Here is a 112458-nt window from a genome sequence, read left to right on the forward strand (position 1 = left end):
CAACGTGACCGACCCCCTGGTCCTGCTGGCGTTTCCAGTGTTCGATCAGGCTGTTTCGACCGGCACGCAGCGCGCGCCCCGCCTGCAGCGGATGGTCGGGATCACGGTCCAGGTCGAACAGCGTGCCGTAGCCATACGCCTTGTAGACGTTGGGGCCGCAGGCGGCGCGCCAGCGCTCGATGATCTGCGGGATCAATGCCGGGTTGGAAATGTACGAAAGAATGCCGTCGGTGTGCTGCGCGATCCACTCCAGCGACTGCCCGGCCTGGCCCACGATAATCGTGGGCATGCGCGCGCCGAAGGCTTTGGGCACCAGGTCGATATCGCCGTTCAATTGCCCATAGAAACGCGACGGGTGAGTCGCCCAGTGGGTTTGCGTGGTGGCGCGAATGATCGCCAGTGCATCCCGAAATCGTTCGGCGCGATTGTCGAAGTCGAGGCCGAAAGCGGGGTATTCCACCGGCCTGTCGCCGGTGGCAAGGCCCATGATGAAACGCCCGCCGAGCAATTGATCGACGCTCGCTGCCTGCTTGGCCACAATCAGCGGATCGCGTAGCGGCAAGACGATGCCAGCGGTACCAATCGCAATGTCCTGGGTCACGGCGGCGAGGAAGCCGGCGTAGACCAGTGGGTCGAGGATTTGGCCCACGTCACCGAAGTTCGGGTCGTAGAAGGGCACGTCTCGCAGCCAGATGGCAGAAAACCCCGCCTCATCGACTTTTTGCGCCATATGCGCGTGGTCCTGCAGGGTCGGGCCAGGGCTGTTGGGGTAGCTTTCCAGCGGTGCGATAAAGCCGAAGGTCAAGTGGCCGGGCTGGAACACGCGAGCATAGCCGGGGTGTTGCTTGAGCTCGGGCGCAAGCACGAGGTTGGACGGCATCGAGGTCATTCGAGGAGTCTCGTAGAGTCGGACGGCGGTGGCTTCGCTGAGCATTGCAGCGGTTGAAGTCACGATTGCGCCGACTATAAGTTGTATGATGCGAAAGAAAAATAGGATGAAGTTCCGATCATTTGTGAATAAAACGCTCAAATAACCTGAGGTGGCCATGGATCATTTTGGAGCGCTCGGCGCCTTCGTACAGGCCGCGCAAACCCGCAGCTTTACCGAGGCCGGACGCCGCACCGGGGTATCGTCCTCGGCGGTTGGCAAGGCGGTGGCACGGCTGGAAGAAGAGTTGGGCGTGCGCTTGTTTCACCGCTCTACCCGCGCCATTACGCTGACGTCCGAAGGCAGCCTGTTTCTGGAACGTTGCCATCGGATCTTTGCCGAGTACGAAGTGGCCAAGCGTGAACTCACCCAGGCCGCCGGCAAGCCCCAAGGCAAGTTGCGCCTTGGTTTGCCGCAGTTGGGCATGCGCCTGATGCCACACTTGATTGCGTTTCAGCAGGCCTATCCGGAGGTCGAGCTCGAACTGGAGTTCAGCGACCGTTTGGTCAACGTCATCGAGGAGGGGTTTGATGCAGTGATGCGCATCGGCGAAGTTCAGGATTCGCGCTTGATGATGCGCACGCTGAACGGCTACAGCCATCGCCTGGTGGCGTCTCCCGGCTATCTGTCGACTCGCGGGGTGCCCTCACGGCCGGCGGAGCTGTCCAGCCATTCGTGCCTGCGTTACCGCTATCCCACCAGCGGTAAACTTGACCCTTGGCCTCTGATGGTAAAAAACGGCCAGCAAAGCGTTGAGCTGGGGCAGTCCGCCACGGCCAATGCGATCGAACCGTTGCTCGCCATGGCCGAGGCGGGGCTTGGCATCGCGTGCCTGCCGGATTTTTTCGTCGAACAAGCGATTGCCGCCGGGCGCCTGGTGCCTCTGCTCGACCGTCACCTCAGCGACCACCGCACCTTCAGCATCCTCTGGCCGTCCAGCCGCCAGCCGTTGCCGAAGATCAAGGCGTTTGTCAGTTTCATGTCGTTGCGCCTGACCTGAACTGCCCAACGCAAACTGCCGACGCGCCCGCTTATACGGGGCATCGGCGGGTCTGAGTCGAGTCGATCAGGCTTTGCTGGAGGACTTCGCGGCAAAGGCACCGTCACCCAGTAGCGCGACGACCAACGCGGTGACGCACAGGTAGATCGGATATTCCCAACCGCCATTGGCGTTGGTGAAGCTCCAGCCGTTGCCGAAGTGTACGGTGGCGGCGACAAACAACTGAACCACGGCCAGGGCGGCGATCCAGCGCGCGTAGATGCCCAGCACCAGCATCAGGCCGCCGATCACTTCAAAGGCCATGACCGGGTAGGCCAGAAAGCCTGGGAAGCCGATGGATTCAAAAAAGCCTGCGGTGCCGGCGGGGGTAAACACCAGCACTTTGGTCAGGCCGTGGGCGATGAACATGATGCCCAAGGCAAGGCGTAAAACGAAGGCGGCATAGGGAGCAGTACGGTAGTCGATCATGATGCAGTTCCTTTTTATTTAGTGGGAAAGCGGCAAGGTTTGAGTCAGCCATTGAGAAAAATCCGCCAGTTCCTGCGCGACGATCTCGTGGGCCATGTTGTACAAATGGGTTTCATGGACGACGCCGATCCGTTCCAGCCAGGTATCGGCCTCCTGCGCCCATGCGACGGGTAGAACGTTATCCTGATAACCATGCGCGATGAACGCTCGCACGGATTTTAGCCTCTCGGCGGAGGCGATGCGTGGCTCAAGCTCGCGCAACATGCGCCCGCTCAACAGGGCAAAACCGGCTACCTGTTCAGGCTCGGTGAGCCCTACGCTGGCGCTCATGATGCCGCCCTGGCTGAAGCCAGCGATCACGGTCGGCATCGCTGGCAGCGCATCAATGAAGCGGCTCAACAGTTGCCGGCTGGATTCAGCCTGTTCCTGGTTGAACGAGGGGCCGTTGCTGGTGAAGTTCACCTGATACCAGGCAAAACCCTGTGGGCCGATTTGCAGCGGGCCGCGCAACAGGATCACTTCCAGCGCCTCAGGCAATGCATCGGCCAGGGGCGCCAGGTTCGCTTCGTTGGAACCCACGCCATGCAGCAGAATCAAGCGGGCCTTGGGCGCGGTTGTGTTGCCGCCCTTGCGCAAAGACAGGCCGGTCTGTGGCTCGCGGCAGACGTCGGAAAAATGGGTATCACGCATGGTCTGTAACGCCTTGATGAGGTTGAGGGGTGGCGGACGAGAACAGGTAGCTGTCCATCGACAGCACGCCGTAACTCACGCCGCCTTCCAGCACGCGGATGTCGTAGTGTTCACCGGCCGCGCCGAGGGCGATGATCAGCGGCAGGAAATGCTCATCCGTCGGGTGGGCCCGTTCAGCCGACGGTGCGTGCTGTTTGTAGTCCAGTAAAAACTCGGTGTTGCCTGCCTGCAGCGTCTTTGCGGTCCAGGCGGCGAACGCCTTGACGTAGTCGGCGCCGAGGCCGGAGGCACTGCGGAACTCATACAGGTTATGGGTCAGGCTGCCGGATGCGACGATCAATACGTTCATCTCCCGCAGAGGCTTGAGCGCCTGGCCCAGTTTCCACGCCTGGCGGGTATCGAGGCTGGCGGGCATCGACACCTGAACCACGGGGATGTCGGCGTGCGGTGCCAGATACAACAACGGGACCCAGGCGCCGTGGTCCAGGCCGCGGCGGGCATCCAGGCGGGATTTCCAGCCGGCGTCCTGCAGCATCTCGACGATGTGCGCCGCCAGGACCGGTGCGCCGGGCGCCGGATACTGCAACTGGTACAGCGCGTCGGGAAACCCACCGAAATCGTGAAGGGTTGCCGGGGCGGTGCTCGACGTCACGCTGACTTCGCCATGGGTCATCCAGTGCGGAGAAAGGATGACGATGGCATCAGGGCGTGGCAGTTCGCGACCGAGCTGGGCCAGGCGTGGACCTGCCTGTCCGGGCTCGATGGCAAACAGCGGAGCACCATGGGACACAAACAACAGCGGGAATGACGTGTTCATGGTGCGTGATGCCTCGGTTCGTGGGTTATTTGCTCAGCCAGGCCGGCGCGATCGAGGTGCCCAGGCCTGCGCCGTAGCCCAGGTAAATGTTGAACCCGGCCAATGGCTCCAGGTAGCGGGCATTCACCAGTGCGCCGGCGTCCACCGTGTTCCAGCCCAGGCTGTGCGCGAGGGCGATGGCGGTCTGCTTGGCGCGTTCGCTGTCGCTGGCGACAAACACACTGCCGGTCTGGTCATGGGCAAAGGTCGGACCGTCGGCCAGCACTTGGGCGAACAGGGTGTTGAAGGCCTTCACCACCTGGGCCTGCGGCAGCGCCCTGGCGATTTCTTCGCTGGCGCTGGTGACATGCCCGATAGTCAGCGACATGTAGTCGGCGCTCAGCGGGTTGGTGATGTCGATCACCACTTTGCCCGTCAGGTCGCCCAGGCTTTGCAGAGCCTTGACAGCGTCTTCATAGGCGGTAGCAACCACCACGACGTCGCTGTCAGCCAACGCCTCGGCCGACGGGTAGGCGCTGACGTTCACGAACTGCGCGGCCAGGGTGCTGGCCTTGCCGATGTCACGCCCGGTGATCCGAACGATATGCCCAGCGGCCGACAGTTGTTTGGCAAACGCCGAACCCATGTTGCCGGTACCCACTACTGTGATTTTCATGTCGACCTCGTGTGCGTTGATGTGTGTTTCGATGGGTTCAGTCTATAGGTTGTGATTTTGAGATAAATAAGGCCAGATGTGATGAATAGTTCCACTAAGTGAGACAGTTATGGATCGGGCGCTGGAGATGCAGGTGTTTTGCACGGTGGTTGATAAAGGCACCTTCGTGGGCGCAGCCGAACCCCTGGCGATGTCCAAGGCCGCCATTTCGCGGTATGTGAGTGCGCTTGAGGAGCGATTGGGGGCGCGGCTCCTGCACCGCACCACACGCAGGCTTTCGCTGACGGAGGAGGGGCGCCAGTTCTACCATCAGGCCCGTGAGGTGCTGGCGCTGATGGAACAGGCAGAAGAAGCCGTGTCGTCCACCGCGCCGGAACCCAGCGGCGTGTTGAGGGTGAATGCGCCGGTCAGTTTCGGCGTGCTGCACCTGGCGCCGCTGTGGGGCGAATTCATGAAGGCCTACCCCCATGTCGAGTTGGACATCAGCTTGAACGATCGCTTGGTGGATCTGGTGGAGGAGGGCTTTGACGCGGCGGTGCGCATTGCGCGCATGGAAAACTCGTCGCTGGTGGGACGACGCCTGGCGGGGACGCGGATGTGCCTGTTTGCGTCTCCCGACTACCTGGACCGTCATCCGCCGATTCGCACCTTGTCCGACCTGGCCGACCACGGCGTGATTGCCTACACCCACTTCGCCATGGGCAATGAGTGGCAATTCGAAGGGCCTGACGGCAGCGAGACGGTGCGCACGCGCTCGACCGCGCGCTGCAACAACGGCGACACCTGCCGCAGCATCGCCCTCGCGGGGGCCGGTATTGCCCTGCAACCGAGCTTCATGGTCGCCGAGGATTTGCGCAGCGGCGCCCTGGTGGAGATCCTGCCGGCGTACCGTTCCATCGAGTTGGGCATCTACGTGGTCTATCCCTCGCGCAAACACCTGGCGAGCAAGGTGCGGGTGTTGATCAATTTTCTGGCTGAGCGCTTCAGCCATCCCCATTGGGAGCAATAGCGCTGTCGAGCCTGAGTTTTTTCGAATAACCACCTGTTCCAGATCATCCGTCGCCCTGGACGTGTGTCTATGCTTGATCAACCCCCGCAGTCGTCGGCAGGTTCGCGGCGTCAACTGTTGAGGGACACATAGGCCTGTTCATGCTGAAGGAGCGATGATGAATATCGAACTGAAGACGAAGCGCGCATTGGTTAGCGCCTCCACCGGTGGTATTGGTTTTGCGGTGGCAAAGGGGTTGGCGCAAGCAGGCGCTGCGGTGGTTATCAATGGTCGCAGCGAACGCTCGGTGAACGACGCCATTGCGCGTTTGCTCGCCGAGGTGCCTGATGCCGTGGTCAGCGGTGTCGCCGCTGACTTGAGCACTGCGCAAGGGGTTGAAACCCTGCTGGCCGGGCTTGGCGCTATCGACATCCTGGTGAACAATGCCGGCATTTATGAGCTCCAGGACTTCTTCGAGGCCGGCGATGACGTCTGGAACAACCACTGGCAGACCAACGTCATGTCCGGCGTGCGCCTGAGTCGCGCGCTGCTGCCGGCGATGGTCGAGCGCGGCTGGGGACGGGTGGTGTTTGTCGCGTCCGAGTCGGCACGCAACATTCCTGCCGACATGATCCATTACGGCGTGTCCAAAACCGCGCAATTGGCGTTGGCCCGTGGCCTGGCCAAACGCGTGGCCGGCAGCGGTGTGACCGTCAATAGCGTGCTGCCGGGGCCGACGCTTTCCGATGGCGTGGCCGAGATGATGAAGGGCGAAGTCGAACGCACCGGCAAGCCCCTCGAAGCCGTGATGCGTGATTTCGTCCTCGAGCGGCGTCCCAGCTCCATCATCCAGCGCGCGTCCAGCGTGGAAGAAGTGGCCAATATGATTGTCTACGTGTGTTCGACCCAGGCCTCCGCCACCACCGGCGCTGCGCTCAGGGTCGATGGTGGGGTCGTCGACGATATTGTCTGACCTGCGTTCAGGGGCGGCGTGACACGTAGACCACCACGCCAATGCAGATGAGCAGGGCCAGCGCTGACAGCAACATCGCGTTCGACATCCCCTGGGCGAACGCGGTGGCATCAGCGCTGGCGATCATCGCCCCGGAAACGGCGACGCCGATCACGCCGCCCAACTGTCTGGCGGAGGCCATCAACCCCGACGCGATACCCGCATCGTGCTGGCTGACGGACGAGAGCATCGCATTGGTAATCGACGGAACCGACATGGCACTGCCGATGCCGACCAGCATCAGCGCGCCGTTGAGCAGCCAGGGCGAGCCGTGTGCGCTGGTCTGCGACAGCGCAAGGAAGCCGATGATCTGTACGCTGAACCCGGTGGTGATGATGCGCGGGGCGCTGAACCGTTTGGCGAAGCGTGACGAGAGCAGGGTTGAAAGGGTCAGCACGGCGGTCAACGGGATAAACGACAAGCCGGTGGTGAACGCGTCGTAGTGCAGGAAGGTCTGGAAGTAAATACTGAAAACGAACACCGTTCCATAGAAGGTCAGATTGATCGCCGCGCCGGCCAGCGCCATGCTGCCAAGCACGGCGTTCCGGGCCAGGTGCGGGGGCAGCATTGGGTGCGCGACCCGCCGCTCGATCAGGATGAACGCCACGGCACAGATCAACGCCACCGCCAGGGCGGAAAAGGTCGCAGCGACCCAGCCTTGTGCGCTGGATTCGGTCAAGCCGTAGGTCAGCGCCGCAACGCAAATGGCAATGCTGATTTGCCCGGGAATATCGATGTGCTTGTCGACTCGCGGGGAGGCGGGGGCGTAGCGCAGGATCAGCGCGATAGCCAGCAGGCCGATCGGAATGTTGAGCAGAAACACACTGCGCCAGCCGAAGTACTCGATCATCAGGCCGCCGATCACGGGGCCGGCCGCCAATGCGATACCTCCGCAGGCGCCCCACAGCGCCACGGCGCAGCGGCGTTTGTCGGGGTCTTGGAACGACACGCGAATCAACGTCAGTGACGTGGGGATCAGCAATGCTGCACCGATGCCCTGGATGACACGCATCGTGATCAGCAGGGTCGTGCTGTTGGCCAGGCCACAACCGATCGACGCGAGGGTGAAGATGGCGAAACCGACTGCGAAAACGGTTTTGGCTCCCCACTTGTCGCCCCACGCGCCTCCCAGGATCAGCAGGGCGGAAAACGGCAGCGCATAGCTGTTGATGACCCACTGCAGGCCCGTGAGGTCGGTATTGAACGCCTCTTTGAGTGCGCCGAGGCCAACGTTGACGACGCTGACGTCCAGCTGGACAACCAGAAAACCGAGGCAGGCGGCGATCAGAATCGCGCGTAACGAAGGGGAGGGGGTCATGTCAGGCATTTACCTCGAGCGTCGGCGCGGCCAGGCCGCACTGGCGGCCTCCATTCAGACGAACTGCAACACGTCGTTCACGGCTTTACGCGGCTTTTGCGGCCAGTTGGTCGCGCCCGGGTAGCCAACGGTGACCAGCATCACCGGAATCTCGGTGTCCGATAGACCGAACGCCTGGGCCACCGCCGACTGATCGAAGCCGATCATCGGGGTCGACACTAACCCTTGGCCCTTGGCGGCCAGCATCAGTGTCATCGCGGCCAGGGAGCCCGAGCGGATCGCTTCGTCGCGCTGCAACTGCGGGTTTTGCGCGTACATGCCCTGTGCGGCACCGAGCCACATGTCGTAGATCGCCTGGTCGATGATGCCGGCGTCCAGCGTCGGTTTCAGCGAGGCAGGCAAGGTGGCTTGGGGGTTGAGGGTGCCGCAGACGATAAACGTCACGGCTGCGTCCACGACCTTCTGCTGGCCGAGGGCCAATGGCAGCAGGCGGGCCTTGCCCTCGGTGCTGCGTACCGCCACGAACCGCCAGTTCTGCAGGTTGAAGGCGGACGGGGCGTGGGTGGCCAGGTCGATCAGCTCAGCGATCTGCGCATCGGTCAATTGACGTGCAGTGTCGTAGCTGTTGGCGGAGATTCGGGACTTAATAACTTCGGCAATACCGGACATGGTGATCTCTGTGGGTAAAAGGAGGGTGCGCGGTCGCCCGACTCAGCGGCTGAAGCCGTCGAACGGGGTCATATACACCGCGCCGAACGGGTCCAGACGCTTGCGGATTTGCGCATCCGGCGTGCCGTACACCACCAGGCTGGTGATGCTGCACAGTTCGAGGAAGCGCTGGCCGAAGGGGGCGAACGTGGTGTCGACGTGGCTGACCACGGCGTCGGCGTTGTAGCGCTCAAGAATGTGCACGGTGCTGTTGTCTTCGTTGACGCTGTATTCGTAGACCAGGGTGCCTGGCTCGGCGCGGGTGGCGGCCACGATAGTCGCGATCAGCGCCTTGAATTCGGCGAACTCTGCGGGTTTTACCGCGAGGCTGAACAGGCAGGAGATATAGGGATGCATGATGAGTGTTTCCGTCAGAGGCACCGGGCGGTGCCTGTGGAGTGGGAGAGGCTCAGGACTTGTCGGGCGCGTCCCCGAACAGCTTGCCGGCACCGGCCCAGTCGGAGGCGGCGACGTCTTCGAAAATCACGTAGATGTAGTTGGCATCGGTGCCGGTGTGCTTGACGATGCTTTCGGTGATGTCAGCGGCCACTGCGGCTTTCTGCGCGTGTTCTTTACCTTCGAACCAGCTCACACGGACGACGGGCATGATGTATTCCTCTTGGGACATTGATCTGGGAAAGGTGCGGGTAGTGCACCGTTGTCTGACTGGAATCCATCGTACTGTTGAACAGGCTGGCGATAAACGGCCTCTGACTATAATCTGGGTAGACTAAAACTCTACAATAAGCGAGCGCTGCATGGTTCCTATCGATTCCTTCCAGGGTGTTATCACCTTTGTCGTGGCTGCACGTTCATCCAGCTTCACCCAGGCCGCCGAGCGCCTGGGGTTGTCGAAATCCGCCGTGGGCAAAGCCATCGCGCGCCTGGAAGAGCGCCTGGGCACGCAGTTGTTTCATCGCACCACCCGGCGCATTTCATTGACCGCCGATGGCGAAGCGTATTTCGTCGCGTGTTCCGCGGCACTGGAGGAAATCGGCGCCGCCGAAAGCGGCCTGGGCCCTGGTGGCGGCGAGCCTTCCGGGCGCTTGCGCGTCGATGTGCCCGTGGCCTTCGGGCGGCGGGTCGTGGCGCCGTTGCTGTTCCAGATCGCCAACCAATACCCGGCGCTGCAATTGAGCCTGACGTTTTCCGACCACTTGGTGGACCCGTTCGAAGAGGGCATCGACCTGTTGGTGCGCTTCGGCGAACTGCAAGACACCAGCGGCCTGGTGGCGCGGCGCTTGACGAGGCAACGCTGGGCCATCTGCGCCGCCCCTGAGTACCTGGCGCGCTTCGGCGTCCCCACGTCCCTGGAAGACCTCAGCCAGCACCGCTGCATTGTCGGCCATCGACGCGGCCAGCCGCTGGCCTGGCGCGTCACGCAGGCCGGGCAGACCGTGCGTTACGCCCCCCCTTCCACCCATCAGATCGGCGATGGCGAGGCCATGATCCTCGCCGCCGTGGCCGGCGCCGGCCTGTGCCAGATGCCGCGCAGCCTGTTCCAGGACGACATTGACGCGGGCCGGCTGGTGGAAGTGCTGCAAGCGTATGAGCCCGAACCGGTCGATGTGCATGCCGTGTGGCCGAAGGTGTCCCATCTGCGGCCGAAGGTGCGGTATGTGGTCGATGAGCTGGTCAGGCTGTGCGCGCATTGGCAGTGAGTGGCGCTTAATCGCTGAACAGTTCGAACATCAGTTGGCGGAACCATTTGTTGGCCGGGTCGCGATTGTATTTACCGTGCCAGAACAGGTTGATGGCGATTTCGGGCAACGGCAGGGGCAGCGGCAGGCTCGTCAGGCCGAAGGGCTCCACACAGCTGGTGGCGAAGCGCTCGGGTACCGTGGCGATCAGGTCAGTGTTCTGCAGGATATGGCCGACCGCGACAAAGTGCGGCACTTCGAGCCGAATCTCGCGTTGCAAGCCCGCGCGTTGCATATGCGTGTCGATTTCGCCGTGCCCGGTGCTCGCGGCCAAGATCCTGACATGCCCGAATGCGCAAAAGCGTTCCCGGGTCATCGGCTGTTGAGTCAGCGGGTGGTCCTTGCGACACAGACACACGTAGCGATGGTGAAACAGGCGTCGTTGGTAGAAGCCTGCCTGCAGGTCCGGCAGTAAGCCGACGGCCAGGTCCACTTCACCATTGGCCAGGTTCTCGGACAGATCCGCGGTGCTTCGCAGGGTGGTCACCGAGATGCCGGGGGCCTGTTCAAGCAGCGCTTGGATCAAGCGCGACATAAAGTAAATTTCCCCGATATCGGTCATTGCCACCACGAAGCGCTTCTGGCTGGTCGCCGGGTCGAATTCGTCCTGCCGGTTGATCGCACCATGCAGCAGGCTGATCGCCTGGGAGATCGGCTCCGCCAGTTGCGCGGCATAGGGTGTGGGCTGCATGCCCTTTGGCGTGCGCACGAACAACTCGTCGTTGAAGGTGGTGCGCAAACGCTTGAGCGCATTGCTGGCTGCGGGTTGAGTCAGCCCCAGGCTCTCGGCCGCCACCGACACGCTTCGGTCCACCAGCAACTGGTTAAAAATCACCAGCAGATTCAGATCAAGCTCGCGCAGGTTCATCTCGGTTTATCGCTCCGTGGCCTTACCAATGGCTATGTGTATTCAGGCTGGTGATAGCTTGTATGGGTATGAGGGCATTTATCAATAGTTTGTGAATAGTCATGATCGATCTATTCCAAAAAAAACACTAAAAAGGTTTTCCCATGACTCGCCCTCATTCTGTCTTGCAAGTGGGCATCGTCGGCGGCGGTATCGCCGGCGTAGCTTTGGCTCTTGATCTCTGCCGTCACCCGCACCTGCAGGTGACATTGTTTGAAGCGGCCTGCGCCTTCGGTGAGGTCGGTGCCGGTGTGTCGTTCGGTGCGAACGCCGTGCGCGCCATCGAGGGACTGGGAATCGGCAAGCCCTACGAGCGGATTGCCGACCGCACTTTGCAACCCTGGCAAGACATCTGGTTTGAATGGCGCCGTGGCGTCGATGCCGGTTATCTCGGTGCCAGCCTCGCCCCGGGTGTCGGACAGTCCTCCGTACACCGCGCGGATTTCCTCGACGCCCTGGCCCAGCAATTACCCGAAGGTGTCGCCCGCTTCGACAAGCGCGCAGTCGGCGCCGAGGAGACGGGTGACCGCGTCAGCGTTCGGTTCACCGATGGCACGGACTACGAGTGCGACCTGTTGATCGCGGCAGACGGCATCAAGTCTTCGCTACGCGACTATGTTCTCCAGGGGCTGGGCCAGCCTGCGGTCGCCCCTCGTTTCAGCGGTACCTGCGCCTATCGCGGCATGATCGACAGTGAGCAACTGCGCGCCGCCTATCGCTCGGCTGGCGTGGACGAACACCTGATCAACGTGCCGCAAATGTACTTGGGCCTCGATGCCCACATCCTTACGTTTCCGGTCAAGCAGGGCCGCTTGATCAACGTGGTGGCGTTTCTTTCCGATCGCAGCGAGCCTAACCCGGTATGGCCGCCCGGCACGCCCTGGGTCAAAAGTACCAGCCAGGCGCAAATGCTGGATGCGTTCGCGCAGTGGGACGATGCGGTGCGCGTGCTGCTTGGGTGCATTCCCGAACCGACGTTGTGGGCCCTTCACGAACTGGACGAGTTGGCCGGCTATACCCATGGCCGCGTTGCGCTGATCGGTGACGCGGCCCACGCCATGCTTCCCCACCAGGGCGCCGGCGCCGGGCAAGGGCTTGAAGACGCTTGGCTGCTCGCGCGGCTGCTGGGTGATCCACGTGTGCTGGAAGGTCACGCCCAGCGCGTGCTGCAGGTGTACGACGCCATCCGCCGGCCGCGTGCCTGCCGTGTGCAGCGAACCTCCCGCGAGGCGGGCGAGCTCTATGAGTTTCGCGACGTTCAGGTCGAGGACCGCGAGCCCCTTTTGTCGAGCACCCTGGCCAGCCGTTTCGACTGGTTGTGGCACCACGACCTGCAATCGGACCTGACAGCGGCTCGCGCACAGCTGGGCTGGGCCGCGTGTGAATAACCCGATCAACGTACCCGGCGCCCCGTGCCGCTGGGATGACTTCGCCCCAAGAGGATAAACCGATGCCCCAAAGCACCCTCCAACCCATCGAAGTGACCGTCGCGGTGCTGCGCGAAAGCGGCAGCAAACTCCTGTTCGAACAGGCGCAACTGGCGGTTCCTCGCCCGGACGAAGTGCGCGTGCGTGTGGTCGCTACCGGTGTCTGTCACACCGATATGGTCGTGCGTGACCAGCTGTTTCCCACACCGTTGCCCATCGTGTTGGGCCATGAAGGCGCGGGCGTTGTCGAGGCGGTGGGGGCGGCGGTGACCACCATCGCTCCTGGCGATCACGTGGTCATGACCTACATGTCCTGCGGGTTGTGCCTGCCCTGCGAGACCGGACATCCCGCGCACTGCTCGCACATGCACCCGCTGAATTTCGGCGGCGCCCGCCAGGACGGCAGCACATCGACCTGTAGTTGTGGCACCGGTGCACCGATACATGACCACTTTTTCGGCCAGTCGTCCTTTTCGACCTATGCCATCGCCAATGAGCGCAACGTGGTGAAAGTGTCCAAAGCGGCCCCGCTGGAATTGCTCGGCCCGCTGGGTTGCGGCATTCAGACCGGCGCAGGCTCGGTGCTCAAAGCGCTGAAGGTGGAGGCGGGCGCCAGTTTCGCCGCGTTCGGCGCCGGTGCCGTGGGCCTGGCGGCGGTGATGGCTGCCAAGGTTGCCGGAGCGACCACCATTATTGCGGTCGACGTGACCCCGAGCCGTCTGAGCCTGGCGCTGGAAGTGGGCGCCACTCATGTCATCAACAGCCGCGAAGAAGACCCGGTGGCGCGCATTCGCGAGATCACCGGCGGCGGGGTCAACTACAGCCTCGAATGCTCGGGACGCGCCCCAGTGCTGCGCCAGGCCATCGACGCCCTCACCACGCTGGGCACCTGCGGGATCGTCGGGGCGACCCGGATGGGCACCGAAGTAGCGTTCAACGTCAACGACGTAATGATCCCCGGCAAGCGAATCATGGGCATCGTCCAGGGCGACGTGGTCGCCAACGCGTTCATTCCCACCCTGGTCGACCTGCACCTGCAAGGCCGTTTCCCGTTCGATAAGTTGTGCCGCTTCTACACGTTCGACCAAGTCAACGAAGCGATGGCCGACAGCGAAAGCGGCATCACCATCAAACCGATATTGCGCATGCCGGCGACGGCCGACGTGGCGTGATTTTTCAAGCCCATCAAAGGAACCCAAGATGAATGTTCAGCTCGTCATCGACAACATCCCACAAGCGGCTTCGGACGGTAAGACCTACCAGCGTATCGATCCGGTCAGCGGTAAGGTTGTCACCACTGGCGCTGCCTGTAGCGTGGAAGACGCACGCCGCGTTGCAGCCTCTTCGCAGCAAGCGTTCAAGACCTGGTCGAAGGTCGGCCCGACCGAGCGCCGCCGCCTGCTGCTGGCCGCCGCCGATGCACTGGAAAGCAAGATGGAGCAGTTTTGCGCGGTGATGGCCGAAGAGATCGGTGCGTCGCGCCTGTGGGCGCAGTTCAACGTGCAGGGTTCAGCCAACCTGCTGCGAGAGGCAGCATCACTCACCACGCAAATCAAAGGCGAGACCCTGGCCACCGACAAGCCCGGCACGCTCTCTGTCACCTTGCGTCAGCCCGTTGGCACGGTGCTGAGCATTGCGCCCTGGAACGGTCCCGTCCTGCTCGGCACGCGGTCTGTCGCTTACCCGTTGGCCTGCGGCAATACCGTGATTTTCAAGGGTTCGGAGAACAGCCCGCGCACCCACGAGCTGCTGGCCCAGGCCTTCTATGACGCTGGCTTCCCGGCCGGTGTGGTGAACTTCATCATCTCAGCGCCCGAAGATGCCGGTGCGGTGACCGAAGTGCTGATCGCCCACGATACGGTGCGCCGGGTGAATTTCACCGGTTCGACCAACGTCGGCCGGATGATTGCCCAGACCTGTGCGAAATACCTCAAACGCTCGCTCTTGGAGCTCGGCGGCAAGGCGCCGTTTATCGTGCTGGCAGATGCCGACCTCGACGGCGCCGTCAACGCCGCGATCTTCGGTGCGTTTCTGTACCAGGGGCAAATCTGCATGTCCACCGAACGCTTCGTGGTCGATGAGGCGGTGGCTGATGAGTTCGTGGCCAAATTCGCGCAACGCATCCGCGGCCTTGAGCATGGTAATCCGGTGACCAACCCGGCCAGCGTAGTGGGCCCGATGATTTCCCAGGGCTCGGTGAAGCGCATCAACCAGATGCTCGATGATGCTGTCGCCAAAGGTGCCGAGATTATGGCGGGTGGGCGGGCGCAAGACGCGCAAATGGTGCCTACCCTGGTGGATCGCGTGTCGTCGGCGATGGAAATCTACGATGAAGAAACCTTCGGCCCGGTCACGACCGTGGTTCGTGTGAACGGCGCCGAGCACGCGCTGCACGTGGCCAACGACACGGCATTCGGCCTGTCATCGGCGATTTTCAGTCGCAATGTCAGCCTGGCCCTGGACCTGGCCAGCCGCCTCGATGCCGGTTGCGTGCATATCAACGGTGCCACCGTGCAAAACGAGCCGCAGGCCCCCTATGGCGGCATGAAGAACAGCGGCTATGGCCGCTTCGACGGCAGCGCGGTGATTGAGGAGTTCACCGAAGTGAAATGGGTCACGGTCGAGCCTTCCGACCAGCCTTATCCGTTCTGATCCCAAGGCAGTGAGACCGGCTCTGCAGAGCCGGTTTTTATCGTGAACGTCCCGCCCAAGCCCCTCCGACAACCTTCACTTAAAAGTCTTCTGCGCCATCGAAACCCCCAACGCCACCCCGGCCACCACGATAACCACCCAGAAATACTCCATGCTGGCCACCAGGGTTGCCTGTTGGTGCAGGTCCTGGGCCAGCGTCGCGACGGCGATCTGGTTGGCCGGGCCTGCGCCGACGGCGGGGCTGAGGGCCAGGGTCAGGCGTTGTGCGCTGTCTTGGTACAGCGGATCGCCTGGGTTGAAATGCCCGTTGAGGTTGTTGTACTGCAGCGTGGTGCGCCATTGCAGGAACAAGGTGGCGAGGGTCGTGCCGATGGCCATCGCGATTTGCCCGAGCATGCTTTTGATCTGGTAAGCGTGGGCGAACAAGGTGTCGTGATGGGTCACGTCGCGGAAGGTCTGCATCGCGGCAGTGGCGAGGACCAGCATCACAAAGCAGCCGTTGAGCACCAGCGCGGGCAAGATATTGGTCCACATGTTGGCGTCGAGGGTCAGGGAGGACAGCAACAGGCCGAAGCTGATCAGCGCGGCAAAGCCGACCACGAAGAACTTCTTGGGCGCCGGGTACTTGGGGATGACCAGAGCCATCGCGAACCAGGTCAACAAGGCGCCGGCAAGGCCGAACGCCTGGAACGTGCCGATGGTGTCCCAAGAATAGCCAAGCCCGCTCTGCAGGAAGTACGGCAGGATGTAGTTGTTGCTGCCCAGCACGATATAGGTGAAGCAAAACAAACCCACGCCGAGGATATAGCGTGACTGCATCAAGTCCTTGACCTTGAGGAAGGGCTCGTCTTTCGCGTGTTCGGCATGGAAGAAAATGTACACGCCCAATGCCGCCAGCAGCGCGAAGGCCAGGAGGATGATCGACTCGTTGTAGAAGTCGTAGTAGGAGCGCTGCAGCACATACAACAGAAAGAAGGTGCTCACGGACAACAGCAGGATATTCGCCGGGCTGGACGGTGAGCGTTCGTCTTCGTGAATCGGCTCACTGGGCAAGAACCGTATGCACAGCCCGCCTGCGGCCACCGCGCCGGCGATCAGCAGCCAGAAGATCGCGTGCCAGGTGTCTTCGACCACCGCCAACGAGGACAGAAACGGCGCTGCCGCCGTGCCGCTGGCCAGGCCGGTGGCAAACACTTTGACCCCCACGAATCGCCCGGGCCCCGGTGGCAGCAGGTTCACCATCAGGCGCGCGGAGGTCATAAAGGAGGCACCCCCCAGCGCCATGACGACCCGGCCGACGGTGAAGCTGGTCAGGTCACCACTGATCCCGCACACAACGGCGCCCAGCACGTAAATGCTGATCGAACCGAGCATGAAGTTGCGCCAGCCGAGCCGTTCCACCAACCAGCGCTGCTTGGAGATCACCACCACGGCGATACACGCATACAGCGCCGCGACCAGGGTGAACTCCTCGGGGCTGGCGTCGATTTCGCCCCGGATCGGTGCCGACGCAAACGCGATCATACCGGCCTGCAGGTATTCCAGCGCGCAGAGCAGCCCTACGGTCATCAACAAGGCAGCGTTTTTCCGGTACATGCAGGGACCCCGTCAAGGCTTGAGCGACTGAGCGACCTGGCCGCGGTCTTCGTTGGCGCTGATGACCTGTTCGACCATCGCATTGGCGTCCTTGAGCTCGTTTTCGAACACATCGGTGCTGTAGGCGGGTTGGGCCGGCGAGGTGGTGTTGAGCACCTGGCCACGGGTGTCGGTGGTGTCCACGGACACGCGCATGGAGAGCCCCAGGCGCAGCGGGTGAGCGGCAATTTCATCGGCGCGCAGCGCAATGCGCACCGGCACGCGCTGGGTGACTTTGATCCAGTTGCCGGTGGCGTTTTGCGCGGGCATCAATGAAAACGCACTGCCGGTACCGGCATCCAGGCCGACGATCGTGCCGTGGAACACCACCTTGCGTCCGTAGGCGTCGGCGCGCAGCACGGCAGGTTGGCCGATGCGCAGATCTTCGATCTGCGACTCCTTGAAGTTGGCGTTCACCCACACTTGATCGATCGGTACCACCGACATCAAAGCCACGCCGGGGTTGATGCGCTGACCCACTTGCACGCTGCGCTTGGTGATCAGGCCGCTGACCGGCGAGTAGATCTGCGTGCGGTGCAGTGCAATGTACGCATCGCGCAAGTTGGCGGCTGCCACCAGCACATCGGGGTGGGTGCGCAGTGTGGTGTTGTCGACCATCGCCAGGCGCACGGCCAGCGCATGTTGTGTGCCGTCGAGGCCAGCGAGGGCGTTTTTGAGGACTTCCTCGGCATGGCTGATTTCTTCACGGGACACCGCGCCGCTGGCGGCCAGTTGGCTGCGGCGGCGCACATCGTCCTGGGCTTTGCGCACGTCGTTTTGCCGTTGGCTGACTTGCGCCTGCAGTTGCTGAACCTGGTAATACTGGGTGCGCGCCTGGCGCACGGCGCGGGCCAGGTTGGATTGGGCGCGCTGGTACTGGATCTCGGCATCCACGGGATTGAGCGTGACCAGCAGCGCATGGGCGTCGATATGGTCGGTGTTGTCGCCGCCGATGACGGTCACGGTGCCGCTGACCTGGGCGGTGACCTGAACGATGTTGCCATCCACGTAGGCGTCGTCGGTGGACTGGTTGCCCAGCCCGAGCAGGTACCCGCCGCCGAGGGCGGCCAGGAGTAGCACGATCCCCAGGATCAGCAGCCGCTGCGGGCGATAGGACGGTTTGACAGGCGTGGGGGCGGACGTCGGGGTGGTCATGAGTGATCTGCTACGGTTGAGAGGGCAGGGACGGAGGCGCGGAACTCGGGGCGGTAGCCGCCGCCCAGCGCCCGGCTCAAATTGGCTTGCAGCGACAGGGCGCGAGACGCCAAGGTGACCAGTTGGCGCTTCTGGGCCAGGGTCGCGTTCTCGGTCGCCAACACTTGCAAGTAAGTGGCCAGGCCTGCGCGATAGCGCAGGTTGACCAGGTCGGCGGCCGCCTGGGCGGTGTCGACCGCTTCCTGTTGCTGAGCCAGGCGTTCTTTCAACCAGCGCAGCGATGACAGTTGATCGGCGATATCGCGCAGCGCATCGACGACGGTCTGGTTGTAGTTTTCCACGGCCAGGTCATACGCCGCGTCCTGTGCATCCAGATTGCCGCGCAAGCGGCCACCTTCGAAGATGGGCAGGCTGATCGCCGGTGCAAACCCCAGGATTCGACTGCTGTGATCGTTGAACGTATCGAACGCCAGGCTTTGCAAACCGACAAACGCCGTGAGGTTCACGTTCGGATAAAAGCGCGCTTTCGCCACGTCGATCTCATGCCCGCAGGCCTCGACCCGCCAGCGTTGGGCAACCACGTCGGGGCGATGGCCCACCAGTTCGGCGGCAATGTGGCTGGGCAGCACCACGCTGTTGCCGGCTTGCAGGTGAGGGCGCGCAATCGAGCGCCCACGGTCCGGCCCCTGGCCCAGTAATGAGGCGAGCTTGTTTTGGTGCAGCTCGATCATTTCCTTGAGCGCTGCAATGCTGGCCCGGCTGGCGGGCAGCGAGGCCTGGGATTGCTTGATATCGATCTGGGTGCCCAACTCCGCGGCAAAACGTTGCTGCGTGAGTTGTTCGATCTGCACTTGCTGGTCCAGCAGCGCTTGGGCGACGTCCAACTGCGCGTAGGTATCGTTCAGGTCGATATAGGTTTGCACCACGGCCGCCGAGACCATCAGCGCGGCTGCTCGGCTGTCGACTTCCAGGGCATGGCGGCGTCCCACGGCGGCCTCGACGGCTGCGCGATTTTTGCCCCAGAAATCCAGTTCATAGCCGATGTTCAGGGTCGCCTGGTCGACATTTTGCCAAGTGCCTTTGACCGGGGCGGGCGTCGTGCCGTTAGCACTGAATCGCTCGCGGGTGCTGCTGGCGGCAGCGTCCACCCGTGGCAGCAGCGAAGCGCCTTCGATGGCCTCCAGCGCGCCAGCCTGACGCACGCGGGCGGCGGCGGAGCGCAAGGTGGGGCTCTGGGCGAGGGCCTCTGCAACCAGGCGGTCGAGTTGCGTGTCGTTGAAGCGGGTCCACCAGCTTTCGGTTGGCCAGGCCGCCGGCGAGAGTGTGATCCCGCTGTGGGCCAGGGTTTCACCGGCATCCCCGGCAGGTAGCAGGCGGGCCTGGGGCTTCAAGTCATGGTAGGAACATCCCGCCAGCAGGATCGACAGTACGATAGCTGATGTCCTGACGGCGACCGAGTGTCGGGACGCCGGGATTTTTCGATTGTTCATCAACGGTGTTCTCTGGCGTGTAACCCATGCGGGGGGTAGGGCAGCGATAGCTCAATAAAAACTGTCAGTGTCGTTATGCGCAAAAAAAACGCCCGGGCCCGCTGGCTAGCGGACTCTCAGGCCTTTGACGAGGACCGCGACGCAATGGTCGATGTCATCGAGGTTCTCCAGGTTCGCGGTAATCAGGTGCAGCCAGGACATGCCGGTCAGCATGGCGACGGCCATCTCCACCGCAGGGCCGTCGACGATTTCCCCGGAGGCGACGGCTCGGGCGAAGATCTTGCGGAGCGTGCGCTCGCGGCGCGGCAGGAACTCATCGCGAAACTCGGCAATGGCTTTGGAATCCAGCTGGATCTCGATGAAGAAACTGCGCAGGGTTTCCCCGGCACTGGATGAGCGCCACCAGTTCCACAGCGAGCGCAAATGCACGACCAGATCCTGTTCGAGGTTGCCGGTATCGGGGGAGGTTACGAACGTTAGCGCGGCACGCTCGTAGACATCGCGCAACAACGCGCCTTTGCTACGCCACCAGCGGTAGATGGTCGGCTTGCTGGAGCCGGCGCGTTCGACCAGCGCGTCCATGGTGAACGCCCGATACCCTTGCTCTTCAAGGATGGCCGCCGCCGCTTCGAGGATCGCCTCGGTGCTTTGCGGGCTGCGCACTGCACCAATCGACGAGCGGCTGCGGGGTTTGGCGGGCCCGGAGGGGCTGGTTTTTTTCGCGGTCATGGGCGGCAGTGGCGCTTGGGATCGAGGCTGAATGTTGCGCGGATCTTATAGACACTGCCAGTGTTTATACAAGGCTTTTTTCCGTCGCTGCTTTTTCCGCCGCCTCATTGATCAGCACCATACTCTGCGGCGAAGACAGCGCCACGCCGAGCTCGCGCAGGCGCCCCAGGACGGTGAACAGCAGGTCGCTGCGGGCTGTCCCCACCGAGCGCGGGCTGTTGACGTAACCGCTGACGGCGATGACCAGTCCGTTGACGGTCAGGTCCTTGAACGTCACCGAAGGCGCCGGCGTGTCCAGCACGTCTTCGTGTTCGGTGAACGCGCTCAACAGCAGCTCGCGGATCTGCAGCACGTCCGTTTCCAGCGGCAGGGTCAGCGTAATGCCGACGACGCCCAGCGCATTGCCCATGGTCACGTTGCGCACGTTCTGGGTGATGAACTGCGAGTTGGGCACGATCACCGTTGAACGATCGGACATCTGGATTTCCGTGGCGCGCACGTTGATGCGGCGGATATCGCCTTCGACACCCGCGAGGCTGACCCAATCCCCGACCTTGACCGGGCGCTCGGTGAGCAGGATCAGGCCCGAGATGAAGTTCTGCACGATTGCCTGCAGGCCGAAACCGATCCCCACCGACAGGGCGCTGACCACCCAGGTCAAGTTGGTCAGGCTGATATTCAGCGTGGACATCACCACCACCGCGACCAGCACGAAGCCGATGTAACCCACCAGGGTCACCAGCGAGGCGCGCATGCCGGCGTCCATGTTGGTTTCCGGCAGCAGCCGTTCGCCGAGCCAGTCTTTGAGCACGCGCACGCCGAACAGGCCGATCACGAGCAGGGCAAGGGCCAGTAGAATATCGCCGGGGGCGATGGTCAGGTTGCCCAGCGGCTTGCTGCCCAGGTCGAGTTGCGTCAGGCCCGCCAGCAGCTCGCCCGGGCTGGAGCCGGAGGGCAGGAACGCCAACAGGACCGCAGTGAACATCAACAGGGTGCGGCCCACGCCCGCCAGTAGCGTGCTGGCCTGTGCCTGGTGGCGCTCGGACAGCCCCAGGGCCGAGCCGAGCGCCAGACCGCCAGGTTGTTTCGGCGAGAGCAGGGTCTCGCAGAAATCGCCGAAGCAGGCGATCAGCAGGTAAGCCGTCGCCGCAACCACGCTCATCCACAGCAGTTTGACGGTGAGGAAGTAAGCCAGGGTCAGGTAGCCGCCCAATAGCGCCAGCAGGCTGATCCCGATCCAGGCCCCGACGACAAACGGAATCAGCCCGGCGACGCCGCTCATGCGTTCAAGCGTGTATCGGCGGCGGGTGCGGTGGTAACGCAGCAGGGCAAAGAAGAACACCAGCGCGACGGTCAGCGCGGTCAGGCCGTTTACCGCCACAGTCAGTGCCAGGCTACTGTCGATGACGCTGTTGATGCGTTCCTGGGTGCCGATCACCATTAGGGCCAGCCCCAACAGCACAGGGAACGGGCCCAAGGCGACGGCGATTTGGTCGGGGATCTGGGGCAGGCGCCAGGACGGATGTGCGCGCATCAACAGGGCGCGGCCGAGGCCGACAATGAAGGCACAGAACACCACCAGGGTCTGCAATTGGTCGAGCAACGTGAGCATGTCGGCGCTGGGCACGGTGTCGCGTGTCAGGCCCCAGCGCAGCAGTGAGGCAGCCACGCTGATGGTCAGCACGCTGGCCAACCCCACCGCCAGCGCCAGCGCGCTGCGCCGCAGGCGGCCTTCGGGCAGCCAACGCACTGTCAGCCGCACCAGCGCGTGCTCCAACACCCGTCTTCCCGCCACCCAGACCAGCAGCGCACTTAACAGCATGCTCACGAAAAACCAGCGGTTTCCCGGCGCCACGGCGGTGTCCGTCACGCTGCGTACATCGACGTACAGGTTGCGTAAACGGCTGAGGTCGTCGTCGGTCGGGCGGATGATGTTGGACCAGAACACCACGCTGATCGGGCTCGCCGAGCGGGTGCTGATCTGTGAGTCGAAGAGGCTGCGGCGCAGGCTGAAGATCTGCGCGGCGAGGTCGCTGGCTGATTGACTCAGGGTGCTGGCCTGGCGCTGCTCGGCGAGCAGGGCGTTCTTCTGCCGGGTCAGTGCGGTGCGTTGCTGGGTGAGGCTCGGGGGCGCATCGGCCTGTAGCGGGCCGAGCACGTTGAGCTGGTCATCCAGGTGTTCAAGATCGATGGCTTGTTTGGCGGCCAGGGTGTCGGCCTTTTTTTGCACCTGCAAGGCGGCCTGGCGCAAGGTCGAGAGCAGGTCGTCATTGGCGCTGCCCGAGACTTTCTGGCGGATCAGGTCGAGTTGCTCGTTGAGGTCTTGCACACTGGCGTCTTCAGCCAGCAGCGGCACACTGCGCGGGTCGCTGGTTGGGGAGGGCGCAGCCTGCGCGAGGGCGGGCAACGTAGCGCACAGCATCAGCAGGGCGAACAGCCCGGTGAAAAAACGGCTCGTGGTGACTCTGTGCATGCGTTTGCCCTTTGACCGTTGCCCAAAATGGCTAAGCGTTACCACTCTATGAGGCGAAGGCAAGCCATTCGTGCGAAATTTTTGGGGAAGCCAGCCTGGTAATCGCGCACCCATGCCGCGCTGGCCTGGCCCATGGCGGGCGAGCCGACGAGGAGCACGTCGGCATCCGCCACGGTCTCCCCCTATCTATATAGGTCACCCCTTCGCCAAGCCTCCAGTACGTTCGGCACCACCCCTATTGCCATACGGACACTCGATCATGCTGACCCGCTGCATCTTTCCGCTTTTGTTACTGCTGTTGCCGTGCCTTGTCGGCCACACCCAAGCCCGAGACCTGGCCCAAGGCCTGAGCGACGGCAGCGCCTCTATCGCGCTGCAGAACCGCGACCAGCGTTACGCGCTGTGGTCCGGTATCGGTTTGTTGAAAAACGCTATCGGCCAAACCTGCACCGCGGTGCTGCTGGATACCCGCAACCGCCAGGGCAAGGCCGTTGGCCCGGCGTATGTTTTGACCAGCGGGCATTGCGTGTACTTCAGCTTCGGCACGGCCCATATCAACCAAGCCATAGAGGCGAGCATCACGTTCAACTATTTCCACGATACGCTGGCGCAACAGCGCACGTTTCGCATTAAAACGGCGCATTGGACCAGTATGGTCGGCACTGATCTGGCGGTGCTCGAACTGGATACGTCACTCGCCCACCTGATCACCGACGGCATCATGCCGCTCAAGCTCGCCACCCATCAAAGTACGGGGGAGCGTGAGGTCGTCAATGTCGGTGCCCCGAGTGGCTTTCGGCAGAAGGGTTTGCGCATGAGCGCCTGCAAGGAAACGCCGACCAACAGCTTTGTCGAGCATCCCGGGGTGTTTCCCGGGGCGCTGAAAAACCGCTGCAACGACCTGCAATACGGCAGTTCCGGCAGCCCGATGCTGGACCGGCATAGCAACGAAGTCACTGGCATTGTCAGCAAAGTCGCTGCAGTCATCAAAAAGGACATCCTCAACAACTGCCAGAACGTCTCGGCGTGTGACGCGGCCAAGTTCAACTACAGCTATCCGGCCAACGACCTGCACCGCTGTTTTGTCGAGGGCCAATTCTTGAACAATACGCCTGATTGCCAGCTCAACGCCGTCGATATCCTCCTTGAGGAACCCTGGACGCTGAACCCCTATGTCCATATGCAACTGGGCGAACTTGGGCAGAGTGTGCCGCCCACGTGGAACATCAGGTTCTCGATCCAGGACCCGTTCTATCGCTTCAAGGCCGTGCGCAACGTCAATGAGTGCAGGGTGCCCAGTGGTTATCAAAGTGCTACCGCGTCAGCCGAGGGTTACATCAACCAAGCCATCGGCCCAGCGCTGGGCGCTTATGTGCTGTGCATCATCGGCGTCCAAACCCTCGCCGAGGCGTTGACGCCGGCCTTGCTGCACAATGCGTTCACCCACTCGGTTTTCTTGACCGACCCAGCGCCCGTGCCGCGCATCGGCCTGAACTACAGCGTTTACTGGGACGACCCGCAAACCGCTTTCACCCATCATTACTTCTATGTGGACACTTCGGCTGAAGCCGCCTGCCGTGACAACGACGACGTCCGCTATCGCCTGGCCAATGGCGGTGCGAGCTACCCGGTATCGCAGCTCCCGGTCACCCTGTGCAGCTTTGCCCGTAACCCGGCGGGGCAACCTTCGGCGGTACGCACGGATGTCATCGAGCGCTCCGCCTATCTGCCGCCCATCCAAGCGAACCCGCCGGCAGCCTCTGCGCGATGAGGCCGCGTGATGTACGCGGTTAACCCTCCAAGCGAAATCCCCCGGAGAGTTTTTCCTTCAAATAGCCCACCAACGCACTCACGGATTTGGGCACATGGGGCGAGTAGGGCCGTATCAGGTAAATCTCATCGGCAAACGCGCCCTTGAGCGTCCAGCCCTTGAGCACCTGCACCAGTGTGCCGCCGGCCAGCGCCGCGTGGGCGCTGAAATCCGGGAGCAGGGCGATGCCCAGGTGATTGAGCGCCGAGTCGCGCAAGGCTTCGCTGTTGTTGGTGGAAAAGCTCCCGGCGATCGGCACGGTGACCCGCTCGAGCTTTTTGCTGCCGCGCTCGAAGGTCCAGGCGGGCTGATCGGTGCCGCGCGGATAGTAGAGGCAGTTGTGCGCGCTGAGGTCGCCAGGCGTGCGCGGTTCACCGTGGCGTTGCAGGTAGTCGCGGGTGGCGACCAGCACCGAGGCGGTGTCGCACAGCTTCCACGCCACGTGGGTTTCCGGCACCTGAAAACCGTGGCGCACCGCCAGGTCGTAGCCTTCGGCCGCCAGCGAACTCAAGGCATCCGACACCTCCAGCTGGATACGTACCTGCGGGTACAGCTGCAGGAATTCCGACAGGTGCGGCACCAGTTGCTGCCGGGCGAACGCGACCGGTGCGGTCAGGCGCACCAGGCCGCGGATTTCCCCGGCGGCGTCGCGTACCGAGGAAAAGCTGCGGGCGATCTGTGCGTAGGCGCTGCGCACGTCCCGCGTCAGTGACTGCCCGGCGTCGGTCAGGCGCACGCTACGGGTGGTGCGGGTGACCAGGCGCGTGCCGGTGGCTTTTTCCAGGTCGCTGATGCGCTGGCTGACCGCCGACTTGCTCACCCCCAGGCGCGCGGCGGCGGCGGTGTAGGTGCCGTGTTCTTCCAGCACCGAGAGCCAGTGGATGTGGGTCCACAGCCCTTCGATCTCAGACTTTTCCATGGGGTTTATTGTTCGCTTGTGAGGACAATCAGTTCTGGATTCTGCTCTGGTTTGGAACAAACCGAAAGCCTATCGTGTGTCCCAACGCTACCCACCAGGGATCGACTGCCATGACCACAACCCTCGAGCACTACATCAACGACCAACGCGTGAGCCGCGATGATCGCTATCAGGACGTATACAACCCGGCCACCGGCGCCGTGACCGCGCGCGTCGCCCTGGCCAGCCGCCAGACCGTCGGCGAAGCCGTCGCCGCCGCGCAAGCCGCCTTTGCCGACTGGGCCGACACCCCGCCGATCCGCCGCGCCCGCGTCTTGTTCCAATACCTGCACCTGCTGCGCGAACGCAAGGACGACCTGGCGCGCATCATCGTCGCCGAACACGGCAAGGTGTTTACCGATGCCCAGGGCGAAGTCGACCGTGGCATCGACATCCTCGAATTCGCGTGTGGCATTCCCAACCTGCTCAAGGGCGAACACTCCGACCAGGTCTCGCGTGGCATGGACAACTGGACCATGCGCCAGCCCCTGGGCGTGGTCGCCGGCGTCACGCCGTTCAACTTCCCGGTGATGGTGCCGATGTGGATGTACCCGATCGCCATCGCGGCGGGCAACACCTTCATCCTCAAGCCCAGCCCGACCGACCCGAGCGCCGCGCTGTTCATGGCCGAGTTGCTGCGTGAAGCCGGCCTGCCCAAAGGCGTGTTCAACGTGGTGCAGGGCGACAAGGAAGCGGTGGACGCGCTGATCGAACACCCGGACGTCAAGGCCGTGAGTTTTGTCGGCTCAACGCCGATCGCCCAATACATCTACGAAACCGGCGCACGTAATGGCAAGCGCGTCCAAGGCCTGGGCGGCGCGAAAAACCACATGGTGGTGATGCCCGACGCAGACATCGAACGCACCGTCGACGCGCTGATGGGCGCGGCCTACGGCAGTGCCGGCGAACGCTGCATGGCGATCTCGGTGGCGGTGCTGGTGGGCGATGTCGGTGACAAAGTCATCGCCGCCCTGACCGAGCGGGCCAAGACATTGCGCATCACCGACGGCCGCGACCTCAAGGCCGAAATGGGCCCGATCGTCTCGCGCGCCGCGCTGGAACGTATCAGCGGCTACATCGAACAAGGCGTCCAGGCCGGCGCGCAGTTGCTGCTCGACGGGCGCGATTACGTGCCGACCGAACCGGGCCTGGAAAACGGCTTCTGGCTCGGCGCGACCTTGTTCGACCATGTGACTCAAGAGATGAGCATCTACCGCGAAGAAATCTTCGGCCCGGTGCTGGCCTGTGTCCGGGTAAATGACTTTGCCGAGGCCGTAAAGCTGGTCAACGACCACGAGTTCGGCAACGGCGTCAGTTGCTTCACCCGCGATGGCAACATCGCCCGCGAATTCGCGCGGCGTATCGAAGTGGGCATGGTCGGCATCAACGTACCGATCCCGGTGCCGATGGCCTGGCACGGCTTTGGTGGCTGGAAGAAAAGCCTGTTCGGCGACATGCATGCCTACGGCACTGAGGGGGTGCGCTTCTACACCAAGCAGAAGTCGATCATGCAGCGCTGGTCGGAGAGCATCGAGCAGGGCGCGGAGTTTGCGATGCCGGTGTCGAAGTAAGCACTCCCCCGACAACCACTCGCCCGAGGGGTTGTCGGGTGTTGGCTGGTCGCTGAGCCGGCGCTGTCCTTGGGCTTATCGGCGGGTTTGGAGCAGCCGGTGGCGAGGTAATCTGCGCCGGTTTCGCCCACGGTAGGCGCCGAAACTTAGCTGGGGTTGAGCGCCGCTGGTTTTTTCAGCACATGGGCCGTGCCCATCGTGGTGAGGTGTACCACGCTGCCGATGTTTGGGGCTTGCAGGCCTGAGCTGCGCACCAGGATGGCTTGGCCGGGCACGCCTTCATCCGTTTGCAACGCCACGGTCAGGGTGCAGGTATTGCCGCCGAATTCGCGTTCGGTGACCACGCCACGGCAGCCGGAACCGTCGGTGGTACTCAGCAGCAGTTGCTCCGGGCGCAACATGATCCGTGTCGTACCTTGGTTGGCTTGGCTGTCGACCGGCACGCGACCCAGTGCACAGTGGGCCCAACCGGCCTCGATCCTGGCGGGCAATACCACGGCTTCACCGAGAAACAACGCGGTCTGCTCATCGACGGGGTACTGGTACAGGTCCATTGGACGGCCCGATTGCACCAGGCGCCCCTGGCGCATCACCGCCAACTGGTCGGCGAACGACAGCGCCTCGCTTTGATCGTGGGTGACCAGGATCGTGGTGATGCCCGCGTCGCTCAGCAACCGCGCCACCATCTTGCGCATGGCCGAGCGCAGGCCGGTGTCCAGCGCGGAAAACGGCTCATCCAGCAGCATCAACCGGGGCTGTTGCGCCAACGCCCGCGCCAGCGCTACCCGTTGCTGCTGGCCGCCGGACAGCTCGTGGGGCCAGCGTCGGGCCATGTTGGCGTCGAGGGCCACGCTGTCCATCAGTTCGGCGATGCGTGCGTGTCGCGAGGCATGTTTGGCCGCCAGCCCGAAGCCGATGTTGTCGGCCACGGTCATGTGCGGGAACAGCGCGCCGTCCTGCGGCACATAGCCGATCTGGCGTTGGTGCGCCGGCACGGCGTGGGTGGCGTCAACCAGCACCTGGCCGTTCAGGGTCAGGCTGCCGCTGTCGGGAAATTCGAAGCCGGCAATCATCCGCAGCAAGGTGGTCTTGCCGGAGCCAGAAGGCCCGACGATCACCATGCGGCTGCCGTTGGGCACCGCCAGGCTGACGTCGGCCAAGGCCGGTTGGGTGCCGAAGGTTTTGCAGAGTGCAGTGAGTTCGAGGGCGTTCATCGGCCGGCCGTGCGTTTGGATTGGTGGTAGAGGAGGCCGGTCAACGGCAGTGAAAGCAGAATCATGATCAACGCGTAAGGCGCCGCTGCGGCGTAGTCGATTTCGCTGGTCATCGCCCAGAACCCGGTGGCCAGGGTGCGCGTGCCGTTCGGCGCCAGCAACAGGGTGGCGGTCAGTTCGTTGGTGATCGCGAGGAACACCAGTGCCGCTCCCGCCGCGGCGGCGGGCGCCGCCAGGCGCATGGTGATCAGCCACAGTGCCCGGCCCGGCGAGCGGCCAAGGCTGCGCGCCATGTTTTCCAGCTCCACCGGGGCCTGGGCGATACCCGCCCGCAGGCTGACCAGCGCCCGTGGCAGGAACATCAGCAGGTAGGCGAGCAGCACGGTGATCGTGGTCTGGTAGATCGGCCGGGCAAAGTGGATGGTCACCGTGACCAGCGCCAGTGCCACGACAATGCCGGGCAATGAGCTGGTGATGTAGTTGCAGCTTTCCAGGATGCGCTGCAGGCGCCCCGGTGCGCGAATCGACAGCCAGGCGATCGGCACCGCCGCGCAGGTGGTCAGCACGGCACCGGCAACGCCCAGCAGGACGGTTTGCTCCAGCGCCGGCAGCAATTCGCTGAACTGCCAGACCTCGCGGCCACCGGCGATCAACCATTTGCCCAGGGTGAACAGCGGCACACCCAGGGCCAACGCACAGGTCACGGCTTGCAAACCGAGGGCGAGCAGGGTGGTGATGGGGCTCAGCCTGACGATGCGTTGCTCGCGGGCGCTGCCGGAACCGACCCGCGCATAGCGTGCATGCCCACGTGCCGAGGCCTCAGCGGTGAGCATCGCCAGGCAACACAGGGCTAACACAGCCGCCAGCATATTCGCCGCCGGGCCATTAAAGGTGGATTTGAACTGATCGAAAATCGCCGTGGTGAAGGTGTCGAAGCGGATCATCGCGTACAGGCCGTATTCGGCCAGCAGATGCAGGCCGACCAGCAGCGCGCCGCCGCAGATCGCCAGGCGCAACTGGGGTAACACCACCCGCCAGAACACCGCCCAGGGCTTGAGACCCAGGGATTCGGCCACGTCTTCAATCGCAGGATCAAGCCGGCGCAGAGTCGCCGCCACCGGCAGGTACAGAAAGGGGAAATAGGCAATCACCGACACCAGCACACCGGCCGGCAAGCCGTGGATCGACGGCACCAGGCTGACCCACGCGTAACTGTGCACAAACGCCGGCACCGCCAGCGGCGCGACCGCCAACAACGACCAAGCGCGGCGCCCCGGCAGATTGCTGCGCTCGGTCAACCACGCCAGTGCAATGCCCAGCGCCACGCACAACGGCAGGGTGAACAGGACCAGCAACACGGTGTTGACCAGCAACTCACCGACGCGCGGGCGCCACACCAACGCTTCGATCTGTGCCCAGCCGATTTGCCAGGACACGCCGATCACAAACGCAATCGGCAGTAGCGCCAACAACGAAACCAGTACCGACAAACTGGTGACCCACGTGCCCCCACGGTTGTTGAACCGTCCGTGGGGGCGTTTGCGTGGCTGCGCGTGGGCGATGCCGGGTATCGACGATTCAGGCAGCAATCAGAGCAGTCCGGCCTGGGTCATCAGCTCGACAGCCTTTTTGCTGTTGAGCGTCGACGCGTCGACCTTAGGTGCGTCCAATTGCGCCAGTGGGGTCAGCTTGGGGTTGGATTGGGCGTTCTGGCCGACCGCGTATTCGAACGAATTGCCGTCCTTGAGGACCGCTTGGCCGTCTTTGCCGGTGATCCACTTCAGGAAGGCCTGGGCCTGTTCCTTGTGCTTGCTGGAAGCCAACACACCCGCCCCGGAAATGCTCACAAACGCGCCCGGGTCCTGGTGCTTGAAGTAGTGCAGTTGAGTGTTCTTGCTGTTTTCGCCGGTCTTGGATTGGTCGACGAAGCTGTAATAGTGATAAATCACGCCGCTGTCGACCTGGCCGGCGTTGACGGCTTTGAGCACGGCGCTGTTGCCACGGTAGATGCTCGCGTTGGCCTTCATTGCCTTGAGCCAGTCGAGGGTAGCGGCCTCGCCCTTGAGCTCCAGCACGGCGGCCACGATTGCCTGGAAGTCGGCACCGGCCGGCGAGGCTGCCCAACGGCCTTTCCAGCTTGGCGAAGCCAGGTCCAGCAGGGATTTGGGCAGGTCGCCTTGTTTCAATGTGCTCGGGTTGTACACAAACACCGTGGAGCGCGCGGCGATGCCCACCCATTTGCCGTGGGCCGGGCGGTAGGCGGCATCCACCTGTTCCAGGGTGCTCGGCGCGACCGGCGCGAACAAGCCTGCGTTGTCCACCAGCACCATGGCCGGGGAGTTTTCGGTGAGGAACACGTCAGCCGCAGAGGCGGCGCCTTCCTGCACGAGCTGGTTACCCATCTCGGTGTCGTCGCCATTGCGGATGGTCACCGGGATCCCGGTTTCCTGGGTGAACCCTTCGACCCACGCCTTGGTGAGGCTTTCGTGCTGGGCGTTGTAGACCACGATGCCGACCGGCTCGCTGGCGGCATAAACATGCCCGGCGCTGACCAGGGCGGTGGCGAGCAGGGCTTTTTTGACGAACGAAGGAAGGCGGGTGGTCATGCGGTGAACGCTCCGGGTTTTTATGGCTGCACGGGAAATCTGTTTGAGGTCGATTTAGATTAGATCAATAGGAATCATTTGCATGTTTGGGCGCGGCGAATGTAGAGGTGGGAATGAGAAAAAAACGTCAAATAAACGTGATAAATGTCGTGGGGCGACGGCCTTTAACGCAACGCCTATCCACTGTGGGGGGGTATCCGTGAGAGCGGGGCTCACCGCCGCTCAGACAATGGAATGCGGTCAATGTGGGAGGGGCGGTGCGACGGTTCGACTTGCCCCCGATGGCGGAGTATCAGTCGACAACGACTTGGCTGACCCGCTGCCATCGGGGGCAAGCCCCCTCCCACAGGGGTTATGCGGTGTCAGTGAGAACGGGGCTCACCGCCGACCTGCCCGGGTACTCACATCCACCCACACCGCCCCTCCCACTTTTGTTATTTGTCACTTGATGGTTGACGGATTCATTTATACCGAATACTGTACATAAACACAGTGTTTAAGCGCTGATCGACCAACACTCGGCAACTTCAGCCATGCCAAACACTGTGTGCAAGTTAACGGATTAACTTGATGCACAGGCTCGTCATTCCGAGCCGTTTTTATTTATAGAGAGGGAACTCATGTCGTATCCAGAAAGCAAACTCACCGGTTTGACCGGTTTTGCCCTAGCGGCAAAAGTCACCGGCGGATGGACCGGCCCCGTGGTCAGTATTACGACCCTGGATCAACTCAAGGCTAATATTGGCGACACCACCCCTCGGGTATTGGTGATCAACAGTAATATCTCGGCGTCGAGCCTGACCAAAGTGAACATGGGCGCCAACAAGACCCTGATCGGCTCGTTCCAGAACCGAACCCTGGAGAATATTCACCTGCGTGCAACAGCGCAGTCGCAGAATATTATTCTGCAGAATATTGTCTTCAAGCATTCGGCGAATATTAAGCAGAACGACGATATTCAGGTCTACCTGAATTACGGCAGCCAGTACTGGATCGATCACTGCTCTTTCGTCGGCCATAGCTGGTCAACCTCCGACGGCAGTGCCGACAAACTGCTATATATCGGCGAAAAGGCCGATTACGCCACTATCAGCAACTGCTTTTTTGGCAACCACAAGTACGGTTTGATCTTTGGTCATCCAGCGGATGACAATGACAAGGCATTCAATGGTTACCCACGCCTGACGCTGTGCCATAACCGTTTCGACAGTCTGGAAGTGCGTGCGCCCGGCCTGATGCGTTACGGCTACTTTCATGTCTATAACAACTACATCAACAACTTCCACCTCGGTTTTACCCTGGCGCAGAACGCAAATATTCTTTCTGAAAGTAATTACTTTGGCGAAGGCAGCCAAAACAAAGGCATGTTGGATGACAAAGGAACTGGGACCTTCACTGATACAAACAGTGTGCCCCCTATCACCAATCAGAAGTCGCCGAAAGCGCAATGGACGGCACTGTCCAACTATGGCTATACCTTGAAAACCGCGGCACAAGCCAAGGAGTTCGCGCAGAAAAATGCCGGGGCCCAGGCCGGGGTGCTGGTGTTTGGTAGTTGATTAGTTAGCTTCCTACCGAGTCTCATTTGTTGCAAGTGCCACTGTAATTATATCAAGGATATAAATACAGTGATGGCCTTTGTAGTCTAAATGATTCTTCATGTTGCGATAAGCAGACTTCCATGTTAAACCTTGTTTCGCACTATCAGAGCCAACTACCGCTTGCTCTTTCAGTCGCAATTTATTTGCTGGCTGTCATGTGCTATTTAATCTTCGCTTGTCACATAAGCGCCAGCAAAAGGACATCATCATGAAACATACGAATTACACACCCACTCGTTGGACACGGGCCGATGCGCTGAAAGTTAATGAGAATGACCCGACGACCACACAGCCGTTAGTGAGTTCTGACTTTCCTGTCATGAGTGACACGATCTTTATTTGGGACACCATGCCATTGCGTGAACTGGATGGCACGGTGGTATCGGTCAATGGCTGGTCAGTGATTTTCACACTGACCGCCGATCGTCGCCCCCATGATCCACAATTCATCAATGCCGATGGCCGTTACGACATCAAGCGCGATTGGGAAGACCGCCATGGCCATGCGCGTATCTGCTACTGGTATTCGCGCACCGGCAAGGACTGGATCTTCGGCGGCCGCGTCATGGCCGAAGGGGTTTCGCCGACCACGCGTGAATGGGCGGGTACGCCGATCCTGTTGAATAACAACGGTGATATTGACCTGTACTACACCTGTGTCACGCCGGGCGCCACGATTGCCAAAGTCAGAGGCCAGGTCATCACGTCGGATACCGGTGTCACCCTGCAGGGCTTTGATCAGGTCAAATCGTTGTTTGATGCCGACGGCACCTATTACCAAACGGAAGCACAGAATGCGACTTGGAACTTTCGCGATCCCAGCCCCTTTATTGATCCGGTAGATGGCAAATTGTACATGGTGTTCGAAGGCAACGTGGCCGGCGAGCGCGGGACTCACGAAGTGGGCCCGAACGAGACGGGCCTGGTGCCACCGGGGCATGAGGATGTGGGCGGGGCCCGCTACCAGGTGGGGTGTATCGGCATAGCAGTCGCCAAGGACCTCAATGGTGACGAGTGGGAAATCCTACCGCCGCTGGTCACTGCCGTGGGCGTGAACGATCAAACCGAGCGGCCGCACTATGTGTTCCAGGACAACAAGTATTACTTGTTCACCATCAGTCACAAGTTCACTTATGCCGACGGCGTGACCGGCCCGGATGGCGTTTATGGATTCGTCGGCGATCATCTGTTCGGCCCCTACACGCCGATGAACGCCTCGGGGCTGGTACTGGGCAACCCGCCTTCGCAGCCGTTCCAAACCTATTCCCACTGCGTGATGCCCAACGGCCTGGTGACGTCGTTTATCGACAGCGTGCCCACCAGTGGCGATGACTACCGCATTGGCGGCACCGAAGCGCCTACTGTTCGGATTGTATTGAAGGGTGATCGCTCGTTTGTGCAGGAGGCTTACGACTACGGTTACATTCCGGCGATGCGCGATGTTGTGTTGAGTCAGTAACGGCAGCGCGATAGCCGGCCTGATTTCATCGGGTGTAAACCGATCCAAATGTGGGAGGGGGCTTGCTCCCGATGGCGGAGTGTCAGTCGACAGCGACTTGGCTGAACCACCGCTATCGGGAGCAAGCTCCCTCCCACATTTTTTTGTCCGTGGTCAGGCAGTGGTCTTCGTGGGCCTGAGGCACTCGATGGAGCGGTCAACCGTGGTTTTGGCGATTTCCAGCAAATGCCACACCGCGAGGATCTTCGCCCGCTCCGGTTTCTCCAGCAGCTCCCCGCAATCCAGCGCAGTCGCCGAAGCGCTGTCCAGCAAACTGGCGGTGTAGAGCAGGGCGTCTTCGAAGCTCAGGTCTTCGTTGACGGCGTGGAAACCTTGGGTGGGCAGGTAATGGTCGATGGCGCGGTTGAAGGCGGCGCGGTCTTTGGTGGGATCGATGGGTGGGTCGGGTAGGACTTTATTCATGGTGTAATTCCGTGATGGATTGAGATTCGCCACCCCGCCGCGACTAAACGTAGGGTGGCGGCTGTACGCAGGTTAGTCGACCGGCCATCACGAAAATCCGGCGCACCCGAAGGCGCCCTGCGCACAGCCACCATAAAAACTGATGGAAGACCGTGCACGTGATGAGAGGTCGGGCGACTAAACCCGATCACTGATTTGGCAGTGACGGACCGCAGACTAGCCATCGATTCCAACAGGCACAAGGCGGCGCAGATTGTCTAGGAAACGTCCTGCAATTTAAAGCGACACGGCTTGCTGGCCCTTTAAAAACCATGACCAAATGCCACTAACGAACACGTGATGGTTTCTATCTGTAGGAAAGATCTGCCATGACGGAATTTGATGGCAGCGCTGACGACTTTTCGCTTTTTCAGGGTGTAGTGGGCCGAGTTAAATATCGACGCCAACTAACCTCCGTAAAGGATTGCGATGAACATAAACGTCAGTAATTTTCGCCAAGCAGTATCTAAGATCAGGCTCTCAAACGCAGCATTTGAAGAGTTGCTGAGTGCCAGGGTAATCCCCCCATTCCTAAAACTCACCAGAAGTAGACCTCAGGCCACCAGGGCCAACTTCTGTTTTGGGGTAATGCCGCCGAGGGCCATATTCGGGCGCTCGTGATTGTATGTCCAGATCCAGTTCGTACCATAGTCCTGAACTTCGGCTATCGACTCAAACAAGTAATGTCCCAGCCAGTCATAGCGCACAGTCCGGTTATAACGTTCAACGTAGGCATTCTGCTGTGGATTACCCGGTTGAATAAAGTCCAAGCGGATGCCTCGTTTCTTCGCCCACTCAGCGAGCTTGGCACTGATGAATTCTGGGCCGTTATCGCTGCGGATCGCCTGCGGTTTACCACGCCATTCAATGACCTGATCCAGCGCACGCACCACGCGCTCAGCCGGTAGCGATAAATCAATCTCCATGCCCAGGGCTTCGCGGTTGAAGTCGTCAATCAGATTAAAAACCCGAAAGCTGCGTCCATCAGCTAACTGATCGTGCATGAAATCCATCGACCAACACTGGTTGGCTGCCTGCGGAACGGCCAGCGGTTCAGGCTTCTCGCGCACGATGCGCTTACGCGGTTTGATCCGCAGATTCAGTTCCAGCTCGCGGTAGATCCGATACACCCGTTTATGGTTCCAGCCATAGCCCTTCACGTTGCGCAGGTACAGAAAACACAAGCCAAACCCCCAATTGCGCTGGTTATGCGTGAGTCGGATCAGGTGATCGGCGATCTCGGCGTTTTCAGGCGATAGGCGCGATTGATAGCGATAGCACGTGATGCTGACCCCGAAGGCCAGGCACGCGAGCTTGATACTGCATCGACCTGAACGAACCGCTTCCTGCGCCATCTCTCGTCGCCGCGATGGCTTCACCACTTTTTTGCCATGGCCTCCTGGATGATTTCGGCTTTGAGCCGCTCTTCGGCGTACATTTTTTTTAGACGCCGGTTCTCATCCTCCAACTCGCGTAACCGAGCCATCAGCGATGCGTCCATGCCGCCGAACTTGGTGCGCCACTTATAGAAGGTGGCCGAGCTGATACCGTGCTCGCGACATAGCTCTGGCACCGGGCTTCCAGCCTCGGCTTGCTTGAGAATGGCCATGATTTGGCTGTCTGAAAAACGTGATCTCTTCACGCAAAATTTCCTTGATCCGATTAGGAGAAAATTCTACTTCTGGTGAGTATTTTTTTCAGGGGGGATTACCCCAGCGCGATGTTGGGTGCAGAAGCCAAAACCGGTCGATTCGATATAAAACACGCTTGCATTGATCCGTTTTATTCGCAGTCCCTTGGCGAGGCGTTGCGCAATATACGAAACATTATTGAACATGAAAGTCATGTCTTGATCCTTGATGGATTTAGGACGGATAACCTTGCAAGTTTCAAATCGCTGGTGTGGGCATTTGGATCTTTGCTTGGTACGCCAATGGTGCAAAATCATCTTGGTCATAAGGTTATTGAGGTTTACGACCGAGGCGGTAAAAGCATTGAAGAGGGTGCGAGGTACCATCAGACCCGTCAGGGCGCCTGCGTACATAACGATGGCGTCAGCGACCCTCTCCCTATCGACTATTTGATTCTGGCTTGTGGACAGAAAGCGCTTCTGGGAGGCGAGAGCATTCTTATTGATGCAAGCGCGGTATATGCGGAGCTGATGGCATTTCCGGAAATTCTCGAGGAGCTTAAATGCGATTTCTATTTTGAAAATAGAGGCATGTCAGAGGACGAGTGCCTATTTAAAGCGCCCATCCTGAGTTTTTCCAATGAAGGTATTCCCTTGATAAGGTACTTTCGCGTCTACATTGAATCGGCTCACCTTAAAGCGAAAATGCCGTTGACGTTGGCGCAGGTTCAAGCATTGGATTTTCTGGATACAGTTCTCGATCAATCATCTGTTCAGCATCGTGTATTGCTTGAGCCTGGTCAGGTGCTTATTTCAGCGGACAACAAGTTTCTCCATACCCGAACGCATTTCATCGATATGCATTCTCCACGCTCGGAAATTGATGATGCAGAGCCATTAAACGCCTTGAATCGCTACATGTTGCGGATGTGGTTACGCAAGCAATGATGCCCATGCCACGCATGGCGCGCGACCTTTATACCCACTCAAAAGCCGAGCCCTCATGGACAACGCCAACATAGCCATCACCCTGGTCTTGGTCTCCGCCTTCATGCACGCCACTTGGAATGCCGTTGTCCGTGCCGGCAGCAGCCGTTTCATGACCTTGGCCATGGTCGATGGCACCGCATTAGTGATCTGCCTGGCGGCGCTGCCGTTGGTCAACGTACCGAGCCTGGAGGTGTGGGGCTATGTGCTGATTTCTGTGATGCTCAATACGGTCTATCGATTGTTCCTGATCAAGGCTTATGAAACGGGCGACTTCGGCCAGGTCTACCCGGTGATGCGCGGCGTGCCGCCGGTGTTGGTTGCGCTGTTTTCCTACTTCCTTTTGCATGAACAGCTATCGTTCCCGTCGATGGCGGGAGTGCTGCTGATTTGCGCGGGGATCATCAGCCTGACGTTTGTGCGCAGGATGACCGCGCAGATGTTCAAACCAATTCTGATGGCCGTGTGTGCGGGGGTGTTCATCGCGTCCTACACGGTGGTGGATGCCAAAGGTGTAAGAGCCAGTGAGACGGTGCTGCAGTACATCATCTACCTCACGCTGTTCCAGAGCATTCCGATTCCGATGCTGGCGTTTTTCAAGACGCGATCAGCACTCACCCAGGCTGTGCGCGACCACTGGCGAGTAGGCGCAATGGGCGGTGTTTTTTACTTGGCGTCCTACGGTTTGGTCCTGTTTGCGTTGTCGCTGGACGCAGTGGCCAAGGTCTCAGCCCTGCGGGAAACCAGTGTTATTATCGGCGCCATCATTGCTGCGCTGTTCTTCCGGGAGCGGTTCGGCTGGCGACGGATGCTGTCGGCGTTCGTCATTGTCTGCGGGATCATCCTGATCAAAGTGAGCACCTGATGGCCCAGCGCCCGCCGCCCACCCCCATGCTTCAAGCCTTCGTCAGCGCCGCGCAAACGGGCAGTTTTGCGCGTGCTGCGTTCGAGTTGAACCTCACCGCCAGTGCCATCAGCCATCAAATTGCGGGCCTGGAAGAATGGTGGGGGGTGCAGTTGTTCGAGCGGCATTCGCGGGGGGTCAAACTCACGACAGCGGGGCAGGCCTTGTTGCCAGTGACCGATGGTTTTTTCAAAGAACTGGATACGGTGCTGCATTCGCTCAACCCGAGTAGATCCCAGCCACTTTACCTTTCGTGCACCTCCTCTCTTTGTGCAACTTGGCTGATTCCCAGAATGCATGGTGCTCACGCCGAAGCGGCATTCAACCTTGATCTGGTGTTGACCAGCGCGGACATAAGCAGCGCCAGCTTAAGTGCTCACCCGTTCGATGTCGCGGTGGTGATGGGGTATGGCGACTACCCGGATCATCATGCCGAACTGCTGATGCGCGATGCGGTGTTCCCCGTGTGCTCGCCGGAATTTAAACGTGTGAATGGTGATATTGCGCTGGAGGAAATAGCGCGGTACCCGCTGATTCATCGCGTCGACGATCAGGTATGCCCAGGGTGGGAGAGCTGGTTTGCATTTCAAGGGCTAGAGGCACCGCCGTATCACCATGGGCCGCGCTTTCCAGATTCCAGCCTGGCCATCAGTTTGGCAGTGAAAGGCGGCGGAATTGCGTTGGGCAGGACGGCACTGGTGTATGACCAATTGAAAGACGGTGAATTGGTTGCGTTGGAGGCCCCCTTAATGATGTCGCCTGCTGCGTACTACATCATTTGTCGAAACGGACGACAATCAAAGCCCGATATCGCCCGTTTGCTTGATTGGCTCAAGGCCCAAGCGCATCAGTTTATGGGGGAGGTGCAGCGTTCCGGCAAATGACTCACCGGCGACCTGCCCGCGTACTCGCATTCACCCACACCGCCAGCACCAAGATGCTGCCCTTCACGATCATCTGCCTGTAACTGTGGATACATGACCAAATGCCGCTTACCCCGCCGATCAATCGGTGGAATACAGTCAATGTGGGAGGGGAGGTGCGACGGTTCGACTTGCTCCCGATGGCGGTGGTTCAGGCACTCATGCAGTGACTGACACTCTGCCATCGGGAGCAAGCCCCCTCCCACAGGGGTTATGCGGTGGGGTTTATCGGCGCCCAGCCCGCGTACTCACATCCACCCACACCGCCAGCACCAAGATGCTGCCCTTGACGATCATCTGCCAGTAACTGTCCACATCCAGCATCGACATGCCGTTATCCAGGCTGGTAATCACCAACGCCCCGAGCAGCGCGCCATACACCGTGCCCGAGCCGCCGCGCATCGAGGTGCCGCCGATAAAGCAGGCGGCGATGGCGTCGAGTTCGCCCATGTTGCCCGCTGAAGGTGAACCGGCGGCGAGGCGGGCGGTGTTGACCAGGCCGGCGAGGGCGCACATCACGCCCATGATGCCGAAGATCCACAGTTTCACCGCCTGCACGTTGATGCCCGACAGGCGCGTGGCTTCCATGTTGCTGCCCACCGCATACACGCGGCGACCGAAGACGGTCTGGCTGGTGACGTAGCTGAACACGCCGAGCAGCACCAGCAACAGCAGCACCGGTACGGGAATGCCGTCGTAGCTGTTGAGCGTGGTGACGAACCCGGCCAGCACCGCGCCAATCACCCCCACGCGCAGTACATCCCGCACCAACGAATGCGCGGCCAGCCCGTGCAGTGCGCGGTTGCGCCGTTGTTTCCAGGTCAAAAACAGGGTCAGGGCCAACAGCAAAATCCCAAGGCCGATGCCCACCGAATGCGGCAAATACCCCTGGCCCACATACACCAGCGACGGCGACACCGGCGCAATCGTGGTGCCGCCGGTGATGCCCAGCAGAATCCCGCGAAACGCCAGCATGCCGCCCAGGCCGACGATAAACGACGGGATGCGCAGGTAAGCGGTCATGTAGCCGTTGGCCAAACCGATCATCAACCCGCACAACGCCACCAGGCTGAGGTTGGCCAGCAGCGGCAGGTGATAGACCACGTCCAGAATCGCCGCGAGCCCGCCCAACAGCCCGAGCAACGAACCCACCGACAAATCGATCTCGCCGCTGATGATCACCAGCACCATGCCGCACGCCAGAATCCCGGTGATCGACATCTGCCGCAGCAGGTTGGACAGGTTGCGCGGCGTGAGGAAACCGCCCTCGGTCTGCCAACTGAAAAACAGCCAGATGAACGCCACGGCGATCACCAGGGCGAGCATTTTGTAGCGGGTAAACAGCTGTTTGAGCTGATTCATCTAAGCGGTCTTCCGATCATTATTATTTTGGCTGAGCGCGGCGGCGAGGACCTGTTCCTGGGTGAGGCCTGCATTGATGAAATCCCCACGCAACTGGCCGTCGCCGATCACCAGCACGCGGTTGGACACGCCGAGCACTTCGGCCAGCTCCGAGGAGACCATGATGATCGCTACGCCTTCGGCCGCCAGCGCGCCCATCAGTTTGTAGATCTCATACTTGGCGCCCACATCCACGCCGCGCGTGGGCTCGTCGAGGATCAGCACCTTGGGCTTGGCCATGAGCATTTTCGCCAGCACGGCCTTTTGCTGATTGCCGCCGGACAGGCTGGTGATCGGCAAAAACGGGCTGGCGGTCTTGAGGTGCATGCGTGCGATCTGCTGGTCGATGCTGCCCAGTTCGGCTTCGGCGTCGATGCGCGTCAGGTGCGCGTAGGTGTCGAGTACGGTCAGGGTGATGTTCTGGCCCACGCCCAGGTCGGGAATGATGCCTTGGCGCTTGCGGTCCTCGGGCACCATGCACAGCCCGGCGCGGATCGATTTGAGCGGCGTGCGCGTGTCGATCCGTTGGCCGTCCAGCCACACCTCGGCGCTGTAGCGGCCCGGGTAGGCGCCGAACAGTGCCGACACCAACTCGGTACGCCCGGCGCCGACCAGCCCGGCAATGCCGAGGATTTCCCCGCGCTTGAGCACGAAGGAGATGTCGTCGACGCGTTTGCGCTTGGGGTTGTCGACGTCGTAGCACGTGACGTGGCGTGCTTCGAACATCACCTCGCCGATCTCATGGGGCTCGGTGGGGTAGAGGTTGCTCATTTCGCGCCCGACCATCTGCGTGATGATCTGCGGGATGTCCATGTCGGCCATGGCCGTGGTCGCGATGTGTTTGCCATCGCGGATCACCGTGATGGTGTCGCACACCGCTGCCACTTCATCGAGCTTGTGGGAGATGTACACGCAGGCCACGCCCTTGGCCTTGAGCCCTTTGATGATGTCCAGCAGCACCTCGATTTCCGAGCGGGTCAGGGCCGAGGAAGGTTCGTCGAGGATCAACAGGCGTGCCTGTTTGTTCAGGGCCTTGGCGATTTCCACCAGTTGCTGGTAGCCGCCGCCGTACTGCGACACCGGCAGCGCGACGTTCATGTCCGGGACCTTGAGTTCACGCATCAACGCTTCGGCGCGGTGCAGCATCGCCGGGTAGTTCATGCGCCCGCCGGGCAGCGTCAGTTCGTGGCCCATGAAGATGTTCTCGGCCACCGACAGGTCCGGCACCAGGGTCAGTTCCTGGTGAATGATGACGATGCCGGCGGCCTCGGTTTCGCTGATGGACTGGGCCTTGAGCAGCTGCCCGTCCCAGAGGATTTCGCCCTCCCAGGTACCATGGGGATAAACCGCCGACAGCACCTTCATCAAGGTGGATTTGCCGGCACCGTTCTCGCCGCACAGGCCGACACATTCCCCCGGCCGCACCTTGATATCGATGCCATTGAGCGCGTTGACACCGCCAAAACTTTTGACGATGCCGTTCATTTGCAGCAGGTAGTCAGCCATGGCGGTCACTGCCCGCCGATCTGCTCTTTGGTGTAGAACCCGTCCTTCTCCAACAGGTCGATATTGGCCTTGGTCAGTGGGGTCGGGGTGAGCAGGATGGTGTCGACTTTCTTGCTGCCGTTGTCGTATTGCGAGCTATAGGTGGGCTTTTCATTGCGTGCAAGCTGCACCGAGAGCTTGGCGGCTTCGGTGGCGATCAGCTTGAGCGGCTTGTACACGGTCATGGTCTGGGTGCCGTCGATCACGCGCTTGACGGCGGCGAGGTCGGCGTCTTGCCCGGAGATCGGCACCTTGCCCGCCAGCTTCTGCGCGGCCAGGGCCTGGATTGCACCGCCGGCGGTGGCGTCGTTGGAGGCGACGATGGCGTCGATCTTATTGTTGTTCCGGGTCAGGGCGTTTTCGACGATGCTCAGGGCTTCGGTCGGGTTCCATTCCTTGACCCACTGCTGGCCGACAATCTTGATGTCGCCCTTGTCGATGGCCGGTTGCAGCACCTTCATCTGGCCTTCGCGCAGCACCTTGGCGTTGTTGTCGGTGGGCGCGCCGCCGAGCAGGAAGTAGTTGCCCTTGGGCGCCGCCTGCAGCACGCCATTGGCCTGCATCTCGCCGACTTTTTCGTTATCGAAGGAGATGTAGGCGTCGATGTCGGCGTTGAGGATCAGACGGTCATAGGACACCACCTTGATCCCGGCTTTCTTGGCTTCGGCGACGGCGTTGGTCAGCACGGTGGCGTTGAACGGCACGATCACGATCACATCGACGCCGCGTGAAATCAGGTTTTCGATCTGGGATATCTGCTTTTGCTCGTTGGCATCGGCTGACTGCACGAAGACCTTGGCGTCGAGTTTTTCCGCCGCCGCGACGAAGTAGTCACGGTCGCGGGACCAGCGTTCCAGGCGCAGGTCGTCGATGGAAAAACCGATTTTCGGATGGGCGGAATCGGCCATCACCGGCAGGGCAAGCAGGGCCAGGGCGCTGGCGAGCAGCGTGCGTTTGAATGATTTCATGGTGGTGCGTCCTTTTATTGTTGTTGGAAAGACACAGCGTGATGCGGGTAGAACTGTAGAGCGTCCCTCGACGCCCGGTGCGCAGATTTGTCGCGCAAATGTCACCGATAGATAAACCGATTGACCACGCCTTCAAGCATTTCTTGCCGGCCACTGACGGCCTGCGGGTTGAACTCGTGGGCAAACGCGTGTTCGGCCAGGGACTCAAGGCTGAACTCGCCGGCCAGTACCGCCTGGCCCAACGGCTGCTGCCAACCGGCATAGCGCTGGTCCTTGAACTGCTGCAACCGATCGTTCTGCACCATTGCCGCCGCGCGTTCCAGGGCCAGGGCGAGTACATCCATGGCGGCGACGTGGCCGTGGAACAGGTCGATCTCGTCCAGGCTCTGGCGGCGCACCTTGGAGTCGAAGTTGTAGCCGCCGTTCTTGAAGCCGCCGGCCTTGAGGATTTCATAGGTCGCGAGGGTCATTTCCTCGACGCTGTTGGGGAACTGGTCGGTGTCCCAGCCGTTCTGCGGGTCGCCGCGGTTGGCGTCGATGCTGCCGAAGATCCCCAGGGACACGGCGGTGGCGATCTCATGATGAAAGCTGTGCCCGGCCAGGGTCGCGTGGTTGGCCTCGATATTCACCTTGATCTCGTGTTCCAGGCCGTACTCATGCAGGAAGCCGAACACCGTGGCGCTGTCGTAATCGTATTGGTGCTTGGTCGGCTCCTGGGGCTTGGGTTCGATCAGCAGGTCGCCCTTGAAGCCGATCTTGTGCTTGTGCTCCACCACCATGCGCATAAAGCGCCCGAGCTGTTCGCGCTCGCGCTTGAGGTCGGTATTGAGCAGGGTTTCATAACCTTCGCGGCCGCCCCACAGCACATAGTTGGCGCCCTTGAGCCGCAGCGTGGCGTTCATCGCGCTGAACACCTGGGCAGCGGCGTAGGCAAACACCTGCGGGTCCGGGTTACTGGCGGCGCCGGCGGCAAAACGCGGGTTGCTGAAGCAGTTGGCGGTGCCCCACAACAGCTTGATGCCGGTCTGTTCCTGATGACGCTCCAGGTGGTCGACCATCTGCGCAAAGTGGTTGCGGTACTCCTTGAGCGAACTGCCTTCCGGCGCAACGTCGGTGTCGTGAAAACTGTAGTAGTCGATGCCCAGCTTGGAGAAAAACTCAAAGGCCGCATCAGCCTTGCCGATGGCCACTTCCATCGGCTCGCCGCTGCGCTGCCACGGGCGCTTGAAGGTGCCCATGCCAAACATATCGGCGCCGGGCCAGACGAAGGTGTGCCAGTAACACGCGGCCATGCGCAGGTGCTCGCGCATCGGTTTGCCGAGGATCAGCTTGTTGGCGTCGTAGTGACGAAAGGCGAGGGGGGCATCGCTGCTGGGGCCTTCGAAGCGAACCTTCTCGACACCGGGGAAGTACGGCATGGCGTTTTCCTTATTGTTCTTGGCGGTGTCTGGATACTAGCAACGGCACCTGGCCTGCTGATTATGAAAATCACCAAGGTGTAGTGCGATTTTGAGTGACGAGGGCTAGTCTGTTGCCACTGGCCTCAGGACAAAAACAATGAAAACCCTACCGCCCGTCCACCGCATCGCCTTGCTATTCAACGGCAGCAAAATCTACGACCGCGGCATCATCACCGGCATCGGCAATTACCTGAGCAGCACCCGCGCGTCCTGGGATTTGTTCCTCGAGGAGGATTTCCTCTGTCGCCTGCGCGGTATCGAGCGCTGGCAGGGCGACGGGATCATTGCCGACTTCGACGACCCGCTGATCGGCGAGGCGCTGGCCGACATTAAGTTGCCGGTGGTGGCGGTGGGCGGTTCCTATGAGGATGCGTGCGCCTACCCCAAGGGCATTCCCTATGTGGCCACCGACAACCATGCGCTGATGAAGCTGGCGTATGAACACCTGATCGAAGCCGGGCTGACCCGGTTTGCCTGTTTCAGCCTGCCGCAAGCCGAGGCCAATCGCTGGGCCCAAGAGCGCGAAAAGGCCTTCAAGCATCTGCTGCAACGCGACGGCTTGCCGGTGGAGGTGTATCGCGGCCTGGGCACCAGCGCGCCGCTGTGGGACAGCGCCGTGGAACAGCAGATCGCCTGGCTGCACAGCCTGCCTAAGCCCATCGGTATCATCGCCGTCACCGACGCCCGCGCCCGGCAACTGCTGCAAGCCTGCCTCACCGCCGGTATTGCCGTGCCGGAGCAAGTCGCGTTGATCGGCATCGACAACGACCCGCTGACCCGCACCCTCACGCGGGTGCCGCTGAGTTCGGTGATCCAGGGCACGGAAACCATGGGCCGCACGGCTGCCGCGTTGTTGCATCAGATGCTGCACGGCAAACCCTGCACGGGCACGCAGATCCTGGTACCGCCGGAGGCAATCAATGTGCAGGCGTCCAGCTTGCATCAGCCGTTGGGCAATCCGTATGTCATGCAGGCGCTGCTGTTTATCCGCCAGTACGCCTGCCAGGGCATCAAGACCGCGCAGGTGGCGGCCTATGTCGGCGTGTCGCGCTCATCCCTGGAAGCGCATTTTCGCAAGGTGCGCGGGTGCAGCGTGCATGACGAGATCCTGCGCTTCAAACTCGCCGCCGCCGCCAAGGGCCTGGAAAACCCTGGCCTGGCGATTGCCGATGTGGCGCAGCAGTGCGGCTTCAAGTCGGCGCAGTACCTGCATACGGTGTTTCGCCGTGAATTTGGTTGTACGCCGCGGGAGTATCAGCAAGGCGTGGTCTAGAACACCGCCTTGACCTGCAAGCCCAGCACCAGTGCGTTTTCGATGTCCTTACCGGAAAACGCCCCGGGCTCGAGGATGTATTGCACATCCGGGCGCAGGTTCAGCCATGGTGTGGCCTGGTAGCCGTAACTGAGTTCGATCAATTGTTCGGCGTTGTCGAGGTTGGGGTAGCTGGTACCGGCGTTGAAAGCGGCCAGCTCCTGCACATTGCGGCTGCGCGGGTTCTGCACGGCGCGGCCGTAACCCAGGGCGAGGGTGTCGCGTGGCCGGCCTTCGAATGGTTTGTACAACACCACGCCCGCGCCATACCACTTGGTGAACGGCGAGGCCGCTTCGCTGGCGGCGGAGTATTGGCCGAAGGCGTGCAGCACGCGACCTGCCGACGCGCTGGACGCCCAGACTGCCTGGTCGACCAGCATGTAGTGACCGCCGCGTCCGCTGACCTTCTCCGTGCTGCCGATGCGTTTCACATCGGAGCTGTCGTAGTAATAGCCCAGCTTGTATTCACCCGGCAGCGTGCCGGCCGGTTTGTACACCAACTCAATCGGTACCACAGTGCCGGTGGTGTGCTTGGGGCTCAGCTTCCAGGCGCGGCTGGAGTTGCCATTACTCTCCGGGTCCACGTTGAACGCGGCCACGCGCAGTTGCCAGGACGGCGAAAAGTCGTATTTCACCCGCGCGCCCAGGCGGGCATTCGGGTAGTTGGTCCAGCCGCTGCCGCCGGACATGTTCAGCGGGTGCCCGCAGAAACCGGCGTTCATGAAGTTGCATAGGATGCCGCTGTCCAGGCCGCCCAGGTCGTTGCCCATTGCCATATAACCGAGCTTGAGGTTCAACGCCGGGGTGAACAGCGTGCGCTCGTAGCTCAACTCGGTCAGGCGGGTGTAGAGGCCGCCGTAGTTTTCCTGGATCGGCAGGCGGTTGCCTACCAGGTCCTCGGAAGCGCTGTTGCCGCGTCGGTCGTTGATGGTCAGTTGGATGCGGTCGCCGTTGTTCAAGCCGTACAACTTGCCCAGGTCGAACTGCACGCCCAGCTTGAGGTTTTGCGAGTAGCGTGCCGAACGGTGTAGGCCGCCGTGGGCGTTGTACGCGGTTTCGCCGCTGTAGTCGCCGGTAAAGCGGATGCCTTGCTCGTCGAGCTCACGGCGCAGGCCGCCCCAGTCGCCGGTCAGGGTGGTGTCATCGGCTTGGGCGGGCAGGGCGGCACCAAACGCCAGGCCCAGCAGCAGGCGCCCAACGAGGTTGTTGGGTGAAAAGTGAGAAGCAGGAGGCATGCGTGGTCTTCCAGAAACACAACGCGCGGTACGGGGGTACCGCGCGAAAGGGCAGGGTTATGGCAGGGCGTAGGCGATCACAGAGTCGCCACGGTCGGTGGACTGGCGCGCACCGCTGGCAGTGATCACGACGTACTGTTTGCCGGTTTTCGGCGACACATAGGTCATCGGGCCACCCTGGCTGCCGACGGGCAGGCGGGCTTTCCAGATTTCGTCACCGTTGCCGCTGTTGAAGGCGCGCAGGTAGAAGTCCTGGGTGCCGGCGATAAAGATCAGGCCGCCCTGGGTCGACAGCGTGCCGCCGAGGGTCGGCAGGCCGATCTTGATCGGCAGGTGCATGCGGATGCCCAGGGGGCCGGTGTCTTCCACGGTGCCGACCGGTACTTGCCAGGCGATTTTCTGGGTCTTCATGTCGATGGCGGTGAGGGTGCCGAACGGCGGCGCCTGGCATGGGATGCCGGCCACCGACAGGAAGCGGTTTTTGTTCACCGCATACGGCGTGCCCTTGAGCGGCACGGCGCCCATGCCGGTGTTCAGCGCTTCGCCACCGGACGTGGCCTGGGCCTTGTTCTGCGATGGGATCATCTGAATCCACAGACCCAGGCGCATGTCGTTGACGAAGATAAAACCGTGTACCGGGTCGGTGGAAATACTGCCCCAGTTCATGCCGCCCAGAGAGCCGGGGAAGCTCAGCGATTTGTCGGTGCCCGGCGCGGTGTACAGGCCGTCGTAGCGCATGCCTTTGAAGTCGATGCGGCACAGCAACTGGTCATAGGGCGTGGCGCCCCACATGTCCGACTCGGTCAGGGTCTGCGCGCCGATCTGCGGCATGCCCAGGGATTTTGGCTGGGTTGGCGAGTACGGTTCGTTGGGGATATTCGCCGCCTTGACCGGCACTTCCTGCACGTCGGTCAACGGCTTGCCGGTGGCGCGGTCGAGCACATAGATCTGCCCGGCCTTGGTGCCGATCACCACCGCCGGTACGGCTTTGTCGCTGCCCGGTGGGGTGAAGTCGATCAGGCTCGGTTGCATCGGCAGGTCGAAGTCCCACAGGTCATTGTGGACGGTCTGGTACACCCACTTTTCAGCACCGGTGGAGGCGTCTAGCGCCAGCACGGAAGCCCCGTATTTGTGGTTGAGCTGGGTGCGCTCCACGCCATAGATATCGGTGGACGGGCTGCCCATCGGCAGGAAGACGGTGTTCATCAGCGGGTCATAAGACATCGGCGCCCAACTGTTGGGCGTGCTGCGCACATAGGTGCTGCCTGCTGCCGGCGCTTGTTTGTCGTCCGGATTGCCCGGGTCGAAGGCCCAGCGCATTTGCCCGCTGATCACATCGAAGCCACGGATCACGCCACCGGGCATGTCGGTCTGCACGTTGTCGGCCACGCGGCCACCGACCACCACGGTGGTGCCGGCGATCAACGGCGCCGAGGACAATTGGTAATAACTGTCGGGCACATCGCCCAGGCCGGCTTTGAGATCCACCTGGCCGTGGGTGCCGAAGTCTTCGCAGAATTTGCCGGTGTCGGCATCCACGGCGATCAGGCGCGCATCAATGGTGTTGGTCAGCAAGCGACGCTGGCACTTCGCACCGGCTGCCACGCTGGCGGCGATGATCGGCGAGCTGTTCGGCTGGGTCGGCTGTGCGATCGGCGCGCTGGCATCGAAATACGCCATGCCTCGGCAACGCTGCCATACCGCCGACTTGGCGTTTATTGCGTTCTTCCATAGCTCTTTGCCGGTGTCGGCGTCCAGGGCGATCAGGTTGTTGTGCGGCGTGCAGATAAACACTTTGTTGCCGATCTGCAGGGGCGTCAGTTGGTCTTCCGCACCATTGCCGTCGCTGGTGGCCACGTCGCCGGTGTGGTAGGTCCACGCCACTTTGAGTGTGTCGATGTTGTCGCGATTGATCTGGTCCAGCGCGGCAAAGCGGCTGCCACCTTCGGTGTTGCCGTAGTGGGCCCAGTCTTTCTGTGCATCGGCTGCGGCCACTGGCGTGATGCCAGGGCCTTTACCTGTCGGCGCTACGCTTGGGTGAGCCACGAACATATTGCCCGCCGCGACCGCCACCCCCACCGCCAGGACGGCGGTGACGCCATAAGCACCGCGCGCAGGTCGGCCGGCCAGCAGCGGATACACCAACGCCACCACCAGGCCGACCACCGCGAACATGAACAGCCGCGAAAACAGCGGCCAGAACACCAGCCCCACGTCTGCCACCGCCCAGATCGCGGTGCCCACCAGGAACGCCGCGAACAGCCACGCGCCAGCGGTTTTGCACTGGGCAATCAACAGCCCGGAAACGGCCATGACCACGCCGCCGATCAGGAAGTACCAGGAGCCGCCCAGGCTGACCAGCTTGAAGCCGCCAACGGCTAGCGCGAGGCCGAGCAGGGCGATGATCACGCCCAGGCCCAGGAGGAGGAATCTAGAGGCGCCAGTGGCGCGCGATGCTCGTTTCATGTCGACAGGACTCGAGTGGGAAGGGCAAAAACGCGATTTTAGCAAGATAAGTAACTGGTTAGTACATTTAGCTCGGTAATAGACTCTTACCGCTAGGGTGATGATAGCCGGGTGCAAAAAAGCCGCTTGCTCCGTGAGGAGGCAAGCGGCTTGGTTATTCAGCGATCAACGAAACGCTGGCACGACCTGCTCGATAAACAGCGCCAAAGACTTTTTCTTCTCGGCATGGGGCAGGCTGTTGTCGCACCAGAAGCTGAACTCATCCACGCCCAGTTCCTGGTAGTACTGGATACGCGGGATGATTTCTTCGGCGGTGCCGATCATGGCGGTCTTGTGCAGGCTGTCCAGCTCGAACTCCGGGCGGGCGGCGAATTTCTCTTCCGGGCTCGGCGCCAGGAAACCGTTGACCGGCACCTCCTTGTTGCCGAACCAGGCATCGAAGGTGCGATAGAACTTGGAGATCGCCTTGGCCCCGACTTTCCAGCCTTGCGGGTCGTCGGCGGCATGTACGTGGGTGTGGCGCAGCACCATCAATTGCGGGCGCGGCACGCCGGGGTTGTTGTCGAGGGCGGTCTGGAATTTGTTTTTCAGGTCAAGGACTTCTTCGTCGCCCTTCATCAGCGGCGTGACCATCACGTTGCAGCCGTTGGCCACCGCGAAGTTGTGGGAGTCCGGGTCGCGGGCGGCGATCCACATCGGCGGGTTGGGTTTCTGCACGGGTTTGGGCACGCTGGTGGAGGTGGGGAATTTCCAGATATCGCCGTCGTGGGCGTAGTCGCCTTGCCACAACGCGCGCACCACCGGGACCATTTCGCGCAGCGCCTGGCCGCCGCTGGAAGCGGGCATGCCGCCGGCCATGCGGTCGAACTCAACCTGGTAGGCGCCGCGGGCCAGGCCGACTTCCATGCGGCCGTTGCTGATCACATCGAGCAACGCGCATTCACCCGCCACCCGCAGCGGGTGCCAGAACGGCGCGATGATGGTGCCGGCGCCCAAGTGAATGGTGGTGGTCTTGGCCGCGAGGTAAGCCAGCAACGGCATCGGGCTTGGCGAGATGGTGTATTCCATGGCGTGGTGCTCGCCAATCCATACGGTGCTGAAGCCACCGGCTTCGGCCATCAGGGTCAATTCGGTCAAGTCTTCGAACAACTGGCGGTGGCTGATGCTCTCGTCCCAACGTTCCATGTGTACGAACAGGGAAAACTTCATGACGCTTACCTCGGATCTATTGTGATCGGCCTGTCGACCGCGGGCCCTTAAGTGCTCTCGCCGTTGTAACGCTTGCCTTGGATAACGACTGTTCGGCGGATTGATTGTTGGTATACCATAATATGGAATATCTACAAAACTTTTCTCTCCAACGGTTACACCCTCACCTCGCAAGGACGGTGAGTTCGATGAACATAAAACAAAAACTGATCCTGGCCTTTGCGGTGATTGCCAGCCTACCGGTGATTTTGGTGGCTGTGCTGATCATCCTCAGCGTGCATGAGGTTCTTCACCGAGCCGACCATGATCGCGTGGTCGCTCACGCCACTGGGACGGGGCTGACACCCCGCAATCAAACTGTGGGAGGGGGCTTGCCCCCGATAGCGGTGGGTCAGCTACAGATAAGCTGACTGTTCCTCCGCCATCGGGAGCAAGCCCCCTCCCACAAAGTTTTGTGTGTGGCTTAGGCCGGCATGGGCAGGGCGCCCATCTTGCCGTGGCAATACACCAGTGGCCCGGCGTTCTGCTGGGGCACGATGAGGTTCTCAAACTGTGGGAGGGGGCTTGCCCCCGATAGCGGTGGGTCAGCTACAGATAAGCTGACTGTTCCTCCGCCATCGGGGGCAAGCCCCCTCCCACATGATTGAGTGTGTGGCTTAGGCCGGCAGGGGCAATGCGCCCATCTTGCCGTGGCAATACACCAGTGGCGCGGCGTTCTGCTGGGGCACGATGAGGTTCTTCACCGAGCCGACCATGATCGCGTGGTCACCGCCTTCATACTCGCGCCACAACTCACATTCGATCACCGCCGTGGCATTCGCCAGGATCGGGTTGCCCAGCTCGCTGAGCGTCCACTCGATGCCTTGGGCCTTGTCCTTGCCCTTGCGCGCAAAGGCATAGGCTTCGGTTTGCTGCCCGCCGGAGAGCACATGGATGGCAAAGCGTTTGTTCTTGATCAACACCGGGTACGAGTCGGAGCTGTAGTTGGGGCAGAACAGCACCAGCGCCGGGTCCATCGACAATGAACTGAAAGCACTGGCGGTCAGCCCGACGATTTGCCCGTCGTCATCGAGCGTGGTGATCACGGTGACCCCGGACGGAAACGAACCCATCACTTGTTTGTAGATAGCGGCATCGATCATGGGACGGTCCTCGGCGGTGGAACGGTTTTTATAAGTTTGTAGGTATGATGGTATACCGTAATACAAAGCATGCAACTGCTTTTTCAAGCGCCCGATGAACGTCAGTGCTTGGTCTTATCACCAATAAATACTGAGGCAAAGGCGATAAATGGCTATTAGCCATGCGGCACACTAGCAGATCAGATGAGCGCCAGAACTACGGATTAGTCTTGTGAAAAAATTGGGGTGCGTGTGGGGCTGTCGGGCGTGGTCCTCATCGGTTGCTGCCTGGTGGCGCGTCAGCGCACGCAGGCTATACCGACTGAAGACGGCGATCTGTCTGATGCGCCGTGATTCAAATGTGGGAGCGGGCTTGCTCGCGAATGCGGTGAATCAGTCGCTAAATACAGTGACTGACACTCCGCATTCGCGAGCAAGCCCGCTCCCACATGTTTGACCGATATCGACATGAGATGCCCATTGGTTCCTAGGCCACGGGGGCATGCATGCTTCATCTGCTGTGTAGGCCGTTCCCGCCAAACTCCTCCAACGCATCCATTAACGCACCTTCGAAGTAGTCCTTCGATGCGCGGTCCCAGAGGATATGAAATGCCGGCGTTTCCACGCTTCCCGAGTGGATGACGATCACATTGATCCGCGCCGCCGCCGTCTGCGCCACCGCCCCCGGCTTGAAGGCCGGAAAACTGAGGTCGACGCCGCACAGCTTGGCCATCACCTGGGCAATCGCGCCGCCGCTGAGCAACACGCAGGCGTGACTGTCCTGGCGCGGCAGCAGGTAGAGGGCGCGGTGGTCCAGTTCCCAGCGCGCCTCTTCATCGGCGATGCGCTGGCCCTGATCCTTCGGGCTGCCCAGCAACAGGTATTCGTTCTGCGACAGGCGCGCCACCCAACCGCCGTCCGTTTGCGCGCTGGCTCGGTTGGGTGCGTCGGGCAGGCTGAAGCCGCGCGCCGTGAGGTACTCGGCGCTGTGTGCGCCGCGAAAGCCGACCCGGGGCAGGTCGGTCTGGTCGACCAGATGGCAGGGCCGGGTGATCAATTCGTGGGCTTTCAGACTGGTCATGGCTTAACCCTCCTGGCGTTGGTTGGTGGGGTCGAAGAACGGTAGCTGCACCACTTCGGCCTGGACGACGATGCCGCCCTCGACGCGAATCGGAATGCATTGCCCCGGCGTGCTCTGGTCGATTCCGGCATAGGCCAGGCCGATGATCCGGCCCAGGCTGGCGGAGTATTCACACGAGGTGACGTTGCCGCTGATGTCCGGGCCGTTGAGCACCAAGTGGCCTTCCAGCGGTTGCACGCTGCCCTTGGGCAAGCTGAAGCCCACCAGTTTGCGTTTCAGCGGTTGGGCTTCGAGGATGTCCACCGAACGGCGGCCGACGAAGAACGGTTTGTTACGGCTCACGGCCCAGCCCATGTCAATCTCCGCCGGATGGGTCATGCCGTCGGTGTCCTGGCTGATGATCACATGGCCTTTTTCCAGGCGCAGCAGGCGCTGGGTTTCGACGCCGAAGGGGCGAATATCAAAGGCTTTGCCGGCGGCCATCAAGGCATCCCACAACGCCAGGCCGTGGCGTGCAGGCACGTGGATTTCATAACCCAGTTCGCCGACGAAGCCGACCCGCAGCAGCCGCGCCTTGATCCCGGCCACCGTACCCTGGCGTACACCGAGGTAAGGGAAACCCTCCGCGCTTAGGTCGAGGTCGCTGCACAGCTGTTCCAGCACCTTGCGCGAATCCGGCCCGGCCACGTTCACCGCACAGATCGCGGCGGTGACGTTGGTCACATCCACGTCCAGGCGCCATTGTGCGTTCCACTTGAGCATCTGCTGGTAGATGCGGTCGACGCCGCTGGTGGTGGCGGTGACATAGAAGTGCGTGTCGGCCAGCCGCGCGCACACACCGTCGTCGATCACCACCCCGTGTTCATTGGTCATCAGCGCATAACGCGAACGGCCCACCGGCTGCTTGAGAAACGCGAAGGTGTACATCCGGTTGAGCAGTTCGGCGGCATCCGGGCCGCGCACGTCCAGGCCGCCGAGGGTCGACACATCGATCAGCCCGACCTTGTTGCGCACATGCAGGGCTTCGGCCTGCATGCAGGCGTCGCGGTCCTCGGCCTTGCCGTAATAGGCCGGGCGTTGCCAGATGCCGGCGGGCATCATCTTCGCCCCGGCCTGCAAGTGCCGCGCATGCATCGGCGTTTGCCGGTAAGGGTCGAAGGCGCGCCCGGCCACATGGGCGAGTTTCTCCGCGACAAACGGCGGCCGTGCGGTGGTGACGCCGGTTTCGCTGATGTTGCGCTGGGTCGCCCAGGCCACCAGGCGTGCGGTCGGCAGCGCCGAGTGGCGGCCCTGGGACGGGCCCATGCCCACGGTGGAGTAGCGTTTGACCAACTGCACATCGCGGTAGCCGATGCGGGTGGCGTTGACGATATCCGCCACTTGCAGGTCTTCGTCGAAGTCGACGAAATCCTTGCCCTTGGGGTGCGCGAAGATCGGCCAGTTGAAGTTGACCTGGGCTTCGCTGCGCAGCGGCACGGGCGCGCTGGCCGTGATCAAACCGAGGGCGAGGGCGATGGTGTTGGCCGCGTTGGTCGCGTCTACCAGCACATTGTCCAGTTGGTGCCGACCGTGGACCGAACCGGCCACGTTCAGGTTCTGCGGCAGGCCGCTGAGGCTGAACTCCGCACGCGAGTCCTCATAGGCCAGCTTGCCGCCGGCCTGGCACAGCAGTTGGTACACCGGCATATAGCCGGCCGACATGCACAGCAGGTCGCAGTCGATTACCTGCCCAGTGTCGCTGACCTGACCCTGAGCGGTGATCTGGCGCACATCGACACCCTTCACATGGCGCAGGCCTTTTTCATGCAAGGCCTCGAACACCGTGCTGTTGGGCAGGCAACGGATCTTGCGCTGCGCCAGCGCGCCGGCCAGGGCCTGGTCGGCGGGGGCGTGGCGCAGGTCGATCACGGCGGCGACGTCCACGCCCTGGTCATGCAGGTCGAGGGCGGCGAGGTAGCCGTCATCGTTGCCGGTCAGCACCACCGCGCGTTTGCCGGGCTTGACGGCATAGAGCTTCATCAGGCGTTGCGCGGCACTGGTCAGCATCACCCCCGGCAGGTCGTTGTTGCGAAAGATCACCGGCTGGTCGAACGAACCGCTGCACACCAGGCACTGCTGCGCGCGCACCTTGTACATGCGCTTGCCCTGGATCACCGGCAGGTAGTTGTCGGTGAACCAGGCGTTGCAGGTGGCCTCGGTGAGCACCTGGATATTCGCGTGTTGCTGCACCGCGCCGAGCAATTCGCGGCGCAGGCTGTCGGCGCGGGTGCCGGCGATATCGAAGCGCGCATAAGTCAGCGAGCCGCCGAGGATCGGCTGCTGCTCGATCAGCAGCACCTTGGCCCCGGCATCGGCGGCGGTCAGCGCCGCCTGCAAACCGGCGGGGCCGGCGCCGATGACGGCCAGGTCGGTGAACAGGTAGGCCTTGTCGTAGTACTCGGGCTGGAAGTTCAGGTCGAGCACGCCCAGGCCGGCCTTTTTACGGATGATCGGCTCCCACACTTTCCACATGCCTTTGGGCTTGTAGAACGAGCGGTAATAGAACCCCACCGGCATGAATTTGGAGAACTTGCCCAGGTAGGCATCGCGGTCGTTGTCCAGCGTGCCATTGACGTTCTGCGCGCTCACCGCCAGGCCGGCCGACAGCGCGTGGGCATCGGCCAGCACGTTGGGCTCCTGGGGCAATTGCACCAGGCTGTTGGCGTCCTGGCCGGCCATGCTCAGCGGGCCGCGTGGACGGTGGTATTTGAACGAGCGCGACATCAGGAAGCGCCCGTTGGCGAGCAGGGCGCTGGCGATGCTGTCGCCCTGCAAGCCCTGGTAGGGTTGGCCGTCGAAACTGAAATCGAGTGGCTGATCACGCTGGATCAGCAAGCCCATGGGGGCGGGGAGGCGGTTCATCCGGCGATCTCCTTGGCGGTGTTGAAGTCGACACGCGTGTTGAACACTTCCCTGGGGTCGAAGGTGCGCTGGATTTCATCGGTGACGGTGTGGCGCTCGACGAGGAACCAATAGCTGGACGGCGTGTGCATCCACCATTCGCGCACCACACCGGCGAGGTTGTCGGTGTTGAACACGTAGTCGGCCCATTCGGCGTCGCTGCAGTTGACCGGATCGGGCATGGGCTTGAACTCGCCGCCGTAGCTGAACTCGCTGATATTGCGCGGCCCGTTGAGCGGGCACATCATGATTTTCATAGTCCGCTCTCCATTAATGGCTGGCCGCCGTGGCGCCCATTTCGTTGACTTGCTGGAAGGTCGAGAAACGTTCGAGGCCGAAGGGTTTGATCAGCTCCGGCACCTTGCCGCCGCTGGCGACCAGCTCGGCCATGGTCTTGCCGCAGATCGGCGTGGCCTTGAAGCCCCAGGTGCCCCAACCGGCGTCGAGGTAGTAATTTTTCACCGGCGACAGGCCCATGATTGGGCTGTAGTCCGGGGTCATGTCGGTGATCCCGGCCCACTGGCGCATCAACTTGGCGTTGGCCAGGAACGGGAACATCTCGATGGCATGGGCCAGCAGGCTTTCCTTGAGGTCCAGGGTCGAGCGCGTGTTGAACAGCGGGTAGGGATCGGAACCGCCGCCGAACACCACTTCGCCGCGACTGGTTTGCTGCACGTAGCAGTGCAGGGCCGAGGAACTCACCAGCGGGTCGAGGAATGGCTTGAACGGCTGGGTGACCATGGCCTGCAGCGGGAAGGTCTGGATCGGCGAGCGGATACCGGCCTTGGCCATCAGCAGCGAACTGTGCCCGGCAATCGCCTGCACCGCGCAGCCGCACCGGATGGTGCCGCGATTGGTTTTCACGGCGGTGATGGCGCCGTTCTCGATGATCAGGTCTTGCACTTCGGTGAGCTGATGGATTTCCACGCCGCGTTTGGCCGCCTGCTTGGCATAGCCCCAGGCCACTGCATCATGGCGCGCGGTGGCGCCGTCGATGTGCCAGAGCCCGGCGAGCACCGGCAGGTGGCCGGGGTCGAGGTTGAGGCTGGGCACCAGTTCGCGGATCTGCTGGCGGTCGAGCATCTCGGTGCGCCCGCCGAAATGCTTGTTGACCTCGGCGCGCTGGCGGAACGAACGCACCGTGGCGTCGGTGTGGGCCAGGGTCAGTTGGCCGCGCTCGGAGTACATGATGTTGAAGTCGAATTCATTGGACAGCGCCTGGAACATCTTTACCGACTCGGCATAGAAGCGCACCCCTTCGCTGGTCAGGTAGTTGGAGCGGATCACCGCCGTGTTGCGCGCGGTATTGCCACCGCCCAGGTAGGACTTTTCCAGCACGGCAATGTTGCTGATGCCGTGGTACTTGGCCAGGTAGTAGGCGGTCGCCAGGCCGTGGCCGCCGGCGCCGATGATCACCACGTCGTAACTCGACTTGAGCTCTTTGGGCGGTGGCAGATCCACCTCCACCGGGTACTCCGAACTCAGCCCGTATTTCAATAGATTGAATGGCATACGGCCTCCGATTGGCTGCGTAGGGCGTGATGTTGCGCAAGGGCGGCGGTCACGGTGTTTTTCATCAGGAAGGCAATGGTCATCGGGCCGACACCGCCGGGGACCGGGGTGATGGCGGCGACGTGGGGCAGGGCGGCAGCGAAGTCGACATCGCCCACCAGGCGGCTGCGGCCGTCGTCGTCAATGCGGTTGATACCGACGTCGATCACCACCGCGCCAGGCTTGAGCCAACTGGCATCGATCAAGCGTGGGCGGCCTACGGCGGCGATCACGATGTCGGCCTGGCTGCACAGGGCCTGGGCGTTGTGGCTGCGCGAATGCAACACCGTCACCGAGCAATCGGCCTTGAGCAGCAGGGCCGCCATGGGCTTGCCGACGATGTTCGACCGACCGACCACCACCGCGTGTTTACCGCGCAGGTCGCCACAGGTTTGCTCCAGCAGATACAGGCAACCGCTGGGCGTGCAGGGGGTGAGCACGGCGCGGCCCTGGCTGAGGCCGCCGACGTTCTGGCTGTGAAAACCGTCCACGTCCTTGTCCGGTGCGATGGCTTCCAGGGCGCGCAGTTCGTCCATCTGCGCCGGCAGCGGCAATTGCAGGAGGATGCCGTGAATTGCCGGGTCGGCGTTCAATTGGCCGATCAGGATCAACAGCTGTTCGGTGCTGGTATCGTCGGGCAGCCGGTGCTCCAGGGAGTGGATGCCAACCTCGGTGGCGCGCAGGACCTTGTTGCGCACATAGACCTGACTGGCCGGGTCGTTGCCCACCAGGATCACCGCCAGGGCCGGTTGAATAGCTTGCGCATGCAGACGCGCTACGTCCTCGCGGACCTGCAGCAGCACCCGCGCAGCGGCGGCTTTGCCATCGATCAGTTTAGGCTCGCTCACCGGAACACCACCGTTCTGTCCTGGTTGAGAAACACCCGGTGCCCCAGGTGGTACTTGACCGCCTTGGACAGGGCCACGGTCTCGGTGTCACGCCCGATAGCAACCAGGTCGTCCGGCTTGTACACATGGTCCACGCGCTGTACTTGCTGCTCGATGATCGGGCCCTCATCCAGGTCGCTGGTGACATAGTGCGCGGTGGCGCCAATCAACTTCACGCCGCGTTGATAGGCCTGGTGATAGGGCTTGGCGCCTTTGAAACCGGGCAGGAACGAATGGTGAATATTGATCGCGCGCCCCGACAGTTGCCGGCACAGGTCGTCGGAGAGAATCTGCATATAGCGCGCCAGCACCACCAGTTCGGTGCGGGTGTCATCGACGATCTTCATCAGCTCGGCTTCCTGCGCGGCTTTGTTGTCCTTCGACACCGGCAGGTAAATAAAGCGAATACCCTCGCGCTCGGCCATGGGCCGCAGGTCGAGGTGGTTGGAGACGATGGCGGTGATGGTCATGTCCATCTCGCCCTTGTGGTAGCGGTAGAGCAGGTCGGTGAGGCAGTGGTCGAACTTGCTCACCATCAGCAGCACGCGCATCGGCTCGCGGGTGTCGTAGAGCTCCCACTGCATGTCGAAGGCCTGGGCGACGTCGGCGAAACCGGCGCGGATCTGTTCCAGATCGCCTGCGTGCCCATCGTTGAAACGGAACACGGCACGCATGAAGAAGCGACCGCTGAAGTCATCATCGAACTGCGCCATCTCCCCGATGTAGCACGCGTTGTCCGCCAGATACGTGGTGACGGCAGCGACAATGCCGGACACCGCGGGACAAGTGACCTTGATGATGAAATGGTTTTTTTCGTGTTGCATGACACGTCCTCGGGATGATGGCGGCAGCTCATCGCATAGCGAAAAAATGTCAGAGGACAGCAGGCTCATTCCGTGAGCGCATTTTCTTGTTAGGAATAAAATATTCCTGAAGTGGCTTTATAGGGGAATGGACGCGGGGCGTCTAGGGGTTTTGGGAAAGTTTTTTAACTGAGGGGAATTTTTACCGGGGAGGACGGCGTCGAACGCGGTCAAAAATGTGGGAGGGGGCTTGCCCCCGATGAGGGGGGTCAATGAAAGATGCATTCACTGACACTCCCTCATCGGGAGCAAGCCCCCTCCCACAGTTGGATCTCTGTGCTTCAGGTGTATCGCGAGTCCGGATTATTCCTTGTCGTTGCCGTAATTCATGATCGACAGCAGGCGAATCGGCACCCGCACCAACTCTTCCGGCCCATGGGGAATTTCGCCCTCGAACGTCAGGCTGTCGCCGGCTTCCATCCGATACAGCTGATTCCCATGCCGATAAATCAGCTCCCCTTCCAGCAAGTGCAGAAACTCGGTCCCCGGGTGGGCAAAGGTCGGGAACTCCTCGCTGGCGTCATCCATGCTGACCATGTACGCCTCAAAGCTCTTCTTCGGCCCCCGCGTATGGTTGAGCAGATGGTAGGTATGCCCCTTTTCCGTACCCCGGCGCACCACTTCCATGCCTTGGTCGGCTTTGACCAGCAAGGCACTGCCATCTTGTTGATCGTATTCGGCGAACAATTTCGACAACGGCAGCCCGAGCACGTCGCACAGGCGACTCAGGGTGTCGAGGCTGGTGGACACCTGGGCGTTTTCGATCTTGCTCAACATGCCCTGGCTGATATCGGCAATCTTCGCCACGTCGGACAGCTTCAGGTCCTGGGCCTGGCGTTGGCGTTTGATCTGCAAACCCAGGTATTGCTCCAGCTTGAGGCGGGGGGCGGTTTCGGTGGACATAGTCATCAGATCCTGCACGCTTTCCGTTCAGTAATATTAGTTTCGCACTAGGAAAGTGCAAGTGGCGGCGCTTGGCGGCCGTGCCCCGGCACGTATTCCCACGGGGAAAAGAATTTTCCCATATATACAGCACAAAAGCGCTTTCACCGGCACTTCAATCGGCCGCTCGCGAATCTGGCAAGGGTATTGCATTCCTGTGGGGAAACTAACTTTCTTTTTAAGAATAAAAAGACAGTCTAGGCCCACCCACACGGTTTTGCCTTTCGCGAGGAGTGACACGCAATGTTGCCAGCAGAAACCCAGCGCATCATCGACAAGTACGGCATCAAGTACGTGCTTGCGCAGTTTGTGGATATACACGGTGCGGCCAAGACCAAGTCGGTGCCGATTTGCGGGCTCAAGACGGTGGCCGAAGAGGGCGCCGGGTTTGCCGGGTTTGCCATCAGCGGCATGGGCATGGAACCCCACGGCCCGGACTTCATGGCGCGGGGCGACCTGTCCACGCTGACCCCGGTGCCCTGGCAGCCGGGTTACGGGCGCGTGGTGTGCGTCGGGCATGTCGACGGCAAGCCCCATCCCTTTGATAGCCGCTACGTGCTGCAGCAGCAGGTGCAGCGCCTGCAAGACAAGGGCTGGACGCTGAACACCGGCCTGGAACCCGAATTCAACCTGATGCGCCGCGACGAGCAGGGCAAGCTGCAACTGGTCGACCCCAGCGACAACCTCGACAAGCCCTGCTACGACTACAAGGGCCTGTCGCGCTCGCGGGTGTTCCTGGAGCGCCTGACCGAAGCCTTGCAGGCGGTGGATTTCGAGGTCTATCAGATCGACCACGAAGACGCCAACGGCCAGTTCGAGATCAACTACACCTACAGCGACGCCCTGACCTCGGCCGACCGCTTTACCTTCTTCCGCATGGCCGCCGGCGAGATCGCCAACGACCTGGGCATGATCTGTTCGTTCATGCCCAAGCCCGACCCGAAACGCGCCGGCAACGGCATGCACTTTCACCTGTCGATCAGCAGCGCCGAGAACAAGAACCTGTTCCATGACGCCAGCGACCCGAGCGGCATGGGCCTGTCGAAACTGGCCTATCACTTCGCCGCCGGCCTGCTCGCCCATGGCCCGGCGCTGTGTGCGTTCGCCGCGCCCACCGTCAACTCCTACAAGCGCCTGGTGGTGGGCAACTCGCTGTCCGGCGCCACCTGGGCCCCGGCCTTTATCGCGTTTGGCGCCAACAACCGTTCGGCCATGGTGCGCGTGCCTTACGGCCGCCTGGAGTTCCGCCTGCCGGATGCCGGCTGCAACCCTTACCTGGTCAGCGCCGCGATCATCGCGGCGGGCCTGGACGGTATCGATCGCGAGTTGGAAATCGACCACGTCTGCAACGAAAACCTCTACAGCCTGAGCCTGGAGCAGATCGCCGAGCGCGGCATCAAGACCTTGCCCCAATCCCTCAAGGAAGCCTGCGACGCGCTGGAAGCCGACCCGCTGTTCGCCGAGGTGCTGGGCCCGCAGATCGTGGGTGAGTTCATCAAGCTCAAGCGCATGGAGTGGGTGGAATACAGCCGCCATGTGAGCGACTGGGAAGTCCAGCGCTATACCGAATTTTTCTGACACCGTGTGACGGAGACTTGATATGTGTGGAATCGTAGGTCTGTACCTGAAAAACCCCCGACTGGAACCCCAGCTCGGCCAGTTGTTTGAACCGATGTTGCAGGCCATGACCGACCGTGGCCCGGACAGTGCGGGTTTTGCCATCTACGGTGATGAAGTCGCCGACGGCTGGGTCAAGCTGACCCTGCAAGCGACTACCGAGGGCTTCGACTGGAAAGCCCTGATGGGCGAACTGGAAGGGCGCCTGGGCTGTTCGCTGGACTGGTTTCAGAACGCCAGCGCCGCCGTGTTGAAGATCCACGCCGACGAAGCCCCGGTGCGCCTGGCCCTGGCCGAACTGGCGCCGAGCGTGCGCATCATGAGCGCCGGGCAGAGCATCGAGATCCTCAAGGGCATGGGCCTGCCCCAGGAAATTTCCCAGCGCTTCGGCCTGGCGAGCATGCAAGGCAGCCACATCATCGGCCACACCCGCATGGCCACTGAAAGCGCGGTGACCATGGAAGGCAGCCACCCGTTTTCCACCGGTGCCGACCTGTGCCTGGTCCACAACGGTTCGCTGTCGAACCACTTCCGCCTGCGCCAGGAACTCAAGCGCGAAGGCATCCATTTTGAAACCGACAACGACACCGAAGTCGCCGCCGGCTACCTGACCTGGCGCCTGCAACAGGGCGACTCGCTCAAAGAGGCGCTGGACCACGCCCTGGAAGACCTCGACGGCTTCTTCACCTTCGCCATCGGCACGCGCAACGGTTTTGCGGTGATCCGCGACCCGATCGCGTGCAAGCCGGCGATCCTCGCCGAGACCGACGACTACGTCGCCATGGCCTCCGAGTACCAGGCGCTGTCGAGCCTGCCAGGCATCGAGAACGCCCGCATCTGGGAGCCCGCACCGGCCACTTTGTACATCTGGGAACGCCAGTCAGCTTAAGGAGCGCACACATGAAAACCATCGATCTTTCCACCGCCACCGTGCGTGACCTCAACCAGGCGCTGCACGCGCAGGCCATCGACAACGAATGGCGCGTCACCCACTCCAACGGCAAGCACAACCTGGCGGTCGGGGTGAATCAGGCGGTGTCCATCGATATCGAGGGCCACGCCGGCTACTACTGCGCGGGCATGAACCAACAGGCGTCGATCACCGTACACGGCAACGTCGGCGTGGGCTGCGCCGAGAACATGATGTCCGGATCGGTGCGCGTCAAAGGCAGCGCGTCCCAGGCGGCTGGGGCCACGGCCCATGGCGGCTTGCTGGTGATCGAAGGCGACGCGGGCGCGCGTTGCGGCATCTCCATGAAAGGCATCGACATCGTGGTCGGCGGCAGCATCGGCCACATGAGCTGCTTCATGGGCCAGGCCGGGCGTTTGGTCGTCTGCGGCGATGCCGGCGATGCGCTGGGCGACTCGCTGTACGAAACCCACATCTACGTGAAGGGCACGGTGGAGTCGCTGGGCTCCGATTGCGTCGAAAAAGAGATGCGCAGCGAGCACCTGCACGAGCTACAAGAGCTGCTCGATCGCGCCGGTTTCGCCCACCGCGCTGCGGATTTCAAGCGCTACGGCTCGGCCCGCCAGTTGTACAACTTCAAAGTCGATAACGCCTCCGCCTACTGATTCAGGAGCTACAACATGAGTGAACAAACCCCTCCGGTACTGCGCGAGTCGGCCACCTTCGATCGCCTGACCATCCAGGAAATCCAGCGCGCCGCCGAAACCGGTATCTACGACATTCGCGGCGGCGGTACCAAGCGCAAGCTGCCGCACTTCGATGACTTGCTGCTGCTCGGCGCCAGCGTGTCGCGTTACCCGCTGGAAGGCTATCGCGAGAAGTGCGGCACCGACGTGATCCTCGGCAACCGCTTCGCCAAGAAACCGATCCACCTGAAGATCCCGGTGACCATCGCCGGCATGAGTTTCGGTGCGTTGTCGGCCAACGCCAAGGAAGCCCTGGGCCGTGGCGCGAGCATCGCCGGCACCAGCACCACCACCGGTGACGGCGGCATGACTCCGGAAGAGCGCGGTCAGTCGCGGCACCTGGTGTACCAGTACCTGCCGTCGCGCTACGGCATGAACCCCGATGACCTGCGCAAGGCCGATGCCATCGAGATCGTCCTCGGCCAGGGCGCCAAGCCCGGCGGTGGCGGCATGTTGCTAGGCATGAAAGTCACCGAGCGCGTGGCCGGCATGCGCACCTTGCCGATCGGCGTGGACCAGCGCAGCGCCTGCCGCCACCCGGACTGGACCGGCCCGGACGACCTGGCGATCAAGATTGCCGAGTTGCGCGAGATCACCGATTGGGAAAAACCGATCTACGTGAAAATCGGCGCCAGCCGGCCGTATTACGACGTGAAGCTGGCGGTCAAGGCCGGTGCCGATGTGATCGTGCTCGACGGCATGCAAGGCGGCACAGCCGCCACCCAGGAAGTGTTTATCGAGCATGTCGGCATCCCGATTCTGTCGGCCATCCCCCAAGCGGTACAGGCTTTGCAAGAGATGGGCATGCACCGCAAGGTCCAGTTGATTGTGTCGGGCGGGATTCGTAACGGCGCCGATGTGGCCAAGGCCATGGCGATGGGCGCGGATGCGGTGGCCATTGGCACGGCCGCGCTGATTGCCCTGGGCGACAACCACCCACGGCTGGACGCGGAACTGAAAAAGATCGGCTCGGCCGCCGGCTTCTACGACGACTGGCAGAACGGCCGCGACCCGGCCGGCATCACCACCCAGGACCCGGAGCTATCGAAACGCCTCGACCCGGTGGAAGGCGGGCGGCGCTTGGCCAACTACCTGCGGGTGATGGTGCTCGAAGCCCAGACCATGGCCCGTGCGTGCGGCAAGTCGCACCTGCACAACCTCGACCCCGAGGACCTGGTTGCGCTGACGGTGGAGTCGGCCGCCATGGCACGGGTGCCGTTGGCAGGGACCAACTGGGTGCCGGGTTCCGGTTACTGAGTTACGAGCCGGCTTGCCGGCTGCTACGGCGTTCCACCCCTGTAGGAGCGAGCTTGCTCGCGAAGGTCGTTAACGATAACGCGGGCATCCTGGATGACCGCGTTGTCTGGACGGTTTTCGCGAGCAAGCTCGCTCCTACATGCATCTCCCCTATCTTTTGCAGGAGCTTTGAACATGATCAATCGTCTTCTCGGCAAATCCCTCTTCGGCTTATTGGCGGCCAGTGCCTTCGCACCCTTGGCCCAGGCCGCCGATGCTCCGACCTTGAACACCGGCAGCACCGCCTGGATGATCACCGCCGCCGTGCTGGTGCTGTTCATGTGTCTGCCGGGGCTCGCGCTGTTCTACGGCGGCCTGGTCCGTGCGAAAAACATGCTCTCGCTGTTCACCCAGTGCTTCGGCGTCGCCGGCCTGGTGGGCGTGCTGTGGGTGATCTACGGCTACAGCATGGTGGTCGATACCACGGGCATGGTCGAAGGGCAGGTGACCTTCAACAGTTTTGTCGGCGGCCTGGGCCGCGCGTTCCTGGCGGGCATGACCCCCGCCAGCCTGGTGGGGGATATTCCGGAAGGCGTATTCGTGACCTTCCAGATGACCTTCGCGATCATCACCCCGGCGCTGATCGCCGGCGCCTTTGCCGAACGCATGAAGTTCTCGGCGGCGCTGCTGTTCATGGCCATCTGGTTCACCCTGGTGTATGCCCCGGTGGCGCATATGGTCTGGGGCGGTTCGGGGGCCTTGATGCATAACTGGGGCGTGCTCGACTTTGCCGGCGGCACCGCCGTCCACATCAACGCCGGTGTGGCCGCGCTCGCCGCATGCCTGATCCTCGGCAAGCGCAAGGGTTACCAGAACACGCCGATGCCCGCGCATAACCTGAGCCTGACCATGGCCGGTGCGGCAATGCTCTGGGTCGGCTGGTTCGGCTTCAATATCGGCTCCGGCGGCGGCCTCAACGGCACCTCGGGGATTGTCATGCTCAACACCCAACTGGGCGCCTGTGCGGGGATTCTCGGCTGGATGTTCACCGAGTGGTTCAAGGTCGGCAAGCCTAGCGCCCTGGGCCTGGCCAGCGGTGCATTGGCTGGCCTGGTGGGGATCACCCCGGCGTGCGCCTATGTGGGCGTCGGCGGCGCGTTGGCCATCGGCTTGCTGTGCGGGGTGTTCTGCTACCTGAGCGTGACCGTATTGAAGCGGCGCTTCGGCTACGACGACAGCCTCGACGTATTCGGCCTGCACGGCATCGGCGGCATGATCGGCGCCGTACTCACCGGTGTGTTCTGCGTACCGTCCATGGGTGGACTGGTGGAAGGCGTGACCATGGGCGCCCAGGTAGTGGCACAGCTCAAAGGGGTGGTGCTGACCACCGTGTACTGCTTCGTGGTCAGCTGGATCATCCTCAAAGTGGTCAATGCGCTGGTCGGCCTGCGTGCCCATGAGTCGGTGGAAGAGATGGGCCTGGACCTCGCCGAGCACAACGAGCGGGCCTACAACCACTGATTCTCCCCCTGAGTAAACGCAGCTCAAAATGTGGGAGGGGCGGTGCGACGATTCGACTTGCTCCCGATGGCGCCGGATCAGTCAGCTTGTTAGTAGCTGACCCACCGCCATCGGGAGCAAGCCCCCTCCCACAGTTGCCTTGCTGCGCCACGGTGGATGGGGTTGGACCTGGCCGAGCATAACGGGCGGGCCTACAACCACTGATCCTCTCCCTGAGTAAACGCAGCTCAAAATGTGGGAGGGGCGGTGCGACGATTCGACTTGCTCCCGATGGCGCCGGAACAGTCAGCTTGTTTGTAGCTGACCCACTGCAATCGGGGGCAAGCCCCCTCCCACAGTTGCCTTGCTGCGCCACGGTGGATGGGGCTGGACCTCGCCAAGCATAACGAGCGGGCCTACAACCACTGATCTTCCCCCTGAGTAAACGCAGCTCAAAATGTGGGAGGGGGCTTGCTCCCGATGGCGCCGGATCAGTCAGCTTGTTTGTAGCTGACCCACCGCCATCGGGAGCAAGCCCCCTCCCACAGTTGCCTTGCTGCGCCACGGTGGATGGGGTTGGACCTGGCCGAGCATAACGAGCGGGCCTACAACCACTGATCCTCTCCCTGAGTAAACGCAGCTCAAAATGTGGGAGGGGGCTTGCTCCCGATGGCGCCGGAACAGTCAGCTTGTTTGTAGCTGACCCACTGCAATCGGGGGCAAGCCCCCTCCCACAGTTGCCTTGCTGCGCCACGGTGGATGGGGTTGGACCTGGCCGAGCATAACGGGCGGGCCTACAACCACTGATCCTCTCCCTGAGTAAACGCAGCTCAAAATGTGGGAGGGGCGGTGCGACGATTCGACTTGCTCCCGATGGCGCCGGAACAGTCAGCTTGTTTGTAGCTGACCCACCGCCATCGGGGGCAAGCCCCCTCCCACAGTTGCCTTGCTGCGCTGCAACTGGCTGGCCACCAGGGTGTTCTTCAGCAGGTAGGCAATCGTCATCGGCCCGACACCGCCCGGCACCGGCGTAATCGCGCTGGCCACGGTGCGTGCGCTGGCATAGTCGACATCGCCCACCAACCGAGTACCGGTCTCGGTGCTGATGCGGTTGATCCCCACGTCGATCACCACCGCGCCCGGCTTGAGCCAGCTGGCATCGATCAACTGCGGCCGACCGACGGCGGCGACGACGATATCGGCCAAGCGGCACAACGCCGGTGCATCGACGCTGCGCGAGTGCACGACGCTGACCGAGCAGTTGGCCTGCAACAGCAGGGTCGCCATCGGTTTGCCGACGATGTTCGAGCGACCAATCACCACCGCGTGCAAGCCAGTCAAGTCGCCGCAGGTTTCATGCAGCAGGCGCATGCAGCCGCTGGGCGTGCAGGGCGTGAGGACCTCGATGCCTTGCACCAGGCCGCCGACGTTCTCACGGTGGAAACCGTCCACGTCCTTGATCGGGTCAATCGCATGGATCACCGCTGCCTCGTCGATATGCGCCGGCAACGGCAACTGCACCAGCACGCCGTTGACCGAAGCGTCGGCGTTCAACTGGGCAAGCAGGTCGAGCACTTGCGCCTGGCTGGCGTCATCCGGCAGCCGGTATTCAAGGGAGCGAATCCCGACTTCCTTGGCCCGCAGCAGTTTGTTGCGCACATACACTTCGCTGGCCGGGTCGTCGCCCACCAGCACGACGGCCAGGGCCGGGAAGATTTTTTGCGTGGCAAGCAGCAGGACCTCGTCGCGAACCTCGTCGAGAACCTGGGCAGAAATGGCCTTGCCGTCGATATCGCGGGCAAGGGGGGAGAGTGTGCTGGTCAAAAGCGTCACCGATGTCTGGAAAAATAGGGGAGCTGAGGGATAAATCCCTCAGCGATAAGCCGCCCAGGGCATTCAGGCTACCAGTTGATGGCAGGCATACACCACCAGCACACCGGCGATCAGCGTGGCATAGGGCAGCCAGCCGGCGCGGCGTTGACCGTCATCGGCCCGGATATACAGGTCGCTGAGCATCGCCGCAGGGAAGCGGCCTTTGTCCTGCACATAGTGGCGGTAGCAGAACACCGGCAGGATCAGCAGCGCGAGCAGCAAGCCGGTGACCAGCGTGCCCGCGCCCCAGATATCCGCACCCAGGCCCATGCACGCCAGGTTGACGAAGCTCAGCACGCCGCCGGCCGCCAGCAGCACGGTGGGGGCTTTGTACGGGCGCACGCAGTCGGGACGGTCCAGACGGTGAATCCAGCCGGCGTTGAGGTTGAGGAAGTTGAAAATGATGTAGCTGACGTTGGAGGCCGCCAGCACGAACACGTAGTCCGACATCAGCAACAACAGCAGGTTGAACGACAGGTCGGTCCACATCGCCGCCGTGGGCGCGCCGTGTTCGTTGGTGCGCCCCAGGTACTTGGGCAGCCAGCCGTCCACCGATGCCTGATACAGGGTGCGCGACGAGCCGGACATCGAGGTCATGATCGCCAGCAACGTGGCCAACACCAGCATGATCAGTACGATATTGGCGACCACCTTGCCGCCGCCGATGCTGTCGGCCATCGCCTGGCCAACGCCCATGCCGCTGTAGATCGCCGGCGACAGCAGGCCGCTGTACACCGCCGGTGTCACCACCGCGCCGCTGGCGTCGAGCACCGCCGGGGTCACCAGTTGGCCGAGCCCCAGGCTGCCTTGAAACGCCAGCGGCACCAGGGTGAACACCAGGATGCACAGCAGGCCGGCGTAGAAGATCGCCTTGAAGGTGTCACGCTTGGGGTCCTTGAACTCGCGGGTGTAGCACACCGCCGTTTCGAACCCGTAGGTGGACCACGCGGCCATGAACAGCCCGCCGGCCATCAGCGACCAGCCGGACATATCCCACGGGCCATCGATGACTTGCCCGGCCGCGTCATGCGCCAGCGGGAACAGCGGCAGGAAGTTGGCCTGGGTCGCATCCCCGGTGAACAACGGCACCACGCCCACCAGCAACAGCGGGATCAGCGAGGTGACGCCGAGCACCAGCGTCAGGCGCGCCGAGCGCAGGATGCCGCCATGCTGCACGGCAAACACCGTGAGCAGAATCAACAGGCCAATGGCGAATGTCGCGTTGATGCGCAACGACAGGCCGCTCTTGACCCAGCCCAGGTCGAGCAGGGTCAGTTGCCAGGTGTTGATCAGCGCATCGGCGGGAAACAGCGCGGTGAGGATATACCCCGCCGCCAGCCCCGAGCCGATGGACAGCACCGGCGACCAGGCCAGCCAGTTGCACCACACCGACACCGGTGCGATCAACTTGCTGTAGCGCACCCAGGCCACCGCGCCGTACACCGAGGCACCGCCGGACTTGTGCGGGAACAGCCCGGCGATCTCGGCATAGGTAAAGGCCTGGATAAACCCGAACAGGATCGACACGATCCACACGATCCAGGCCGGTTTGCCCACCGTGGCGGCAATCGCGCCGATGGAGAACAGCACCAGCGCGGGTACGCCACTGGCGACCCAGAATGCACCGCGCCAATCGATCTTGCGGTGCAGGCTGCCCACTGAGCTGGCAGCCTGCGGTACAGCCTCGAACGTCGTCGCTTCCATCTTCGTATTCCCATGTCTGAGTAGCGGTTAAGAAGGGCAATCAAAGTGGGCAGTCAAAGTTGGGGTGGCACACATCGCTATTGGGACGATCAGCTACGCACCCGGCTCTTGTCCGGGTCATAGAAAATCGCTGCGCTGACCGTGGCGCTGATGCGCTTCTGCAGGCCATCGACTTTGCCAATCTCAAGCAGGGTGCCGGGCTCGGCGCAGCTCACGTCCACTCGGCACAGCGCGATATTGCTGGCCAGCAACGGTGAGCGGCAGGCACTGGTGATGACCCCGACCTGGGCGCGGCCGTGGTACACCGGGTCGCCGTGATGCGCGGCCTCATTGCCGCGCAGGTGCAGGCCGACCAGCTTGTGGCTGGGATGGGCGCTGCGCCGCAACAGAGCGTCGCGGCCGATAAAGTCATCGGTCTTGCTCTTGAGTGGCACGCTGAACCCGATGCCGGCCTCGAACGGGTCGGTCTGGTCGCTGAACTCGTAGCCGGCAAAAATCAGCCCGGCTTCGATGCGCAGCAAGTCCAGCGCTTCCAGGCCCAGGGGCACCAGGCCCAAGGGTTGGCCGAGTTGCCAGATGCGGTCCCACACCCGTTCGGCGTCTTCGGGCTGGCACCACACCTCGAAGCCCAGTTCACCGGTGTAGCCGGTGCGCGAAATCATCAACGGGCAGCCCTCGAAGCCGTCCAGCCGGCCGACCAGGAAGCGGAACCAGCCGAGGCTCTCCACGCTCGGTTGGGTGGGCGGCGTCCAGACCATCTGCGTGAGCAGCTCGCGGCTGAGCGGCCCTTGCACCGCCAGGTTGTGAATCTGCTCGCTGGCGGACTTGACCCACACCTTCATGCCCAGTTTTTCGGCCTGCTCGCGCAGCCACACGCCGGCGTAGTCTTCGCCGCAGATCCAGCGGAAGTTGTCCGGGCCCAGGCGCAGCAGGGTGCCGTCGTCGAGCATGCCGCCGTGCGCGTGGCACATCGCCGAATAGACCACTTGGCCCACCGCCAGGCGCCGCACGTCGCGGGTCAGGCAGTACTGCAGCAGGGCTTCGGCGTCGGGGCCGATGATCTCGAACTTGCGCAGGGCGGTCAGGTCCATCACGGCCACGCGTTCGCGGCAGCCGAGGTATTCCTCGGTGGCGCCGTAGCCGTCGTAGCGCAGCGGCAGCCACCAGTTGCGGTAGTCGGTGAAGCTGCCGGTGAGGGCGCTGGTGCGTGAGTGGAACGCGGTCTCACGGGTCAGTATCGGGTCGGCATCGGCCGTAGTTCGAGTGCTCATGGCGATGGAAAAACGCTCCTTCTCGCGGTAGATACGGACATGGATATCGGTCGGGTTCCAGCCATTGGCCGGGTCGATGTCATCCGGGCACGAGGTACTGCCACACACCAGTTCGGTCATGGCCCGCAGCAGCACGTAGTCGCCGGGCCGCGACCACGGCTCATCCAGGGTCATCTGTTGGTGTGCATCAATGCCGGTGTTGAAGAAAAAATTGATCGCCGGCCAGCCATTGCGCGCCTGCACGCCGTAGGGCGCGAGTACGCGGCTGAGGTTGTCGCTGCAGTTGTCGTGCCCGAAATAGCCATGGGATTCGTAGTAGCGCGCCGCGCAGGCCAGGGCGAAGGCGTCGTGACGCCCGACCGTGTCCTGCACCACCTCCAGCATCGGCTGCATCCGACGGTCGAAAAACTTCGAGAACAGCCCCGGTGCGGGGTAGGCGCTGCCGTTCAGCGTGCGCGTCACGGTCTGGTCCAGGTCCAACTCCATGCCGCGATCCAGGGCGCGGCGGTCGAGGGCGACGAAGTCCGAGCACTGGCGGCCGGCGACGTCCAGCACCTGCACGTACTGGCCCTTGGCGACGGTGTAGCTGCGGGCGGTGCCCGCGCGCAGGGTGAACTCGTCCAGCACCTCGCCCAATGGCTCGGGCAGGACGGGCACCAGCAGGGGCGACGGGTTGGCCCGTGTCACCTGCAGGCGCAGTTCGCTGGGCCGGTATTGCCGGTCGACGGCGGTGGGCCTGGCAGGGGCGGCGACGATCACCAGCAGGCGCTCATCGGCGACGAACTGCCGGGCGTGGCCGGGCGGGCTGTCGTCGTCCCACAGCGCGGCGGCCAGGGGCAATGCCTGGGCGTCGATGCCACGCCGCTTGAGCGCCTGGCCGACACGCGGGGGCACGCGGCAGGCGCTTGAGCCTCTCAGCCCCCAGCTCGCCAGGGCGCTGCGGCCGTTAGCGTCGAGGGCCAGCAATGCGCAGGGTTGCCGGCCTTCGACGTCGATCACCTGCAGGCCGTCGCCGGGCTGCAGGTCGACCAGGCTCACACCGCCTGCGGCCACGCGGTAGCGCTCCAGGTTCGGCGCCCGGGCAAACAGCCCGGGTTCTCGCGGGTGGGAAACACGCGGAGCATTCATCATGGGCGCCCGCTCAGCCGACTGACTTGATGGGCGTCGCAGGCTCACCCAGGTACGCCGCCATCGAGTCGTCCAGGGCCTGCAGCCACGGGGTGTGGTGCGGCGGCGACTGGGTGCCGGTCATCAGCGAGCGGTAGGACTTGTCGCGATAACCCATGATGTTTTCGGCCTTGTCGTGCTTCCAGTGCAGGAAGGTCTGGTTGACGGCGGCGATGTCGAAATTCGGGTAGTCGGTGGCGTCCACCAGGTGCTGGATGTAGGCGCCCTGGAACTCGAACATCTGCTGGTTGGTTTCCAGGGTTTGTTCGCGTGCCTGCCATTGTTGGCTGTCGGCGATCATCTCGGCCTGGCTGGGCAGCGTGATACGCCCCAGGATCACATCGCGGGCATACCAGGCCTGGGCATCGAACATGTTGAACGAGTACCACTGGTCCTGCATGCCGAGGTAGATCAACCGTGGGTTGGGTTCCCAGAACACGCCTTTGTAGAGGTTCATCGGCCACAGGCGGTTGTCGGTCCTGAGGCTCAGCTCATCCGGCAGGAACGGGAAGTGGTGCTTGTAGCCGGTGCACAGGATCACCGCGTCGACGTGCTTGCTGCTGCCATCGGCAAAGAACGCGCGGTTGTTTTCCAGGCGCTGCAGCAGCGGTTTTTCTTCCCAATTGTCCGGCCAGGCATAGCCCATGGGCGCGCTGCGGTAACAGCTGGTGATGCTGCGCGCGCCATATTTGTAGCATTGCGAGCCGATGTCCTCGGCCGAATAGCTGCTGCCGACGATCAGCAGGTCCTTGTCCTTGAATTCCAGGGCCTCGCGAAAGTCATGGGCATGCAGGATGCGCCCGGCGAACTGCTCGAAGCCGTCGAAGTACGGCACCATGGGCGTGGAGAAGTGGCCGCAGGCGTTGATCACGTAGTCGAATTCTTCACAGGTCAAGGTGTCGTGGGTGTAGTCGTGGGCGTACAGGGTGAAGCGCTGGGTCTGTTCGTCGAAGGTGACCTGGCGCACCACATTGTTGAAGCGGATGTAGTCGCGCACGCCGGCCTTTTCCACCCGGCCCTTGATGTAGTCCCACAGCACCTCGCGGGGCGGATAGGAGGCGATGGGCCGGCCGAAATGCTCTTCAAAGGTGTAGTCGGCGAACTCCAGGCATTCCTTGGGGCCGTTGGACCACAGGTAGCGGTACATGCTGCCGTGCACCGGCTCGCCGTTTTCGTCCAGGCCGGTGCGCCAGGTGTAGTTCCACATGCCGCCCCAGTCCTGCTGTTTCTCGAAGCACACCAGCTCGGGAATGGCGGCGCCCTTGTCGCGGGCCGACTGGAAGGCGCGAAGTTGTGCCAGGCCGCATGGGCCGGCGCCGATGATTGCTACACGTAGCGTCATGAACGTGTCTCCTGAAGGGTTTCAGCGAAAGATCACTGTCTTGTCGTGGTTGATGAACACCCGGTGTTCCAGGTGGTATTTCAGGGCTTTGGAAAGGGCTACGGTTTCGGTGTCGCGGCCGATGGCGACCAGGGAATCGGGCAAGTGGGTATGGTCGACGCGCTGGATTTCCTGCTCGATGATCGGCCCCTCGTCGAGGTCGCTGGTGACGTAGTGGGCGGTGGCGCCGATCAGCTTCACCCCCCGGTCATAGGCCTGGTGATACGGCTTGGCGCCCTTGAAACCGGGCAGGAACGAGTGGTGAATGTTGATCGCACGCCCCGAGAGTTGCTGGCACAGGCCGTCGGACAGGATCTGCATGTAGCGCGCGAGCACCACCAGGTCGGTCTGGGTGTCTTCGACGATGCGCATCAGTTCGGCTTCCTGGCTGGCCTTGGTGTCCTTGGTGATGGGCAGGTAGATGAAGCGGATGCCTTCACGCTCGGCCATTGCCCGCAGGTCCAGGTGGTTGGAGACCACGGCGGTGATGGTCATGTCCATCTCGCCTTTGCGGTGGCGGTAGAGCAGGTCGGTGAGGCAATGGTCGAACTTGCTGACCATCAGCAGCACGCGGGTCGGCTGGCGTGAGCTGAACAACTGCCACTGCATGTCGAAGCCGCCGGCGAGTCCGCCCAGGTCTTCGCGCAGGGCGCCGACATCACCGCTGACGCCCGTGTTGAAACGGAACACCGCGCGCATGAAAAACTGCCCGGTGAACTCATCGTCAAATTGCGCCAGCTCGCTGATGTAGCACTGCTGCCGGGCCAGGCAGGCGCTGATCGCGGCGACGATCCCGGACGCTGCCGGGCAGGTGATCTTGAGAATGTAATGTTCGCTTGAGGCGTCCATCGAAGGCTCCTGAATAAGATGAAGGAAGACTCAGCCCTTGGCCGTGCGCTTGGTTTTTTCCGGGTCGTCGAAGGGCAAGGCGTGGGTGGTGGCGGCGCCTTCGAGGCTGCCGCGCACCTGCAATGCGATGCCGGGGACGGAACAGGCAACGCTCATGCGCGCGAGGGCCATCGAGCGTTTGCTCAGGCGCGAATACATGCCGCAGGTGATCACGCCGACTTGCTGGTTGCCTTGCCACAAGGTGTCGCCAGCCTCGGCCGGGCGCACGCCGTCGAGCAGCACGCCGGTGATCTTGAAGCGCTCCTGGCCGCGCAGGCGCAGGTGTTCCTCGGCGCCGCGGAACGCTTGCTTGCCGGGCGAAACCGTGAAGTCCAGGCCCATTTCCCACAGGGTGTCGCCGGCCTTCTGGTCGGCGAAGGGGTACATCTGCGAGTTGTCGTAGGGGAAAAACATCAGCGAACTTTCCACCCGCAGCCAGTCCAGGGCGGTGAAGGCGCAGGGGATAATGCCCAGGCTCGCGCCCTGTTCGAGGATGCTGTCCCACAGAAACGGTGCGTCGGCCGCCTTGCAGAAAATCTCGTAGCCGCGCTCGCCGGTGTAGCCAGTGCGGGAGATCATCACCGGGCGCTCGAACAGGCGCGTTTGCAGGTGATGGAAGTACGGCAACTGGCGGATGCCAGGCACGTGCTCGGCGAGAAAGTCCACCGCCAGCGGGCCTTGCAGCGACAGGTCGTGCAGGTCGTCGTCGAACAGCACCGCCACTTGCCGGCCCTGGGCGGAGCGCACGAGCATTTCATGCCCGGTGCCGGCGCCATGCACGACCATGAAGGCATTGGGCCCGGTGCGGTAGACGATGCAGTCATCGACGAATTTGCCGTCCTCGTCGAGCATCGACGCATACACCGATTTGCCGGGATAGAGCTTGGCGATGTCGCGGGTGGTGGCCCACTGCAACAGGCTTTCGGCGTGTGGCCCCACGTAGTGGACTTTTTTCAGGCCCGACACATCCATCAGGCCGGCGCGGGTGCGGATCGCTTCGTGGTGGTCGGCCAGCGCGCTGTTGTAGGTCCAGGCAGTGCCCATGCCGTTCCAGTCTTCGAGGTTCGAGCCGAGGGCGCGGTGCCGCTCGGCCAATGCAGAAATACGCCAGGAGTGGGTCATGTGATGTTCCTTGTCGGGAAAAGAAGGTCAGGCGCGTGGATCGAACTGGCTCAGCCACTCGACCAGTGGCTGTCGATAGCGGGTCATGCCCTTGTAGTCGGCGATGGGCTCGGGCAGGTCGCGCAGCACGCGGTGCAGGCGGCAGCCCCAGCCGGGTTGGGTGACCAGTTCGTCCAGGCTGATCAGGTAGGTGCGAATGCTGAACATCACCGCGTTGCTGCGCGGCAGGCGCGCCATCACTTGCAGTTCGACCCGCAGGTGCACCTGTTGCCCGACGTTCTGCGCGGTGATCCGACCGCGGTCGGCACCCCATTGATGGAAGGTTTCCGGCGACGAATCCAGGCGCGGGTTGATGGTCAGGGTCCAGTTCAGGCGCCGTACCGGCTGGCCGGCCTGCAGGTTGAGCAGGTACTTCAGCGCACGGTCGAACACCCCCATCTGGTTGGCCATGGGCACCGGTGCATGCCACTGCTTGAAGCTCATGCCGGCATCGAACGCCAGCGACCAGTCGGCCGGGCTGGTGACCAGCCCGGCGTCCATGTACAGGTCGCCGTCGCGCTGGTCGAGCAGGGCGAAATCCCCCTGCACCTGGCGGCCGATGTATTCCAGCGGTGCGCAGGGCAGGCTGGCGGCATCGCCGAAGATGAAGTGCTGATCGATCTGCAGCAGGTGGTTGCGCCAGTGCCAGCGGTCGCCGTCACGCACCAGGCTGAACCACTGCGGGTAGTCGATGGCGAGGTTTTCCATGAGCATTTGCAGCGCATCCCAGGCCGCCGCTTGCATGTGCGGCATCACCAGGTAGCGGCGTGGGTCGTTGTCCAGGATCAGCGCGCGTTCGGCCATTTCCGAGCGGTAGTGCTCGTCGATGTCGAAGGCGTGCTCATAAATGGAGCCAGGGTCGCGGGAGGTGGCCGGTTCGATATTCACCGAGTACAGGTAGCTGTCCTCGATAAACGGGAAGGGGAAGCGACGGATCGCCGCCGGGCTGTTGCGAAAGCTGAAATCGTCGCGATAGCTCAGCACAGGGCTCGATTGCAGGGGCATGGCACTCACTCCTATAGGTCCAGCGAAACGCAGGGGCCGCTGCCGCGCGAGACGCAAGGCATCAGAAATTCGGCCTGCTCGGCCGGGCTGAGGAAACTGTCGCGGTGTTCGATGGCGCCGCCTCGATGGCGCGTGATGCACTGGCCGCAGACCCCGCCACGGCACAGGTTGGGCACCTGCAACCCCGCGTGTTCCAAGGCTTCGAGCAGGCTCTGCTCGGCCGCCACGCGCAGGGTGCGGCCACTGCGCAGCAGTTGCAGGTCGAACGGCTGGCCCGGTTGCGCGCCTTTGAATGCTTCTGCGTGCAGCCGATTGCGTGGCCAACCGAGGCGGTCGGCGTGTTGCTCGACCGCCTCGATCAAGGATGGCGGGCCACAGGTATAGACGTGGCTGCCCAGCGCCCGGTTGGTGAGGATGCGGCTCAGGTCCGGGCGGCGGTCGTAGGCATGCAGGCGCGGGCCGAGGCGCTGTTGCAACTCATCGAGGTAGGCATCGCTGAGGCCTGGGCGGAACAGGTAATGCAGTTCGAAATCGGCCTGCTGCTGTTCCAGCGCGGCGATATAGGCCATGAACGGCGTGATGCCGATGCCGGCGGCGATCAGGATGTGCCGGCGTGCGGTGCCATGGGGCGCGAACAGATTGGCTGGCGGCGAAATCTGCAAGGTGTCGCCGACCTGTACCTGGCGATGCAAGTACTGCGAACCGCCGCGAGAAGCCTCTTGCAGGCGCACGGCGATGCGGTAGTGGTGCGTGTGCGCCGGGTCGCCGGTCAGCGAGTAGGCGTTGCGCAGCGTGCCCTCGGCCAGCGGCAGATGCACCTGGACGTGGCTGCCGGGCGAGAAAGCGGGCAGGGCGCCGTCGCAGGCGGTCAGGGTGAACTCGCGCACCACGGGCGTGAGCATTCTGGCCGCGCTGACCCGGACCTTGAGGGCGGCGCTCATGGCTGGAACCCCGCATAGGGCTGGTCGGGGTTGCTGCACACGCCGAGGTAAGCGCCCAGGCGCCGGGAAAAATGGGTGCGCACTTCCAGCCCGACGTTGCAGCCGATGCAGTTCAACACCGGCGCTGGGCCGGCGGTCTGGGTCAGCCCGCAATGGGCGCAATACACCTGGCGCAGGCCGGGCGTCGTGCAGGTCATGTGGATCTCGGCGTCTTCCAGGCCTGCGGCGCGGGCCTCAGCGTGAATGCGCCAGACAAAGGCTTCATCGCCTAGCAGGTGGAGTCGGCAGCCCACGGTGGCGCTGGCCAATGCCTGTTGCAAGCGCCGGGCAAAGTCGGGTTGTTCGCCGCTCAGCAGCAACGGGTTGTCCAGTTCGGTGCCCCCCTGCGTGAAGGCGGTTGCCGATTGCATCACCACGATGGGGCGGTTGTGGGTGTGCGTCATGCGGGCTCTCCAAGGTGCGTTGTGTTTCCTGCTGGGAGAGATAATTTCCTATGAGGAAAATCTTCTCAATCTGGAAAAAGGGCTATGCCTTTGGAGATAAGCCTTGCCGCACGGCCGTTCGGGGCATGGAAGTTGCTGGTCTTGCGTTAACGCTCAGCAACCGGACGGGGAGTTATCGAAGAGTGCGAACACGACCGAAGGGCTGGCCGCTCTGGTTGGGGCCTGTGCGCCCCGAACAGGCGCGTAGCGTGCGCAGGCTGCTGGCCGGGTTGCCCCTGCACGCTGACGGTGCCTTGTCGGGTTTTCTGGACCGTTTCGACGCACTGCTGCCCGCTGGCAGGCTCAATTTGATCCTCGGCGGCGAAGACCTAGGCCCGACGCGACGTGGCTTGATCGAGGGCTGCCAGGGCGTGGCGCACTGCCCCTGGCGCGACGCGAGTGCGATGGACACGCCCCAGGCCTGCGGCCCTTGCCGGCAACGGGGGGTGCACCGATTGGTGTGCGCCTTGCCCGAGGGTGAAAAGGGCGCGTTACTGCTCGATACCCCCAGACGGGCCGGTGCCAGTTGGCGTCAGTTGCTGGAGGAAGCGGCGCACGCCGTGGCGGTCACCGTGCGTCTGCGCAGCGACAACCGTGAGCAGCAGCGCAGACAGGCAACGTCGCGCCACGGTGCGCTGGCCCGTGAGTTGCACGATTCGGTGGCGCAGCAGTTGGGTTACCTGGCATTCCAGGCCCACGGCTTGCAGTCACAGTTGGGCGCGCCCGTCCTGCAGGACCTCTGCGCCGGCCTGAGCCAGTTGCAACGCCAGGTGCGCGAGCTGATCACCAGCGCACGCCTGACCATGGACGGACGCTCGTTGCGCCAGGCCTTGGCCGACTCGGTCGCGGAGTTTTCGCGGCGCTGCATCATCGTGTTCGAGTTGGACAACCGCCTGGCCGACGATGCCCTGAGCCCGGAAACCGAGTTGCAGATCCTGCAGATCGTGCGCGAGGCCCTGGCCAATGCGGTGCGCCATTCCCACGCGCGGCATGTGCGTATTGAACTGCGCCAGACCCAGGACGGCGATGCCTCGGTGTCGGTGGAGGACGATGGCATCGGCTTGAGCCCGGCGTGCGATGAGCAGAACCATTTCGGCCTGGCAATTATCCGCGAGCGCGCCGCCAGCATCGGCGCGCGGCTGAGCATTGAAGCGATCCGCCCGCACGGCGTACGCGTGCACCTTGGCCTGCGCCGCCACCACGACCTGCCACAAGGGAGTCTCGATGGACTGCACGACCTTATTACTGATCGATGATCACCCGCTGTTTCGCAAAGGCCTGGCGCAACTGTTCGATGCCAGCGACGACTTCGAAGTGGTGGGGCAGGCGGCCAGTGGCCGAGAGGGCATCAACCTGGCCGTGAGCCTGACGCCGCAGCAGGTCCTGCTGGATCTGCACATGCCCGGCCTCAGCGGCTTGCAGGTGCTGGACGAACTGCGCCAATTGCGCCTGGACTGCCAGGTGGTGGTGCTCACGGCGTCGATGGACCGCGCCGAATTGCTCAGCGCCTTGCGCCTGGGCGCCAGCGGTTACGTGCTCAAGGAAACCGAGCCCGAGGCATTGCTGGCGTATATGCGCAACTGTCACAAGGGCGCGATCATGCTCGACTCAACTCTGATCGCCTTGCTCGCCGACCCGGCCGAGCCCAGGCCACACGGCGAGACGCCGGGCGGTGAGAACCTCACCGAACGCGAAGGCCAGACCCTGGCACTGATCGCCGCCGGCATGAGCAATAAACAGATCGGCAGGGAACTGGGGATCAGCGACGGCACGGTGAAAATCTACGTGCGCAGCCTGTTGCAGAAACTCAACCTGCATTCGCGCCTGGAGCTGGCGGCACGGGTGCACAGCGGCGCGTTGCTCAAACACGAGGAGCGTCATTAGATGAGGGAAAGCCCTGACGCTTTGGTACAGGCACCGCCCGCGTACCCGATGGATTGTTTTCCCGCCGCCTTGCTGCACCTGCGCGACAACGGCCAGATCGCCCACTTCAACCTGGCCTGGGCCGAGTTGATGGGCGCGCCGGGCGCGGAGCGCAACCTCGTCGACTACGTGCACCAGGAAGACCGCCCGCTGTGGCGCCAGGCCTTGCATGAACTGCGCCGACGCCCCGAGACCTCGTTCAACCAGCGCCTGCGCTTCGTGCATCCGTGCGGCGAGCTGCGCTGGTTCGAGATCAGCCTCAAGCGCGGCCCGCAGGGCTTCTACCTGGTGGCCGGGGATGTCACTGCGCACAAGCGCCGCGAAATCGCCTTGCTAGCCAGCCAGCGCAGCAGCATGAGCTTGCTCGACAGCATGCCAGGGCTGATCTATCGCGGCCGTAACAACCGCGACTGGACCATGGAGTTCGTCAGTGCCGGCTGCCTGCAATTGACCGGCTACCCCGCCGAGCGGCTGGTGGACAACCATGAATTCACCTACAACAGCCTGATCCTGGCCCAGGACGCCGACTACGTGTGGCGCGAGGTGCAATATGCGTTGTCGCGCCATGAACCGTTCGAGCTCAATTACCAGATCCGCTGCGCCGACCAGTCGATCAAGCATGTGTGGGAGAAGGGCGTGGGGATCTATGCCGATACCTGCGAGGTGCTGGGCATCGAGGGGGCGATTTTCGAGCGTAGGATTTAACGGGTAAATGCAGTTAAAAAATGTGGGAGGGGCGGTGCGACGATTCGACTTGCTCCCGATGGCAGTGGATCAGATACAAACAAGCTGACTGACCCACCGCAATCGGGGGCAAGCCCCCTCCCACAAAGTTTTGTGTGTGGCTTAGGCCGGCATGGGCAGGGCGCCCATCTTGCCGTGGCAATACACCAGTGGCCCGGCGTTCTGCTGGGGCACGATGAGGTTCTCAAACTGTGGGAGGGGGCTTGCTCCCGATAGCGGTGGGTCAGCTACAGATAAGTTGACTGTTCCTCCGCTATCGGGAGCAAGTCGAACCGTCGCACCGCCCCTCCCACATGGGTGACTCAATGAGCGCCGGCGGCCTTGTTCAGATCGCTTTCGGCCCACTCGGTGTACACACAGGCATCCGCCGTAGCCCAGCGCACGCGCACCGGGTCGCCGGCCTTGAGCGGCATGCCGGCGGCGGACAATGCCTTGACCGTCATCGAGGTGCCGCCCAGGGTTTTCACGCTGCAGGTCTGGCTTTCGCCGAGGAACAGCACTTCGCCGACGATCGCCGACACCTCATTCCAACCGGCGGCCAGGGGCTGCTCGGCGGCCTGTTCGACGCTCAGCGCCAGGGCTTTTTCCGGGCGCACCATCAGCAGCACATCCTGCTTGGTGCGTAGGCCGCCGGTCAGGCGGATCGACAGGGATTGGCCTTCGAACGACGCCACCGCGTTGCCCTGGGCCTTGAGCTTGAGGAAGTTGGAGTTGCCGAGGAATGAGGCGACAAATGCGTTCGGCGGGTTCTGGTACAGGTCGAAACCGCTGCCCAGGCCGACGATCTTGCCATGGCTGAAAATCGCGATGCGTTGCGACAGGCGCATCGCTTCTTCCTGGTCGTGGGTCACATAGACGATGGTGATGCCCAGGCGCCGGTGCAGTTGGCGCAGCTCGTCCTGCAAGTCTTCACGCAGTTTTTTGTCGAGGGCGCCGAGGGGTTCGTCCATCAGTAGGATGCGCGGCTCGTACACCAGCGCCCGGGCGATGGCGACGCGCTGTTGCTGGCCGCCGGACAGTTGCGACGGGCGGCGATGGGCGAATTGTTCCAGCTGCACCAGCTTGAGCATGGCGTCGACGCGCTTCTCGCGCTCGGCGCTGGCCAGTTTGCGGATTGCCAGGGGGAAGGCGATGTTGTCGCGTACCGACAGGTGCGGGAACAGCGAGTAGCGTTGGAACACCATGCCGATGTCGCGCTTGTGCGGCGGTACGTTGACCAGCGATTGACCACTCACCAGGATCTCGCCGCTGCTGGGCGTTTCAAAGCCGGCGAGCATCGACAGGGTGGTGCTCTTGCCCGAGCCGCTGGAGCCGAGGAAGGTGAGGAATTCGCCGTCCTTGATGTCCAGCGAAATGTTGTCCACGGCGGCAAATTCGCCATAGTACTTGTTCAGGTTGCGCAGGCTGACCAGGGGTTGGCCCGGGTTCTGCGCGGCATCTTGGATCACTGCACTCATGTTCTGCTCCTGGGCGCTCAAGCGCGGGTTTCTGTGCGCCGGCGAACGGCGGCGGCGATGACCATGACCAGCACCGAGAGGCCGATCAGCAACGTCGAGGCGACGGCGATCACCGGTGTCAGGTCTTGACGCAGGGTGGTCCACATTTTTACGGGAAGGGTTTGCAGGGTCGGGCTGGCCATCATCACGCTGAGCACCACTTCGTCCCATGACACAAGAAAGGCGAACAGCGCACCGGCCACCATCCCCGGACGAATAGCCGGGAAGGTCACCTTGAACACCGCCTGCAGGCGCGACGCACCGCAGATCACCGCCGCGTCTTCAATCGACTGGTCGAACAGCTTAAGCGAGTTGATGATCGAAATGATGGTGAACGGCAACGCGACAATCACGTGGCTGACCACAAAGGCAAACATCGTGCCGGTGTAGCCGAGCTTGAGGAACAGCGCGTACACCGCCACGGCGATGATCACCAGCGGCACGATCATCGGCAGGGTGAACAGGCCGTAGAGCAGCTCGCGGCCGGGGAAGCGCCCGCGCACCAGGGCAAATGCCGTGGGCAGGCCCAGCGCTACGGCGAACACGGTGGTCAGCACGGCGACCTTGAGGCTGGCCAGCGCCGCGTTCATCCAGTCGGCGTTGGAGAAGAACTGGCCGTACCATTTCAGCGTCCAGCCCGGTGGCGGGAACACCAGCCATTGCGACGAGCCGAACGACAGCAGCACGATAAACACGATCGGCAGCAGCAGGAACAGCCCAATCAAACCGGTGGTGGTGTAGAGGCCCAGGCGCATCCTGCGGCTCATGGCATTCGGAGTCAGCAGCATGACGGCTTACCTCGCATTGCTCGCGCCAACCGGGGATTCCGGCTGAAGTTTCAGGTAGAAGTAGAACAGCACCAGCGTGATGAAGATCAGCAACGCGGCACCGGCACTGGCCAGGCCCCAATTGAGGAACGATTGCACCTGCTGGATGATGAACTCGGGCAGCATCATGTTCTGCGCACCGCCGAGCAGCGCCGGGGTGACGTAGTAACCGAGGGACATCACGAACACCATCAACCCGCCGGAAAACAACCCCGGCCGGCACAGCGGCAGGAACACCCGGAAGAAGTTGGTCCACGGGCTCGCGCCGCAGATGGAGCCGGCCTGCAGGATCATCGGGTCGATGGCCTGCATGGTCGCCTGCAACGGCAGCACGATGAACGGGATCATGATGTAGCTCATGCCGATCACCACACCGGTGAGGTTATGCACCATCTCCAGGGGCACATCGATGATGCCCAGGGCCATCAGCGCCTTGTTGATGACCCCGGAGGCTTGCAGCAATACCAGCCAGGAATAGGTGCGGGCCAGCAGGCTGGTCCACATCGACAGCAGCACGATATTCAAGATCCAGCGGCCCCAGCCGCGTGGCACCAGGGTAATCGCCCAGGCCAGCGGGAAGCCCAGCAACAGGCTGAACAGGGTCACCAGGCCCGCCACCGAAAAGGTGTTGAGCATTACCCGGGCATAGGCCGAGTTGGCGAACAGCTGTTCATAGTTGCCCAGGCCCGGCACCGGTTCCAGTACACCGCGCAGCAACAGCCCGATCAGCGGTGCGAGGAAGAACAGGCCGAGGAACAGCAGGGCCGGGATCAGGTTGCCCGCCCCCCGCCAGCGCTGGGCCAGGGACGGCGCTACGGTTTTGCTGCAAACCGCGCCGGCAGCGCCGAGGGCGCTCCCGGTCGGTGTGGTTGCCGTCATTTTCATTTGACTAGCCATTCATTCCACCGTGTCGCAATGGCCGAACCGTTCTTGGCCCAGTAGGCGAAATCGAGGGTGATCTGGTCCTTGGCATACGCCGTCGGCAGGTTGGACGCCAGGACTGAATCCAGGCGCTGCACGCTGTCGATATTCACCGGTGCATAGGCGGTCAGGTTGGAGAAATCGGCCTGACCCTTGGCGCTGCTGGCACTGGCCAGGAACTTCATCGCGGCGGCTTTGTTTTTGGTGCCCTTAGGCACGACGAGGATGTCGGCCATGACCAGGTTCTGCTTCCAGCTCACGCCCACCGGTGCGCCATCTTCCTGCAGGGCGTGGATGCGACCGTTCCAGAACTGGCCCATGCTGACTTCGCCGGAGGCCAGTAGTTGCTGCGACTGCGCACCACCGCCCCACCAGACAATGTCTTTTTTGAGGGTGTCGAGTTTCTTGAAGGCGCGGTCCAGGTCCAGGGGGTAGAGCTTGTCGGCCGGTACGCCGTCGGCCAGCAGGGCCAGTTCGAGCACGCCAGGGCTGGGCCATTTGTAGAGGGCGCGTTTGCCGGGGTAGGTCTTGGTGTCGAACAGCGCGGTCCAATCCTGGGGTTTGCCGGCGCCGAGTTTGCTTTCGTTGTAGCCCAGCACAAAGGAGAAGAAGAACGAGCCGACGCCATGGTCGGAGACGAAGCGTGGGTCGATCTTGTCGCGCTGGATTACCGAGAAGTCCAGGGGTTCGAGCAGGCCTTCGGCGGCGGCGCGCAAGGCGAAGTCGGCCTCGACATCCACCACGTCCCACTGCACGTTGCCGCTTTCGACCATGGCCTTGAGCTTGCCGTAGTCGGTCGGGCCGTCCTGTACAACGGTGATGCCGCTGGCCTTGCTGAAAGGGTCGGCCCACGCCTGCTTCTGCGCATCCTGGGTGCTACCGCCCCAGCTCACGAAATTCACGCTTTCGGCCGCCAGGGCCGCGTGACTGGCCGTAGCCAATAAACCCGCGAACAGCACAGCGGTTGCACGTTTGTTCAACACCATTTTCACGCCCTCATTTGTTTTGTTATTGAGCGGGCTTGGTAATGCCCGCCTATCGGGAGCAGTAGGTCCATCCGAGCCTCTAATCGAGACCCAAAAGGCGACCGTGCCAAGGGCTGTTATTGGTGCTGTCCCTGGCGGGCGCACTTGGCGAAAGCGTTCGGTCTATGGAATATCATATTATGGTATTCCAAACTTTGTGCAAGCATTTTGCCTTACCGGTTATCCGTCATTCGGTGAAGGGAATGCTCTCGACGACCTCCAGGTCGTAGCCGGTCAGCCCAGCGTATTTCAGGGGCGGGCCGAGGTGACGCAACTTGCCGACGCCCAGATCCTGCAATATCTGCGCCCCGGTGCCGACTTCCGAATAAATCCGCGACTGCGAACGGTTGAACTGGCGCGGTGCCTGGGTCAGTTGCGGTACGCGCTCCAGCAGCGCCTGGGACGATTCATGATTGGCCAGCACCACCACCACGCCACGGCCTTCGGCCGCGACGCGTTGCAGGGCGGCCCACAGCGTCCAGTTGGACGGACCGTTGTACTCGGCGCCGACCAGGTCGCGCAGCGGGTCGATCACATGCACGCGCACCAGCGTAGGTTCATCGCGGCGCAACGGGCCCATCACCATGGCCATGTGTACGCCACCGTCGATGCGGTCTTCAAAGGTAATCAGGCGGAACGTGCCATGCACCGTGGGCAGGTCGCGTTCGCCAATGCGCACCACGGTGCGTTCGGTGCTGAGGCGGTAGTGAATCAGGTCGGCGATAGTGCCAATCTTGATCCCATGCTTGCGCGCGAAGATCTCCAGGTCAGGCCGGCGGGCCATGGTGCCGTCGTCGTTCATCACTTCGACGATCACCGAGGCCGGTGTATGCCCGGCCAGGCGGGCCAGGTCACAGCCGGCTTCGGTGTGGCCGGCGCGGGTCAGCACGCCGCCATCTTTGGCGCGCAACGGAAAGATATGCCCCGGCTGCACGATATCGGCAGGCCCCGCGTTGACGTCCACGGCCGCCGCCACCGTGCGTGCGCGGTCAGCGGCAGAGATCCCGGTGGTCACGCCGCTGGCCGCTTCGATGGACACGGTAAACGCGGTGCTGAACGCGCTGCCATTGCTCGGCACCATCTGCTCCAGGCCCAGGCGCTGGCAGTGTTCGTCGGTGAGGGTCAGGCAGATCAGGCCACGGGCTTCGCGGGCCATGAAACTGATAGTCTCGGCGGTGCAGCACGCTGCTGGCAGCAGCAGGTCGCCTTCGTTTTCCCGATCTTCGTCGTCCACCAGGAGCACCATCTTGCCTTGGCGGTAGTCTTCGATGATGTCTGCGATGCTGTTGAAGGACATGTTGGGTGCTCGATTTATTGGTTGTATGTATTATGGTATACCACAAAACCAGGCAAGAGGATGTCACGATGAAGGCCTATTGGATTGCCCATGTAGATGTGTCCGATGCAGAGCAGTACACGCAGTACACCCAGCGCGCCCCGGCGGCGTTTGCGAAGTTTGGCGGGCGGTTTCTGGCCCGGGGCGGGCGCAGCGAAGCGATGGAAGGCGGGCCGGCACGGCAGCGTAACGTGGTGATTGAGTTCGATAGCTACGAGCAGGCGGTGGCGTGTTACGAATCCGCCGAATATCAGGCGGCGAAGGCCCACCGTGAGGGCGTGGGGCAGGCGCAGATCATCATCGTGGAAGGGCTGGCACCCTAGTTTTTTCAAGTGTAAATCGATTCAAATGTGGGAGGGGGCTTGCTCCCGATAGCGGTGTGTCAGCCAACGGCGATGTTGAATGTGCCATTGCAATCGGGGGCAAGCTGAACTGGCCTAATGATTTTGGACACTTCAATCGGGCGCTATGATGGCGCCCAAATCTGAGGTGTTTGGATATGCGTAAATCTTATTCGAGTGAGTTCAAACTCAAGGCGGCCAGCATGGTGCTGGACGAGGGGCAGTCGGTTCCCGACGTCTGTGCCAGTCTGGATATTGGCCCGACTGCGTTGCGCCGCTGGGTCGATCAGGTTCGCAAAGAGCGGCTGGGCTCGACTCCGATTGGCGCCAAGGCTATTACCGCCGATCAACGAGAGATTCAGCAGCTCAAAGCGTTACTCAGGCAAAAAGACCTGGACATCGAAATCCTAAAAAAGGCCAGTGCTCTCTTGCTGTTGGACGCCAAAGATCATTCACGTTGATCTGTGAGCTGGACGAGCAGTACGGCGTTAACAATTGCTGTCGGGCGTTCGATGTTAACCGCAGCAGTTTTTACGCCTGGCGTCAGCGCCAAGGCAAGGTGAAACCTGAGCGGGAAAAGCTCAAAGCCGCCCTGGTCGAGCATCACAAGGAGTCCAGAGCATCTGCTGGATCGCGTACTTTAGCTAAGGAACTGCAAGCCAAGGGGCATCGCGTCGGGCGGTACATGGCGCGTAGCCTGATGCGTGAAGCGGGCGTCATCAGTCGTCAACGCCGGCGGCATAAGTACAAATCATCCGGCGTGGAAGCGCTGGTAGCGCCGCATGTGCTCAAGCGCCAGTTTGATGTCACAGCGATCAACCAGGTGTGGTGTGGCGATGTGACGTATATCAAAGTCGGCAAGCGCTGGATGTATTTCGCGGCAGTTCTGGATCTGTTCGCTCGCCGGATTGTGGGGTGGTCGTTTTCGATGATTTCCGATGCCACGCTGACCTGCGAAGCGTTGCGAATGGCGGTCGAGTTGCGAGGCCGTCCAAAAGAGGTGCTGTTTCACTCCGACCAAGGCTGTCAGTACACCAGCCACAAATTCAGGAATGAAATGCGCAAGCATGGACTCCTGCAAAGCATGAGTCGCAAAGGTGAGTGCTGGGACAACGCCCCGATGGAGCGTTTCTTTGGGAGCCTTAAATCAGAATGGGTACCAGAAGATGGCTACAGCTCAGAGCATGAAGCCCGAGTGGATTTGCAGCGTTATTTGATGCGTTACAACAACGTCAGGCTCCACAGCTACAACGGCTACCGGTCGCCGGTAGCTATGGAGAAACTGGCGGCGTGAAACCTTAACTGGTGTCCAAAATTAGTTGACCAGTTCAAGCCCCCTCCCACATTGGGTTCGGTGGTGTGGATTAGGCTGCGTTGCAGCGCCCTGGTTTCGACGGTGAGCAGGGCTGATTCGTGGCTGAATAAACGCGCTTCAAACTGTGGGAGGGGGCTTGCTCCCGATAGCGGTGTGTCAGCCAACGACGATGTTGAATGTGCCATTGCCATCGGGGGCAAGCCCCCTCCCACATTGGGTTCGGTGGTGTGGATTAGGCTGCGTTGCAGCGCCCTGGTTTCGACGGTGAGCAGGGCTGATTCGTGGCTGAATAAACGCGCTTCAAACTGTGGGAGGGGCTTGCCCCCCGATAGCGGCGTGTCAGTCAACGACGATGTTGAATATGCCATTGCCATCGGGGGCAAGCCCCCTCCCACATTGGGTTCGGTGGTGTGGAGTAGGCTGCGTTGCAGCGCCCTGGTTTCGACAATGAGCAGGGCTGATTCGTGGCTGAATAAACGCGCTTCAAACTGTGGGAGGGGGCTTGCCCCCGATAGCGGTGTGTCAGCCAACGACGATGTTGAATATGCCATTGCCATCGGGGGCAAGCCCCCTCCCACATTGGGTTCGGTGGTGTGGAGTAGGCTGCGTTGCAGCGCCCTGGTTTCGGGGATGAGCAGGGCTGATTCGTGGCTGAATAAACGCGCTTCAAACTGTGGGAGGGGGCTTGCTCCCGATGGCGGTGTGTCAGTCAACGACGATGTTGAATGTGCCACTGCAATCGGGGGCAAGCCCCCTCCCACCGTTTGAACCGAGTTCAGTTTGAATATCAGCGGATGAAATGGATCTTGCCGCTGTCGTCATTGCCGATGTAGATGCCATACACCCCGGCCTGGCGTTCCTCGATATAGCGTTCGAGGATCTGCCGGATCGCCGGGTAGTAGATGCTGTCCCAGGGAATGTCCTCGGGCGCGAAGAACTGATAGTCGAGGGTTTCCGGCCCGAACTGGCCGGTGATCTCCAGCGCAATGGCGCGGAAGATGATGTACACCTCGCTGATCTTCGGCACGCTGAAGATCGAGTAGGGCGAGAGGATCTCCGCGCGCACGCCGCTTTCTTCCCAGACTTCGCGCAACGCCGCTTGTTCAGTGGTCTCGCCACCTTCCATGAAACCGGCCGGCAGCGTCCAGGTGCCGGGGCGCGGTGGGATCGCCCGTTGGCACAGCAGGTACTTGCCGTCCTGCTCGATGATGCAGCCGGCGATGATCTTGGGATTGATGTAGTGGATATAGCCGCAACCGCGGCACATCAGGCGCTCATGCGTATCGCCCGGTGGCAGCTGGTGACCGAGGTCACTGCCGCCGCATGTGGGGCAAAAGCTTGGCCTGAACACGGTCAGTGACCTATACGCGGTTCTTTGAGGGCGATGGGCAGGGTGATCTCGGGGATCTTGCCGGTCTCTTCCTGTTTGCGCTTGAGGTAGTCCAGGGCCACGGCGGCTGCCGCGCGCACGTGGTCGACGCAGGCCTGGTGGGCGGCGAGCGGGTCGCCGCTCTTGATCGCCTGGACCATGCGTTCCATTTCCTGATTGCTGGTGCCGCGACGGTTTGCCTGGGACACCGACGTGGCGCGCAGGTAGCTGATGCGCGCCTGCAACTGACGCAACTGGGTGGCGGCCACGTGGTTGCCGGAGCCTTCAAGCAACACGTCGTAGAAACCCTGCACCGAATCGATGACCTGTTGCAGTTCGCCGTCCTTGAGGGCCTTGCGGTTTTCCTCCAGGGCTTTTTCCAGGGCCTTGATGTCCTTGGCCTTGGCGCGCAGGGTGAACAGCTGCACGATCAAGCCTTCGAGCACGCAGCGCAGCTCATAGATGTCGACGGCGTCGGCCAGGGTAATGATCGCCACCTGGGGGCCCTTGGCATCGGCGAATTCCACCAGGCCTTCGGACTCCAGGTGACGCAAGGCTTCGCGCACCGAGGTGCGGCTGACGCCGAGGCGGTCGCACAGGTCGCGCTCCACCAGGCGGTCACCCGGCAGCAGCTGGAAGTTCATGATGGCGCTGCGCAGTTTCTCCAGCACGATTTCGCGCAGGGTGATCGGGTTGTGATTGACCTTGAAGCTGTCGTCGAGTGGCAGGCGTTTCATGGGGGCTGCTCTGAATGGGACGGTTAACGGGAGGCCTCGGCATCGGCTTCGGCGAAGGCTTCCCGGGCCAGCCGGAAGCTGTCCACGGCGGCGGGAACCCCGCAATAGATGCCGACCTGAAGCAGAATTTCGCGTATTTGTTCACGACTTAGCCCGTTACGCAAGGCGCCGCGCACATGCAGCTTGAGCTCATGGGGCCGATTGAGGGCCGAAATCATCGCCAAGTTTATCATGCTGCGTTCTTTAAGCGACAAACCCTCCCGGCCCCACACATGGCCCCAGCAGTATTCGGTGACCATCTCCTGCAGGGGGCGGGTGAAGTCGTCGGCGTTCTCGATCGAACGCTGCACGTAGGCCTCGCCCAGCACCTGGGTGCGGATCTTCAGCCCCTGCTCATACTTTGCGTTGCTCATTGCACACAGCTCCTCAGGCCAGGGTGGGCAGGGGGCCCAGCTTGCCTTTGTGATAGATCATCGGCGTGACCGGTTGCGCGGGCAGGATCAGGTTCTTCACGGCGCCGACGATGATCGCGTGATCGCCGCCGTCATACTCGCGCCACAGCTCGCACTCGATGATCGCCGTGGCGTTGGCCAGCAGCGGGTTGCCCAGCTCGCTCAAGTGCCACTCGATGCCCTTGGCTTTTTCCTTGCCTTTGCTGGCGAAGGCGTAGGCTTCGGCGGTCTGGTCGGCGGACAGCAAGTGAATCGCAAAGCGCTTACTGTCACGCAGGATCGGGTAGGTGTCCGATGCATAGTTGGGGCAGAACAGCACCAGGGCCGGGTCGATCGACAGCGCGCTGAACGCGCTGGCGGTGATGCCGACGATGCCGCCGTCCGGGTCGAGGGTGGTGACCACCGTGACCCCGGACGGGAACGAGCTCATGACGTCTTTGTATATGCCGGGTTCGATCATGGTTGTGGACTCTTAACGCATCACAAAGGGATCAGGCATGGGCGCCTGGGAGAGGTTGATCCACACCGTCTTCAGCTCGGTGTAGGCCAGCACCGAATCGATGCCGCTTTCGCGTCCGTAGCCGCTGTTCTTGAAACCGCCGATGGGGGCCATGGCCGAGACCGCGCGGTAGGTGTTGACCCAGATGATCCCTGAACGCACATCGCGCGCCAGGCGGTGGGCGCGCCCGAGGTCGCGGGTCCAGATGCCGGCAGCGAGGCCGAACTGCGAGTCGTTGGCGATGGCCAGTGCTTCGGCTTCGTCCTTGAAACGGATGACCGAGGCCACCGGCCCGAACACTTCCTCTTGCATGATCTTCATCGAGTTGCGGTCGCACTCGAACAGCGTCGGCTCATAGAACCAGCCTTCGCCAAGGTTCTGCGGGCGTTTGCCACCGGTGCGCAGGCGCGCGCCTTCGGCGATGGCGTCCGCCACCAGGCCTTCGACCACGGCCAGTTGCTGCGCGGTGGCCATGGGGCCCATTTCGCTGGCGTCGTCTTGCGGGTTGCCGATGCGAATGCGTTGGGCGCGCGCTACCAGGCGCTCAACGAATTCGTCGTAGATAGCGTCCTGCACCAGCAGGCGCGAACCGGAGACGCAACTCTGCCCGGATGCCGCGTAGATGCCGGCGATTGCACCATTGATGGCGCTGTCGAGGTCGGCGTCGGCAAAAATGATATTCGGCGACTTGCCGCCCAGTTCCAGGGAGAGTTTGGCGAAGTTCTCCGCGCTGCTGCGCACCACATGCCTTGCCGTGGCCGCGCCGCCGGTAAAGGCGATCTTGCGCACCAGCGGGTGGCGGGTGAGGGCGGCGCCGGTGCTGGGGCCAAAGCCTGTGACCACGTTGACCACGCCCGCTGGAATGCCGGCTTCGAGGGCCAGGCGCGCCAGTTCCAGGACGGTCGCCGAGGCATGTTCCGAGGGCTTGATCACGATGGTATTGCCCGCCGCCAGGGCCGGCGCGAGCTTGATCGCCGTCAGGTACAGCGGGCTGTTCCACGGAATGATCGCGGCAACTACACCCATGGGTTCATGCACGGTGTAGGCGAACAGGTCTGGCTTGTCCAACGGCAGGGTGCCGCCTTCGAGCTTGTCGGCCAGGCCGGCGGTATAGTGGAAAAACTCCGGCAGGTAGCTGACCTGACCACGGGTTTCGCGGATCAGCTTGCCGTTGTCGCGGCTTTCCAACTGGGCCAGTTGTTCCTTGTTCTCCGCGATCAGGTCACCCAGGCGGCGCAGCAGTTTGCCCCGCGCGGTAGCCGTGAGGCCACGCCAGGCGGGGCTGTCGAAGGCGCTTTGCGCGGCCTGTACGGCGCGCTCCACGTCGGCTTCGTCGGCGTCGGGCAGTTGCGCCCAGGGTTCGGCCAGGGCTGGGTTGAGGCTGTCGAAGGTCTTGCCGGACAGGGCATCGACCCATTCACCGCCGATGCACATCTGGAAGCGTGCGAGTGTCATGCAACGATCCCCTTAATGGGAGTGTTTTGGGCGTACACCGTGTCGAGGAACCCCAGCAGCAACTGGTTGACCAGGCGCGGTGACTCTACCGGCATCATATGCCGTTGCTCGGCCAGCACCGCAACGGTGGCGCCGGGAATACGATCGGCCAGTTGCCGGGCCATGTCCGGGGTCGAGCCGGGGTCGAGTTCGCCGGTGGCGACCAGGGTCGGTGCGCGCAACCCCGCGAGGTCGTCGGCACGGTACATGTCCTGGGTCGCAAACAGTTCATAGGTGGTCAGGTAACCCTGGGGGTCGTTGCCCGCCAGGGTTTCACGCAGCGCGGCGATCTGCGCCGGGTTGGCCGCCTGGTATTCACGGCTGAACCAGCGCGACAGTGCGGCTTCGGCATTCGCGTCCGGGCCGTGTTCGGCGGCCTGGGCGGTACGTGCGATCACGCCGGCACGCTGTTCAGGGCTGCGGTTGAACACACTGTTGAGTACGACCAGGCCCCGCAGGCGCTCGGGGTAATGCAAGGCAAACGCCCGTGCGACCAGGCCGCCCATGGAAAAGCCGATCACGCTGGCCTGGGGCAGTTGCAGGTGGTCGAGCAGTTCCAGCAACTGGTCGGCATAGCCGAGCAGCGGGGTGTCGGCGGCCGGGCGCGGGCTGGCGCCATGGCCGAGCATGTCATAGGTGATCACGCGGTAATTCGTGGCCAGGCCAACGACTTGCCCGCCCCACATTTCTTTATTCAGGCCCACGCCGTGGATCAAAACCACAGGCTGGCCTTGGCCGGTCGCCAGATAACTGGTGCCAGCCGGGGTGCGTTCAGCGGTGAGCCGAATCATGGAGCGCTCCTGCATGCTTTTTGTTGGGGGGCCGGTCTTGCTTACTGGGCTTTTTCAGCCGCCAGCTCTTCCAGGTCGATATAACGGTTGCCGATGCGCGGATGCAGGCGGCCGCCATCGGCGCAACCGAGTACCACGACGATTTCGTCGGCACGCGGCGCATCTTCGATCTGCATTTCCAGGGTGATGTAGTGCGAACGCAGGCCTTCGTCGTCCTTGTGCATCATCGGGATCTGGATCGACGTGCCCGGGCCGCCGCGCTTGTTGGTAAAGCTCAGGTAGCTCTTGGCCTTGACCGCCTCACGGTAATGGTTGCCGAAGCGCAGGGTATGGATGATCGCGCTGGCATGTTCGATCTCGCCGTCGGCACCGACCACTGCCGCCTTGCCGTAGGCCTCGATTTTTTCCGCACCGCCGATGATGCCCACCAGGCGCTCGACCATCAGCGCGCCGAGGTCGGAGCAGTTGGCACGGATCTCAGGCTTGAGGTCTTCGACGAAACCACGACCCAGCCAAGGGTTTTTCAGCACCACGGCCAGGCCGACCATGGTCACCGGAGTGTCCGAGGCTTTGCCGCCTTCGATAAAGGTTTCTTCTACGTAGCTGACGATCTTGCGGATTTCGAAACTCATGGGCTGCTCCGTCTGGTGTGAGAGGTCTGCGTATGATGGTATACCATAATACGAGAATCGCAATAGACGTCAGCGCGTTCGAATGATCAGCGGTTGTGCGCCGGCCTCATCTGCGGATGCGGACATTGTCGCCAAGCTGGCGGGGTGTGCTGGAGTGTGCAGATGTACCTCAAGGCGACCGGCTGCGCGGCTGAGCTCAAGGTGGAGGCTTGCGTGGGGTAAGCGGCAGAGGCGGTGAGTGGCTCACCGCCTTGCATTGGCGGGGGTTAGAACTTGAAGCGGCCTACCAGGCCCTTGAGCTGACCGGAAATATCCGTCAGGCGGCCAGAGCCGGTCTGCGCCGAGTGGGCAAAGTCTTCCACTAGCTGGGCATCGGCATGGATCTGCGCGATGTGCCGGTTGATCTGTTCGGCGACCTGATGCTGTTCCTCGGCGGCGGTGGCGATTTGGGTGTTCTGGTCGCGGATCGAGTCCACCGAGCCTTGGATCTTGTCGAAGCTGTCGCGGGCCTGTTGGATGCGTTCCACACTGGTTTGCGATACCTGCAGGCTGCCCTGCATCTGCAGGGTGACTTCCTGGGTGCGGCGCGCGAGGTTGCCGAGCAGGCTGTCGATTTCGCCGGTGGAGTCGGCGGTGCGGCGGGCTAGGGCGCGGACTTCGTCGGCGACCACCGCAAAACCTCGGCCCTGGTCACCGGCGCGCGCGGCTTCAATCGCCGCGTTGAGCGCCAGCAGGTTGGTCTGTTCCGCGATCGAGCGGATGGTGTCGAGGATGGTGTTGATGTTCTTGCTGTCCTGCTCCAGCAACTGCATGGTCTGGGTCGATCTTTGCAGTTCTTCGCTCAATTTGAGCACGCTGCCGGTGGCTTCGCCGATGTGCTGCTGGCCGTCATGCACGTCGCGGTAGCCTTCGTCGGCACTCGACGCGGCGGCGCTGCAGGAGCGTGCGACCTCGTTAGCGGTGGCGAGCATTTCGTTGAACGCGGTGCTCACCAGTTCCACGGCTTCACGCTGGCGGCCTGCGGCCTGGTTCAAGTTGTTGGCCACTTCGCGGGTGTCGGCGGCAGCGGTTTGCAGGTCGGATGAAGCACTGCCGATGCGTTGCACCAACTGGGCGATCATGCCCAGGAACTGGTTGAACCAACCGGCCAGGCTGGCGGTTTCGTCCTTGCCTTGCACCTTGAGTTGACGCGTGAGGTCGCCTTCACCTTCGGCGATTTCTTGCAGGCCGTCGGCGACGCCGCGAATCGGGCGCACGATCATGCTGGCGAAGCTGGCGCCGACAATCGCGAAGACCACGGCGAGTACCGCTGCAATGGCCGCGATCAGCCAGGTCAGACGCGTGGCGTCGGCCATCACTTCGTCGCGCTTGATCAGGCCGATAAAGCGCCAGCCCAAGTCTTTGGAACTGACCACGTTGGCCATGTAGGCCACGCCATCGATATCGACTTGGGTCACCCCGTCACCGCGCTTGGCCAGTTCGGCGTAGTTGGTGCCGAGTTCGGCCATCGGCTTGAAGTTGTGCTTGGCATCACTGGGGTCCACCAGCACGTTGCCGTTGGCTTCCACCAGCATCAGGTAGCCGCTGTCGCCCAGCTTGATGTTGCGCACCAGCTCGGTGAGCTGCTTGAGCGAGACGTCCAGGCCGACCACGCCGAGCAGGGTGCCGCCGGCGTCGACCACGGTGTGGACCGTGCCGATCAGCACCACATCGTCCGGCGCCCAGTAGTAGGCCCCGGTCCGCACGGTGGTGCCCGGTGCGGCCACGGCGGCTTTGTACCAGGGGCGCACGCGCGGGTCGTAGTTGTTCAGTTTGGTGTCGTCAGGCCAGCTCGCATACCCGCCGTCGCTCAGGCCCAGGGACAGGTAGGCGGTGCTCGGATGGCTTTTGGCGAACTGCTCGAATATCGCCAGCAGCTCTTTATTGGTCGGTGTCAGCGCGATTTGCGCGGCGTCGGCACCGGCGTAGCTCTTCAGCTCCTTGGCCGCGACAATGCGCGGGTCCTTGGCCACGTACTCGACGTTTTGGCTGATGCCGTCAAAGAACTGCTTCATGCCGTTATCGATCTGACGGATCTCGCGGCCACTGCTGTCGAGGAAATTGGCCAAAGCCGCCTCGCGCAGGTTCAGCACCACCAGCACCGCCACCAAAATAACTGGCAGGCACGCGATGGCCGCAAACGCCCAGGTCAGCTTTTGCTTGATATTCATGACTTCTCCCGCGGGTATTTATAGTTTTGGCAAGGGGAAAACAGTAGCGTCGCATGTGTTTTTATGAGGGGTGCGGCCATGCGTACCCCTTATATCGACCGCCGGGGCACGCACTTGAGGCCCTGGGTGCGTTCAGCCGATACGGTCGCCGCCCAGCGCATCGCGCTGCATCGACTGCAGGTTCTTCTCGATGGTCTCGCAGATGGATTCCATCTGGATCTGATGTTCGCTGGAGTGAAACGGGCTTTGCAGGTCGGTGCCGATGCGTTCGATGGCCAGCAGCATGAAGCCCACCACCGTGGACGCCAGCGGGGTGAACCAGCCCAGGGCTTCCACCAGGCCCACCGGTACGATCAGGCAAAATAGCGAAATGAACAGGCGCGGGAAATACACGTAAGGGTAGGGCAGCGGTGTATTGGCGATGCGTTCCATGCCGCCCTGAGCGTTGGACAAATCCACCAAGGTCGACTCCAGCCGCGCCAGGCGAATACTGTCCAGGCGCCCGGCCTTGTACTCCTTGGCCAGCAGCGCCGCCGAGCCGGTGAGGATGTCATTGGCAAAGTTGTTGGTGGCGCCGTTGCGCGCAAATTCCTCGGCCGGGATAAACGCCCGCACCTCATCGGGGCACGGCAGGCCCTTGAGATGGGAGGCCAGGCAGTTCACGTAGGCCACATGGCGGCGCAGCAGGGTGGCCTTGACCGGGTTCGCGTCGCTGCCAAGGTCATCCAGCAGCGTCAGCACCTGCCGCGCGAAGCTGCGGGAATTGTTAACCATGGCGCCCCATAAGGTGCGCGCTTCCCACCAGCGGTTGTAGGCACTGCTGTTACGAAAACTGATCAGCACCACCAGCGCTGAGCCGAGCAAGGTCAGGGGCATCAGCGGCAGGTTGATCTTGGCGGTGAGAAACAGCATGAAGTCCACGGTGACGGCGACGTCCCACAGCAACAGCCAGAACAGGGCCCAGCCGACATACCCCATGGTTTTGATGATCAGGCGGTATTTTTCGATGATGGCGGCTTTCAAACGGAGACCTCGCGGCGAGCGATAAGCAACAGTGCCTAAGCTCGGACGGTGGTTTGCGGTGAAAGGTTCGCGGTCAAGGATGGTGCAGGCTGAATCGTTTCTCAGTGCTGAGCCAAAATGCTCGCCAGCAACCCAGGAAAGCGCGCCTCAAGCACATCCGCGCGCAGCGAATTCATATGAGTGGTGCCGACGCTGCGGGTGTGGACCAGCCCGGCATCGCGCAGCACGCGAAAGTGGTGGGACATGCTGGATTTCGGTCTCCCGCCGTCCAGTTCGCCGCAGGTGGCCTCGGGTACGCCGGCCAGGCAGCGGACGATTTCCAGGCGCACCGAGTCGCTCAAGGCGTAGAGCACGCGTTCGAGGGTCAGGTCTTGCTGGGCGGGGTGTTTGAAGGCTCGCATAAAACAAATGATAACAGGGCTGGCGTTGAATACCATAGTTCGAATACCATCGAACTATCGAATCATTCACGTGCCCCTGGAGGTTCCCGATGGCTGCTTTGTTTAAACCCTACACACTTAAAGACGTGACCTTGCGCAACCGCATCGCGATCCCGCCGATGTGTCAGTACATGGCCAACGACGGTATCGTTAACGACTGGCACCACGTTCACCTGGCCAGCATGGCCCGTGGCGGCGCCGGTTTGCTGGTGGTTGAAGCCACCGCAGTGTCCCCTGAAGGCCGTATCACCCCCGGTTGCGCGGGTATCTGGAGCGACGCCCACGCCCAGGCGTTCGTGCCGATGGTCAAGGCCATCAAGGCAGCAGGCGCGGTGCCGGGCATTCAGATCGCCCATGCCGGTCGTAAGGCCAGTGCCAACCGCCCGTGGGAAGGCGACGACCATATGCCGGCTTCCGATGCGCGCAGTTGGGAAACCCTCGCGCCGTCGGCCATTGCGTTCGGCGCCAACCTGCCTAACGTGCCGCGCGCCATGACCCTGGACGACATCGCTCGCGTGCGCCAGGATTTCGTCGACGCCGCCCGCCGTGCCCGCGACGCCGGTTTTGAATGGATCGAACTGCACTTTGCCCACGGCTACCTGGCCCAGAGCTTTTTCTCCGAGCATTCCAACCAGCGTACCGATGCCTACGGCGGCAGCTTCGATAATCGCAGCCGTTTCCTCCTGGAAACCCTGGCTGCTGTGCGTGAGGTCTGGCCGGAAAACTTGCCGTTGACCGCGCGTTTCGGCGTGATCGAATACGACGGCCGTGACGAGCAGACCCTGACCGAATCCATCGAGTTGGCCCGTCGCTTCAAGGCCGGTGGCCTGGACCTGCTGAGCGTCAGCGTCGGCTTCACCATTCCCGACACCCAGATCCCGTGGGGCCCGGCGTTCCTGGGGCCGATCGCTGAGCGCGTGCGCCGCGAAGCCGGTATTCCGGTCACGTCGGCGTGGGGGTTTGGCACGCCGCAACTGGCGGAAGGTGCGTTGCAGGCCGGGCAGGTGGACTTGGTCTCGGTGGGGCGTGCGCATCTGGCTGATCCGCATTGGGCGTACTTTGCCGCCAAGGAGCTGGGGGTAGAGAAAGCGTCCTGGACCTTGCCTGCGCCGTATGCCCATTGGTTGGAACGCTATCGCTGAGGTAGCCGCTCAGCAAGACCTGTGGGAGATGTTGAGCCCCGGCGAGGCGCGATAGTGGTGGGTCAGGCAGCAACAATGCTGGCAGAACCACCGTCATCGAAGCCTCGCTGGGGCTCGACATCTCCCACATTTGATCTCCAGGGCTGACAGAAAGTGTTCCTGCGCCCCCACCTTGTGGGCGCCGTCGAGCCCCACATTTGATCTTCATGGCTGTCGAACGAGGGTGGGGCTTACAACGGCGTCAGCACATTCATCACCGTATCCAGCGCTACCCGCGTGTCGTCCAGTTGCACCAGCGAAGCATGCCGGGCGCCGAGGGCGTCGCGGTTCTGGATCGCGGTGAGGATCGCCTTGTGGCGGGGCAGGCTCAGGCCCTGGATATCCGGGCGGCGGTTGGTGATATTGATCGACTCACGCAGCGGCAGCGACAGCATGTTGCACATGTACGCCAGCAGGTCGTTGCGCGTGGCGTCGGCAATGGCGCGGTGAAAGTCCAGGTCGGCCTGCAGCAGCGCCTCGTGGGTCTGCGCGGTTTCCATGCCGAGGTAGGCTTTTTCGATGGTGGTGATGTCTTCGTCGGTGGCCGTGGTCGCGGCCATGGCGGCGATTTCCGGTTCGAGGATGCGCCGCACACCGGCCAGGGTGTTGAAAAACTCGCTATGGGGCGTGGACTGCATCAACCAGGACAGTACGTCCGGGTCGAGCAGGTGCCATTTCAGCCGTGGCCGCACCACTGCGCCCACCCGTGGCTTGGAGTACACCAGGCCCTTGGCGCTGAGCACTCGCGTGGCCTCACGCAACACCGAGCGGCTGACCTTGTACTCCTCGCAGAGCGTGGCCTCCATGGGCAGTCTTTCTTCCGGCTTGAAGCGGCCGGAAACGATGTGCATGCCCAAGTCCTGGACGATCTGGGCATGCATGCTCTTGCGCGGCTTGGACGGCTGGTGATCCATAACGACAGGGATGCTCTGGCTAAATAGGCGGCATCATAGCATCCCAATTAGTGGGAATGACGCGGGACTTCGGCCCCACGGCAACCCACCAGGAAATCGAAGTCGCACCCCTGGTCCGCCTGCAGCACGTGGTCGATGTACAGTTGGCGATAGCCGCCGACGATCAGCTTCTGCGGGGGTTTCAGGTCGGCCATGCGCGCCGCCAGCTCGGCGTCGGGGATGTCCAGGTGCAAGCGCCCGTTGGCGCAGTCGAGTTCGATCCAGTCACCTTCCTGCACCGTGGCCAACGGCCCGCCGGCAGCCGCTTCCGGTGCCACATGCAAGACCACCGTGCCATATGCCGTGCCGCTCATGCGCGCATCGGAAATCCGCACCATGTCGGTCACGCCCTGGGCCAGCAGCTTGGCCGGCAGGCCCATGTTGCCGACTTCGGCCATGCCCGGGTAACCCTTGGGCCCGCAGTTCTTCATGACCAGGATCGAGTTGGCGTCGACGTCCAGGTCCGGGTCGTTGATGCGCGCCTTGTACATGTCGAAATCCTCGAACACCACGGCGCGGCCACGGTGCTGCATCAGCGTCGGGCTGGCGGCCGACGGCTTGAGCACCGCGCCCAGCGGGGCGAGGTTGCCGCGCAGTACACAGATGCCGCCGTCGGCGCGGATCGGGTTGTCGAGGGTGCGGATCACTTCGTCCTGGCCGTAGATCGGCGAATCCTTGGTGTTCTCGCCCAACGACTTGCCGTTCACGGTCAAGGCATTCGGGTGCGGGATCAGGTTGGCTTCACCGAGACGGCGCAGCACCGCCGGCAGGCCGCCAGCGTAGTAGAACTCTTCCATCAAGAAACGCCCGGACGGTTGCAGGTCGACGATGGTCGGCATGCCGCGCCCGATGCGCGTCCAGTCGTCCAGATCGAGCTCGACACCGATGCGTCCGGCGATGGCTTTGAGGTGGATCACCGCATTGGTCGAACCGCCGATGGCCGCATTCACGCGGATCGCATTTTCAAAGGCTTCCTTGGTGAGGATCTTCGACAGCTTCAAGTCTTCGCGCACCATCTCCACCGCGCGCATGCCGGACATATGCGCCAGCACATAACGTCGCGCATCCACCGCCGGGATTGCCGCGTTGTGCGGCAGCGACGTGCCGAGTGCCTCGGCCATGCAGGCCATGGTCGACGCGGTGCCCATGGTGTTGCAGGTGCCCGCCGAACGCGACATGCCGCCCTCGGCCGCGAGGAAGTCATCCAGGGTGATGGTGCCGGCCTTGACCTGTTCGCTGAGCTGCCATACCACCGTGCCCGAGCCGATGTCCTGGCCCTTGTGTTTGCCGTTGAGCATCGGCCCGCCAGTGACCACGATGGCCGGCACGTCGCAACTGGCCGCGCCCATCAGCAGCGCCGGGGTGGTCTTGTCGCAGCCGGTCAGCAACACCACGCCGTCGATGGGGTTGCCGCGAATTGCTTCCTCCACGTCCATGCTCGCCAGGTTGCGCGTGAGCATGGCGGTGGGGCGCAGGTTCGATTCGCCATTGGAGAACACCGGGAATTCCACGGGGAAGCCGCCGGCCTCGATCACGCCACGCTTGACGTGCTCGGCGATCTGGCGGAAGTGGGCGTTGCACGGGGTCAGCTCGGACCAGGTGTTGCAGATACCGATGATCGGTTTGCCGTGGAACTGATGGTCGGCGATGCCCTGGTTCTTCATCCAGCTGCGGTACATGAAGCCGTTCTTGTCGGCGGTACCAAACCACTGGGCGGAGCGCAGGCCAGGTTTTTTATCGGACATGATGGTTTCTCTTATTGTATGACTATATGTTCTCTATGAAGCTAAACATAAGCGCAAAATGTTCGGTTTGGAAGTGTTGTTTCGCAAATAGTACTACTATATAGTCAATCTCAACTGAGGTATGGCCCTGGCGGATTTTCGCGAGAGGCGTCCCCCGAGCTTCTATAAAAACAACAATCGGAGATCGACCCCATGAGCCAGGAACTGCGGCTTATACGGCGCATCACGCTGAAACTGATTCCCTTCCTCGTCCTGCTGTACCTGATCGCCTACGTGGACCGCTCCGCCGTGGGGTTCGCCAAGCTGCACATGGGCGCCGACGTCGGCATCGGTGATGCGGCCTACGGCTTTGGCGCAGGCCTGTTCTTCATTGGCTATTTCCTGTTCGAGATCCCCAGCAACCTGATGCTCGATCGCTTCGGCGCACGGCGCTGGTTCGCACGGATCATGATCACCTGGGGCACCATCACCATCGGCATGGCGTTCGTGCAGGGGCCGCAGAGCTTCTATGTGATGCGCTTTCTGCTCGGCGCGGCCGAGGCCGGGTTCTTCCCCGGCGTTCTGTACTACATCACCCAGTGGTTCCCGGTGCGCCATCGCGGCAAGATCCTCGGGCTGTTTATCCTCTCGCAACCGATCGCAATGATGATCACCGGCCCGGTCTCCGGCGGCCTGTTGGGCATGGACGGCACCCTCGGGCTGCACGGCTGGCAATGGCTGTTCATCGTCATCGGCACCCCGGCGATCCTGCTCACCTGGCCGGTGCTGCGCTACCTGCCGGACGGCCCCAAGCAGGTCAACTGGATGAGCGAAGACGAAAAAGCCTGGCTCACCGGCGAACTGGCCAAGGACCTGCAAGCCTACGGCCAGACCCGCCACGGCAATCCGCTGCATGCCCTCAAGGACAAGCGCGTGTTGCTGCTGGCGCTGTTCTACTTGCCGGTGACCCTGAGCATCTACGGGTTGGGCCTGTGGCTGCCGACGCTGATCAAGCAGTTCGGCGGCACGGACCTGGTCACCGGCTTTGTGTCGGCGGTGCCGTATATCTTCGGGATCATCGGGCTGTTGATCATCCCGCGCAGTTCCGACCGTTTGAACGATCGCTACGGCCACCTGGCGGTGCTCTACGTACTGGGTGCCATCGGCTTGTTCTTCAGTGCCTGGCTGAGTGTGCCGGTGCTGCAAATGGCGGCGCTGTGCCTGGCGGCGTTCGCGATGTTTTCTTGCACTGCGGTGTTCTGGACCCTGCCCGGGCGGTTTTTTGCCGGGGCGAGCGCGGCAGCGGGGATTGCCTTGATCAATTCGGTGGGCAACCTCGGCGGCTATATCGGCCCGTTCGTGATCGGCGCGCTCAAGGAATACACCGGCAACCTGGCCTCGGGCTTGTACTTCCTGTCCGCAGTGATGGTGTTCGGCTTGCTACTGACCGGCGTGGTCTACCGTCTGCTGGAGCGCAAGCATGTGCTGCCGGCTGACCAATTCGCTGCGAGCGCCCGTGGCGCCACGCGTACTTAATCGATTATCAGGAGAAGCGGCATGCGTTTAGTTCAGTTCGAGTTGCGCAACGGTGAGCGTCGGGTCGGCGTGGTGGAGGGTAGCCAGGTGCGCGAAGTGCTCAGCGCGCACAGCGTGCGCGAGTTGGCGCTGGCCGCGATCGAAGCGGGCGTGGGCCTCGCTCAGCAGGTGCAGAGCCTCGGCCTGGGCGACAGTCACACCTACGCCGAGCTGCTCGCCGACCTGAAGATCCTGCCACCGCTGGACCACCCGGACCCGGCCCATATGCTGATCAGTGGCACCGGCCTGACCCACCTGGGCAGCGCGTCGGCGCGGGACAAGATGCACCAGCAGGGCGGTGACGACAGCGCGCTGACCGACACCATGCGCATCTTCAAATGGGGCGTGGAGGGCGGCAAACCGGCGGCCGGCCAGGCGGGCGTGCAACCGGAGTGGTTCTACAAGGGCGACGGCAGCATCGTCGTGCGCCCCGGCGCCGCGTTCCCGGTGCCTCCTTTTGCCGAAGACGCCGGCGAAGAGCCGGAGATCGGCGGGCTGTATGTGATCGGCCACGACCGCAAGCCCTATCGCGTGGGTTTCGCGGTGGGCAACGAGTTCTCCGACCACGTGATGGAACGCAAGAACTACCTGTACCTGGCCCATTCCAAACTGCGCAGTTGCAGCTACGGCCCGGAGTTGCGCGTGGGCGAGTTACCGCAGCATCTGGCCGGTACCAGCCGCATCCTGCGCAACGGCGAAGTGATCTGGCAGAACGAATTCCTCAGTGGCGAGGCCAATATGTGCCACAGCCTGGAAAACCTTGAGTACCACCACTTCAAATACAGCCAGTTCCTCAAACCTGGCGATGTACACATTCATTTCTTCGGCACCGCGACCCTGTCATTCGCCGACGGTATACGTACCCAACCGGGCGATGTGTTCGAGATCAGCCAGGCCGAGTTCGGCGCGCCGCTGGTCAATCGTGTCGGCAGTGCTAACGCCGTCTTCGCACCCGGCGCCGTCATCACCCTTTAAAGGAGAGCCACATGCCCCAGTTCCTTGGTCACAACTACATCGGCGGCCAGCGCAGCGCCAACGGCAGCCTCACGCTGCAGAGCATCGATGCAGCGACCGGCGACGCCTTGCCCCAGGATTTCTACCAGGCCACGCCGCAGGAAGTCGACGCTGCCGCCAAGGCTGCGGCGGCGGCTTACCCGGCGTACCGCGCCTTGAGTGCAGCGCGCCGCGCGCAGTTCCTTGACGCGATCGCCGATGAGCTGGATGCGCTGGGCGATGACTTCGTCGAGCTGGTCTGCCGTGAAACCGCGCTGCCCGCTGCCCGTATCAAAGGCGAGCGCGGGCGTACCAGCGGGCAGATGCGTCTGTTCGCGACGGTGTTGCGCCGTGGTGATTTCTATGGCGCGCGCATCGACAAGGCACTGCCGGATCGCCAGCCGCTGCCACGCCCGGACCTGCGCCAGTACCGCATCGGCCTGGGCCCCGTCGCCGTGTTTGGCGCGAGCAACTTCCCCCTGGCGTTTTCCACGGCGGGCGGGGATACCGCCGCCGCGCTGGCGGCCGGTTGCCCGGTGGTGTTCAAGGCCCACAGCGGGCATATGGCCACGGCCGAGTGCGTCGCCGATGCAATTATTCGCGCGGCCGAGGCCACCGAGATGCCGGCGGGCGTGTTCAACATGATTTTCGGCGGCGGCGTCGGTGAGGCGCTGGTCAAGCATCCGGCGATCCAGGCGGTCGGCTTTACCGGCTCGCTCAAGGGCGGGCGCGCCCTGTGCGACATGGCGGCGGCGCGTCCGCAGCCGATCCCGGTATTCGCCGAGATGTCGAGCATCAACCCGGTCATCGTGTTGCCCCAGGCCCTGCATGCGCGGGCCGAAACCGTGGCACGCGAGCTGACTGCCTCGGTGGTGCAAGGCTGCGGCCAGTTTTGTACCAATCCTGGCTTGGTGATCGGCATCGCGTCAGCGGCCTTCACCGCGTTCACTCAGCAGGTGGCCCAACTGATCGGTGATCAGCCGGCGCAGACCATGCTCAATGCCGGCACCTTGAGCAGCTATGGCAAGGGCCTGCAAACACTGCTGGCGCATCCCGGCATCCAGCACCTGGCGGGTCAGGCTCAAACCGGCAATCAGGCGCGGCCGCAGTTGTTCAAGGCCGATGTCAGCTTGCTGATCGACGGCGATGAAGTGCTGCAAGAGGAAGTGTTCGGCCCCACCACGGTGTTCGTCGAAGTCGCCGACCAGGCCCAGCTCAGCGCCGCCTTGCACGGCCTGCACGGCCAGCTCACGGCGACGATCATCGGCGAGCCGGCCGACCTGCAGCAGTTCGCCGAACTTACGCCGCTGCTGGAGCAGAAAGTCGGGCGTATCCTGCTCAACGGTTACCCGACCGGCGTGGAAGTGTGCGACGCAATGGTCCACGGCGGCCCGTACCCCGCGACGTCGGATGCGCGGGGTACCTCGGTCGGCAGCCTGGCCATCGACCGCTTCCTGCGCCCGGTGTGTTTCCAGAACTACCCGGACAGCCTGCTGCCCGACGCGTTGAAAAACGCCAACCCATTGCGTATCCAGCGCCTGGTGGATGGCACGCCGTCACGCGACGCGCTGTAACGCGCACCTGAGAACAACAACAATCCAGGAGGCTTCATGTCGTTTCACGCCGTCACCGCGCACCGTGCGCAACTGGGGGAGGGCCCGTTCTGGGACGTGCCCACCCAGGCCCTGTATTGGGTCGACATCGCCGGCAAACAGGCGCTGCGCCTGATGGACGGGCAATTGCAGGCCTGGCAGTTGCCGGAGCATGTCTCCGCGTTTATCCCGTGTGAAAGCGGCGATGCGCTGGTGACCTTGAGCAGCGGCGTGTATCGACTGAACCTCGCGACCGAAGCCTTGCGCCTGTTCTGCGTGGCCGACCCGCACGCGGGCAACCGGGGCAATGAAGCGCGCTGCGACGCCCAGGGTCGCCTGTGGCTGGGCACCATGCAGAACAACCTCGGCGAACACGGTGAAGACCTGCCCGTCACGCGTCGTTCCGGCGGGCTGTTTCGCGTTGATGCCGATGCGCGGGTCACGCCGTTGCTGCACGGCCTGGGCATTCCCAACACCTTGCTGTGGAGCGCGGACGGCGCCCAGGTGCATTTCGGCGACAGCCTGGACGGCACGCTGTATCGGCATGCGATCCAACCGAACGGCCAACTCGACCCTGCCCAAGTGTGGTTCGGCCCGCACGGGCGCGGCGGGCCGGACGGCTCGGCCATGGACAGCCAAGGCTATCTCTGGAACGCACGCTGGGACGGCAGTTGCCTGCTGCGCCTGACGCCGGAGGGTGAAGTGGATCGGATCATCGAACTGCCCGTCAGCCGCCCCACCAGTTGCGTGTTTGGCGGCCCCCACCTCACCACCCTGTACATCACCAGCGCCGCCAGCCCCCTCGATCACCCCCTGGATGGCGCGGTGCTTGCCATCGAGGTCGATGTGCCCGGTAAACCCTGTCACCGCTTTGCTGGCTGAACCCAAGACTTTAAAAACAACAACAAGGAGTCACCCGTATGAATCGTCGTCGTGGTTTGCGTTCCCTGTGCTGTGCCGCCGTCGCGGTCTCGGCCCTGAGCATGAGCGGCCTGTTGCTGGCCGCCGAAGAAGTGAAGATCGGCTTTTTGGTCAAACAAGCCGAAGAACCCTGGTTCCAGACCGAATGGGCCTTCGCCGAAAAAGCCGGCAAGGAACATGGTTTCACCGTGATCAAGATCGCCGTGCCCGACGGCGAGAAAACCCTCTCGGCGATCGACAGCCTGGCCGCCAACGGCGCCAAGGGTTTTGTGATCTGCCCGCCGGACGTGTCCCTCGGCCCGGCGATTGTCGCCAAGGCCAAGGCCAACGGCTTGAAAGTGATCGCCGTGGATGATCGCTTCGTCGACGCCAAGGGCAATTTCATGGAGGACGTGCCGTACCTGGGCATGGCCGCTTTTGAAGTCGGCCAGAAACAAGGTGCGGCGATGGCCGCCGAGGCGAAGAAACGCGGGTGGGACTGGAAGGACACCTACGCGGTGATCACCACTTTCAACGAACTCGACACCGGTAAAAAACGCACCGACGGCTCGATCAAATCCCTCGAAGAAGCGGGCATTCCCAAGGACCACATCCTCACCGCCGCGCTCAAGACCCTCGACGTGCCCGGCAGCATGGACGCCACCAACTCGGCCCTGGTCAAGCTGCCCAGCGGCGCGAAAAACCTGATCATCGGCGGCATGAACGACAACACCGTGCTCGGCGGCGTGCGCGCCACCGAAAGCGCCGGGTTTGCCGCCGCGAATGTGATCGGCATCGGCATCAATGGCACCGACGCCATCGGTGAATTGAAGAAAGCCAACAGTGGTTTCTTCGGCTCGATGCTGCCGAGCCCGCACATCGAGGGCTACAACACCGCGCTGATGATGTACGAATGGGTCACCAAAGGCACGGAACCGCCGAAGTACACCGCCATGGACGAAGTGACCCTGATCACCCGCGCCAACTTTCAGGAAGAACTGACCAAGATCGGGCTGTGGAAATGAGCGGCGCGGCCTTGCGTTTCAATGGCATCAGCAAGGAGTTTCCCGGTGTGAAAGCGCTGGCGCAGATCAGCTTTGAAGCGCGGCCGCACTCGGTACACGCGCTGATGGGCGAGAACGGCGCGGGCAAGTCGACGCTGCTGAAAATCCTCGGCGGCGCCTACATCCCGAGCAGCGGCAGCGTGCAGATCGGCGCGCAGACCATGGCCTTCAAATGCGCGGCCGACAGCATTGCCAGCGGCGTCGCGGTGATCCACCAGGAGTTGCATCTGGTGCCGGAAATGAGCGTCGCCGAAAACCTGTTCCTCGGGCATTTGCCGGCGCGCTTCGGCGTGGTCAACCGCCGGCGGCTGCGCGAGCAGGCGCTGGCCTGCCTCAAGGGCCTGGCCGATGAAATCGACCCGCAGGAGAAGCTCGGGCGGCTGTCCCTGGGCCAGCGCCAACTGGTGGAAATCGCCAAGGCGCTGTCCCGTGGCGCGCATGTGATCGCTTTCGACGAACCCACCAGCAGCCTGTCGGCCCGCGAGATCGACCGGCTGATGGCGATCATCACGCGCCTGCGCGACGAGGGCAAAGTGGTGCTGTACGTGTCCCACCGCATGGAAGAAGTGTTCCGCATCTGCGACGCGGTGACGGTGTTCAAGGACGGCCGCTACGTGCGCACCTTCGACGACATGAGCGCGCTGAGCCACGACCAACTGGTCACCTGCATGGTCGGCCGCGATATCCAGGACATCTACGACTACCGCCCGCGCGAGCACGGCGACGTGGCGCTCAAGGTCGACGGTTTGCTCGGCCCCGGCCTGCGCGAGCCGATCAGTTTTGACGTGCGCAAGGGCGAGATCCTTGGCCTGTTCGGCTTGGTCGGCGCCGGGCGCACCGAGCTGTTTCGCCTGCTCAGCGGCTTGCAGCGCGCCACGGCGGGGCAGTTGGAACTGTGCGGCGAAAGCCTGAACCTGCGTTCACCCCGCGACGCCATCGCCGCCGGCGTGCTGCTGTGCCCGGAGGACCGCAAGAAGGAGGGCATCATCCCGCTGTCCAGCGTGGCCGAGAACATCAACATCAGCGCGCGCGGCGCCCATTCCCGGTTTGGCTGGCTGCTGCGCGAGGGCTGGGAGCAGGGCAACGCCGGCCGGCAAATCAGCGCGATGAAGGTCAAGACCCCAAGCGCCGAGCAGAAAATCATGTACCTGTCCGGCGGCAATCAGCAGAAGGCCATTCTTGGCCGCTGGCTGTCGATGCCGATGAAGGTGCTGCTGCTGGACGAGCCGACGCGGGGCATCGACATCGGCGCCAAGTCGGAGATCTACCAGATCATCCATGACCTGGCGGCGAGCGGTATTGCGGTGATTGTGGTGTCCAGCGACCTGATGGAGGTGATGGGGATTTCTGACCGCATTCTGGTGCTGTGCGAAGGCACTTTGCGCGGCGAACAACGGCGCGAACACGCCACTGAATCCAACTTGCTGCAACTGGCCTTGCCGCGTGGCCTGGCGAACTGAGAGACGACTATGACGACCCAACACAACGCGTTGCCGACGGCACGCAAACCCTTGGATATGCGCGCGCTGCTCGACAACTGGGCGATGTTGCTCGCGGCGCTGGGGATTTTTCTGCTGTGTGCCTTGCTGATCGACAACTTCCTCTCGCCGCTGAATATGCGCGGGCTGGGCCTGGCGATTTCCACGGTGGGCATTGCCGCCTGCACCATGCTGTTCTGCCTGGCGTCGGGGCACTTCGACTTGTCGGTGGGCTCGGTGATCGCCTGCGCCGGCGTGGTCGCGGCAATTGTGATGCGCGACACCGACAGCGTCATGCTCGGCATCGGTGCGGCGCTGCTGATGGGCCTGATCGTCGGGCTGATCAACGGCATCGTCATCGCCAAGCTGCGGGTCAATGCGCTGATCACCACGTTGGCGACCATGCAAATCGTGCGCGGCCTGGCCTATATCTTTGCCGACGGCAAGGCGGTGGGCGTGTCCCAGGATCAGTTCTTCGTGTTCGGCAACGGCCAGCTATTGGGCGTGCCGGTGCCGATCCTGATCACCCTCGTCTGCTTCCTGTTCTTCGGCTGGCTGCTCAACTACACGACTTACGGGCGCAACACCATGGCCATCGGTGGCAACCCGGAAGCCGCGTTGTTGGCCGGGGTCAACGTGGACCGCACGAAAATCCTGATCTTTGCCGTGCATGGCCTGATCGGCGCGTTGGCCGGGGTGATCCTCGCGTCACGCATGACTTCCGGCCAGCCGATGATCGGCCAGGGCTTTGAGCTGACGGTGATTTCCGCCTGCGTGCTAGGCGGGGTGTCGCTCAGTGGCGGTATCGGCATGATCCGTCATGTGATCGCTGGGGTGCTGATTCTGGCGATCATCGAGAATGCGATGAACCTGAAGAACATCGACACCTTCTACCAGTATGTGATCCGCGGTTCGATCCTGCTGCTGGCGGTGGTGATCGACCGCATGAAGCAACGCTGAGCAGCTTCCTCTGCATTAGCGGAAGAACTCGCCGGGAGTGGCGTCGAATTGTTGGCGGAACGCGTTGATAAACGCCGACGTGGATTCATACCCACACGCCAACGCCACATCCGTCACCCGCTCGCCTTGCTCCAGGGCGGGCAGGGCGCTGAGCAGGCGCAAGCGCTGGCGCCAGGCGCGGAAGGTCAGCCCGGTGTCACGCAAAAACAGGCGGCTGAGGGTTTTCTCACTGACCGCCAGCTTGCGGCTCCAATCCCCCAGGGTGGTGGGTTGCTCCGGGTGCAGGTTCAAGCTGCGATAGATCTGCCGCAAGCGCGGGTCCAGGGGTAACGGCAGCATCAAATCGACCTGGGGCGCCGCCGCCAGTTGGTCCAGTATCACCTGGGCGAGCCTGCCGTCCGGTCCCGCTTCGGCATATTCCACCGGCAGTTCACTGAAGCGGCGGATCAACTCGCGCAACAAACTGCTCACCGCCAACACCTGGCAACGTTCGTCCGCCCACCCAGTGACGCTGCAATCCAGGTACAGGCTGCGCATCTCCGTGTGCGGCGAGCTGTAGACCCGATGGGGCATGCCCGCCGGAATCCACACCGCGCGCTGCGGCGGCGCGACGAAGCGGCCGACGCTGGTCTGGATCTCCAGCACCCCGGAAATCGCGTAGGACAACTGCACCCACGGGTGGCTGTGCCGGTGGGTCAGGGCGCGGTTGGGCAAGGATTCGGTGCGCCCGTACACTGGGCGTGGCAGGCTGGAAAGCCCGGGCACGCTGCGGCGGACGGTCTTGTCATGTCCTTTAGGCGGCATTTACTGGCTCATTGGCGTTAGTCGGTAATAAAGCGTTACGTTAGAGTCGTGATGACGCTCTTGGCAACCCCGGAAGATCCTGCTTATGACTCGCCCGCGCTTTCTGCCCGACAATTTCACCCTGACCCTGATCGCCACGGTGGTCCTCGCGTCCTTGCTGCCCGCCAGCGGCCAGACCGCCGTGGCCTTCGGCTGGGTGACCAACCTGGCCATCGCGCTGCTGTTTTTCCTGCACGGCGCCAAGCTGTCGCGCCAGGCCATCGTTGCCGGGGCCGGTCACTGGCGCCTGCACCTGCTGGTGTTCAGCCTGACCTTTGTGCTGTTCCCGCTGTTGGGCCTGGCGCTCAAGCCACTGTTGTCGCCGCTGATCGGCAACGACCTGTACATGGGCATGCTCTATCTGTGCGCGTTACCGGCCACGGTGCAGTCGGCGATTGCCTTTACGTCGCTGGCGCGCGGCAATATCCCGGCGGCGATTTGCAGCGCGGCGGCGTCGAGCCTGTTCGGGATCTTCCTCACGCCGTTGCTGGTGACGCTGCTGCTGAATGTCCACGGCGAGAGCGGTTCGACCGTCGACGCCATGCTGAAAATCAGCGTGCAACTGCTGCTGCCGTTCGTCGCCGGGCAGATCGCCCGCCGTTGGATCGGCGAGTGGGTCGGTCGCAACAAGGCCTGGCTGAAGTTCGTCGACCAGGGCTCGATCCTGCTGGTGGTCTACGGCGCGTTCAGCGAAGCGGTCATCCAAGGCATCTGGCAGCAGATTCCGCTGTGGGAACTGGGCGGCCTGGTGGTGGCCTGCTGCGTGTTGCTCGCCCTGGTGTTGGTGGCGTCCACGCTGCTGGGCAAGGCCTTCGGCTTTAATCAGGAGGACCGCATCACCATCTTGTTCTGCGGTTCGAAGAAAAGCCTGGCCACCGGAGTGCCGATGGCCCAGGTGCTGTTTGCCGGGGCGACCATGGGCGTGTTGATCCTGCCGTTGATGCTGTTTCACCAGATCCAGTTGATGGTGTGTGCGGCGTTGGCACAGCGTTATGCCCCATTCCGGAACTGATGGGGCAGGTCGACCCGTGAGGGGGCTACGCTGATCCTGCCGAGGGCGATTTACCCCGGATGAGCGTCAACAGCCGACCGGGAAACCTATAGAATGTTCGGCGGCGGCGCTTGTCCTGGGTGGCCGTTCGATCATCGTCAGAGTGCCTCGCCCTTCAATGAGCCTTTCAACCGCAACGCCCCGTGCCAACTGGCAACCGGTCATCGCCCTCGCGCTGGCCGCCTTTGTGTTCAATACCACTGAATTTGTGCCCGTTGGCCTGCTCAGCGCCATCGGCGCCAGCTTTGATATGCCGATCGCCAGCGTCGGCCTGATGCTCACGATCTATGCCTGGATCGTGTCGCTGACCTCGCTACCGGTGATGCTGCTGACGCGCAACATCGAACGGCGCAAGCTGCTGATCGTGTTGTTCGGCCTGTTCATCGCCAGTCACATCCTCTCCAGCGTCGCCAACAGCTTTGGCCTGCTGATGGTCAGCCGGATCGGCATCGCCTTATCCCACGCGTTGTTCTGGTCGATCACCGCGTCCCTCGCGGTACGCCTGGCGCCGGCCGGCAAACAAGTACAAGCCCTCGGCCTGCTGGCCACCGGCACGTCGCTGGCGATGGTGTTGGGCATTCCCCTTGGCCGCCTGCTCGGCGAAGCGATGGGCTGGCGCACCACGTTCCTGGTGATTGCGGCATTCGCTGCGGCCCTGGTGTTCTGGCTAGCGCGGACCTTACCGCTGTTGCCGAGCCAGAACTCCGGCTCCCTGCGCAGCTTGCCGCTGCTGTTCAAGCGCCCGGCACTGGTGGCGCTCTACGTGCTCACCGCCCTGGTGATCACCGCGC

Annotated in this window: 99 protein-coding genes and 4 pseudogenes (2 of these 103 running past the window's edge); 37 read left to right on the forward strand and 66 right to left on the reverse strand. The window is 62.6% G+C overall.

What is annotated here, in order from left to right; genetic code table 11:
* Positions 1 to 889, reverse strand: partial view of an LLM class oxidoreductase gene (locus tag ACS5Q8_RS10745; protein WP_465160360.1) — the 5' portion only. 128 nt of this gene lie to the left of the window's left edge; only the first 889 of its 1017 coding nucleotides appear in the window; its start codon is at positions 887 to 889; its stop codon lies off the left edge, out of view.
* A 157-nt stretch (positions 890 to 1046) separates the two neighbouring features.
* On the opposite strand from ACS5Q8_RS10745, the gene ACS5Q8_RS10750 reads away from it, so the two are divergent.
* A complete protein-coding gene (locus tag ACS5Q8_RS10750; protein WP_465160161.1) occupies positions 1047 to 1928 on the forward strand; it encodes a LysR family transcriptional regulator in 882 nt (293 codons plus the stop codon).
* A 66-nt stretch (positions 1929 to 1994) separates the two neighbouring features.
* On the opposite strand, the gene ACS5Q8_RS10755 is transcribed toward ACS5Q8_RS10750, so the two are convergent.
* Genes ACS5Q8_RS10755 through ACS5Q8_RS10770 form a run of 4 tightly spaced genes read right to left on the reverse strand, consistent with a single transcriptional unit; the run spans position 1995 to position 4558 of the window.
* The gene (locus ACS5Q8_RS10755; RefSeq protein WP_058822706.1) at positions 1995 to 2396 is read right to left on the reverse strand and encodes a DoxX family protein; all 402 of its coding nucleotides are present in this window, start codon (positions 2394 to 2396) and stop codon (positions 1995 to 1997) included.
* A gap of 18 nt (positions 2397 to 2414) precedes the next feature.
* Positions 2415 to 3086: an alpha/beta hydrolase gene (locus ACS5Q8_RS10760; protein ID WP_465160162.1), complete on the reverse strand. Its 672-nt coding sequence runs from the start codon at positions 3084 to 3086 to the stop codon at positions 2415 to 2417.
* A complete protein-coding gene (locus ACS5Q8_RS10765) occupies positions 3079 to 3903 on the reverse strand; it encodes a DODA-type extradiol aromatic ring-opening family dioxygenase (protein ID WP_247398113.1) in 825 nt (274 codons plus the stop codon). The genes ACS5Q8_RS10760 and ACS5Q8_RS10765 overlap by 8 nt, the downstream gene beginning before the upstream one ends.
* A gap of 25 nt (positions 3904 to 3928) precedes the next feature.
* Positions 3929 to 4558: an NADPH-dependent F420 reductase gene (locus ACS5Q8_RS10770; RefSeq protein WP_247398111.1), complete on the reverse strand. Its 630-nt coding sequence runs from the start codon at positions 4556 to 4558 to the stop codon at positions 3929 to 3931.
* Positions 4559 to 4667: 109 nt separating this feature from the next.
* On the opposite strand from ACS5Q8_RS10770, the gene ACS5Q8_RS10775 reads away from it, so the two are divergent.
* Positions 4668 to 5567: a LysR family transcriptional regulator gene (locus ACS5Q8_RS10775; RefSeq protein WP_247398107.1), complete on the forward strand. Its 900-nt coding sequence runs from the start codon at positions 4668 to 4670 to the stop codon at positions 5565 to 5567.
* Positions 5568 to 5724: 157 nt separating this feature from the next.
* A complete protein-coding gene (locus ACS5Q8_RS10780; RefSeq protein WP_058822711.1) occupies positions 5725 to 6519 on the forward strand; it encodes an SDR family NAD(P)-dependent oxidoreductase in 795 nt (264 codons plus the stop codon).
* A 7-nt stretch (positions 6520 to 6526) separates the two neighbouring features.
* On the opposite strand, the gene ACS5Q8_RS10785 is transcribed toward ACS5Q8_RS10780, so the two are convergent.
* From ACS5Q8_RS10785 to ACS5Q8_RS10800, 4 genes are read right to left on the reverse strand one after another with little or no spacing between them, the layout of a single operon-like run.
* The gene (locus tag ACS5Q8_RS10785) at positions 6527 to 7876 is read right to left on the reverse strand and encodes an MFS transporter (RefSeq protein ID WP_465160163.1); all 1350 of its coding nucleotides are present in this window, start codon (positions 7874 to 7876) and stop codon (positions 6527 to 6529) included.
* Positions 7877 to 7930: 54 nt separating this feature from the next.
* Positions 7931 to 8545 (reverse strand): nitroreductase family protein, encoded by a 615-nt coding sequence (locus tag ACS5Q8_RS10790; protein ID WP_465160164.1) that lies wholly within the window; start codon positions 8543 to 8545, stop codon positions 7931 to 7933.
* 42 nt (positions 8546 to 8587) lie between these two features.
* Positions 8588 to 8941: a putative quinol monooxygenase gene (locus ACS5Q8_RS10795; protein ID WP_465160165.1), complete on the reverse strand. Its 354-nt coding sequence runs from the start codon at positions 8939 to 8941 to the stop codon at positions 8588 to 8590.
* Positions 8942 to 8993: 52 nt separating this feature from the next.
* On the reverse strand, positions 8994 to 9191 hold the full coding sequence (locus ACS5Q8_RS10800; protein WP_058822715.1) for a tautomerase family protein: 198 nt from the start codon (positions 9189 to 9191) through the stop codon (positions 8994 to 8996).
* Between the two features lie 151 nt (positions 9192 to 9342).
* Here ACS5Q8_RS10800 and ACS5Q8_RS10805 point away from each other — a divergent pair, with 151 nt between their 5' ends.
* Entirely contained in the window at positions 9343 to 10245 is a 903-nt protein-coding gene (locus ACS5Q8_RS10805; protein ID WP_058822716.1) for a LysR family transcriptional regulator, read from the forward strand.
* Between the two features lie 7 nt (positions 10246 to 10252).
* Here ACS5Q8_RS10805 and ACS5Q8_RS10810 read toward each other — a convergent pair whose 3' ends face one another.
* Complete coding sequence (locus tag ACS5Q8_RS10810; protein ID WP_247404094.1) at positions 10253 to 11152, reverse strand: LysR family transcriptional regulator; 900 nt, start codon at positions 11150 to 11152, stop codon at positions 10253 to 10255.
* 143 nt (positions 11153 to 11295) lie between these two features.
* Here ACS5Q8_RS10810 and salA point away from each other — a divergent pair, with 143 nt between their 5' ends.
* The 3 genes from salA (at position 11296) to ACS5Q8_RS10825 (ending at position 15270) form a co-directional block, all read left to right on the forward strand.
* Complete coding sequence (gene salA, locus ACS5Q8_RS10815; RefSeq protein WP_247404097.1) at positions 11296 to 12579, forward strand: salicylate 1-monooxygenase; 1284 nt, start codon at positions 11296 to 11298, stop codon at positions 12577 to 12579.
* Positions 12580 to 12641: 62 nt separating this feature from the next.
* Positions 12642 to 13790: an NAD(P)-dependent alcohol dehydrogenase gene (locus ACS5Q8_RS10820; RefSeq protein ID WP_247404100.1), complete on the forward strand. Its 1149-nt coding sequence runs from the start codon at positions 12642 to 12644 to the stop codon at positions 13788 to 13790.
* A 28-nt stretch (positions 13791 to 13818) separates the two neighbouring features.
* The gene (locus tag ACS5Q8_RS10825) at positions 13819 to 15270 is read left to right on the forward strand and encodes an aldehyde dehydrogenase (RefSeq protein WP_247404103.1); all 1452 of its coding nucleotides are present in this window, start codon (positions 13819 to 13821) and stop codon (positions 15268 to 15270) included.
* 75 nt (positions 15271 to 15345) lie between these two features.
* Here the strand turns inward: ACS5Q8_RS10825 and ACS5Q8_RS10830 are convergent, their stop codons facing one another.
* The 5 genes from ACS5Q8_RS10830 to ACS5Q8_RS10850 all read right to left on the reverse strand — a co-directional run bounded on the left by ACS5Q8_RS10830 (position 15346) and on the right by ACS5Q8_RS10850 (position 22752).
* Positions 15346 to 16866: an MFS transporter gene (locus ACS5Q8_RS10830; protein ID WP_247404106.1), complete on the reverse strand. Its 1521-nt coding sequence runs from the start codon at positions 16864 to 16866 to the stop codon at positions 15346 to 15348.
* A 12-nt stretch (positions 16867 to 16878) separates the two neighbouring features.
* The gene (locus ACS5Q8_RS10835; RefSeq protein WP_247404108.1) at positions 16879 to 18060 is read right to left on the reverse strand and encodes an HlyD/EmrA/EmrK family protein; all 1182 of its coding nucleotides are present in this window, start codon (positions 18058 to 18060) and stop codon (positions 16879 to 16881) included.
* The gene (locus ACS5Q8_RS10840) at positions 18057 to 19550 is read right to left on the reverse strand and encodes an efflux transporter outer membrane subunit (protein WP_465160166.1); all 1494 of its coding nucleotides are present in this window, start codon (positions 19548 to 19550) and stop codon (positions 18057 to 18059) included. Before ACS5Q8_RS10840 ends, ACS5Q8_RS10835 begins: the two co-directional genes overlap by 4 nt.
* Before the next feature lie 105 nt (positions 19551 to 19655).
* Positions 19656 to 20279 (reverse strand): TetR/AcrR family transcriptional regulator, encoded by a 624-nt coding sequence (locus ACS5Q8_RS10845; protein ID WP_247404343.1) that lies wholly within the window; start codon positions 20277 to 20279, stop codon positions 19656 to 19658.
* Positions 20280 to 20343: 64 nt separating this feature from the next.
* Positions 20344 to 22752 carry a DUF3772 domain-containing protein gene (locus ACS5Q8_RS10850; protein WP_465160167.1) on the reverse strand — a complete coding sequence of 803 codons (2409 nt, stop codon included), beginning with the start codon at positions 22750 to 22752 and terminating at the stop codon, positions 20344 to 20346.
* A 259-nt stretch (positions 22753 to 23011) separates the two neighbouring features.
* On the opposite strand from ACS5Q8_RS10850, the gene ACS5Q8_RS10855 reads away from it, so the two are divergent.
* Complete coding sequence (locus ACS5Q8_RS10855) at positions 23012 to 24523, forward strand: trypsin-like serine peptidase (RefSeq protein ID WP_465160168.1); 1512 nt, start codon at positions 23012 to 23014, stop codon at positions 24521 to 24523.
* A gap of 19 nt (positions 24524 to 24542) precedes the next feature.
* Here the strand turns inward: ACS5Q8_RS10855 and ACS5Q8_RS10860 are convergent, their stop codons facing one another.
* Positions 24543 to 25481, reverse strand: a complete 939-nt coding sequence (locus ACS5Q8_RS10860) for a LysR family transcriptional regulator (protein WP_465160169.1) — start codon at positions 25479 to 25481, stop codon at positions 24543 to 24545.
* A 110-nt stretch (positions 25482 to 25591) separates the two neighbouring features.
* Here ACS5Q8_RS10860 and ACS5Q8_RS10865 point away from each other — a divergent pair, with 110 nt between their 5' ends.
* On the forward strand, positions 25592 to 27091 hold the full coding sequence (locus ACS5Q8_RS10865; RefSeq protein WP_443700105.1) for a CoA-acylating methylmalonate-semialdehyde dehydrogenase: 1500 nt from the start codon (positions 25592 to 25594) through the stop codon (positions 27089 to 27091).
* 146 nt (positions 27092 to 27237) lie between these two features.
* Here the strand turns inward: ACS5Q8_RS10865 and ACS5Q8_RS10870 are convergent, their stop codons facing one another.
* Genes ACS5Q8_RS10870 through ACS5Q8_RS10880 form a run of 3 tightly spaced genes read right to left on the reverse strand, consistent with a single transcriptional unit; the run spans position 27238 to position 30911 of the window.
* Positions 27238 to 28305, reverse strand: a complete 1068-nt coding sequence (locus ACS5Q8_RS10870) for an ABC transporter ATP-binding protein (protein WP_276197449.1) — start codon at positions 28303 to 28305, stop codon at positions 27238 to 27240.
* On the reverse strand, positions 28302 to 29891 hold the full coding sequence (locus tag ACS5Q8_RS10875) for an ABC transporter permease (RefSeq protein ID WP_426101211.1): 1590 nt from the start codon (positions 29889 to 29891) through the stop codon (positions 28302 to 28304). The genes ACS5Q8_RS10870 and ACS5Q8_RS10875 overlap by 4 nt, the downstream gene beginning before the upstream one ends.
* 3 nt (positions 29892 to 29894) lie before the next feature.
* Positions 29895 to 30911, reverse strand: coding sequence for an iron ABC transporter substrate-binding protein (locus tag ACS5Q8_RS10880; protein ID WP_276197450.1), 1017 nt, complete (start codon positions 30909 to 30911; stop codon positions 29895 to 29897).
* Between the two features lie 620 nt (positions 30912 to 31531).
* Here ACS5Q8_RS10880 and ACS5Q8_RS10885 point away from each other — a divergent pair.
* Together ACS5Q8_RS10885 and ACS5Q8_RS10890 are read left to right on the forward strand one after the other, a co-directional pair.
* Complete coding sequence (locus ACS5Q8_RS10885) at positions 31532 to 32470, forward strand: pectate lyase family protein (protein WP_276197451.1); 939 nt, start codon at positions 31532 to 31534, stop codon at positions 32468 to 32470.
* Between the two features lie 250 nt (positions 32471 to 32720).
* Positions 32721 to 33971: a glycoside hydrolase family 68 protein gene (locus tag ACS5Q8_RS10890; protein ID WP_276197452.1), complete on the forward strand. Its 1251-nt coding sequence runs from the start codon at positions 32721 to 32723 to the stop codon at positions 33969 to 33971.
* Between the two features lie 153 nt (positions 33972 to 34124).
* Here the strand turns inward: ACS5Q8_RS10890 and ACS5Q8_RS10895 are convergent, their stop codons facing one another.
* Both ACS5Q8_RS10895 and ACS5Q8_RS10900 read right to left on the reverse strand, forming a co-directional pair.
* Positions 34125 to 34433 carry a DUF6124 family protein gene (locus ACS5Q8_RS10895; RefSeq protein ID WP_079443517.1) on the reverse strand — a complete coding sequence of 103 codons (309 nt, stop codon included), beginning with the start codon at positions 34431 to 34433 and terminating at the stop codon, positions 34125 to 34127.
* 593 nt (positions 34434 to 35026) lie between these two features.
* A protein-coding gene (locus ACS5Q8_RS10900) for an IS3 family transposase (RefSeq protein WP_465159118.1) occupies positions 35027 to 36114 on the reverse strand; the annotation gives its coding sequence in 2 pieces (ribosomal slippage) (positions 35027 to 35862 and positions 35862 to 36114; 1089 coding nt in all).
* Positions 36115 to 36156: 42 nt separating this feature from the next.
* On the opposite strand from ACS5Q8_RS10900, the gene ACS5Q8_RS10905 reads away from it, so the two are divergent.
* Genes ACS5Q8_RS10905 through ACS5Q8_RS10915 form a run of 3 tightly spaced genes read left to right on the forward strand, consistent with a single transcriptional unit; the run spans position 36157 to position 38877 of the window.
* Positions 36157 to 37050 (forward strand): TauD/TfdA family dioxygenase, encoded by an 894-nt coding sequence (locus ACS5Q8_RS10905; protein WP_465160170.1) that lies wholly within the window; start codon positions 36157 to 36159, stop codon positions 37048 to 37050.
* Positions 37051 to 37105: 55 nt separating this feature from the next.
* Positions 37106 to 37954 carry an EamA family transporter gene (locus ACS5Q8_RS10910; protein ID WP_276197455.1) on the forward strand — a complete coding sequence of 283 codons (849 nt, stop codon included), beginning with the start codon at positions 37106 to 37108 and terminating at the stop codon, positions 37952 to 37954.
* Positions 37954 to 38877, forward strand: a complete 924-nt coding sequence (locus tag ACS5Q8_RS10915) for a LysR substrate-binding domain-containing protein (protein WP_276197456.1) — start codon at positions 37954 to 37956, stop codon at positions 38875 to 38877. The genes ACS5Q8_RS10910 and ACS5Q8_RS10915 overlap by 1 nt, the downstream gene beginning before the upstream one ends.
* 264 nt (positions 38878 to 39141) lie before the next feature.
* On the opposite strand, the gene ACS5Q8_RS10920 is transcribed toward ACS5Q8_RS10915, so the two are convergent.
* The 4 genes from ACS5Q8_RS10920 to xylA form a co-directional block, all read right to left on the reverse strand.
* Positions 39142 to 40278, reverse strand: coding sequence for a sugar ABC transporter permease (locus ACS5Q8_RS10920; RefSeq protein ID WP_465160171.1), 1137 nt, complete (start codon positions 40276 to 40278; stop codon positions 39142 to 39144).
* Positions 40279 to 41823 carry a D-xylose ABC transporter ATP-binding protein gene (xylG, locus tag ACS5Q8_RS10925; RefSeq protein ID WP_465160172.1) on the reverse strand — a complete coding sequence of 515 codons (1545 nt, stop codon included), beginning with the start codon at positions 41821 to 41823 and terminating at the stop codon, positions 40279 to 40281.
* 5 nt (positions 41824 to 41828) lie between these two features.
* A complete protein-coding gene (xylF, locus tag ACS5Q8_RS10930) occupies positions 41829 to 42830 on the reverse strand; it encodes a D-xylose ABC transporter substrate-binding protein (protein ID WP_465160173.1) in 1002 nt (333 codons plus the stop codon).
* A 101-nt stretch (positions 42831 to 42931) separates the two neighbouring features.
* Positions 42932 to 44248, reverse strand: coding sequence for a xylose isomerase (gene xylA, locus ACS5Q8_RS10935; RefSeq protein WP_276197460.1), 1317 nt, complete (start codon positions 44246 to 44248; stop codon positions 42932 to 42934).
* Between the two features lie 139 nt (positions 44249 to 44387).
* On the opposite strand from xylA, the gene ACS5Q8_RS10940 reads away from it, so the two are divergent.
* Entirely contained in the window at positions 44388 to 45563 is a 1176-nt protein-coding gene (locus ACS5Q8_RS10940; protein ID WP_465160174.1) for a XylR family transcriptional regulator, read from the forward strand.
* On the opposite strand, the gene ACS5Q8_RS10945 is transcribed toward ACS5Q8_RS10940, so the two are convergent.
* From ACS5Q8_RS10945 to ACS5Q8_RS10955, 3 genes are all read right to left on the reverse strand, one after another.
* Positions 45560 to 46837: a carbohydrate porin gene (locus ACS5Q8_RS10945; protein WP_465160175.1), complete on the reverse strand. Its 1278-nt coding sequence runs from the start codon at positions 46835 to 46837 to the stop codon at positions 45560 to 45562. The two genes, ACS5Q8_RS10940 and ACS5Q8_RS10945, sit on opposite strands and share 4 nt — an antisense overlap.
* Before the next feature lie 57 nt (positions 46838 to 46894).
* Positions 46895 to 49303, reverse strand: a complete 2409-nt coding sequence (locus tag ACS5Q8_RS10950; RefSeq protein ID WP_465160176.1) for a glucose/quinate/shikimate family membrane-bound PQQ-dependent dehydrogenase — start codon at positions 49301 to 49303, stop codon at positions 46895 to 46897.
* A gap of 165 nt (positions 49304 to 49468) precedes the next feature.
* Positions 49469 to 50512 carry an LLM class flavin-dependent oxidoreductase gene (locus ACS5Q8_RS10955; RefSeq protein ID WP_276197465.1) on the reverse strand — a complete coding sequence of 348 codons (1044 nt, stop codon included), beginning with the start codon at positions 50510 to 50512 and terminating at the stop codon, positions 49469 to 49471.
* A gap of 188 nt (positions 50513 to 50700) precedes the next feature.
* Between ACS5Q8_RS10955 and ACS5Q8_RS10960 the strand changes: the two genes are divergently transcribed.
* Entirely contained in the window at positions 50701 to 50922 is a 222-nt protein-coding gene (locus tag ACS5Q8_RS10960) for a hypothetical protein (protein ID WP_443694593.1), read from the forward strand.
* 53 nt (positions 50923 to 50975) lie between these two features.
* Here the strand turns inward: ACS5Q8_RS10960 and ACS5Q8_RS10965 are convergent.
* From ACS5Q8_RS10965 to ACS5Q8_RS11005, 9 genes and pseudogenes are all read right to left on the reverse strand, one after another.
* Positions 50976 to 51059, reverse strand: a pseudogene (locus ACS5Q8_RS10965) (flavin reductase family protein); the annotation flags it as partial.
* A 109-nt stretch (positions 51060 to 51168) separates the two neighbouring features.
* The gene (locus ACS5Q8_RS10970; RefSeq protein WP_465160177.1) at positions 51169 to 51654 is read right to left on the reverse strand and encodes a flavin reductase family protein; all 486 of its coding nucleotides are present in this window, start codon (positions 51652 to 51654) and stop codon (positions 51169 to 51171) included.
* A 490-nt stretch (positions 51655 to 52144) separates the two neighbouring features.
* On the reverse strand, positions 52145 to 52714 hold the full coding sequence (locus ACS5Q8_RS10975) for a sarcosine oxidase subunit gamma (protein WP_465160178.1): 570 nt from the start codon (positions 52712 to 52714) through the stop codon (positions 52145 to 52147).
* 3 nt (positions 52715 to 52717) lie between these two features.
* Positions 52718 to 55615: a 2Fe-2S iron-sulfur cluster-binding protein gene (locus tag ACS5Q8_RS10980; protein ID WP_443700990.1), complete on the reverse strand. Its 2898-nt coding sequence runs from the start codon at positions 55613 to 55615 to the stop codon at positions 52718 to 52720.
* Positions 55612 to 55911 carry a sarcosine oxidase subunit delta gene (locus ACS5Q8_RS10985; protein WP_276197469.1) on the reverse strand — a complete coding sequence of 100 codons (300 nt, stop codon included), beginning with the start codon at positions 55909 to 55911 and terminating at the stop codon, positions 55612 to 55614. The genes ACS5Q8_RS10980 and ACS5Q8_RS10985 overlap by 4 nt, the downstream gene beginning before the upstream one ends.
* A 13-nt stretch (positions 55912 to 55924) precedes the next feature.
* On the reverse strand, positions 55925 to 57166 hold the full coding sequence (locus ACS5Q8_RS10990; protein WP_276197470.1) for an FAD-dependent oxidoreductase: 1242 nt from the start codon (positions 57164 to 57166) through the stop codon (positions 55925 to 55927).
* On the reverse strand, positions 57148 to 58053 hold the full coding sequence (gene folD / locus ACS5Q8_RS10995; protein WP_443695644.1) for a bifunctional methylenetetrahydrofolate dehydrogenase/methenyltetrahydrofolate cyclohydrolase FolD: 906 nt from the start codon (positions 58051 to 58053) through the stop codon (positions 57148 to 57150). The genes ACS5Q8_RS10990 and folD overlap by 19 nt, the downstream gene beginning before the upstream one ends.
* Positions 58050 to 58916, reverse strand: coding sequence for a formyltetrahydrofolate deformylase (gene purU, locus ACS5Q8_RS11000; protein ID WP_426101155.1), 867 nt, complete (start codon positions 58914 to 58916; stop codon positions 58050 to 58052). The genes folD and purU (ACS5Q8_RS11000) overlap by 4 nt, the downstream gene beginning before the upstream one ends.
* 342 nt (positions 58917 to 59258) lie before the next feature.
* A complete protein-coding gene (locus ACS5Q8_RS11005; protein ID WP_046383917.1) occupies positions 59259 to 59858 on the reverse strand; it encodes a helix-turn-helix domain-containing protein in 600 nt (199 codons plus the stop codon).
* A gap of 282 nt (positions 59859 to 60140) precedes the next feature.
* On the opposite strand from ACS5Q8_RS11005, the gene glnT reads away from it, so the two are divergent.
* From glnT to ACS5Q8_RS11030, 5 genes are all read left to right on the forward strand, one after another.
* Entirely contained in the window at positions 60141 to 61475 is a 1335-nt protein-coding gene (glnT, locus tag ACS5Q8_RS11010) for a type III glutamate--ammonia ligase (protein ID WP_253394881.1), read from the forward strand.
* Between the two features lie 22 nt (positions 61476 to 61497).
* Positions 61498 to 62403 (forward strand): class II glutamine amidotransferase, encoded by a 906-nt coding sequence (locus ACS5Q8_RS11015; RefSeq protein ID WP_426101157.1) that lies wholly within the window; start codon positions 61498 to 61500, stop codon positions 62401 to 62403.
* Positions 62404 to 62414: 11 nt separating this feature from the next.
* Positions 62415 to 63089 (forward strand): GltB/FmdC/FwdC-like GXGXG domain-containing protein, encoded by a 675-nt coding sequence (locus ACS5Q8_RS11020; RefSeq protein WP_276197474.1) that lies wholly within the window; start codon positions 62415 to 62417, stop codon positions 63087 to 63089.
* A 15-nt stretch (positions 63090 to 63104) separates the two neighbouring features.
* Positions 63105 to 64427 carry an FMN-binding glutamate synthase family protein gene (locus tag ACS5Q8_RS11025; RefSeq protein ID WP_276197475.1) on the forward strand — a complete coding sequence of 441 codons (1323 nt, stop codon included), beginning with the start codon at positions 63105 to 63107 and terminating at the stop codon, positions 64425 to 64427.
* Between the two features lie 174 nt (positions 64428 to 64601).
* Positions 64602 to 65927 (forward strand): ammonium transporter, encoded by a 1326-nt coding sequence (locus ACS5Q8_RS11030; protein WP_443695647.1) that lies wholly within the window; start codon positions 64602 to 64604, stop codon positions 65925 to 65927.
* Positions 65928 to 66794: 867 nt separating this feature from the next.
* On the opposite strand, the gene ACS5Q8_RS11035 is transcribed toward ACS5Q8_RS11030, so the two are convergent.
* The 9 genes from ACS5Q8_RS11035 to ACS5Q8_RS11075 form a co-directional block, all read right to left on the reverse strand.
* Positions 66795 to 67739: a bifunctional 5,10-methylenetetrahydrofolate dehydrogenase/5,10-methenyltetrahydrofolate cyclohydrolase gene (locus ACS5Q8_RS11035; protein ID WP_276197477.1), complete on the reverse strand. Its 945-nt coding sequence runs from the start codon at positions 67737 to 67739 to the stop codon at positions 66795 to 66797.
* A 63-nt stretch (positions 67740 to 67802) separates the two neighbouring features.
* Positions 67803 to 69482: an APC family permease gene (locus ACS5Q8_RS11040; RefSeq protein WP_465160179.1), complete on the reverse strand. Its 1680-nt coding sequence runs from the start codon at positions 69480 to 69482 to the stop codon at positions 67803 to 67805.
* Positions 69483 to 69571: 89 nt separating this feature from the next.
* A complete protein-coding gene (locus ACS5Q8_RS11045) occupies positions 69572 to 71881 on the reverse strand; it encodes a trimethylamine N-oxide demethylase (RefSeq protein WP_426101165.1) in 2310 nt (769 codons plus the stop codon).
* Positions 71882 to 71894: 13 nt separating this feature from the next.
* Positions 71895 to 73262 (reverse strand): trimethylamine monooxygenase, encoded by a 1368-nt coding sequence (locus tag ACS5Q8_RS11050; protein WP_276197479.1) that lies wholly within the window; start codon positions 73260 to 73262, stop codon positions 71895 to 71897.
* A gap of 21 nt (positions 73263 to 73283) precedes the next feature.
* Positions 73284 to 74150, reverse strand: a complete 867-nt coding sequence (purU, locus tag ACS5Q8_RS11055; protein ID WP_276197480.1) for a formyltetrahydrofolate deformylase — start codon at positions 74148 to 74150, stop codon at positions 73284 to 73286.
* 30 nt (positions 74151 to 74180) lie between these two features.
* Positions 74181 to 75311, reverse strand: coding sequence for an aminomethyl transferase family protein (locus tag ACS5Q8_RS11060; RefSeq protein ID WP_465160180.1), 1131 nt, complete (start codon positions 75309 to 75311; stop codon positions 74181 to 74183).
* Between the two features lie 27 nt (positions 75312 to 75338).
* A complete protein-coding gene (locus tag ACS5Q8_RS11065; RefSeq protein ID WP_465160181.1) occupies positions 75339 to 76355 on the reverse strand; it encodes a heme-dependent oxidative N-demethylase family protein in 1017 nt (338 codons plus the stop codon).
* Positions 76356 to 76366: 11 nt separating this feature from the next.
* Entirely contained in the window at positions 76367 to 77296 is a 930-nt protein-coding gene (locus ACS5Q8_RS11070) for a PDR/VanB family oxidoreductase (RefSeq protein ID WP_443695656.1), read from the reverse strand.
* The gene (locus ACS5Q8_RS11075) at positions 77293 to 77739 is read right to left on the reverse strand and encodes a dimethylamine monooxygenase subunit DmmA family protein (RefSeq protein WP_426101169.1); all 447 of its coding nucleotides are present in this window, start codon (positions 77737 to 77739) and stop codon (positions 77293 to 77295) included. Before ACS5Q8_RS11075 ends, ACS5Q8_RS11070 begins: the two co-directional genes overlap by 4 nt.
* Positions 77740 to 77921: 182 nt before the next feature.
* On the opposite strand from ACS5Q8_RS11075, the gene ACS5Q8_RS11080 reads away from it, so the two are divergent.
* From ACS5Q8_RS11080 to ACS5Q8_RS11090, 3 genes are read left to right on the forward strand one after another with little or no spacing between them, the layout of a single operon-like run.
* Entirely contained in the window at positions 77922 to 79034 is a 1113-nt protein-coding gene (locus ACS5Q8_RS11080) for an ATP-binding protein (RefSeq protein ID WP_426120560.1), read from the forward strand.
* On the forward strand, positions 79003 to 79662 hold the full coding sequence (locus ACS5Q8_RS11085) for a response regulator (RefSeq protein WP_046383903.1): 660 nt from the start codon (positions 79003 to 79005) through the stop codon (positions 79660 to 79662). The genes ACS5Q8_RS11080 and ACS5Q8_RS11085 overlap by 32 nt, the downstream gene beginning before the upstream one ends.
* The gene (locus ACS5Q8_RS11090; RefSeq protein WP_247406701.1) at positions 79663 to 80406 is read left to right on the forward strand and encodes a PAS domain-containing protein; all 744 of its coding nucleotides are present in this window, start codon (positions 79663 to 79665) and stop codon (positions 80404 to 80406) included.
* A 141-nt stretch (positions 80407 to 80547) separates the two neighbouring features.
* On the opposite strand, the pseudogene ACS5Q8_RS11095 reads toward ACS5Q8_RS11090, so the two are convergent.
* The 6 genes and pseudogenes from ACS5Q8_RS11095 to ribBA form a co-directional block, all read right to left on the reverse strand.
* A pseudogene (locus ACS5Q8_RS11095) lies at positions 80548 to 80631 on the reverse strand (flavin reductase family protein); the annotation flags it as partial.
* A gap of 116 nt (positions 80632 to 80747) precedes the next feature.
* Positions 80748 to 81902, reverse strand: coding sequence for an ABC transporter ATP-binding protein (locus ACS5Q8_RS11100; RefSeq protein ID WP_465160183.1), 1155 nt, complete (start codon positions 81900 to 81902; stop codon positions 80748 to 80750).
* Positions 81903 to 81919: 17 nt separating this feature from the next.
* Positions 81920 to 82729 carry an ABC transporter permease gene (locus tag ACS5Q8_RS11105; protein ID WP_247406707.1) on the reverse strand — a complete coding sequence of 270 codons (810 nt, stop codon included), beginning with the start codon at positions 82727 to 82729 and terminating at the stop codon, positions 81920 to 81922.
* 6 nt (positions 82730 to 82735) lie between these two features.
* Positions 82736 to 83653 (reverse strand): ABC transporter permease, encoded by a 918-nt coding sequence (locus ACS5Q8_RS11110; protein WP_426101177.1) that lies wholly within the window; start codon positions 83651 to 83653, stop codon positions 82736 to 82738.
* Positions 83650 to 84675: an ABC transporter substrate-binding protein gene (locus ACS5Q8_RS11115; protein ID WP_426101179.1), complete on the reverse strand. Its 1026-nt coding sequence runs from the start codon at positions 84673 to 84675 to the stop codon at positions 83650 to 83652. Before ACS5Q8_RS11115 ends, ACS5Q8_RS11110 begins: the two co-directional genes overlap by 4 nt.
* Positions 84676 to 84901: 226 nt before the next feature.
* Complete coding sequence (gene ribBA, locus ACS5Q8_RS11120; RefSeq protein WP_426101181.1) at positions 84902 to 86011, reverse strand: bifunctional 3,4-dihydroxy-2-butanone-4-phosphate synthase/GTP cyclohydrolase II; 1110 nt, start codon at positions 86009 to 86011, stop codon at positions 84902 to 84904.
* A gap of 68 nt (positions 86012 to 86079) precedes the next feature.
* Between ribBA and ACS5Q8_RS11125 the strand changes: the two genes are divergently transcribed.
* From ACS5Q8_RS11125 to ACS5Q8_RS11135, 3 genes are all read left to right on the forward strand, one after another.
* Positions 86080 to 86373 (forward strand): DUF1330 domain-containing protein, encoded by a 294-nt coding sequence (locus ACS5Q8_RS11125; RefSeq protein ID WP_247407894.1) that lies wholly within the window; start codon positions 86080 to 86082, stop codon positions 86371 to 86373.
* 176 nt (positions 86374 to 86549) lie between these two features.
* On the forward strand, positions 86550 to 86852 hold the full coding sequence (locus tag ACS5Q8_RS11130; protein ID WP_276193552.1) for a transposase: 303 nt from the start codon (positions 86550 to 86552) through the stop codon (positions 86850 to 86852).
* Entirely contained in the window at positions 86849 to 87685 is an 837-nt protein-coding gene (locus ACS5Q8_RS11135) for an IS3 family transposase (protein ID WP_465159146.1), read from the forward strand. The genes ACS5Q8_RS11130 and ACS5Q8_RS11135 overlap by 4 nt, the downstream gene beginning before the upstream one ends.
* A gap of 808 nt (positions 87686 to 88493) precedes the next feature.
* Here ACS5Q8_RS11135 and ACS5Q8_RS11140 read toward each other — a convergent pair.
* The 11 genes and pseudogenes from ACS5Q8_RS11140 to ACS5Q8_RS11190 all read right to left on the reverse strand — a co-directional run bounded on the left by ACS5Q8_RS11140 (position 88494) and on the right by ACS5Q8_RS11190 (position 97314).
* A complete protein-coding gene (locus ACS5Q8_RS11140; protein WP_276193550.1) occupies positions 88494 to 89057 on the reverse strand; it encodes an NUDIX hydrolase in 564 nt (187 codons plus the stop codon).
* A gap of 2 nt (positions 89058 to 89059) precedes the next feature.
* Positions 89060 to 89812, reverse strand: a complete 753-nt coding sequence (locus ACS5Q8_RS11145) for a GntR family transcriptional regulator (RefSeq protein WP_276193549.1) — start codon at positions 89810 to 89812, stop codon at positions 89060 to 89062.
* 23 nt (positions 89813 to 89835) lie between these two features.
* Positions 89836 to 90225 (reverse strand): carboxymuconolactone decarboxylase family protein, encoded by a 390-nt coding sequence (locus tag ACS5Q8_RS11150; protein WP_247407889.1) that lies wholly within the window; start codon positions 90223 to 90225, stop codon positions 89836 to 89838.
* 13 nt (positions 90226 to 90238) lie between these two features.
* A complete protein-coding gene (locus ACS5Q8_RS11155) occupies positions 90239 to 90724 on the reverse strand; it encodes a flavin reductase family protein (RefSeq protein ID WP_426101183.1) in 486 nt (161 codons plus the stop codon).
* A gap of 12 nt (positions 90725 to 90736) precedes the next feature.
* Positions 90737 to 92218, reverse strand: a complete 1482-nt coding sequence (locus ACS5Q8_RS11160; RefSeq protein WP_276193547.1) for an aldehyde dehydrogenase — start codon at positions 92216 to 92218, stop codon at positions 90737 to 90739.
* The gene (locus ACS5Q8_RS11165) at positions 92215 to 93048 is read right to left on the reverse strand and encodes an alpha/beta fold hydrolase (protein ID WP_276193546.1); all 834 of its coding nucleotides are present in this window, start codon (positions 93046 to 93048) and stop codon (positions 92215 to 92217) included. Before ACS5Q8_RS11165 ends, ACS5Q8_RS11160 begins: the two co-directional genes overlap by 4 nt.
* A 41-nt stretch (positions 93049 to 93089) precedes the next feature.
* Complete coding sequence (locus ACS5Q8_RS11170) at positions 93090 to 93680, reverse strand: amino acid synthesis family protein (protein ID WP_065905755.1); 591 nt, start codon at positions 93678 to 93680, stop codon at positions 93090 to 93092.
* Between the two features lie 266 nt (positions 93681 to 93946).
* A pseudogene (locus ACS5Q8_RS11175) lies at positions 93947 to 94483 on the reverse strand (methyl-accepting chemotaxis protein); the annotation flags it as partial.
* Positions 94484 to 94807: 324 nt separating this feature from the next.
* Positions 94808 to 95890, reverse strand: a pseudogene (locus ACS5Q8_RS11180) (HAMP domain-containing protein); the annotation flags it as partial.
* Between the two features lie 132 nt (positions 95891 to 96022).
* Entirely contained in the window at positions 96023 to 96913 is an 891-nt protein-coding gene (locus ACS5Q8_RS11185) for a bestrophin family protein (RefSeq protein ID WP_276193544.1), read from the reverse strand.
* A gap of 101 nt (positions 96914 to 97014) precedes the next feature.
* A complete protein-coding gene (locus tag ACS5Q8_RS11190; RefSeq protein ID WP_443695935.1) occupies positions 97015 to 97314 on the reverse strand; it encodes an ArsR/SmtB family transcription factor in 300 nt (99 codons plus the stop codon).
* A gap of 89 nt (positions 97315 to 97403) precedes the next feature.
* On the opposite strand from ACS5Q8_RS11190, the gene ACS5Q8_RS11195 reads away from it, so the two are divergent.
* Positions 97404 to 98495: an NADH:flavin oxidoreductase/NADH oxidase gene (locus tag ACS5Q8_RS11195; RefSeq protein ID WP_443695934.1), complete on the forward strand. Its 1092-nt coding sequence runs from the start codon at positions 97404 to 97406 to the stop codon at positions 98493 to 98495.
* Between the two features lie 230 nt (positions 98496 to 98725).
* Here ACS5Q8_RS11195 and ACS5Q8_RS11200 read toward each other — a convergent pair whose 3' ends face one another.
* A complete protein-coding gene (locus ACS5Q8_RS11200; RefSeq protein ID WP_426101193.1) occupies positions 98726 to 99448 on the reverse strand; it encodes a FadR/GntR family transcriptional regulator in 723 nt (240 codons plus the stop codon).
* A 47-nt stretch (positions 99449 to 99495) separates the two neighbouring features.
* Positions 99496 to 101232 carry an IlvD/Edd family dehydratase gene (locus ACS5Q8_RS11205; protein WP_253394940.1) on the reverse strand — a complete coding sequence of 579 codons (1737 nt, stop codon included), beginning with the start codon at positions 101230 to 101232 and terminating at the stop codon, positions 99496 to 99498.
* 192 nt (positions 101233 to 101424) lie between these two features.
* On the opposite strand from ACS5Q8_RS11205, the gene ACS5Q8_RS11210 reads away from it, so the two are divergent.
* From ACS5Q8_RS11210 to araH, 7 genes are read left to right on the forward strand one after another with little or no spacing between them, the layout of a single operon-like run.
* Complete coding sequence (locus ACS5Q8_RS11210; RefSeq protein ID WP_426101195.1) at positions 101425 to 102747, forward strand: MFS transporter; 1323 nt, start codon at positions 101425 to 101427, stop codon at positions 102745 to 102747.
* Positions 102748 to 102768: 21 nt separating this feature from the next.
* Positions 102769 to 103761 (forward strand): AraD1 family protein, encoded by a 993-nt coding sequence (gene araD1, locus ACS5Q8_RS11215; RefSeq protein ID WP_465160184.1) that lies wholly within the window; start codon positions 102769 to 102771, stop codon positions 103759 to 103761.
* Positions 103762 to 103772: 11 nt separating this feature from the next.
* A complete protein-coding gene (locus ACS5Q8_RS11220) occupies positions 103773 to 105353 on the forward strand; it encodes an aldehyde dehydrogenase (NADP(+)) (protein ID WP_465160185.1) in 1581 nt (526 codons plus the stop codon).
* A gap of 36 nt (positions 105354 to 105389) precedes the next feature.
* Positions 105390 to 106253 carry an SMP-30/gluconolactonase/LRE family protein gene (locus ACS5Q8_RS11225; RefSeq protein WP_465160186.1) on the forward strand — a complete coding sequence of 288 codons (864 nt, stop codon included), beginning with the start codon at positions 105390 to 105392 and terminating at the stop codon, positions 106251 to 106253.
* A gap of 38 nt (positions 106254 to 106291) precedes the next feature.
* Complete coding sequence (locus tag ACS5Q8_RS11230; RefSeq protein WP_465160187.1) at positions 106292 to 107296, forward strand: substrate-binding domain-containing protein; 1005 nt, start codon at positions 106292 to 106294, stop codon at positions 107294 to 107296.
* On the forward strand, positions 107293 to 108795 hold the full coding sequence (gene araG, locus ACS5Q8_RS11235) for an L-arabinose ABC transporter ATP-binding protein AraG (protein ID WP_465160188.1): 1503 nt from the start codon (positions 107293 to 107295) through the stop codon (positions 108793 to 108795). The genes ACS5Q8_RS11230 and araG overlap by 4 nt, the downstream gene beginning before the upstream one ends.
* A gap of 9 nt (positions 108796 to 108804) precedes the next feature.
* Positions 108805 to 109773, forward strand: a complete 969-nt coding sequence (araH, locus tag ACS5Q8_RS11240) for an L-arabinose ABC transporter permease AraH (RefSeq protein WP_465160189.1) — start codon at positions 108805 to 108807, stop codon at positions 109771 to 109773.
* Positions 109774 to 109788: 15 nt separating this feature from the next.
* Here araH and ACS5Q8_RS11245 read toward each other — a convergent pair whose 3' ends face one another.
* A complete protein-coding gene (locus ACS5Q8_RS11245) occupies positions 109789 to 110577 on the reverse strand; it encodes an AraC family transcriptional regulator (RefSeq protein WP_465160190.1) in 789 nt (262 codons plus the stop codon).
* Between the two features lie 85 nt (positions 110578 to 110662).
* Here ACS5Q8_RS11245 and ACS5Q8_RS11250 point away from each other — a divergent pair, with 85 nt between their 5' ends.
* Both ACS5Q8_RS11250 and ACS5Q8_RS11255 read left to right on the forward strand, forming a co-directional pair.
* Entirely contained in the window at positions 110663 to 111628 is a 966-nt protein-coding gene (locus ACS5Q8_RS11250; RefSeq protein WP_465160191.1) for a bile acid:sodium symporter family protein, read from the forward strand.
* Positions 111629 to 111785: 157 nt separating this feature from the next.
* Positions 111786 to 112458: the 5' portion of a sugar transporter gene (locus tag ACS5Q8_RS11255; protein ID WP_426102479.1), read on the forward strand. It continues 512 nt past the right edge of the window; 673 of the gene's 1185 nt are visible here — the first part of the coding sequence; its start codon is at positions 111786 to 111788; the stop codon falls past the right edge of the window.

The organism is Pseudomonas sp. PAMC25584 (assembly GCF_058135675.1).

What these genes read in the sequence shown, in the direction of transcription:
- ACS5Q8_RS10750 (WP_465160161.1), top strand. Translation starts at nt 1,047, where the DNA reads ATGGATCATTTTGGAGCGCTCGGCGCCTTCGTACAGGCCGCGCAAACC.
- ACS5Q8_RS10755 (WP_058822706.1), bottom strand. Translation starts at nt 2,396, where the DNA reads ATGATCGACTACCGTACTGCTCCCTATGCCGCCTTCGTTTTACGCCTT.
- ACS5Q8_RS10760 (WP_465160162.1), bottom strand. Translation starts at nt 3,086, where the DNA reads ATGCGTGATACCCATTTTTCCGACGTCTGCCGCGAGCCACAGACCGGC.
- ACS5Q8_RS10765 (WP_247398113.1), bottom strand. Translation starts at nt 3,903, where the DNA reads ATGAACACGTCATTCCCGCTGTTGTTTGTGTCCCATGGTGCTCCGCTG.
- ACS5Q8_RS10770 (WP_247398111.1), bottom strand. Translation starts at nt 4,558, where the DNA reads ATGAAAATCACAGTAGTGGGTACCGGCAACATGGGTTCGGCGTTTGCC.
- ACS5Q8_RS10775 (WP_247398107.1), top strand. Translation starts at nt 4,668, where the DNA reads ATGGATCGGGCGCTGGAGATGCAGGTGTTTTGCACGGTGGTTGATAAA.
- ACS5Q8_RS10780 (WP_058822711.1), top strand. Translation starts at nt 5,725, where the DNA reads ATGAATATCGAACTGAAGACGAAGCGCGCATTGGTTAGCGCCTCCACC.
- ACS5Q8_RS10785 (WP_465160163.1), bottom strand. Translation starts at nt 7,876, where the DNA reads ATGACCCCCTCCCCTTCGTTACGCGCGATTCTGATCGCCGCCTGCCTC.
- ACS5Q8_RS10790 (WP_465160164.1), bottom strand. Translation starts at nt 8,545, where the DNA reads ATGTCCGGTATTGCCGAAGTTATTAAGTCCCGAATCTCCGCCAACAGC.
- ACS5Q8_RS10795 (WP_465160165.1), bottom strand. Translation starts at nt 8,941, where the DNA reads ATGCATCCCTATATCTCCTGCCTGTTCAGCCTCGCGGTAAAACCCGCA.
- ACS5Q8_RS10800 (WP_058822715.1), bottom strand. Translation starts at nt 9,191, where the DNA reads ATGCCCGTCGTCCGTGTGAGCTGGTTCGAAGGTAAAGAACACGCGCAG.
- ACS5Q8_RS10805 (WP_058822716.1), top strand. Translation starts at nt 9,343, where the DNA reads ATGGTTCCTATCGATTCCTTCCAGGGTGTTATCACCTTTGTCGTGGCT.
- ACS5Q8_RS10810 (WP_247404094.1), bottom strand. Translation starts at nt 11,152, where the DNA reads ATGAACCTGCGCGAGCTTGATCTGAATCTGCTGGTGATTTTTAACCAG.
- salA (WP_247404097.1), top strand. Translation starts at nt 11,296, where the DNA reads ATGACTCGCCCTCATTCTGTCTTGCAAGTGGGCATCGTCGGCGGCGGT.
- ACS5Q8_RS10820 (WP_247404100.1), top strand. Translation starts at nt 12,642, where the DNA reads ATGCCCCAAAGCACCCTCCAACCCATCGAAGTGACCGTCGCGGTGCTG.
- ACS5Q8_RS10825 (WP_247404103.1), top strand. Translation starts at nt 13,819, where the DNA reads ATGAATGTTCAGCTCGTCATCGACAACATCCCACAAGCGGCTTCGGAC.
- ACS5Q8_RS10830 (WP_247404106.1), bottom strand. Translation starts at nt 16,866, where the DNA reads ATGTACCGGAAAAACGCTGCCTTGTTGATGACCGTAGGGCTGCTCTGC.
- ACS5Q8_RS10835 (WP_247404108.1), bottom strand. Translation starts at nt 18,060, where the DNA reads ATGACCACCCCGACGTCCGCCCCCACGCCTGTCAAACCGTCCTATCGC.
- ACS5Q8_RS10840 (WP_465160166.1), bottom strand. Translation starts at nt 19,550, where the DNA reads ATGAACAATCGAAAAATCCCGGCGTCCCGACACTCGGTCGCCGTCAGG.
- ACS5Q8_RS10845 (WP_247404343.1), bottom strand. Translation starts at nt 20,279, where the DNA reads ATGACCGCGAAAAAAACCAGCCCCTCCGGGCCCGCCAAACCCCGCAGC.
- ACS5Q8_RS10850 (WP_465160167.1), bottom strand. Translation starts at nt 22,752, where the DNA reads ATGCACAGAGTCACCACGAGCCGTTTTTTCACCGGGCTGTTCGCCCTG.
- ACS5Q8_RS10855 (WP_465160168.1), top strand. Translation starts at nt 23,012, where the DNA reads ATGCTGACCCGCTGCATCTTTCCGCTTTTGTTACTGCTGTTGCCGTGC.
- ACS5Q8_RS10860 (WP_465160169.1), bottom strand. Translation starts at nt 25,481, where the DNA reads ATGGAAAAGTCTGAGATCGAAGGGCTGTGGACCCACATCCACTGGCTC.
- ACS5Q8_RS10865 (WP_443700105.1), top strand. Translation starts at nt 25,592, where the DNA reads ATGACCACAACCCTCGAGCACTACATCAACGACCAACGCGTGAGCCGC.
- ACS5Q8_RS10870 (WP_276197449.1), bottom strand. Translation starts at nt 28,305, where the DNA reads ATGAACGCCCTCGAACTCACTGCACTCTGCAAAACCTTCGGCACCCAA.
- ACS5Q8_RS10880 (WP_276197450.1), bottom strand. Translation starts at nt 30,911, where the DNA reads ATGACCACCCGCCTTCCTTCGTTCGTCAAAAAAGCCCTGCTCGCCACC.
- ACS5Q8_RS10885 (WP_276197451.1), top strand. Translation starts at nt 31,532, where the DNA reads ATGTCGTATCCAGAAAGCAAACTCACCGGTTTGACCGGTTTTGCCCTA.
- ACS5Q8_RS10890 (WP_276197452.1), top strand. Translation starts at nt 32,721, where the DNA reads ATGAAACATACGAATTACACACCCACTCGTTGGACACGGGCCGATGCG.
- ACS5Q8_RS10895 (WP_079443517.1), bottom strand. Translation starts at nt 34,433, where the DNA reads ATGAATAAAGTCCTACCCGACCCACCCATCGATCCCACCAAAGACCGC.
- ACS5Q8_RS10910 (WP_276197455.1), top strand. Translation starts at nt 37,106, where the DNA reads ATGGACAACGCCAACATAGCCATCACCCTGGTCTTGGTCTCCGCCTTC.
- ACS5Q8_RS10915 (WP_276197456.1), top strand. Translation starts at nt 37,954, where the DNA reads ATGGCCCAGCGCCCGCCGCCCACCCCCATGCTTCAAGCCTTCGTCAGC.
- ACS5Q8_RS10920 (WP_465160171.1), bottom strand. Translation starts at nt 40,278, where the DNA reads ATGAATCAGCTCAAACAGCTGTTTACCCGCTACAAAATGCTCGCCCTG.
- xylG (WP_465160172.1), bottom strand. Translation starts at nt 41,823, where the DNA reads ATGGCTGACTACCTGCTGCAAATGAACGGCATCGTCAAAAGTTTTGGC.
- xylF (WP_465160173.1), bottom strand. Translation starts at nt 42,830, where the DNA reads ATGAAATCATTCAAACGCACGCTGCTCGCCAGCGCCCTGGCCCTGCTT.
- xylA (WP_276197460.1), bottom strand. Translation starts at nt 44,248, where the DNA reads ATGCCGTACTTCCCCGGTGTCGAGAAGGTTCGCTTCGAAGGCCCCAGC.
- ACS5Q8_RS10940 (WP_465160174.1), top strand. Translation starts at nt 44,388, where the DNA reads ATGAAAACCCTACCGCCCGTCCACCGCATCGCCTTGCTATTCAACGGC.
- ACS5Q8_RS10945 (WP_465160175.1), bottom strand. Translation starts at nt 46,837, where the DNA reads ATGCCTCCTGCTTCTCACTTTTCACCCAACAACCTCGTTGGGCGCCTG.
- ACS5Q8_RS10950 (WP_465160176.1), bottom strand. Translation starts at nt 49,303, where the DNA reads ATGAAACGAGCATCGCGCGCCACTGGCGCCTCTAGATTCCTCCTCCTG.
- ACS5Q8_RS10955 (WP_276197465.1), bottom strand. Translation starts at nt 50,512, where the DNA reads ATGAAGTTTTCCCTGTTCGTACACATGGAACGTTGGGACGAGAGCATC.
- ACS5Q8_RS10960 (WP_443694593.1), top strand. Translation starts at nt 50,701, where the DNA reads ATGAACATAAAACAAAAACTGATCCTGGCCTTTGCGGTGATTGCCAGC.
- ACS5Q8_RS10970 (WP_465160177.1), bottom strand. Translation starts at nt 51,654, where the DNA reads ATGATCGATGCCGCTATCTACAAACAAGTGATGGGTTCGTTTCCGTCC.
- ACS5Q8_RS10975 (WP_465160178.1), bottom strand. Translation starts at nt 52,714, where the DNA reads ATGACCAGTCTGAAAGCCCACGAATTGATCACCCGGCCCTGCCATCTG.
- ACS5Q8_RS10980 (WP_443700990.1), bottom strand. Translation starts at nt 55,615, where the DNA reads ATGAACCGCCTCCCCGCCCCCATGGGCTTGCTGATCCAGCGTGATCAG.
- ACS5Q8_RS10985 (WP_276197469.1), bottom strand. Translation starts at nt 55,911, where the DNA reads ATGAAAATCATGATGTGCCCGCTCAACGGGCCGCGCAATATCAGCGAG.
- ACS5Q8_RS10990 (WP_276197470.1), bottom strand. Translation starts at nt 57,166, where the DNA reads ATGCCATTCAATCTATTGAAATACGGGCTGAGTTCGGAGTACCCGGTG.
- purU (WP_426101155.1), bottom strand. Translation starts at nt 58,916, where the DNA reads ATGCAACACGAAAAAAACCATTTCATCATCAAGGTCACTTGTCCCGCG.
- ACS5Q8_RS11005 (WP_046383917.1), bottom strand. Translation starts at nt 59,858, where the DNA reads ATGTCCACCGAAACCGCCCCCCGCCTCAAGCTGGAGCAATACCTGGGT.
- glnT (WP_253394881.1), top strand. Translation starts at nt 60,141, where the DNA reads ATGTTGCCAGCAGAAACCCAGCGCATCATCGACAAGTACGGCATCAAG.
- ACS5Q8_RS11015 (WP_426101157.1), top strand. Translation starts at nt 61,498, where the DNA reads ATGTGTGGAATCGTAGGTCTGTACCTGAAAAACCCCCGACTGGAACCC.
- ACS5Q8_RS11020 (WP_276197474.1), top strand. Translation starts at nt 62,415, where the DNA reads ATGAAAACCATCGATCTTTCCACCGCCACCGTGCGTGACCTCAACCAG.
- ACS5Q8_RS11025 (WP_276197475.1), top strand. Translation starts at nt 63,105, where the DNA reads ATGAGTGAACAAACCCCTCCGGTACTGCGCGAGTCGGCCACCTTCGAT.
- ACS5Q8_RS11030 (WP_443695647.1), top strand. Translation starts at nt 64,602, where the DNA reads ATGATCAATCGTCTTCTCGGCAAATCCCTCTTCGGCTTATTGGCGGCC.
- ACS5Q8_RS11040 (WP_465160179.1), bottom strand. Translation starts at nt 69,482, where the DNA reads ATGGAAGCGACGACGTTCGAGGCTGTACCGCAGGCTGCCAGCTCAGTG.
- ACS5Q8_RS11045 (WP_426101165.1), bottom strand. Translation starts at nt 71,881, where the DNA reads ATGAATGCTCCGCGTGTTTCCCACCCGCGAGAACCCGGGCTGTTTGCC.
- ACS5Q8_RS11050 (WP_276197479.1), bottom strand. Translation starts at nt 73,262, where the DNA reads ATGACGCTACGTGTAGCAATCATCGGCGCCGGCCCATGCGGCCTGGCA.
- purU (WP_276197480.1), bottom strand. Translation starts at nt 74,150, where the DNA reads ATGGACGCCTCAAGCGAACATTACATTCTCAAGATCACCTGCCCGGCA.
- ACS5Q8_RS11060 (WP_465160180.1), bottom strand. Translation starts at nt 75,311, where the DNA reads ATGACCCACTCCTGGCGTATTTCTGCATTGGCCGAGCGGCACCGCGCC.
- ACS5Q8_RS11065 (WP_465160181.1), bottom strand. Translation starts at nt 76,355, where the DNA reads ATGCCCCTGCAATCGAGCCCTGTGCTGAGCTATCGCGACGATTTCAGC.
- ACS5Q8_RS11070 (WP_443695656.1), bottom strand. Translation starts at nt 77,296, where the DNA reads ATGAGCGCCGCCCTCAAGGTCCGGGTCAGCGCGGCCAGAATGCTCACG.
- ACS5Q8_RS11075 (WP_426101169.1), bottom strand. Translation starts at nt 77,739, where the DNA reads ATGACGCACACCCACAACCGCCCCATCGTGGTGATGCAATCGGCAACC.
- ACS5Q8_RS11085 (WP_046383903.1), top strand. Translation starts at nt 79,003, where the DNA reads ATGGACTGCACGACCTTATTACTGATCGATGATCACCCGCTGTTTCGC.
- ACS5Q8_RS11090 (WP_247406701.1), top strand. Translation starts at nt 79,663, where the DNA reads ATGAGGGAAAGCCCTGACGCTTTGGTACAGGCACCGCCCGCGTACCCG.
- ACS5Q8_RS11100 (WP_465160183.1), bottom strand. Translation starts at nt 81,902, where the DNA reads ATGAGTGCAGTGATCCAAGATGCCGCGCAGAACCCGGGCCAACCCCTG.
- ACS5Q8_RS11105 (WP_247406707.1), bottom strand. Translation starts at nt 82,729, where the DNA reads ATGCTGCTGACTCCGAATGCCATGAGCCGCAGGATGCGCCTGGGCCTC.
- ACS5Q8_RS11110 (WP_426101177.1), bottom strand. Translation starts at nt 83,653, where the DNA reads ATGAAAATGACGGCAACCACACCGACCGGGAGCGCCCTCGGCGCTGCC.
- ACS5Q8_RS11115 (WP_426101179.1), bottom strand. Translation starts at nt 84,675, where the DNA reads ATGGTGTTGAACAAACGTGCAACCGCTGTGCTGTTCGCGGGTTTATTG.
- ribBA (WP_426101181.1), bottom strand. Translation starts at nt 86,011, where the DNA reads ATGTCCTTCAACAGCATCGCAGACATCATCGAAGACTACCGCCAAGGC.
- ACS5Q8_RS11125 (WP_247407894.1), top strand. Translation starts at nt 86,080, where the DNA reads ATGAAGGCCTATTGGATTGCCCATGTAGATGTGTCCGATGCAGAGCAG.
- ACS5Q8_RS11130 (WP_276193552.1), top strand. Translation starts at nt 86,550, where the DNA reads ATGCGTAAATCTTATTCGAGTGAGTTCAAACTCAAGGCGGCCAGCATG.
- ACS5Q8_RS11145 (WP_276193549.1), bottom strand. Translation starts at nt 89,812, where the DNA reads ATGAAACGCCTGCCACTCGACGACAGCTTCAAGGTCAATCACAACCCG.
- ACS5Q8_RS11150 (WP_247407889.1), bottom strand. Translation starts at nt 90,225, where the DNA reads ATGAGCAACGCAAAGTATGAGCAGGGGCTGAAGATCCGCACCCAGGTG.
- ACS5Q8_RS11155 (WP_426101183.1), bottom strand. Translation starts at nt 90,724, where the DNA reads ATGATCGAACCCGGCATATACAAAGACGTCATGAGCTCGTTCCCGTCC.
- ACS5Q8_RS11160 (WP_276193547.1), bottom strand. Translation starts at nt 92,218, where the DNA reads ATGACACTCGCACGCTTCCAGATGTGCATCGGCGGTGAATGGGTCGAT.
- ACS5Q8_RS11165 (WP_276193546.1), bottom strand. Translation starts at nt 93,048, where the DNA reads ATGATTCGGCTCACCGCTGAACGCACCCCGGCTGGCACCAGTTATCTG.
- ACS5Q8_RS11170 (WP_065905755.1), bottom strand. Translation starts at nt 93,680, where the DNA reads ATGAGTTTCGAAATCCGCAAGATCGTCAGCTACGTAGAAGAAACCTTT.
- ACS5Q8_RS11190 (WP_443695935.1), bottom strand. Translation starts at nt 97,314, where the DNA reads ATGCGAGCCTTCAAACACCCCGCCCAGCAAGACCTGACCCTCGAACGC.
- ACS5Q8_RS11195 (WP_443695934.1), top strand. Translation starts at nt 97,404, where the DNA reads ATGGCTGCTTTGTTTAAACCCTACACACTTAAAGACGTGACCTTGCGC.
- ACS5Q8_RS11200 (WP_426101193.1), bottom strand. Translation starts at nt 99,448, where the DNA reads ATGGATCACCAGCCGTCCAAGCCGCGCAAGAGCATGCATGCCCAGATC.
- ACS5Q8_RS11205 (WP_253394940.1), bottom strand. Translation starts at nt 101,232, where the DNA reads ATGTCCGATAAAAAACCTGGCCTGCGCTCCGCCCAGTGGTTTGGTACC.
- ACS5Q8_RS11210 (WP_426101195.1), top strand. Translation starts at nt 101,425, where the DNA reads ATGAGCCAGGAACTGCGGCTTATACGGCGCATCACGCTGAAACTGATT.
- araD1 (WP_465160184.1), top strand. Translation starts at nt 102,769, where the DNA reads ATGCGTTTAGTTCAGTTCGAGTTGCGCAACGGTGAGCGTCGGGTCGGC.
- ACS5Q8_RS11220 (WP_465160185.1), top strand. Translation starts at nt 103,773, where the DNA reads ATGCCCCAGTTCCTTGGTCACAACTACATCGGCGGCCAGCGCAGCGCC.
- ACS5Q8_RS11225 (WP_465160186.1), top strand. Translation starts at nt 105,390, where the DNA reads ATGTCGTTTCACGCCGTCACCGCGCACCGTGCGCAACTGGGGGAGGGC.
- ACS5Q8_RS11230 (WP_465160187.1), top strand. Translation starts at nt 106,292, where the DNA reads ATGAATCGTCGTCGTGGTTTGCGTTCCCTGTGCTGTGCCGCCGTCGCG.
- araG (WP_465160188.1), top strand. Translation starts at nt 107,293, where the DNA reads ATGAGCGGCGCGGCCTTGCGTTTCAATGGCATCAGCAAGGAGTTTCCC.
- araH (WP_465160189.1), top strand. Translation starts at nt 108,805, where the DNA reads ATGACGACCCAACACAACGCGTTGCCGACGGCACGCAAACCCTTGGAT.
- ACS5Q8_RS11245 (WP_465160190.1), bottom strand. Translation starts at nt 110,577, where the DNA reads ATGCCGCCTAAAGGACATGACAAGACCGTCCGCCGCAGCGTGCCCGGG.
- ACS5Q8_RS11250 (WP_465160191.1), top strand. Translation starts at nt 110,663, where the DNA reads ATGACTCGCCCGCGCTTTCTGCCCGACAATTTCACCCTGACCCTGATC.